This window comes from Paraburkholderia sp. IMGN_8, from assembly GCF_038050405.1.
Classification (GTDB): Bacteria; Pseudomonadota; Gammaproteobacteria; order Burkholderiales; family Burkholderiaceae; genus Paraburkholderia.
Map to the genome: position 1 here is coordinate 2,759,234 of NZ_CP150901.1, position 113,169 is coordinate 2,872,402.

At 60.9% G+C, this 113,169-nt stretch carries 109 protein-coding genes and 4 pseudogenes (2 of these 113 only partly in view); 60 read left to right on the forward strand and 53 right to left on the reverse strand.

Annotation, left to right across the window (positions count from 1 at the left end; genetic code table 11):
- Positions 1 to 15: the 5' end (the start) of an AraC family transcriptional regulator gene (locus tag WN982_RS33560; RefSeq protein WP_341319499.1), read on the reverse strand. 894 nt of this gene lie to the left of the window's left edge; 15 of the gene's 909 nt are visible here — the first part of the coding sequence; the start codon lies at positions 13 to 15; the stop codon falls past the left edge of the window.
- Between the two features lie 299 nt (positions 16 to 314).
- Here WN982_RS33560 and WN982_RS33565 point away from each other — a divergent pair, with 299 nt between their 5' ends.
- From WN982_RS33565 to WN982_RS33580, 4 genes are all read left to right on the forward strand, one after another.
- Entirely contained in the window at positions 315 to 1,055 is a 741-nt protein-coding gene (locus WN982_RS33565) for an SDR family oxidoreductase (RefSeq protein ID WP_341316319.1), read from the forward strand.
- A gap of 28 nt (positions 1,056 to 1,083) precedes the next feature.
- Positions 1,084 to 1,845 carry an SDR family oxidoreductase gene (locus WN982_RS33570; RefSeq protein ID WP_341316320.1) on the forward strand — a complete coding sequence of 254 codons (762 nt, stop codon included), beginning with the start codon at positions 1,084 to 1,086 and terminating at the stop codon, positions 1,843 to 1,845.
- A 72-nt stretch (positions 1,846 to 1,917) separates the two neighbouring features.
- Positions 1,918 to 2,766, forward strand: a complete 849-nt coding sequence (locus tag WN982_RS33575) for an SDR family oxidoreductase (protein ID WP_341316321.1) — start codon at positions 1,918 to 1,920, stop codon at positions 2,764 to 2,766.
- 818 nt (positions 2,767 to 3,584) lie between these two features.
- Positions 3,585 to 4,379, forward strand: coding sequence for a thioredoxin family protein (locus WN982_RS33580; protein ID WP_341316322.1), 795 nt, complete (start codon positions 3,585 to 3,587; stop codon positions 4,377 to 4,379).
- Between the two features lie 280 nt (positions 4,380 to 4,659).
- Here WN982_RS33580 and WN982_RS33585 read toward each other — a convergent pair whose 3' ends face one another.
- Positions 4,660 to 5,397 (reverse strand): peptidylprolyl isomerase, encoded by a 738-nt coding sequence (locus tag WN982_RS33585; protein ID WP_341316323.1) that lies wholly within the window; start codon positions 5,395 to 5,397, stop codon positions 4,660 to 4,662.
- A gap of 295 nt (positions 5,398 to 5,692) precedes the next feature.
- Between WN982_RS33585 and WN982_RS33590 the strand changes: the two genes are divergently transcribed.
- Positions 5,693 to 7,099, forward strand: a complete 1,407-nt coding sequence (locus WN982_RS33590; protein ID WP_341319500.1) for a GGDEF domain-containing protein — start codon at positions 5,693 to 5,695, stop codon at positions 7,097 to 7,099.
- Positions 7,100 to 7,180: 81 nt separating this feature from the next.
- Here WN982_RS33590 and WN982_RS33595 read toward each other — a convergent pair.
- Positions 7,181 to 7,477 (reverse strand): annotated as a pseudogene (locus WN982_RS33595) (transporter substrate-binding domain-containing protein); the annotation flags it as partial.
- Between the two features lie 11 nt (positions 7,478 to 7,488).
- Between WN982_RS33595 and WN982_RS33600 the strand changes: the two are divergent.
- From WN982_RS33600 to WN982_RS33610, 3 genes are all read left to right on the forward strand, one after another.
- Positions 7,489 to 7,773, forward strand: coding sequence for a LysR substrate-binding domain-containing protein (locus WN982_RS33600; protein WP_341316324.1), 285 nt, complete (start codon positions 7,489 to 7,491; stop codon positions 7,771 to 7,773).
- Positions 7,774 to 8,243: 470 nt separating this feature from the next.
- Positions 8,244 to 9,404 (forward strand): porin, encoded by a 1,161-nt coding sequence (locus WN982_RS33605; protein WP_341316325.1) that lies wholly within the window; start codon positions 8,244 to 8,246, stop codon positions 9,402 to 9,404.
- Between the two features lie 251 nt (positions 9,405 to 9,655).
- Positions 9,656 to 10,075: a DUF1801 domain-containing protein gene (locus WN982_RS33610; RefSeq protein ID WP_341319501.1), complete on the forward strand. Its 420-nt coding sequence runs from the start codon at positions 9,656 to 9,658 to the stop codon at positions 10,073 to 10,075.
- 60 nt (positions 10,076 to 10,135) lie between these two features.
- On the opposite strand, the gene WN982_RS33615 is transcribed toward WN982_RS33610, so the two are convergent.
- The 3 genes from WN982_RS33615 to WN982_RS33625 all read right to left on the reverse strand — a co-directional run bounded on the left by WN982_RS33615 (position 10,136) and on the right by WN982_RS33625 (position 14,058).
- Entirely contained in the window at positions 10,136 to 10,996 is an 861-nt protein-coding gene (locus tag WN982_RS33615; RefSeq protein WP_341316326.1) for a class I SAM-dependent methyltransferase, read from the reverse strand.
- A gap of 98 nt (positions 10,997 to 11,094) precedes the next feature.
- Positions 11,095 to 12,333 (reverse strand): EAL domain-containing protein, encoded by a 1,239-nt coding sequence (locus WN982_RS33620; protein ID WP_341316327.1) that lies wholly within the window; start codon positions 12,331 to 12,333, stop codon positions 11,095 to 11,097.
- Positions 12,334 to 12,792: 459 nt separating this feature from the next.
- Complete coding sequence (locus WN982_RS33625; protein ID WP_341316328.1) at positions 12,793 to 14,058, reverse strand: leucine-rich repeat domain-containing protein; 1,266 nt, start codon at positions 14,056 to 14,058, stop codon at positions 12,793 to 12,795.
- A gap of 725 nt (positions 14,059 to 14,783) precedes the next feature.
- Between WN982_RS33625 and WN982_RS33630 the strand changes: the two genes are divergently transcribed.
- The gene (locus tag WN982_RS33630; protein WP_341316329.1) at positions 14,784 to 14,942 is read left to right on the forward strand and encodes a hypothetical protein; all 159 of its coding nucleotides are present in this window, start codon (positions 14,784 to 14,786) and stop codon (positions 14,940 to 14,942) included.
- A gap of 180 nt (positions 14,943 to 15,122) precedes the next feature.
- On the opposite strand, the gene WN982_RS33635 is transcribed toward WN982_RS33630, so the two are convergent.
- A complete protein-coding gene (locus WN982_RS33635) occupies positions 15,123 to 15,368 on the reverse strand; it encodes a hypothetical protein (protein WP_341316330.1) in 246 nt (81 codons plus the stop codon).
- On the opposite strand from WN982_RS33635, the gene WN982_RS33640 reads away from it, so the two are divergent.
- Positions 15,367 to 15,840 (forward strand): YbhB/YbcL family Raf kinase inhibitor-like protein, encoded by a 474-nt coding sequence (locus tag WN982_RS33640; RefSeq protein WP_341316331.1) that lies wholly within the window; start codon positions 15,367 to 15,369, stop codon positions 15,838 to 15,840. The genes WN982_RS33635 and WN982_RS33640 overlap by 2 nt on opposite strands.
- A gap of 110 nt (positions 15,841 to 15,950) precedes the next feature.
- On the opposite strand, the gene WN982_RS33645 is transcribed toward WN982_RS33640, so the two are convergent.
- Both WN982_RS33645 and WN982_RS33650 read right to left on the reverse strand, forming a co-directional pair.
- A complete protein-coding gene (locus WN982_RS33645) occupies positions 15,951 to 16,865 on the reverse strand; it encodes an alpha/beta hydrolase (RefSeq protein WP_341316332.1) in 915 nt (304 codons plus the stop codon).
- Positions 16,866 to 16,874: 9 nt separating this feature from the next.
- Positions 16,875 to 17,240: a nuclear transport factor 2 family protein gene (locus WN982_RS33650; protein ID WP_341316333.1), complete on the reverse strand. Its 366-nt coding sequence runs from the start codon at positions 17,238 to 17,240 to the stop codon at positions 16,875 to 16,877.
- A gap of 112 nt (positions 17,241 to 17,352) precedes the next feature.
- On the opposite strand from WN982_RS33650, the gene WN982_RS33655 reads away from it, so the two are divergent.
- The 4 genes from WN982_RS33655 (at position 17,353) to WN982_RS33670 (ending at position 22,826) form a co-directional block, all read left to right on the forward strand.
- The gene (locus WN982_RS33655) at positions 17,353 to 18,279 is read left to right on the forward strand and encodes an AraC family transcriptional regulator (protein ID WP_341316334.1); all 927 of its coding nucleotides are present in this window, start codon (positions 17,353 to 17,355) and stop codon (positions 18,277 to 18,279) included.
- Between the two features lie 1,012 nt (positions 18,280 to 19,291).
- On the forward strand, positions 19,292 to 20,854 hold the full coding sequence (gene hutH, locus WN982_RS33660; RefSeq protein ID WP_341316335.1) for a histidine ammonia-lyase: 1,563 nt from the start codon (positions 19,292 to 19,294) through the stop codon (positions 20,852 to 20,854).
- A 114-nt stretch (positions 20,855 to 20,968) separates the two neighbouring features.
- Positions 20,969 to 21,805: a transporter substrate-binding domain-containing protein gene (locus WN982_RS33665; RefSeq protein WP_341319502.1), complete on the forward strand. Its 837-nt coding sequence runs from the start codon at positions 20,969 to 20,971 to the stop codon at positions 21,803 to 21,805.
- A 91-nt stretch (positions 21,806 to 21,896) separates the two neighbouring features.
- Positions 21,897 to 22,826: a LysR substrate-binding domain-containing protein gene (locus WN982_RS33670; RefSeq protein WP_341316336.1), complete on the forward strand. Its 930-nt coding sequence runs from the start codon at positions 21,897 to 21,899 to the stop codon at positions 22,824 to 22,826.
- A 107-nt stretch (positions 22,827 to 22,933) separates the two neighbouring features.
- On the opposite strand, the gene WN982_RS33675 is transcribed toward WN982_RS33670, so the two are convergent.
- Positions 22,934 to 24,343 (reverse strand): trypsin-like peptidase domain-containing protein, encoded by a 1,410-nt coding sequence (locus WN982_RS33675; protein WP_341319503.1) that lies wholly within the window; start codon positions 24,341 to 24,343, stop codon positions 22,934 to 22,936.
- A 305-nt stretch (positions 24,344 to 24,648) separates the two neighbouring features.
- Here WN982_RS33675 and WN982_RS33680 point away from each other — a divergent pair, with 305 nt between their 5' ends.
- Complete coding sequence (locus tag WN982_RS33680) at positions 24,649 to 25,524, forward strand: hypothetical protein (protein WP_341319504.1); 876 nt, start codon at positions 24,649 to 24,651, stop codon at positions 25,522 to 25,524.
- A 194-nt stretch (positions 25,525 to 25,718) separates the two neighbouring features.
- On the forward strand, positions 25,719 to 27,680 hold the full coding sequence (locus WN982_RS33685; RefSeq protein ID WP_341316337.1) for an enterotoxin: 1,962 nt from the start codon (positions 25,719 to 25,721) through the stop codon (positions 27,678 to 27,680).
- A gap of 45 nt (positions 27,681 to 27,725) precedes the next feature.
- Here WN982_RS33685 and WN982_RS33690 read toward each other — a convergent pair whose 3' ends face one another.
- The 3 genes from WN982_RS33690 to WN982_RS33700 all read right to left on the reverse strand — a co-directional run bounded on the left by WN982_RS33690 (position 27,726) and on the right by WN982_RS33700 (position 30,847).
- On the reverse strand, positions 27,726 to 29,702 hold the full coding sequence (locus WN982_RS33690; RefSeq protein WP_341316338.1) for a beta-galactosidase: 1,977 nt from the start codon (positions 29,700 to 29,702) through the stop codon (positions 27,726 to 27,728).
- 46 nt (positions 29,703 to 29,748) lie between these two features.
- Positions 29,749 to 30,390 carry a DsbA family oxidoreductase gene (locus tag WN982_RS33695; protein WP_341316339.1) on the reverse strand — a complete coding sequence of 214 codons (642 nt, stop codon included), beginning with the start codon at positions 30,388 to 30,390 and terminating at the stop codon, positions 29,749 to 29,751.
- Between the two features lie 130 nt (positions 30,391 to 30,520).
- Positions 30,521 to 30,847: a hypothetical protein gene (locus tag WN982_RS33700; RefSeq protein WP_341316340.1), complete on the reverse strand. Its 327-nt coding sequence runs from the start codon at positions 30,845 to 30,847 to the stop codon at positions 30,521 to 30,523.
- Between WN982_RS33700 and bcsA the strand changes: the two genes are divergently transcribed.
- The 3 genes from bcsA to WN982_RS33715 are packed head-to-tail and all read left to right on the forward strand — an operon-like array spanning position 30,846 to position 36,671.
- Entirely contained in the window at positions 30,846 to 32,957 is a 2,112-nt protein-coding gene (gene bcsA, locus WN982_RS33705; protein ID WP_341316341.1) for a UDP-forming cellulose synthase catalytic subunit, read from the forward strand. The genes WN982_RS33700 and bcsA overlap by 2 nt on opposite strands.
- A complete protein-coding gene (locus WN982_RS33710; protein ID WP_341316342.1) occupies positions 32,950 to 34,488 on the forward strand; it encodes a hypothetical protein in 1,539 nt (512 codons plus the stop codon). The genes bcsA and WN982_RS33710 overlap by 8 nt, the downstream gene beginning before the upstream one ends.
- Before the next feature lie 2 nt (positions 34,489 to 34,490).
- On the forward strand, positions 34,491 to 36,671 hold the full coding sequence (locus tag WN982_RS33715) for a hypothetical protein (RefSeq protein ID WP_341316343.1): 2,181 nt from the start codon (positions 34,491 to 34,493) through the stop codon (positions 36,669 to 36,671).
- A gap of 44 nt (positions 36,672 to 36,715) precedes the next feature.
- On the opposite strand, the gene WN982_RS33720 is transcribed toward WN982_RS33715, so the two are convergent.
- Together WN982_RS33720 and WN982_RS33725 are read right to left on the reverse strand one after the other, a co-directional pair.
- On the reverse strand, positions 36,716 to 37,267 hold the full coding sequence (locus WN982_RS33720; RefSeq protein WP_341316344.1) for a thioredoxin family protein: 552 nt from the start codon (positions 37,265 to 37,267) through the stop codon (positions 36,716 to 36,718).
- Between the two features lie 75 nt (positions 37,268 to 37,342).
- Positions 37,343 to 40,084 carry a glucosidase gene (locus tag WN982_RS33725; RefSeq protein WP_341316345.1) on the reverse strand — a complete coding sequence of 914 codons (2,742 nt, stop codon included), beginning with the start codon at positions 40,082 to 40,084 and terminating at the stop codon, positions 37,343 to 37,345.
- Between the two features lie 184 nt (positions 40,085 to 40,268).
- Here WN982_RS33725 and WN982_RS33730 point away from each other — a divergent pair, with 184 nt between their 5' ends.
- Together WN982_RS33730 and WN982_RS33735 are read left to right on the forward strand one after the other, a co-directional pair.
- Positions 40,269 to 41,216 (forward strand): pseudouridine-5'-phosphate glycosidase, encoded by a 948-nt coding sequence (locus WN982_RS33730; protein ID WP_341316346.1) that lies wholly within the window; start codon positions 40,269 to 40,271, stop codon positions 41,214 to 41,216.
- Between the two features lie 230 nt (positions 41,217 to 41,446).
- Positions 41,447 to 41,719, forward strand: a complete 273-nt coding sequence (locus WN982_RS33735; protein ID WP_341316347.1) for a hypothetical protein — start codon at positions 41,447 to 41,449, stop codon at positions 41,717 to 41,719.
- Between the two features lie 756 nt (positions 41,720 to 42,475).
- Here WN982_RS33735 and WN982_RS33740 read toward each other — a convergent pair.
- On the reverse strand, positions 42,476 to 42,748 hold the full coding sequence (locus WN982_RS33740; protein ID WP_341316348.1) for a hypothetical protein: 273 nt from the start codon (positions 42,746 to 42,748) through the stop codon (positions 42,476 to 42,478).
- A gap of 436 nt (positions 42,749 to 43,184) precedes the next feature.
- Between WN982_RS33740 and WN982_RS33745 the strand changes: the two genes are divergently transcribed.
- The 6 genes from WN982_RS33745 (at position 43,185) to WN982_RS33770 (ending at position 47,853) form a co-directional block, all read left to right on the forward strand.
- Positions 43,185 to 44,066: an RNA polymerase sigma-70 factor gene (locus WN982_RS33745; protein ID WP_341316349.1), complete on the forward strand. Its 882-nt coding sequence runs from the start codon at positions 43,185 to 43,187 to the stop codon at positions 44,064 to 44,066.
- Positions 44,067 to 44,254: 188 nt separating this feature from the next.
- On the forward strand, positions 44,255 to 44,734 hold the full coding sequence (locus WN982_RS33750; RefSeq protein WP_341316350.1) for a carboxymuconolactone decarboxylase family protein: 480 nt from the start codon (positions 44,255 to 44,257) through the stop codon (positions 44,732 to 44,734).
- Positions 44,735 to 44,807: 73 nt separating this feature from the next.
- Complete coding sequence (locus WN982_RS33755) at positions 44,808 to 45,215, forward strand: cupin domain-containing protein (protein WP_341316351.1); 408 nt, start codon at positions 44,808 to 44,810, stop codon at positions 45,213 to 45,215.
- Positions 45,216 to 45,322: 107 nt separating this feature from the next.
- Positions 45,323 to 46,324 (forward strand): LysR substrate-binding domain-containing protein, encoded by a 1,002-nt coding sequence (locus tag WN982_RS33760; protein ID WP_341316352.1) that lies wholly within the window; start codon positions 45,323 to 45,325, stop codon positions 46,322 to 46,324.
- A gap of 232 nt (positions 46,325 to 46,556) precedes the next feature.
- The gene (locus tag WN982_RS33765) at positions 46,557 to 47,312 is read left to right on the forward strand and encodes an SDR family oxidoreductase (RefSeq protein WP_341316353.1); all 756 of its coding nucleotides are present in this window, start codon (positions 46,557 to 46,559) and stop codon (positions 47,310 to 47,312) included.
- A gap of 25 nt (positions 47,313 to 47,337) precedes the next feature.
- A complete protein-coding gene (locus WN982_RS33770) occupies positions 47,338 to 47,853 on the forward strand; it encodes an Ohr family peroxiredoxin (protein WP_341316354.1) in 516 nt (171 codons plus the stop codon).
- A 119-nt stretch (positions 47,854 to 47,972) separates the two neighbouring features.
- Here WN982_RS33770 and WN982_RS33775 read toward each other — a convergent pair whose 3' ends face one another.
- The gene (locus WN982_RS33775; protein WP_341316355.1) at positions 47,973 to 48,500 is read right to left on the reverse strand and encodes a hypothetical protein; all 528 of its coding nucleotides are present in this window, start codon (positions 48,498 to 48,500) and stop codon (positions 47,973 to 47,975) included.
- A 280-nt stretch (positions 48,501 to 48,780) separates the two neighbouring features.
- Between WN982_RS33775 and WN982_RS33780 the strand changes: the two genes are divergently transcribed.
- Positions 48,781 to 49,278: a DUF305 domain-containing protein gene (locus WN982_RS33780; protein WP_341316356.1), complete on the forward strand. Its 498-nt coding sequence runs from the start codon at positions 48,781 to 48,783 to the stop codon at positions 49,276 to 49,278.
- Positions 49,275 to 50,762: a YncE family protein gene (locus WN982_RS33785; protein ID WP_341316357.1), complete on the forward strand. Its 1,488-nt coding sequence runs from the start codon at positions 49,275 to 49,277 to the stop codon at positions 50,760 to 50,762. Before WN982_RS33780 ends, WN982_RS33785 begins: the two co-directional genes overlap by 4 nt.
- 124 nt (positions 50,763 to 50,886) lie before the next feature.
- Here the strand turns inward: WN982_RS33785 and WN982_RS33790 are convergent, their stop codons facing one another.
- On the reverse strand, positions 50,887 to 51,771 hold the full coding sequence (locus tag WN982_RS33790; RefSeq protein WP_341319505.1) for a LysR family transcriptional regulator: 885 nt from the start codon (positions 51,769 to 51,771) through the stop codon (positions 50,887 to 50,889).
- A 101-nt stretch (positions 51,772 to 51,872) separates the two neighbouring features.
- Here WN982_RS33790 and WN982_RS33795 point away from each other — a divergent pair, with 101 nt between their 5' ends.
- The 3 genes from WN982_RS33795 (at position 51,873) to WN982_RS33805 (ending at position 55,065) form a co-directional block, all read left to right on the forward strand.
- Positions 51,873 to 52,754 (forward strand): pirin family protein, encoded by an 882-nt coding sequence (locus tag WN982_RS33795; RefSeq protein ID WP_341316358.1) that lies wholly within the window; start codon positions 51,873 to 51,875, stop codon positions 52,752 to 52,754.
- 318 nt (positions 52,755 to 53,072) lie between these two features.
- Positions 53,073 to 54,884, forward strand: a complete 1,812-nt coding sequence (locus WN982_RS33800; protein WP_341316359.1) for an ABC transporter transmembrane domain-containing protein — start codon at positions 53,073 to 53,075, stop codon at positions 54,882 to 54,884.
- A 4-nt stretch (positions 54,885 to 54,888) separates the two neighbouring features.
- Positions 54,889 to 55,065: a hypothetical protein gene (locus tag WN982_RS33805; RefSeq protein WP_341316360.1), complete on the forward strand. Its 177-nt coding sequence runs from the start codon at positions 54,889 to 54,891 to the stop codon at positions 55,063 to 55,065.
- A gap of 192 nt (positions 55,066 to 55,257) precedes the next feature.
- Here WN982_RS33805 and WN982_RS33810 read toward each other — a convergent pair whose 3' ends face one another.
- The 4 genes from WN982_RS33810 to WN982_RS33825 all read right to left on the reverse strand — a co-directional run bounded on the left by WN982_RS33810 (position 55,258) and on the right by WN982_RS33825 (position 59,399).
- On the reverse strand, positions 55,258 to 56,199 hold the full coding sequence (locus WN982_RS33810; RefSeq protein WP_341316361.1) for a 3-hydroxyacyl-CoA dehydrogenase NAD-binding domain-containing protein: 942 nt from the start codon (positions 56,197 to 56,199) through the stop codon (positions 55,258 to 55,260).
- 3 nt (positions 56,200 to 56,202) lie between these two features.
- Positions 56,203 to 57,123 carry a 3-keto-5-aminohexanoate cleavage protein gene (locus WN982_RS33815; protein ID WP_341316362.1) on the reverse strand — a complete coding sequence of 307 codons (921 nt, stop codon included), beginning with the start codon at positions 57,121 to 57,123 and terminating at the stop codon, positions 56,203 to 56,205.
- Positions 57,124 to 57,182: 59 nt separating this feature from the next.
- Positions 57,183 to 58,550, reverse strand: coding sequence for an MFS transporter (locus WN982_RS33820; protein ID WP_341316363.1), 1,368 nt, complete (start codon positions 58,548 to 58,550; stop codon positions 57,183 to 57,185).
- Between the two features lie 144 nt (positions 58,551 to 58,694).
- Positions 58,695 to 59,399: a Crp/Fnr family transcriptional regulator gene (locus WN982_RS33825; protein ID WP_341316364.1), complete on the reverse strand. Its 705-nt coding sequence runs from the start codon at positions 59,397 to 59,399 to the stop codon at positions 58,695 to 58,697.
- A 113-nt stretch (positions 59,400 to 59,512) separates the two neighbouring features.
- Between WN982_RS33825 and WN982_RS33830 the strand changes: the two genes are divergently transcribed.
- The 8 genes and pseudogenes from WN982_RS33830 (at position 59,513) to WN982_RS33865 (ending at position 66,344) form a co-directional block, all read left to right on the forward strand.
- Positions 59,513 to 59,926, forward strand: a complete 414-nt coding sequence (locus WN982_RS33830; RefSeq protein ID WP_341316365.1) for a thioesterase family protein — start codon at positions 59,513 to 59,515, stop codon at positions 59,924 to 59,926.
- A gap of 36 nt (positions 59,927 to 59,962) precedes the next feature.
- Positions 59,963 to 60,736 (forward strand): annotated as a pseudogene (locus tag WN982_RS33835) (SDR family oxidoreductase).
- 97 nt (positions 60,737 to 60,833) lie between these two features.
- On the forward strand, positions 60,834 to 62,747 hold the full coding sequence (locus WN982_RS33840) for an FAD-binding monooxygenase (RefSeq protein WP_341316366.1): 1,914 nt from the start codon (positions 60,834 to 60,836) through the stop codon (positions 62,745 to 62,747).
- A 3-nt stretch (positions 62,748 to 62,750) separates the two neighbouring features.
- Positions 62,751 to 63,191, forward strand: a complete 441-nt coding sequence (locus WN982_RS33845; protein WP_341316367.1) for a MarR family transcriptional regulator — start codon at positions 62,751 to 62,753, stop codon at positions 63,189 to 63,191.
- Positions 63,192 to 63,517: 326 nt separating this feature from the next.
- Positions 63,518 to 64,084, forward strand: coding sequence for a TetR/AcrR family transcriptional regulator (locus tag WN982_RS33850; protein ID WP_341319506.1), 567 nt, complete (start codon positions 63,518 to 63,520; stop codon positions 64,082 to 64,084).
- Between the two features lie 173 nt (positions 64,085 to 64,257).
- Complete coding sequence (locus tag WN982_RS33855; RefSeq protein WP_341316368.1) at positions 64,258 to 64,683, forward strand: organic hydroperoxide resistance protein; 426 nt, start codon at positions 64,258 to 64,260, stop codon at positions 64,681 to 64,683.
- Between the two features lie 34 nt (positions 64,684 to 64,717).
- Positions 64,718 to 65,746 (forward strand): alpha/beta hydrolase, encoded by a 1,029-nt coding sequence (locus WN982_RS33860; protein WP_341316369.1) that lies wholly within the window; start codon positions 64,718 to 64,720, stop codon positions 65,744 to 65,746.
- 178 nt (positions 65,747 to 65,924) lie between these two features.
- A complete protein-coding gene (locus tag WN982_RS33865; RefSeq protein WP_341316370.1) occupies positions 65,925 to 66,344 on the forward strand; it encodes a DUF1810 domain-containing protein in 420 nt (139 codons plus the stop codon).
- Between the two features lie 71 nt (positions 66,345 to 66,415).
- Here WN982_RS33865 and WN982_RS33870 read toward each other — a convergent pair whose 3' ends face one another.
- Positions 66,416 to 67,465: a lyase gene (locus WN982_RS33870; RefSeq protein ID WP_341316371.1), complete on the reverse strand. Its 1,050-nt coding sequence runs from the start codon at positions 67,463 to 67,465 to the stop codon at positions 66,416 to 66,418.
- 242 nt (positions 67,466 to 67,707) lie between these two features.
- On the reverse strand, positions 67,708 to 68,130 hold the full coding sequence (locus tag WN982_RS33875) for a hypothetical protein (protein ID WP_341316372.1): 423 nt from the start codon (positions 68,128 to 68,130) through the stop codon (positions 67,708 to 67,710).
- Positions 68,131 to 68,282: 152 nt separating this feature from the next.
- Here WN982_RS33875 and WN982_RS33880 point away from each other — a divergent pair, with 152 nt between their 5' ends.
- Positions 68,283 to 68,861 carry a TetR/AcrR family transcriptional regulator gene (locus WN982_RS33880; protein WP_341316373.1) on the forward strand — a complete coding sequence of 193 codons (579 nt, stop codon included), beginning with the start codon at positions 68,283 to 68,285 and terminating at the stop codon, positions 68,859 to 68,861.
- Between the two features lie 257 nt (positions 68,862 to 69,118).
- On the opposite strand, the gene WN982_RS33885 is transcribed toward WN982_RS33880, so the two are convergent.
- The 4 genes from WN982_RS33885 to WN982_RS33900 form a co-directional block, all read right to left on the reverse strand.
- Positions 69,119 to 70,267, reverse strand: coding sequence for an exo-alpha-sialidase (locus WN982_RS33885; RefSeq protein ID WP_341316374.1), 1,149 nt, complete (start codon positions 70,265 to 70,267; stop codon positions 69,119 to 69,121).
- Between the two features lie 133 nt (positions 70,268 to 70,400).
- The gene (locus WN982_RS33890; protein WP_341319507.1) at positions 70,401 to 70,670 is read right to left on the reverse strand and encodes a MoaD/ThiS family protein; all 270 of its coding nucleotides are present in this window, start codon (positions 70,668 to 70,670) and stop codon (positions 70,401 to 70,403) included.
- Between the two features lie 315 nt (positions 70,671 to 70,985).
- A complete protein-coding gene (locus WN982_RS33895) occupies positions 70,986 to 71,477 on the reverse strand; it encodes a low affinity iron permease family protein (RefSeq protein WP_341316375.1) in 492 nt (163 codons plus the stop codon).
- 312 nt (positions 71,478 to 71,789) lie between these two features.
- Entirely contained in the window at positions 71,790 to 72,395 is a 606-nt protein-coding gene (locus WN982_RS33900) for a TetR/AcrR family transcriptional regulator (RefSeq protein ID WP_341316376.1), read from the reverse strand.
- Between the two features lie 128 nt (positions 72,396 to 72,523).
- Here WN982_RS33900 and WN982_RS33905 point away from each other — a divergent pair, with 128 nt between their 5' ends.
- Positions 72,524 to 73,447, forward strand: coding sequence for an NAD-dependent epimerase/dehydratase family protein (locus WN982_RS33905; RefSeq protein ID WP_341316377.1), 924 nt, complete (start codon positions 72,524 to 72,526; stop codon positions 73,445 to 73,447).
- A gap of 2 nt (positions 73,448 to 73,449) precedes the next feature.
- The gene (locus tag WN982_RS33910) at positions 73,450 to 73,794 is read left to right on the forward strand and encodes a DoxX family protein (RefSeq protein WP_341316378.1); all 345 of its coding nucleotides are present in this window, start codon (positions 73,450 to 73,452) and stop codon (positions 73,792 to 73,794) included.
- A 737-nt stretch (positions 73,795 to 74,531) separates the two neighbouring features.
- On the opposite strand, the gene WN982_RS33915 is transcribed toward WN982_RS33910, so the two are convergent.
- Entirely contained in the window at positions 74,532 to 74,834 is a 303-nt protein-coding gene (locus WN982_RS33915; protein WP_341316379.1) for a DUF1330 domain-containing protein, read from the reverse strand.
- 452 nt (positions 74,835 to 75,286) lie between these two features.
- Here WN982_RS33915 and WN982_RS33920 point away from each other — a divergent pair, with 452 nt between their 5' ends.
- Positions 75,287 to 75,775, forward strand: coding sequence for an SRPBCC family protein (locus WN982_RS33920; protein ID WP_341316380.1), 489 nt, complete (start codon positions 75,287 to 75,289; stop codon positions 75,773 to 75,775).
- A gap of 216 nt (positions 75,776 to 75,991) precedes the next feature.
- Here the strand turns inward: WN982_RS33920 and WN982_RS33925 are convergent, their stop codons facing one another.
- The gene (locus tag WN982_RS33925) at positions 75,992 to 76,666 is read right to left on the reverse strand and encodes a hypothetical protein (RefSeq protein WP_341316381.1); all 675 of its coding nucleotides are present in this window, start codon (positions 76,664 to 76,666) and stop codon (positions 75,992 to 75,994) included.
- Positions 76,667 to 77,027: 361 nt separating this feature from the next.
- On the opposite strand from WN982_RS33925, the gene WN982_RS33930 reads away from it, so the two are divergent.
- Both WN982_RS33930 and WN982_RS33935 read left to right on the forward strand, forming a co-directional pair.
- Positions 77,028 to 78,428, forward strand: a complete 1,401-nt coding sequence (locus WN982_RS33930; protein ID WP_341316382.1) for a HAMP domain-containing sensor histidine kinase — start codon at positions 77,028 to 77,030, stop codon at positions 78,426 to 78,428.
- A gap of 2 nt (positions 78,429 to 78,430) precedes the next feature.
- Positions 78,431 to 79,456, forward strand: a complete 1,026-nt coding sequence (locus WN982_RS33935; RefSeq protein WP_341316383.1) for a response regulator — start codon at positions 78,431 to 78,433, stop codon at positions 79,454 to 79,456.
- Positions 79,457 to 79,475: 19 nt separating this feature from the next.
- Here WN982_RS33935 and cqsA read toward each other — a convergent pair whose 3' ends face one another.
- From cqsA to WN982_RS33975, 8 genes are all read right to left on the reverse strand, one after another.
- Complete coding sequence (gene cqsA, locus WN982_RS33940; protein WP_341316384.1) at positions 79,476 to 80,765, reverse strand: alpha-hydroxyketone-type quorum-sensing autoinducer synthase; 1,290 nt, start codon at positions 80,763 to 80,765, stop codon at positions 79,476 to 79,478.
- Between the two features lie 366 nt (positions 80,766 to 81,131).
- The gene (locus WN982_RS33945) at positions 81,132 to 82,214 is read right to left on the reverse strand and encodes a GlxA family transcriptional regulator (protein WP_341316385.1); all 1,083 of its coding nucleotides are present in this window, start codon (positions 82,212 to 82,214) and stop codon (positions 81,132 to 81,134) included.
- A 95-nt stretch (positions 82,215 to 82,309) separates the two neighbouring features.
- On the reverse strand, positions 82,310 to 83,359 hold the full coding sequence (locus WN982_RS33950) for a HoxN/HupN/NixA family nickel/cobalt transporter (RefSeq protein ID WP_341316386.1): 1,050 nt from the start codon (positions 83,357 to 83,359) through the stop codon (positions 82,310 to 82,312).
- Between the two features lie 41 nt (positions 83,360 to 83,400).
- Positions 83,401 to 83,754 carry a nitrile hydratase accessory protein gene (locus WN982_RS33955; RefSeq protein ID WP_341316387.1) on the reverse strand — a complete coding sequence of 118 codons (354 nt, stop codon included), beginning with the start codon at positions 83,752 to 83,754 and terminating at the stop codon, positions 83,401 to 83,403.
- Positions 83,755 to 83,763: 9 nt separating this feature from the next.
- On the reverse strand, positions 83,764 to 84,387 hold the full coding sequence (nthA, locus tag WN982_RS33960) for a nitrile hydratase subunit alpha (RefSeq protein WP_341316388.1): 624 nt from the start codon (positions 84,385 to 84,387) through the stop codon (positions 83,764 to 83,766).
- A gap of 120 nt (positions 84,388 to 84,507) precedes the next feature.
- Entirely contained in the window at positions 84,508 to 85,251 is a 744-nt protein-coding gene (gene nthB, locus WN982_RS33965) for a nitrile hydratase subunit beta (RefSeq protein WP_341316389.1), read from the reverse strand.
- 97 nt (positions 85,252 to 85,348) lie between these two features.
- Entirely contained in the window at positions 85,349 to 86,356 is a 1,008-nt protein-coding gene (locus tag WN982_RS33970) for a GTP-binding protein (protein WP_341316390.1), read from the reverse strand.
- 203 nt (positions 86,357 to 86,559) lie between these two features.
- Positions 86,560 to 87,063, reverse strand: a complete 504-nt coding sequence (locus tag WN982_RS33975) for a DUF1097 domain-containing protein (protein WP_341316391.1) — start codon at positions 87,061 to 87,063, stop codon at positions 86,560 to 86,562.
- A 512-nt stretch (positions 87,064 to 87,575) separates the two neighbouring features.
- Between WN982_RS33975 and WN982_RS33980 the strand changes: the two genes are divergently transcribed.
- Genes WN982_RS33980 through WN982_RS33995 form a run of 4 tightly spaced genes read left to right on the forward strand, consistent with a single transcriptional unit; the run spans position 87,576 to position 90,304 of the window.
- A complete protein-coding gene (locus tag WN982_RS33980; protein ID WP_341316392.1) occupies positions 87,576 to 88,028 on the forward strand; it encodes a DUF2000 domain-containing protein in 453 nt (150 codons plus the stop codon).
- Positions 88,028 to 88,759, forward strand: a complete 732-nt coding sequence (locus tag WN982_RS33985) for an enoyl-CoA hydratase-related protein (RefSeq protein WP_341316393.1) — start codon at positions 88,028 to 88,030, stop codon at positions 88,757 to 88,759. The genes WN982_RS33980 and WN982_RS33985 overlap by 1 nt, the downstream gene beginning before the upstream one ends.
- On the forward strand, positions 88,752 to 89,474 hold the full coding sequence (locus WN982_RS33990) for an NAD(P)H-dependent oxidoreductase (RefSeq protein WP_341316394.1): 723 nt from the start codon (positions 88,752 to 88,754) through the stop codon (positions 89,472 to 89,474). The genes WN982_RS33985 and WN982_RS33990 overlap by 8 nt, the downstream gene beginning before the upstream one ends.
- Positions 89,471 to 90,304, forward strand: a complete 834-nt coding sequence (locus WN982_RS33995; RefSeq protein ID WP_341316395.1) for an AraC family transcriptional regulator — start codon at positions 89,471 to 89,473, stop codon at positions 90,302 to 90,304. Before WN982_RS33990 ends, WN982_RS33995 begins: the two co-directional genes overlap by 4 nt.
- Here WN982_RS33995 and WN982_RS34000 read toward each other — a convergent pair.
- The 4 genes from WN982_RS34000 to WN982_RS34015 are packed head-to-tail and all read right to left on the reverse strand — an operon-like array spanning position 90,286 to position 92,705.
- Positions 90,286 to 90,540, reverse strand: a complete 255-nt coding sequence (locus WN982_RS34000; RefSeq protein WP_341316396.1) for a hypothetical protein — start codon at positions 90,538 to 90,540, stop codon at positions 90,286 to 90,288. The two genes, WN982_RS33995 and WN982_RS34000, sit on opposite strands and share 19 nt — an antisense overlap.
- 13 nt (positions 90,541 to 90,553) lie before the next feature.
- Positions 90,554 to 91,459, reverse strand: coding sequence for an NmrA/HSCARG family protein (locus WN982_RS34005; protein WP_341316397.1), 906 nt, complete (start codon positions 91,457 to 91,459; stop codon positions 90,554 to 90,556).
- Between the two features lie 40 nt (positions 91,460 to 91,499).
- Positions 91,500 to 92,105: an FMN-dependent NADH-azoreductase gene (locus tag WN982_RS34010; protein ID WP_341316398.1), complete on the reverse strand. Its 606-nt coding sequence runs from the start codon at positions 92,103 to 92,105 to the stop codon at positions 91,500 to 91,502.
- Between the two features lie 21 nt (positions 92,106 to 92,126).
- Positions 92,127 to 92,705, reverse strand: a complete 579-nt coding sequence (locus WN982_RS34015; protein ID WP_341316399.1) for a YceI family protein — start codon at positions 92,703 to 92,705, stop codon at positions 92,127 to 92,129.
- Between the two features lie 186 nt (positions 92,706 to 92,891).
- On the opposite strand from WN982_RS34015, the gene WN982_RS34020 reads away from it, so the two are divergent.
- From WN982_RS34020 to WN982_RS34030, 3 genes are all read left to right on the forward strand, one after another.
- Entirely contained in the window at positions 92,892 to 93,815 is a 924-nt protein-coding gene (locus tag WN982_RS34020) for a LysR family transcriptional regulator (protein ID WP_341316400.1), read from the forward strand.
- Positions 93,816 to 94,148: 333 nt separating this feature from the next.
- Positions 94,149 to 95,006 (forward strand): MBL fold metallo-hydrolase, encoded by an 858-nt coding sequence (locus WN982_RS34025; RefSeq protein WP_341316401.1) that lies wholly within the window; start codon positions 94,149 to 94,151, stop codon positions 95,004 to 95,006.
- A 552-nt stretch (positions 95,007 to 95,558) separates the two neighbouring features.
- Positions 95,559 to 95,981, forward strand: coding sequence for an ACT domain-containing protein (locus WN982_RS34030; RefSeq protein WP_341316402.1), 423 nt, complete (start codon positions 95,559 to 95,561; stop codon positions 95,979 to 95,981).
- 236 nt (positions 95,982 to 96,217) lie between these two features.
- Here WN982_RS34030 and WN982_RS34035 read toward each other — a convergent pair whose 3' ends face one another.
- The 3 genes from WN982_RS34035 to WN982_RS34045 form a co-directional block, all read right to left on the reverse strand.
- On the reverse strand, positions 96,218 to 97,531 hold the full coding sequence (locus WN982_RS34035) for a peptidase (RefSeq protein ID WP_341316403.1): 1,314 nt from the start codon (positions 97,529 to 97,531) through the stop codon (positions 96,218 to 96,220).
- A gap of 6 nt (positions 97,532 to 97,537) precedes the next feature.
- Complete coding sequence (locus tag WN982_RS34040) at positions 97,538 to 98,653, reverse strand: hypothetical protein (RefSeq protein ID WP_341316404.1); 1,116 nt, start codon at positions 98,651 to 98,653, stop codon at positions 97,538 to 97,540.
- 257 nt (positions 98,654 to 98,910) lie between these two features.
- A complete protein-coding gene (locus WN982_RS34045; protein ID WP_341316405.1) occupies positions 98,911 to 99,570 on the reverse strand; it encodes a class I SAM-dependent methyltransferase in 660 nt (219 codons plus the stop codon).
- Between the two features lie 98 nt (positions 99,571 to 99,668).
- On the opposite strand from WN982_RS34045, the gene WN982_RS34050 reads away from it, so the two are divergent.
- A complete protein-coding gene (locus tag WN982_RS34050; protein WP_341316406.1) occupies positions 99,669 to 100,394 on the forward strand; it encodes a TetR/AcrR family transcriptional regulator in 726 nt (241 codons plus the stop codon).
- Between the two features lie 464 nt (positions 100,395 to 100,858).
- On the opposite strand, the gene wrbA is transcribed toward WN982_RS34050, so the two are convergent.
- Positions 100,859 to 101,503, reverse strand: a complete 645-nt coding sequence (wrbA, locus tag WN982_RS34055; protein ID WP_341316407.1) for an NAD(P)H:quinone oxidoreductase — start codon at positions 101,501 to 101,503, stop codon at positions 100,859 to 100,861.
- Between the two features lie 23 nt (positions 101,504 to 101,526).
- Positions 101,527 to 101,760: a hypothetical protein gene (locus WN982_RS34060; protein ID WP_341316408.1), complete on the reverse strand. Its 234-nt coding sequence runs from the start codon at positions 101,758 to 101,760 to the stop codon at positions 101,527 to 101,529.
- Positions 101,761 to 102,324: 564 nt separating this feature from the next.
- Here WN982_RS34060 and WN982_RS34065 point away from each other — a divergent pair.
- Together WN982_RS34065 and WN982_RS34070 are read left to right on the forward strand one after the other, a co-directional pair.
- Positions 102,325 to 102,822, forward strand: a complete 498-nt coding sequence (locus tag WN982_RS34065; protein WP_341316409.1) for a RidA family protein — start codon at positions 102,325 to 102,327, stop codon at positions 102,820 to 102,822.
- Between the two features lie 218 nt (positions 102,823 to 103,040).
- Positions 103,041 to 103,472, forward strand: coding sequence for a hypothetical protein (locus tag WN982_RS34070; protein ID WP_341316410.1), 432 nt, complete (start codon positions 103,041 to 103,043; stop codon positions 103,470 to 103,472).
- A 310-nt stretch (positions 103,473 to 103,782) separates the two neighbouring features.
- Here WN982_RS34070 and WN982_RS34075 read toward each other — a convergent pair.
- The 3 genes and pseudogenes from WN982_RS34075 to WN982_RS34085 all read right to left on the reverse strand — a co-directional run.
- Positions 103,783 to 104,157: pseudogene (locus WN982_RS34075) on the reverse strand (alpha/beta hydrolase); the annotation flags it as partial.
- 9 nt (positions 104,158 to 104,166) lie between these two features.
- Positions 104,167 to 104,979, reverse strand: a complete 813-nt coding sequence (locus WN982_RS34080) for an IS5 family transposase (protein WP_341312036.1) — start codon at positions 104,977 to 104,979, stop codon at positions 104,167 to 104,169.
- Positions 104,980 to 104,998: 19 nt separating this feature from the next.
- Complete coding sequence (locus WN982_RS34085) at positions 104,999 to 105,271, reverse strand: alpha/beta hydrolase (protein ID WP_341316411.1); 273 nt, start codon at positions 105,269 to 105,271, stop codon at positions 104,999 to 105,001.
- A 37-nt stretch (positions 105,272 to 105,308) separates the two neighbouring features.
- Between WN982_RS34085 and WN982_RS34090 the strand changes: the two genes are divergently transcribed.
- From WN982_RS34090 to WN982_RS34105, 4 genes and pseudogenes are all read left to right on the forward strand, one after another.
- Positions 105,309 to 105,767 (forward strand): Lrp/AsnC family transcriptional regulator, encoded by a 459-nt coding sequence (locus tag WN982_RS34090; protein WP_341316412.1) that lies wholly within the window; start codon positions 105,309 to 105,311, stop codon positions 105,765 to 105,767.
- 126 nt (positions 105,768 to 105,893) lie between these two features.
- Positions 105,894 to 106,544, forward strand: coding sequence for a hypothetical protein (locus WN982_RS34095; protein WP_341316413.1), 651 nt, complete (start codon positions 105,894 to 105,896; stop codon positions 106,542 to 106,544).
- 538 nt (positions 106,545 to 107,082) lie between these two features.
- Positions 107,083 to 107,412, forward strand: a pseudogene (locus WN982_RS34100) (isochorismatase family protein); the annotation flags it as partial.
- Between the two features lie 88 nt (positions 107,413 to 107,500).
- Positions 107,501 to 108,556, forward strand: coding sequence for a helix-turn-helix domain-containing protein (locus WN982_RS34105; protein ID WP_341316414.1), 1,056 nt, complete (start codon positions 107,501 to 107,503; stop codon positions 108,554 to 108,556).
- A gap of 91 nt (positions 108,557 to 108,647) precedes the next feature.
- Here WN982_RS34105 and prpF read toward each other — a convergent pair whose 3' ends face one another.
- The 3 genes from prpF to prpC form a co-directional block, all read right to left on the reverse strand.
- A complete protein-coding gene (gene prpF / locus WN982_RS34110; RefSeq protein WP_341316415.1) occupies positions 108,648 to 109,835 on the reverse strand; it encodes a 2-methylaconitate cis-trans isomerase PrpF in 1,188 nt (395 codons plus the stop codon).
- Positions 109,836 to 109,903: 68 nt separating this feature from the next.
- On the reverse strand, positions 109,904 to 112,498 hold the full coding sequence (gene acnD / locus WN982_RS34115; RefSeq protein WP_341316416.1) for a Fe/S-dependent 2-methylisocitrate dehydratase AcnD: 2,595 nt from the start codon (positions 112,496 to 112,498) through the stop codon (positions 109,904 to 109,906).
- A 218-nt stretch (positions 112,499 to 112,716) separates the two neighbouring features.
- On the reverse strand, positions 112,717 to 113,169 hold the 3' end of the coding sequence (gene prpC, locus WN982_RS34120) for a 2-methylcitrate synthase (protein WP_341316417.1). It continues 717 nt past the right edge of the window; the window shows 453 of its 1,170 coding nt (coding positions 718–1,170); its start codon lies off the right edge, out of view — the gene reads right to left on this strand; it ends in the stop codon at positions 112,717 to 112,719.

Here is a 113,169-nt window from a genome sequence, read left to right on the forward strand (position 1 = left end):
AAGCAGGCTCACCATTCTTGCGGAAACAGCGTTGTGGGCAGCCGTCACGAGGACTCCTCTTTCACCGGATCTGGTGGAGGAATTCTACTGGATACGATCGACGGGCAGCATCCACTTCAATAGGAATAGGCAATACCGCGATTGTCGCGTGTATTCGCGCGCAGGTGCCCGGCTCATAAGATGGGTCATCGGCTGGACAGTGCAGCCGAAGCGCCCGGGAGACCCCGCCGCGATTGCCCTGCCGCTTCGTGCGCAGACTTCGTAGCCTCTCCCTCAGACAAACCTGCACAGATTATCGGAACGGAGAACGCAACATGACGACGCAATCCAACCAACCCAAAGTCATCCTCATCACCGGGGCAAGCAGCGGTATCGGCGAAGCGACGGTCCGGCTGCTTGCCGCCCAGGGGCACCAGCTCGTGATCGGCGCGCGGCGCACGGAACGACTCGCGGCGCTGGCCGAAGAAATCCAGGCAAGCGGTGGCTCGGTTCGTTATCAGGCACTCGACGTCACTTCCGCCACCAGCGTTAGCGCTTTCGCCCAGTTCGCACTGGACACCTTCGGCCGCATCGACGTGATCGTCAACAACGCCGGCGTGATGCCGTTGTCGCCCTTGAGCGCGATAAAAGTGGACGAATGGGATCGCATGATCGATGTGAACATCCGTGGCGTGCTGCACGGAATCGCTGCGGTCCTGCCGACCATGGAGTGCCAGGGGTTTGGCCAGGTCATCAATATTTCCTCGATCGGCGGCCTGTCCGTCTCGCCGACGGCCGCCGTGTACTGCGCTACCAAGTTCGCCGTACGCGCCATCTCGGACGGCCTGCGGCAGGAAACCGACAAGGTGCGCGTGACCGTGATCTGCCCAGGCGTCGTGGAGTCGGAGTTGGCCGACTCGATCTCCGACGACACCGCGCGGGCAGCAATGCGCGACTTCCGCCGCATCGCGCTGACGTCGGACGCCATTGCGTGCTCGATCGCCTATGCGATCGAGCAGCCGGCAGATGTCGATGTCAGCGAAATCGTCGTGCGCCCGACGGCGAGCCCTTTCTAACGATCCTCATCTCCAGGGAAAATTCACCATGACTTCACATGCATCCGCCGACCAGCCGTTCGCCGGCAAGGTCGCCATCGTCACCGGTGCGGCAAGCGGCATCGGACTTGCTACCACCGAGCTACTACACGCGCAAGGCGCCAGCGTGATTGCTGTCGGGCGCGGCGCCAACGTCGAAGCATTGACCCGTCCGGGGATCGTCCCGCTCATCGCGGACGTCGCGCATGAGGAAAGCGCGGTGCGCGCCGTATCCACCGCGATGGAACGCTTCGGCAAGCTGGACATTCTGGTCAACAACGCCGCGATCATCATTAACAAGCCGGTCGTCGAGATGACGCTCGACGAATGGAACGGCATTCAGGCGGTCAATTCCACCGGTGCGTTCCTGTTCTCGCGCGAGGCAATGCGCGCGATGATGCCGGCGAAGACCGGTGCAATCGTCAACGTGGGTTCATACGCGTGCTATCAGGCGTTTCCGCTTATCGCCGCCTATGCGGCGTCCAAAGGTGCGCTCGCCCAGTTGACGCGCGCCATGTCGCTCGAGGCGATCGATCATGGCATTCGTGTCAATGCGGTGGGGTCCGGCGATGCGGTAACGAACATCACGAACCACATCCACGAGGATGGCCCGGCCTTCCTTGCCGAACACGGCAAGAATGCGCCCATCAAACGGGCGGCCGACCCGCGGGAAATTGCTGAAGTGATCGCCTTTCTGGCGTCCGGGAAAGCTAGCTATATTGTCGGCGCGGTTGTGATGGCAGATGGCGGCATGAGCGTGGCACTCAAGTGAGGCCTTGGCCGCATTCTTTTGAGCCGTTGCTCTCATTTAAATTTGCAGTACTTATTTATCAAGGAAATTATCATGAACAATTCTGCGAAAATCTGGTTCGTCACCGGTGCATCGAAAGGCGTCGGCCAACGACTCGTGCGGCAACTCATCGCGCGTGGCGATCGCGTCGCAGCGACCTCGCGAACCGTGGTGTCGCTGACCGAAGCAATCGGCCCGGCCTCCGGGCAGTTTCTTCCGTTGCAGGTGGATCTGACCAATGACCAGAGCGTGCGCTCGGCCATCGCGCAAACCATCAGAACCTTCGGCAAGATCGATGTGATCGTCAATAACGCCGGATACGCCCAACAGGGAACCGTCGAAGCCCTCTCGGACGAGGAACTTCGGCAAAACTTCGAAGTCAACCTGTTCGCGCCGCTGACTGTACTGCGACACGCGCTCCCTCATCTGCGCGAGCAGCGTGGCGGGCATGTCATCAACATCGCCTCGATCGTCGGTTACCAGGGTGGCTACGCCGGCTGGGGCAGCTATGTGGCGAGCAAGTTCGCGCTCGCCGGCCTGACCGAATCGCTCGCAGCCGAGGTGGCCGAGTTCGGCATCAAGGCGACGGTGGTGTACCCCGGGCCGGTGCGCACGGAGTTTTTGTCGAGCGGCGCGCTGGCGGTGGCCAAACGCCAGATTGATGAATACACCGAAGCCAAGGCGTCGCTCGATCTGCACCTGGGCACGCTGCACGGTCATCAGGCCGGTGATCCGGACAAGCTGGCCATGTTAATCATGCAGGCCGTGAATGTTGCCGAACCACCGTTGCACCTGTTCGCCGGCAAGATTGCCAACGAACTGGCGGCGCAAAAAGCCGCGGCGGTCCAACGCGACCTTGATGCGTGGAAAGGCTCATCCGAAGCAACGGATTTTGCCGAGTAACTTCAAAACCGAGCGGCGCCCAGAAATGGGCGCTGCTTTGCCGGAGAAATCCAATGTTCAGGGAAATGGCGAGCGAAAAGGCCTACCGGCTGCTCGAATCGTGCCCTATCGTCATGTTAACGACGCGCGCAGGTGACGGCACGCCTAACGTGATGACGATGGGCTTTCGATCGTGATCGACGAGAGCCGATCAGAGCGGCGCCTGATTCATCATCAAGGCGATGGCAGATTTGTCGCGGACGGCGAAATGCTCAACCTGCACGAACGCATGGTGCGGTGGCGCTATTTGATGGATTAGCGGACGATGAAAAAGCCCTCTTACCCGTTCGCGTCATGGCCAGCAGCATCGCGAACGACCGCAATAAGCCTACCAACGGTCGTACTCGGCAGCGTCTACGACGGTCCCTTCCTGGCCGGTTTGTGCCTGTGTGCCATCGGCAGAAATCGCCCCCAAACGAAAATTCGCGCGCCCTCAGCCGAACTCACGTCCACGACCCAACGCGGACCTCGCGCTAATTTGAGCGCGTTCCGGAAAGCGGCCGTGCTGGACCCATCGCGAAACCTCGAAGCGCGAGCGCAGGAGCATCGTCGCGCAACGCCGCGCGGTTCAGGGCGCCGTGGGGATCATCCGCTTCGAGCCCACGCGCCGCGGCTGTAGTCAGCGACTCCATCGGAATACCGCCACACTTGTTACTCCCAGCGTTCGATTTCCGGTGCCAAGCTATCTCACACCCAACAACGAGCGATGAGCAGCGAATGGAATCGCGCTTCAGCCACACGGCGCGGGAATTCACCCAAACCAGGAGATTGCAAAAGCCATGACTACATCAACCGAGAATGGACGGAAAGGCGGGCAGCCTGCCATGCAAACACCACCGGTCGTGTCGCCGCAGGCGTGGGAGGCGGCCCGCGAGCAGCTGCTCGTGAAGGAAAAGGCCCAGACTCGCGCCCGTGACGCCCTGGCCGCCGAGCGCCGGCGAATGCCGTGGATGGCCGTGGAGACGGCGTATGTGTTCGAGGGGCCTGCGGGTAAGGCCAGCCTGCTCGACCTGTTCGACGGTCGGCGTCAGTTGATCGTCTACCGCGCCTTCTTTGAGCCGGGCGTGTTCGGCTGGCCCGACCACGCCTGCCGGGGCTGCTCCATGGTGGCCGACCAGGTCGCCCACGTCGCCCACCTGAACGCCCGTGACACCACCCTCGTCTTCGTTTCGCGTGCGCCTCAGGCGGACATCGCGCGGCTGAAGGCGCGGATGGGCTGGGAGATACCGTGGTTCACGCTCACGGACAGCTTCGACGCCGATTTCGGCGTAGACGAGTGGCACGGCACGAACGTGTTCTACCGCGACGGCGACCGCGTGTTCCGCACCTACTTCATCAACAACCGCGGCGACGAGCAGATGGGGGGCACCTGGAACTACCTCGACATCACGCCGCTGGGCCGGCAGGAGGTCTGGGAGGACTCGCCCGAGGGCTACCCGCAGACCCCGACCTACAAGTGGTGGAACTGGCACGACAGCTACGTCGCGGACGCAGCGCCCGACAAGAAGTGGGTCGAGGTGTCGGATGCCGGAGAGGCGGCGTTCCGGAACCAGGACACGAGCACGAAGCCATGAATTGAGTCGTGTATTGCGCTGGCTCCTGAATCCACCCACAAAAAAGCCAAGGCGGTGAAGCCTTGGCTTAAGGAATTCTGCTGGTTGAGAGGACCGGCAGAATCCGAGGGCGGCCACCGCGCCTGAGAACGCGGCAGCCCGGTCACAAGATATCGCCGTTTCATCGTCGCGCGAATCGATGTTTACCGCCATGGCGTACGATGCGGCGGCAGCCATTGCGTAGGTGTTGCCGGTGCGCGTTTCCTGATGTGCCCTGACTGGGCTATGCGGCGGAGAACCCTCATTCATTGATGCGGGCCTGCTCCATGAGATTTTCGACGACGGCGCGAATTGCTTCATTCAATCGCTCCGTTTCCAGTTGCTGCCGGATGCTGTCCTGCAATGCGCCGAAGCTGGGAATCTGCACCGACGTTATCGCATCAAGCGCGAACAGTCCGTTTCCGCCGCCGACCGTGACCGATGTCACAGGCACGCCGTCCGCGAAAAATCCAGTCACCGATGCGGTGATCGGATGCGGCATATCCGTCGCAGCAGGACCGGCAGCCGGTGCAGGAATGGCTGGTCCTTGTGTCATCGCAGGCAGGCTACTGACGATCCGCCAGTAGCGCGCCCTGACGTCGGCATCCGTCACCGGCTCGGGACGTACCGCGTCACGCACGTACAGCCGAATTGCCGCGATGGTTTGGACCGCTTGCGGCGTGTGCTGCGCGATCAGGCCGGTAGTGGCGTAGTGCCGTTTCCCGGCAGCCTGCCGCAACAATTCCAGTGCGATGAGTCGGTGTTTAAGCGTACGGCGTAACACGACCGTGTCGCGTTCTCTGGACTCGGCGACGGCGTTGTCGAGGTCCGACTGCGTAATGTACCTGCCGTTCACGGATGCAACGACGGCGGAATGAGGTGGTTGGATCGCGTCTGCGGCTGGTGCCGATGCAACGCCTGCCGCCGTAGCCGCGAACGGGCACACGCTGGCGACGAAGGCAGATAACAGCGCTGTCGAAAAGCGGATTACGCATTTCATTGTTCGTCCTTCACGGCTGCGTTGTGCGCTGCCACATGGGCAACTTTACAGATCCGTGACACAGCAGGCAGCTATCAAACATGATAGGTATCGATGCCTTTTTTTTTTGGTAGAACTGAGGCGACCACGGTCGAGTCGAAAAGGCGCCCCGATACACTCGGCGGCATCAGGCCGGGGCCGTGGCAGGCGGTCGTGTGGTGGAGCAAACAGTGCGCCGGGCATGCAAGCGCCCATCGCAGCCACGCCGGTATACCGTCAGCGAAAGAACGAACGGACAACATGGGGGAAACGGGCCATGAGCGCGAGTGAACGTACCCAGGTAAACGAACCGCACCCGGTCGTCCGGCTCGCCACGCAGATCTATGCGCGTCTGCTACTTGTGGGTTTCGCCCTTGTTCCCGCCTATCTCATCGGATATCTGTTCTTCTTTCAGGATGCCGCTCTCCGCTTTGAAAATCACGCATTCCACGAAATTGCAATTGCCGCGGCGACCCTGGAGGGCCTCTTTGTCACCTATGTGACGTGGCGGTGTTACCGTTCTTCGGGTGAGCCGCTGCTGCGCTGGATGACGCTGGGCTTCTTCGGGTTCGTGTTGATTTACGCGCTGCATGGCGCTTTCACCGGGCTCGCCCATCACAACATCTGGCTCTTTCTGCTCTATGGACCGGCATCGAGGCTGGCCATGTCGGTTTTGCTGCTGGTCGGGCTGCTGTCGTACAGTAAGCCGGCAGACCCCGTCAACAGGCGCGTGGACACCCGGTACTGGCTGGCATGGGTCATGACCTTTCTCGTCGTGGACGTGCTGGTTGCGCTTCTGGCGAATTCGGACCTTGCCGGCATCTTCACCGTCCGGGTGATGGAGAGCGCGGCGCTCGTCTTTTCGACGCTGAACGTTACCTGCCTACTGTTGCGCCGGATCCGCTCTCCGCTGATGCTGATCTACGCCATCTCGGTGTCATCGTTCGCCCTCTCGTCGTTGGCTTTCCTTCTCGGAAAGCCGTGGAATCACATGTGGTGGCTCGCGCACGCGATATTTGCAGGCGGCTTCTTCCTGCTGAGCTACGGTGTGGTGCAGGCTTTTCTCACGACACGTTCATTCGCCACGATCTACAGCCAGGAAGAACTCACGAGGCGTCTCGCCGAGGCGATGGCGCGCACCGAAAGCGCGCTACAGGAACTGCAGCGGACCAACCAGACGCTGGAACATCTGGCTTCGACCGATCCGCTTACCGGTGCGGCCAATCGACGCAAATTCATTGAGCGCGTCGGTGCAGAAATCGCCCGGGCGAAGCGGGACGGTGCGCCGTTTTCGCTGCTGTCGCTTGATCTGGACAATTTCAAGTGGATCAACGACTGCTATGGACATCAGGTCGGAGACACGGTCCTGCAAGGCTTCGTGCAGGCCTGCCTCGATGCGATCCGGCCATACGACGGCGTTGCTCGGGTCGGAGGGGAGGAGTTCATGGTCTTGCTGCCGAAAGCTGGCCTGGACGCTGCACTGGCGATTGGGGAGCGCGTCCGTCAGGCGACCGCGAGTACTCTGTTCGCCAGAGAGATCGGACGCAGTATCTCCGTCACGGTCAGTATCGGCATATCTCAATTCGGCAGGGACGGCAACACGATCGATGCGATCCTGCGTGTCGCCGACGAACGGCTCTACCACGCGAAACGTTGTGGACGCAACTGTGTGATTGCTGTGTAGCAGCCGCCCGCCAAAGAGCCAGGGCCTGTTCACATATGAAACAAGCCAATATTGGTCTGCCATAGCGTTACTGCATGACTGCGTTTCACTGCCCTGCACCGCCGCATCGATCCGGTTCTGCCGCAATTGCATACGCGCATCCGACGAGCCGTCCGTGCCCACGACCTTGATCGCCGGCTTACCGGCCTTCACGCAGTGCTCGCCGCTCCAGCTCGCGATATCGTTCGGGAACGACGTGCGGCGGCTCGTGCCGACCATCTTGCCGCACAGCGCGTCCATCGAGGCGAACTCGCCAGCGCGCGCTTTCACGGTGTAGAACTGCGGGCCGGTGGTGATGTAATCGAGGAAGTTCACCGACTCACGACGCGCCGGCAGATCGGCGCGGCTGGATGCTGTGGCTGCAGCAGGAAGGCAATCTTGCCGCGCATACGTATCGGGAGCAGGTTTTCGACACGCTGGATCTGGCATTCAGCGCCGCGGCACGTGGCCTGGGGGTCGCGTTGGGCGACCTGAACCTGGTCCAAGAGAATCTGACAAGCGGGTCACTGGTGACGCCGTTTACTCGCGTGGTGGAGACCGGCGCCGGGTACTACCTGGTGCATCCGCCGCGCAACGAATATCGCGAGAAATTGAAACCGCTTTTGAGGTGGTTGCAGGCTAGCGTTGCAGCGTAAGTACTCGGGTACTCCGGAGTCGCGTCGATTGCGTACAGGGATCCCGGCAACTTCGCGATCAACATCCAGGCGGGTGCCGGCGTAAGAAACAGTTCAACACTTTTCCTCCATCAATGGCTGGCGGGCTGCGTGCGGCGGTTTGATTCGCAGTGCAAGCTGATTCGTACCCCGCCGCCTTAATTTATTTTTTAACGCGCTATTTATTTTCGATGCCATATCATCGGAGCGTTCGTTTTCGTCCGCACTGGCTGTAACGCGTCCAGTTAGCCGATTTGAAAACCATGCTGTAGACCGGCACTCCCCATTGGGGCCATTGGAATTGCGTTGCACGCAATAATCAGCAAACGAGTTCTGAAGTTTTCGCAATTCGCTCGGCAAAGGATTGCAAAAACATTACATGCTCGTTTATGGCGCTGATGGATAGAGCAATTGATTCCCTCAATCCCCGCTAAATCACGGAGCCAACAGGTATGAAGAAGTCTTTACTCGCGGTCGCGCTCTCCGGAGCCTTGACTATTTCGGCGCACGCGCAAAGCAGCGTGACACTCTACGGTCTCATCGATACGGGCCTGGTTTACACGAACAATCAGCTCGGACATAGCAACTGGCAGGAAGTGACCAGCTCGACACAGAACACGGTCTTCGGCCTCAAGGGTTCGGAGGATCTCGGCGGTGGTTTGCACGCGGTCTTCAAGCTGGAGCAAGGATTCCTTCTGAATAACGGCACCCAGGCGTTCTCCGGCGATGGCTTCGGCTCTCAGGCTTGGGTCGGATTGCAAAGCGATCCATACGGCACCTTGACGTTCGGCCGCCAGTTCGACGTGATGAACGACCTCGTCGGACCGCTCACGGCAGGGTCCAACACGTGGGGCGGCAACATGGCCGCGCATCCGTTCGAAAACGACAACCTTGCTGCGGACTCGGTCGTTGTCAACAATACGGTCAAGTACGCGAGCCCGACTTTCCACGGCGTCACTTTCGAAACGATGTATGCCTTCAGCAACAAGGCAGGCAGCTTCGCGAACAACCGCTCATACGGTTTCGGCGTTTCGTACTCGGAGGGTCCTGTCAATCTTGCCGCCGGATACCTGCAATTCAACAACGCAGGCAGCGGGGGCGGCGCCGTTATCCAGGGCGATACCAGCGCGAACTTCCTTGCACAACGCCAGCGTATCTGGTCGCTTGGCGGTAACTACACCTTCGGGCCGGCAACCGTCGGATTGGTCTGGAGCCATACCCAGATAGACAACACGTCGGGCGTGTTCTCCTTCGGCACCGGCACTTACCTCGGTGCCAACGACTCTTCCGCTGGAACCCTTGGCGGCTCACTCCGTCTCGACAACTACGAAGTGAACGCGAAGTACGCGATCACGCCGGCGTTGAGCGTGTCGGGCGAGTACACCTACACGCATGGCGCATATAACGGCTCGTCGCCGGGATGGAATACGGCGATGCTCCAGACCGATTACGCGCTCAGCAAGCGCACCGACTTCTATCTTGAAGGTGTCTATCAGAACGTGCATGGTGCGCCTGCAGACTCCGTGCTCTCGCATGCCATGATCAACACGCTTTCGCCGTCGTCGACGAATACGCAAGTGGCGGTCACGGTGGGCATGCGTCACGCGTTCTGACCGGCCTCGCATGACGCGACCGGCAATGACGTATGCCTGAGCCCTATCAGGCATACGTCCCGTTCAACCGCATCAAACGGCGCCCCACATGGCCGGAGACGCCTGTGACGAGGATCATTGTGCCGCTCCACGTTCCTGCTGCTTGCCCCACACATATCCCGGTAGTAATCTAGGCCCTGCCGAAACGGTGCCTGCCCGCACCACATTGTGGTCGCATGAAACGAGACCGGAATTCAATGCAAAAAGATCCAATGAATCCATCGGAACGTATTGACCAGCTGATCGCAGAAATCACAGACTGGCGTGGCAAAACGTTCGCCGGCATCCGCAAGAACATCCTCGAGGCCGACCGGGAGATAATCGAGGAATGGAAGTGGATGGGAAGCCCGGTGTGGTCTCGCGACGGAATGATCGCGGTCGCCAACGCCCACAAAGGAAAGGTGAAGCTTACCTTTGCCCACGGGGCGAGCCTTCCAGATCCTGACAAGCTCTTCAACGCGGGCCTCGAAGGCAACGCGAGACGAGCGATCGATTTTTTCGAGGGTGACAAGATTAATGAGCGCGCTCTAAAAAATCTCGTCCGTGCCGCTATTGATTACAACCAGAGCACATTGAAGAAGAATGCGCCTGCGGGTACTCGAGCGAAAGTACCCAAAAGTACAAAAACATGAAGCTATAGCTTTTTCTCGCGTGTGTCGTGCGGTCATGTCGGTCGGAAAGTGTGCGGTCAGCTATGTATTTGCTACCAGCAGTTCCTCCGCATTGTTTGGCGGACGCAGATCATCTGTCCTGCCCACGAAGTAGCGCTGGGTGAGATCGGCCGCCGAGACGTGCCGTGTTTCTCTAAAGCCAGCTTCGTGAGCGAGCGCCAGGATCTCCGGCGGGGTGAAGAAGCTGAGGAACGGTGTCCCGCTTGCTCGCGCGCCCTTCTCCGCCATCTCAAGCCCGGGACGTACCTCGGGGTCCGCCAGCTCCAGCGGGAGCAGGAACGTCATGGCGAGCGTCGATCCTGGGGCGAGAGCCGCGACCTGGCGCAGCGTGGCCGCGTTCGCATCCCTGGTGAGATACATGCTGACGCCCGTGGAGACCACGATTGCCGGCTTGCTGTCATCGAAGCCGGCAGTCACGAGCCCGTCCCGCCAGTTCCCTCCCGCCTCGAAATCGACCGGCACGAAGCGCAGCCAGTCCGGGACGCCGAAGCCGAGCTCGATCAGGCGCTGACGCTTCCATGCCTGAGGACCTGGCTTGTCAATCTCGAACACCCTGAGGCGGGACGCGATCTCCGGCCTCCGCTGGGCGAAGCTGTCAAGGCCAGCGCCGAGGATGACATACTGACCAAGCCCGCGGCCAGCCTGTTCCACGACCAGGTCCTCAATGAAGCGGGCACGCGCCACGATTGAGGCGCGAAATGGCCGAGTGAACTGCGGGTCCATGTCCCCGCGGCCGCGCCAGCCCTTGTCCGGCGCCAGCAGCTTGAGGCCGATGTCGTCTTCCAGCACATGCGGCGGGGCGTCGGCCTCGACATGCAGAGCGCGCCACAAGGCGACTCGCGCGGCGGTGCTGTCCGGCGCTACATCTCGCTTGTCGTTCATGACTTTCAATCCTGTTTGTTCATCTTCGCCTGAAGCTGACCTACTAGTGCCACGCGATGCAAGAAAGCGTTGTTGCTTCGGTCCCTTGGCGAATCACGTCAATAACACTCGATGATCTTCTGAAGCTTTTCGGGAGAGACCACCAGCCGTTGAAGCCTCAAAGTCGCCGCATCCGCATCGCCCCGTTCAAGCAGCGCGGCAATCGACAGCAACTCGCCGAGTACGCCGCCGCCGTTCAGGATGGCCTCGCGGATGGAATCAGAAACGGGTAACTCATCGACAAAGGCGCGAAGCTCCATGTGACAAGCAACATGTAGAAGCGACAGCATGCCCGTAAGATACGCCGTGGCCACCAGCAAAGGCGGTCCGTCCGCCATCGCGTCGATCGCCTGTTCCATGAAATGTGCCCGTCGCTGTGCGAGCAATGCGAGCGGATCCTCCTCGACCGGAAGCCCGTCCCGGTTAGCGTAAAGCAGAAGTCCGCACCAATGCAGCAGCCTGCGGCTGCCGGCTATCGAAAGGGCCTGCTTCAGCGATGAAATGGGCTCCGTTTTGCCGTTAGGCTGTTCACTGCTGTTTGCGAGCCGCAACAGTTGGGCTACCAGCATGGGTGTCTCTTTCAGCGCCCGGGCAATACTACCCAGGGGGGCATCGCTGCCGACAAGGTCGAACACTTGAAGGATGGCCCTCACGGGGGGCATCGAGCGCTTACCGGAAAGAATCTGCGGCTTCGCGAAATAATAGCCCTGCAGCAAATCACAACCCAGTTGCCGTGCAAGCTCCGCATCCTCTGCGTACTCAACCTTCTCAGCGAGCACGACCTTTCCCGCCCGTTTGAACTGGCTGACCAGCTCCGGTAACTCGGCGCGCTCCACGAACGGCCAGTCGATCTTGACGATGTCGACGGATGGAAGAAACCGCCGGATATCGTCAGTCATGGTCCTGACGTCGTCCAGCGCTATCTGGAAGCCCGCGCCTCGCAACTCGCTGCATCGTCGCGAGAGGACCGAACTCGGTTCGACCGACTCCAGGATCTCCAGAACGAAACGCGACGCCGGCAGCACATCGGGGTAGTCCGAGAACAGAAAATCATGTGGGCAGTTAAGGAAGGCGGCCTTGCTCCCGACAAGCCGCTCGAGACCGATCGAGGCCACTGCGCGCTCCACCACCGCTGTCGTACAGCGCAGGTCGTCGTCGATCCGGGCGACCCCGGTGGGTCCATCCCTGAACAGAAGTTCGTACGCGACAACGCGACCGGCCCGATCCATGATCGGCTGACGCGCCACAAACACAGCCGTATCGCCCGGCGCTGTGGCCTCGACTGGTACGCTGATCACGATTGGCTCCCGCTGGAAAGTTTTTCAATAGATGGGACGACGCGTTTCCGCCACCCTTCGCCGGCCTGCAAGAGAGGATTGATGCCCAAACCTGGTCGGCACATTATCAAAGTTAGTATGGCAACCCGCTGACCAGAAAGGCATGTAATAGCCGGCAAGGAAACCGCTATACGACGCTTGTTCCCGTTTCCGTTCCTGATAATGTCCGCGGGACATCGCTATAACCACCCGGGAAACAGAAAATACGCTACGGGTGCACATAAATGTTTGCATCATATTCCGAAATCGGTTTTTCCACCGCGCACGAGCCGTCAGAATCAGCGCCTGGCAACGTATACTTCTGGCGCACAGCCTGGAGACAAAATGACCGTACCGCGTTCCGTGCGGTGCCTATGTGGCGCCGTCAATATCGAGCTAAATGAGAGATCGCGTAGGTGCGAGAGCGGCGCAAACGGATGGTCACCAAACAACTCGAGTGTTTGGTAGGGCCGCTTTGATCTCCGCGATGTTCGTGGCTCTGGTGCCATAGAGAACGAGCTCTCGCAGACCAGTCAGGCCTTTCAGTACATCAATGTCCTGAACCGGGGTATTTGCGAGGTAAAGCTCTTGCAGACCGGTCAAGCCCTTCAGCGCATCGACGTTCCTAACCCTTGTACGGAAGAGATTGAGCATTTGAAGGCCCGTCAGGCTTCTCAGCACATCGATATTCTCGACCCTGGTGTCGGCAAGATTAAGCCTTCGCATGCCCGTCAGGCTCTTCAACGCATCGATATTCGTAACTTGTGTGCGCGCAAGAACGAGTGTTTCCAACTGGAGCAATCCCTGAGTCGCATCGACGTTCTCGACTTTGGAGCCGTCGAGCACGAGTATTTTCAGGGAGGACATTCCCGTTAGCGAATCGATGTTCCAGACTGGAGTGTTCGCGAGATAGAGCGCTTGCAGATCGTGCAACTTCTTCAACGCATCGATGCTCTCGACCTGGGTCTCGTTGAGATCGAGCGTTTTCAAGGTGGTCAACTGGCTGAGTGGCTCGATGTTCCGGACATTTCTGGCGCCACCCAGTTTGAGTGTTTCCAGGTGAGGCAATTTTTCAAGCGCATCTAGATCCCGAACCTGCGTGTCCCGGAGATCGAGTTGCCTCAGGTCAGTCAAGTCCTTCAGCGCATCGAGGTTCGAGACCCGGGTGTCCCACAGACTGAGCGATTGCAGACCGGTCAGGCCTTTTAGCGCATCGATGTTCTCGACTTCGGTGCGGTGGATCACAAGCTTTTTCAGGGAATGCACTCCCTTGAGCGCGTCGATGTTCCATATGCGTGTGCCCGAGAGGTCCAGAGATTCCAGACCATCCAGTCCGTTCAGCAACTCGATGTTATCGACCTCGGTGCCTGCCAGACTCAGCTCAAGCCTTAGGTGGAGCTTTCTTAGGTATGGCAACGCGGCGGCAACCTGAGACGCGCTTAACGCCGGCTTTGCCCGCAATGCCAGGCATCCCGACTCAGATGTGATAGCTGGACCGTTACTGTCATTGCAGGCGCCCCTGAAAAATCCCAGGTCGGTCAGCGCCCGTTCATCCCGGTTTTCCCGCAAAGGGTTCAAGACGAGAAACGAGATTCCGAGCAGAAGTGCGATGCCGCCACCAATGGCCCATGGTCCGGCACGACGCCAGACGGATGTGCGCAAGCCTCCCTTAGCTGGCTTTGTGCTTGGGGGTGGGGTTTCGGCCACGACAGACTCCGCTTGTCCAGGATTGCCTCCTTTATACACGAAGAGCGATGCTGTGATTTTCCATCAAGTGAGACCGCGCTCCGACCATACAACACGTCGAGACGAAGCCCGGCCAGTACTGCCGTTCGCAGCGGCAAAATGATATCAGTGAACGTCCGCTGACAGGCGAGTTCGGCGGCCACCCTTCCTGATGAAGTCGTCAGGAAGGACGAAAAACCGCCTGTACTTTCGTTACCTTAAGCCGTAGTCGACACCAGGCTTCCAACCGTTTGCATATGCGAGTTTCCCTTGAGGTTATCCGCGAGCGTTCCCCCTCCATCTCAGCCACCTGTAAGGCACGGAAAGTTTTCGTCCAAAAATTGCCGTCCTTTCAACGTGCTACTTCGTTGACGTCGATTCGAAAATGTGCCGGCAATGTATTTCATCGATTGCTTTCTGGTACCGATTGACACGCTTTTGACGAATTTGACGCTTGGTCGCCGGACGCGCGGAGTAGCGACATCTTCGATAATCCCGCCCTATGGGCTGATCTCCAAGGCTGTGCTCTCGGCGCTCGGCATCGCTTCGTCTTGTAACCATTCGTGAATGGCACACTCCATCGCGCCGCGTCGGCTCGAGCTCGCGTGTTGATGCGCGCGGTGAAATCGTGCGCTCGGACCGCACGCCACTTCGGTAACCGCTGACCTACAATATAACCATGGTCGCGACCTAATAAGGAGGCTGCCATGACCCAGTCTATGATCTACTTCGTTGTTGGCTTGGCGGTCTTCCTGGTCGCCGGGTTCATGGTGGCGCAACGTTACAGGCGCGATCACCCCGCAGAGGGAATGGCCCAGTGGCTTGACTCGCACCATATGGGTTGGCTGCACCGACACAAACATTGATGCGGCATTGCAAAATGAAATGCCCCGCAATCCAGCGGGGCTTCGTGCGATATGTCGCAGCTCGCGATCAGCGGCCGTGGTTTTCACAGCGGTGATACCCTTCCTCCTTGTCGCACTTCCGCGACCCGCGCGCGACAATCATCATCGTTCACAGCCATCTTTGCTGGGGTGGCACTTATGTCACGATATGAGCCGCACTTCGATTTCGGTCGCGATTCGAGCAGGGCGCGCACCAATCACCGGCCCCGTCACGAGCAGAGTACGGAGCGTGAAGATGAGAGGCTTCAACGTGCCCGACACCCGCCTCAAACGCTTTGAAAGAGTGGCCTGGGCACGGACCTCGCGTTCCTTCTCGACACTCTCGCTCGTCTTGTTGATCTTCACACCGGGGCTGTCATCCACCGTTGCCGCCGAGGAGCGCATCATGACCCTGACCCTAACCTCACAAGCCTTCCGGCAGAACGGCGAGATTCCCGCGCAGCATACCTGCCAGGGCGCCGACGTATCGCCGCCGCTCGCGTGGTCCGGCGTGCCCGCGAACACAAAAAGCCTGGTGCTGATAGTCGACGACCCTGACGCGCCGGACCCGGCCGCGCCAAAAATGACCTGGGTACATTGGGTGCTCTACAACATCCCGCCGACGGCAACCCGCCTGCCCGATGGCGCTGCTGCGCAGGCTTTGCCGGGCGGTACGCTCGAAGGCACCAATGACTTCAAGCGTGCCGCTTACGGCGGCCCGTGTCCGCCCGTCGGACGCCACCGCTATTTCCACAAGCTATATGCGCTCGACACCGTACTGCCTGATTTGAAGGGTCCGAGTAAGGCGGCGCTTGAAAAGGCTATGCAGGGGCACGTACTAATGCACGCGGAACTGATCGGCACCTATCAGAAGCGATGAGCGATGCGTTGTTGTATGGATTGGGATTGAAGACGAATAAATCCTGCGACTTCCTACGACGGAAAAACCATCCTTGTATGCTGCCATCCGCTCAGTTCCTCTCGGACCCGTTATCCGAAGAATTTGTTGAGATGCCGCACTGTTTCTTCCGGTTGCTCATCTGGAATCCAGTGCCCAGTATTGGGTAGCCTTAACACTGTCGCGTCAGGGGCAGCCGTGCCAAGGAAAGCGGCGAGGAAGTCGTAGCTGATGCCGCCTAGCCCGAGCACCGGGATAGTCAGCGGCGCATAGCCGCCAGCATCAGCGATGTCAGTTGCAAAGGAGGAAAACCAGCTGTTGGCTGCGCGCAGCGCATCCGGGCTGTCGTAAGCTGCCGTATAGACGGCGCGGTCGTGCGCGGTGATTACTGTCTTATCGGCTGCCAGGTAGTCGAACAGCCAATCCTGCACGATGCCATAGCGGCCCGCGAACACTCGTTCTGACAGCCCGGGAATCTGGTTGAAAGCAAACCACCACGGGTGTACCGCACGCGCCGGATTCTCCAGATCGTAGGTGCCCGGCGCCGGAAGCAGTGGGATCTGCTCGAATACCGCGAAGGGATGCGGCGTGTCCATCATCACCAGCTTACGCGTCGCCTCTGGGTAATTGGCGGCAAAACTGTAGGCCACCATCGCGCCGACATCGTTGCCGACGATATTCACCGCACGTAGGCCAAGCTGGAATACGAGGGCGTGGATGTCGGACGCCATCGTCTTCTTGTCGTAGCCGCCGGCGGGTTTGTCCGAGCCGCCCATGCCGCGAAAATCGACGGCAAACACGCGATAGCGTTCCGCGAGCCGCGGCAATACTCGCCTGAACTGCCACCAGGTCTGCGGCCAGCTCGGCAACAGAATCAACGGTTCGCCGGTGCCACCTTCCACATAGTGCAGGCGGATACCGTTGACTTCGGCGTAAACGTTCTTGAAACCAGGCAGCGTTGCGACGAGGTCGGCGTCACTGACCGGCCCGAGTGATGAAGAAGGCATGTGATCTTCCTAGAACATTGTGTTGGCATTGTTGGAAGAGGCTGGGACTGGCTGCAGCACGTCCCAGTGCTCGACGACCTTGCCGTCGGCATCGAAGCGGAAGATGTCGACTCCTGCGGTTTCCTGACCGCCCCAGTCCAGATAGCGCACATGTACAAAAGCCAGATCGCCGTCGACGGCAACGCGCTTGATCTCACAAGGTATGCGCCCCGCCTGCTTGATGTAGCCCATGATTCCGTCGACCCCATTCGGGAAAAGCGGGTTGTGTTGGATGTATGGCCCGGAAACGAGACCTGGCAGCAGGTCGGCTTGACCCTGGTTGAAGACTTGACCGTAGATGGTGTCGATCGCGTGTTGGATGAGATCTCTTGTCATGACTTGGCTCCTGATTTGTCCGCCCCATCATTGAAACAACCTTTCGGAAGATAAACCATGCGCATGAGGCGCGATAACATAGCAATTCGTCTCATTTTCCCAAGATGCAGTCATGGACGCATTGAACAGTTGGTTGAAAGCAGTTCGCGCCAACGGCCTGGTGCTGGTGCGTACACGCGTGGCAGGCCCGTGGGGGTTTGCCGTACAACCTCGCGACGCGGTGGTGTTCCATTTCGTGGCAGAAGGACGCGCCTTCGTGCGCCAACCCGACACGGAAAGCATGGAATTGCGGGCTGGCGAACTGGTCCTGTTTCCGCGTGGTGACGCGCACGAAGTGGTACATTCGGCGCGAGGAAAAGCCATGCCGTTGGAAGCGTTCCTGGCCAGGCGCGACGGCGTCGTCGATCGTGACCCCAAAGCCGTCACGCTGATCTGTGGTCAGTTCAACATGGATCTGCAACTGGCACTTCCCGCCTTGCGGGCGCTACCGCAAGCCGTGTCGCTGCGCGCGGGTACAGAACCGGGATGTTCCCCGCTGAGCGACACCCTGCGCATGCTCCGTAACGAAGTGGAGACGCCTAACTTCGGCAACCAGATCGTAGTGCGCAACCTGCTTTCGTCTTTGTTCATTTACTTCATGCGCGATTGGGCAGACGCTACGTTTCCCGCAGCCAACGACTGGTTTTCGGCCGTGCGGTCGCCACACATGGCGCGGGCTCTCGCGCGCATGCATGAGGCACCCGAACGTGCATGGACACTGGAAGAACTCGCCCAGGAAGCCGGTTTGTCGCGGGCTGCTTTCGCCCGTAACTTCAGCGCCTCGGTGGGGGAGCCACCACATAGTTATCTGACGCGCTGGCGAATGGGCGTTGCCGCGCAGTTGCTTCAGGAAACCAGTCTGCGACTCACTGAGATCGCATCGCGTGTCGGGTATCGGTCGGAGTTCTCATTCAGCCGCGCCTTCAAGTCTGCCCGCGGCGTCTCGCCAATTCAGTACCGCCGCGAAGCGTCGAATCGCGCGGGACCGTTGCGGATGTAAGACTACTTGCTGCGAGATTTAGCAGATCAGCGACGCCATCGTGGCGCACTAGGATCACGTAAATGACGGTTGTCAGGGATCGGAATATTTACTGATCCCCTCCTTGTCTCATGCTTCTCGCCGACAGCCATTACCGTTAGAGCTTCAAGATAGCTGTTCACTTGTCGGGTGTAGGCCTCGCGCGTGCTGTCGCCGCTGCGGGCGACATCCGCCGTCATGGTCGCGACACGACTGGCTGCCAATGTATCCCAGTGCCGACTGCTCAGGTAGCCGAGGGTATTGTTCGCTCACTTGACACCGGGCCCGCTAATGGGTGTCAACGATCTACCCAGCGTTGCCGAAGGGCAGATATCGGCCGGCTACTGCGTGAGGCGGAACTACCCGGCAGCGGACGTTCGTGGGCAATGCGGCGTCGCGACGACCGCCCGCTTTGGCCGATGACGGGACCGTCGAACGAGCAGTCAACAAAGATTGCGTGTGCCTACTACGGTGAGAGTTGCTTGCCTCCGGCGATTTTTTCCAGAGCATATTTCCGCCTGTTTCCATGAGGTCTTCGGCCGGTCCTTAAGCCTAGGGAAACTTTTGTGTCGCAACGGCGCAAAGGGCTGGCACCTAGGGCCGCGCTGGAATAGCCACTCTCACGACTGCCATTTCGTTGACGACGCGGTCCTTTTGGTCAAGCAAGCGGCTGCATATCCCTGCCCACACAAGAATTCAAGAAAGAACATTTACATAGATCAAAAAATCGAAATATCGAGATTTTCTGGCACCCCCAAAAATCCGAGAAAATCATTTTCTCGAATTAAACAGAAATCATCCCTTAGACAGTCAAATTTAACATGACGCAACAAATCCGACTTTAGTAAAACTAAACACGGAATTCAAATCAAATCGTTTGTGCACCAACACCGCCGACGCTACTCTACCCTGCAACGATCTCCGGCAAACATCGCGCTTTAAAACTGATTTTGCCACCCACTTCATTTCATGCATTCGACAGAGGAAATTCAGAATGAGTTTGGCGCACATCGAATCTCGACCAGGCAAGATATCCGAAGTTCAGCTCGGAGAATCCGATATTTCGATCGAACAATTCATTGCCGTAGCCAGACATGGCGCACAGATAAAGTTTTCCCCCGTCTATCGCGAGCGCGTGTTGAATTCGCGCCGCCTGGTCGATCTTTTTTTGAGCCAAAACCGGCTTGTCTATGGCGTGACGTCTGGCTTTGGCGCAAATTCGACACGCGTCATCAGCCCGAACGACGCCGAGCAGCTTCAGCGAAATATCGTGCGCTCCCATGCCGTCTCGGTCGGCGAACCGCTGCCTCGCGAAGTTGTCCGAGCTACGCTCCTGATGATGCTGATCAGCCTGGGCAAGGGTTATTCCGGCGTAAGCCTCGAATTGCTCCAGCAAATCGCCGGGCTGCTGAACAACGACATTACGCCGTTCGCGCCGGGCGACGGATCGGTCGGTTATCTCGCGCCCGAGGCACATATGGCGCTCGTGCTGATCGGGGAAGGAGAAGCTTTCTGCCACGGTGAGCGCATGAGCGGCGCCGAAGCATTGGAGCGAGCGGGGCTGAAGCCGCACTCCCTGCGCTGCAAGGAGGGGCTTGCGCTCACCAACGGCACCACGTCAGTAACCGCGATCGGGATGCTGGCGCTTTACAACGCGCTCGAGCTTTCGAAGGTTGCGGACATTGCCGCATCGATGTCCCTGCAGCCGCTCAAGGCAACCACGCGCTCACTGGATGCCCGGTATCACTCCGTCAAGAAACATGTCGATCAGAGGAACACGGCCGACAACATCCGGCGGCTGCTGGCCGGAAGTGCGCTATGCGATCGCTTTGCCGATTACCGACTGCAGGACGCCTACAGCCTTCGCGGCATTGCTCAGGTACATGGGGCGTCCAAGCGGGCGATCAGGGACGCGTACGACGCGATTCTCGATGAAGTGGGGTCGTGCGGCGACAACCCTGTCATCCATCCCGACGGCGAGGATGGTACCGCGATATCCGGTGCCAACTTCGACGGTACGTTCGTCGGCATCGCGTGCGATCTCCTCTGCATCGCCATGACCGCGCTCGCGAAGATCTCGGAGCGCAGGACGGACCGTCTCGTCAACCCGTACTTCAGCGAACTGCCCGCGTTCCTCGCGAAGGATCCCGGGCTGAACAGCGGTTACATGATCATTCAGTACACGGCGGCCGGATTGCTGGGCGAGATGCGCACCCTTGCTCAACCAGCAAGCGTCGACAGCGTGCCGACAAGCGGCAACCAGGAAGACCCCGTGAGCTTCGCCTATCACGCGGCACGAAAAGCCTACGCAACTTCGCAGAAGTTGCAGCACGTGCTGGCGATCGAGCTGCTCACCGCCGCCCAGGCGCTGGACTTCTTCGATCCAGCCGACGCATCACCCGCAACCGCGGCGGTGTACGCGCGAATTCGACAGATTGCCCCGACTGCAGAAGACGATCGTTTTTTCTATCCGGACATGATGGGAGTCCACCGGCTCGTCGAACAGGGCGACTTGCTGAGCATCGTGGAAAACATCGCCGGCACATTGCACAGCTGAAGGCGGTAGCGCCCGCAATGCCGCGGGGTGTGGCGATCCGACTATTTCCGATCCAAGCACAACCTTGATCCGACACTATGGAGGTGTAATGTGAATACAATTTCCACAAAAGTCCTGAAGGCTTCTCTCGCCACCTTTCTCGGCGTGCTGGCACTGGCAGGAAACGGCGCTCAGGCAAAGGAATGGAAGACCGTGAAGGTTGCCCTGGAAGGCAGTTATGCTCCGTGGAATCTGACCTTACCGAGCGGAAAAATCTCGGGATTCGAACCGGAATTGATCGACAATCTGTGCAAGCGGGTCAACCTGCAATGCGAAACAGTCGCCCAGGACTTTGACGGCCTCATTACCGGTCTGCAGGCCGGCAAATTCGATGTTGTGATGGATGCCCTTGCAATCACACCAGAACGTCAGCAGGTCATTGCCTTCTCCAGGCCCTACGCTGCAACGCCGGCCGCATTCGCGGCGGTAGATGGGCATGGATTGGCGAACCCGACAGGAAAAACCTCTTTCCTCAAGCTGACTGGCGACCCCAAAGTCGACGGACCCATGATCGCCCCGCTGCGCGACCAATTGAAAGGGAAATCGATCGGCATTCAATCCGGCACGGTGTACACCAAGTTCATCACCGACAACTTCAAGGACATCACTTCCGTACGCCTCTACAAGACCTCGGCCGAACGTGACCTCGACCTGGTCAACGGACGCGTCGACATGGCCTTCGACGACGTAACCTATTACGCCGGAATCGCCGACAACAAAGAGACCGCTCGAATCCGGATCGCCGGGCCAACGATCGGTGGCGCGGTTTGGGGGCCGGGAGAAGGTCTTGGGTTTCGCAAACAGGATACGGATCTGAAAGCAAAATTTGACGCAGCCATCACGGAAGCACTAGCAGACGGTACCGTGACGCGGTTGTCGGAAAAATGGTTCAAGACCGATGTGAAGCCGTAAGCGTGCAGCATTGCATGACGCCGTTGCTCGTCGAGGCGGAGATCAGTCTTTGCTAGACTGGCTTCACGATGGCATTTGCCAGGTCAACGACATGAACCGCCTTCCTCCTCTTCGAGCCTTGCAGATATTCGATGCCGTCATTCGTTACGGGGGCGTCGTGGCCGCCGCAGAGGCGCTTCACGTGACGCCCGGTGCGATTAGTCAGCAGATTCGCGTCCTTGAAGACTTTCTCGGGGTCGCGCTTTTCGAGCGGGAAAACACGGGCCTGCGACCGACCCCTCTCTGCGAGCTGTACCACTCGCACATCTCCCGGGGGTTCGAGTGCTTTCATAGCGCCCAGGCGGCGCTCAAGGCGCAGACAGGGCGCCGACTCACCCTGATGACATTTCCGTCAGTCGCGACCCATTGGCTTGCCTCCAGATTGGACACGTGGCACACCATCTGCCCTCACGTGCAGGTCCATGTCGAGGTCGTCGACCACGAAACCAGTATCGGCGCGAGAAGTGCCGACGTCCGGCTAACGTATGGGGCACTTCCGAATGACGGAACGCCCTATCACGTCGTCTTTACGGACAGGGTTGCACCCGTGTTTGCACCCTCGCTGGTGCAGGCGGAAAAACCAATCTCGCAACCGGCGGATATCTTGCGCTACCCGCTGATTCACGTCGAGTGGGGATGGGCAAACTTGTCACCACCAACTTGGGGACACTGGCTGCATGCGGTTGGCGTGCCTCTGCCCGAGGTGTTGGCGCCACTCACTTACTCCGTTTCCGGCATGGCAATCGATGCGGCCATTCGGGGAAGAGGCATTTCGTTGGGACAGGGCTTTTTTGCCATTGATAGCATCAAGCGACACGAACTTGTCGCGCCGTTCAAGGCCGCCCTACCCATGCCGTTCCCATACTTCATTTGCTGGAAGCGAACTGCGGCAGACTCCCCTGCAACCAGGCAATTTCTCGACTGGCTGATTGAGGAAGCCGAGCAGACGGGACGCGACATAAAAGCCATTTTTGGCGGCTGAAGCTACTTTTCATTTCCGACGATGACCTGCCTGGACCAGGCAACGGAACGTGTCGCGCGTCTATTGAAGACGTCCGCTGACCACCCATGCTGCCCACACCGGGCTTCTCATCTAGGTTTGACCGAAACAAAGCTGCGTGCGTTGTTGCGCTGTATGAGCACCGCTATCTCCTTGCCTGCCTTTGCTTCCAGCGCCGCCACGTCCGCTTGCGTTTCGACCAGCGTGCCATTAAGCGAAAGGACGATATCGCCGGGCTGGATGCCAGCGCTTGCCGCCGGCCCCTCGACCCCGTCCACCATGAGACCTACGGCAAGGCCGCGGGCGCGCAGCTCGTCCCGACTCAGCGGATGCATGATCAAGCCGAGGCGATCCGTCGCGCCACCTTCGCTTGGTCGAGTCTGGGGGCTTTCCGCGGACGCGCCGATCATGACCGTCGTCGTCATCGGTCTTCGATTGCGGATCAGCTTGAGTGTGGTTTTCGTCCCGGGCAGCAGATCAGTAGCAGCCTGGTCGAGTTCGGCCGAGCGATCAATCGTCTTGTCGCCGATCTGTATGATGACGTCACCTGGCTTGAGGCCGCTCGAGGCGGCCGGTGTGCCGGGCGTGACGGAATTGACCAGCGCACCTGCCGGTCGCGGCAGGCCGAAGGCCACCGCCAACCCGGGGCCGACGTCCTGTACCTCCACGCCAAGGCCGCCCGGAGATGTCGCGTGCAGGGCTAGCACCTGCGATCGCACCTTGGCCGTCAGGTTGATCGGGATGGCGAAGGTCAGGCTGGGGTACCGGTCTGAGTCCACATAAATCTGCACGTCGATGCCGATCACCTCGCCTGCACGGTTGAACAGTGGGCCACCCGAATTGTCCGGATTGGCGGAAACATCGGTTTGAAAAAACGGAAAACTGCTTCCGTCCGGGAGCGTCCGAGAGGTGGCGCTGACAATGCCGGCGGTCACGGTATTCTCGAAGCTGTCGGGCGATCCGATCGTCAGCACCTGCTCGCCGACGCGTACCCGCGACGAGTCCCCAAGTTTGACGGTCGGAAGCTTCGTGGCATCGACCTGAATGACCGCGACGTCGCTCTGCGTGTCGACCGCCAGGACCTTCGCTTTGAATTCGCGTCGATCGGTCAGTCTGACCGTCACTTCGGCGGCTTGATCCACCACATGAGCGGTAGTCAGAATGAGGCCGTCGGGGCTGACAATGAAGCCGGAGCCGGTACCCGTGATGGCACGTGGTGGACTGTCTTGAGCTGCCTGCGATCGCGGCACCACGCGCTTGACGAACGCCAGAAGGGGATCGTCAGAATCGATTGCCGCGGGAGCCGTCAGCGACGGTTGCGGCTCCAGGGCAGTCGCGCTGATATTCACGACGGCGGGTCCGTATCGCTCTACGATGGTCGGGAAGTCGACCGGTGCTGAAGCGTTGGCCGATGAAACCCGCTTTTCCTTCGCAGGCAGCGGAGCCGCGCCCGCGGCGTTCGCCGTCGGCTGCAGGCAAGGATAGCAAGAGATAAACACAGCTATCACGGCCGCGTGGAACACGATGCGAGCAAGAGTCCGGTCAAACACAGTGCGCCTCCGTAGCGGGTGTTATGCCCGCGCCGGGTGCGTGAAGCGCCGGTGCGAAAAGCGTGACCCTCGCCTACCATGATTTATAGCGGAGCAACGGGAAAATTCCAGATAGCGCTATTCCTGGGGTACGGATACGGCAATGATCGACGAGGTATGCTGCACGGCGGGTGCCAACAACCTGAGGCGGGAGCACGTCAATGGTCGCGCTTGCTAAAAGCATAGGCAAAAACAGGCCACGCAAACTGGGACTGATGTTAGCCATCCTGGTCGTGTGCTGGCTATGCCATGGCCTGCTCGCGTTGGGGGCGGACGATGCTTCGAGCTTGCGCGACAAATACCAGAGCTTGACGCAACAGCTCAAACATAACCAGTTCCAGCGTCCGCTGTATCTTGAATCGGCAGAGTCACCGTCCGCGCTCAAGGGCGACATTTACGCCGTGGTGGACTACCCATTCGCTACAGTCAGCGGCGTGCTCAACGACCCCGCACACGGCCCTGCCAACTGGTGCGATGTGCTGATACTGCACCTTAATACCAAGTATTGCCATGCCTCGACCGGCAGCAACGGCGACATGGTGAGCGTGAATATAGGCAGAAAAGTCGAACAGAAACTCGCGGACACCTACCGCGTGCAATTCCATTACCGCGCAGCAGCCACGAGCCCAGAATACTTCCAGGTGGACCTCAACGCCGACAGCGGTCCGCTGAGCACAAAGGACTACCGTATCGCGCTCGAAGCGGTAGGCATAAGTGGCAACCGGACCTTTCTGCACCTGACCTACTCGTACAGCTACGGCATGGCGGGGCGCATCGCCATGAAAACCTATCTGGCGACCATTGGCAGCGACAAGGTCGGTTTTACCTCCGCCGGCGGTCCGTCCTCCGAACAGACTGAATACATAGGCGGGGTTCGCGGCCTGGTGGAACGCAATACTATGCGCTACTACCTGGCGATAGACGCTTATCTTGGCGCGCTGTCCAGCACCCCTGACAAGCGTCTGGAGCAACGTCTTACTAACTGGTTTGATGCAACTGAACAGTATCCGCGACAACTGCACGAAGTGGGTCGGCAGGAATATATCCAGATGAAATACAAGGAATACGAGCGCCAGCAGACGGAACAATAGGCAGGTGGCACCCCAGTGCCGCCACGGCACGCATCCGGCTTCCGTCAGAATAGTGGCCGGTTCGTAGATGCTCGAGCGCGGCTGGGTACTGCTTCGGGACATGAAAGCTTGCAAACCGTAAGAATTCATGCGCTTGCCGAATCCGCCCGAGGTACTCTACGGATCAGGCACCCGCCTTATCCTGGGCTTCGTCCATGCACGCCAAAGCAACTGCGTCCACGCATCCGGGCATGCCCGTGTTCCAGACGAACGGTGACTGGCATTCCTTCGGTAACGCGGCGATCGCCTTGAACTGGACCGTCAGGCACCAGCATCTGGCCGGTTTCGCCCTGACTGACCGCGTGCACGTACGCACGCTGCCGGTGACTGCGCCATTTGCACTATCGCTGGCCGACGGTCGCACACTGGGCATTGCCGACCTGAAGCTGCTTGCGCCGCTGCGCGAAGAAACGCTGAGCGCAAATCCCAATGCGTCTCGACTGGCCGAACGGATTGCGGGCAGACGCGTGCACGCCATCCTCGGTGACGAACAGGGTTGCCTGCGGGTGGAGTGGAGCGTGGAGCAACGCGAAAGCTCGCAGTACTTGCGCTTGCAGGTGGCAATTACCGCGATCAGCAAGGACGAGCACATTGCCACCGTTTCGCTGTTGGAGACGCAGGCGTCCGGTGCGCAAACCAGCGGCGAGTTCAAGGGAACACCTGTGGTCGCGGGCAATGTCTACCTCGGTTTCGAGCTTCCGCTGTCGGAAAACCAGGTACGCGGCGACACCGTCAGGTTCATCCTGCCGCGGGCCTTGCCGCTGGAAAAGGGCAAGACCAGTGTCTTCTCGGCGGTGGCGGGTGTAGTTCGCGAGGGCCAGCTACGCCGCGATTTCGCGGCCTATCTAGAACGCGAACGAGCCCATCCGTACCGCCCGTTCCTGCACTACAACTGCTGGTATGACATCGGGTACCTCACGCCGTACACGCAGCAGCAAGCGCTCGAACGCATCGACGACATCGGCCGCGAGTTGCACGACAAGCGCGGCGTTCAGCTCGACTCCTTCCTGTTCGACGACGGCTGGGACGACTACAGCGGCAGTTGGCATTTCGGCAAGGATTTTCCGCATGGATTCGTGCCGCTGCGCGACGCCGCCGCCCGGTACGGCGCGGCGCCCGGCGTGTGGCTGTCACCGTGGGGCGGCTATGGCTCGACGCGGCAGGCGCGCGTGACGCGGGGCCGCGCCGCCGGATACGAGATCATCGATGGTTGCTTCGCGCTGTCCGGGCCGAAATTCTATCGGCGCTTCCATGAGGCCGTGATGGAACTGCTCACGCAGCACGGTATCAATCAGTTCAAATTCGACGGCGCCGGCAATGTCGACAAGGTGGTCCCGGACAGCCGCTTCAGCAGCGACTGGGACGCGGCGATCCAGCTGATCGAGGACATCCGCGAGACCAGGCCCGATACCTTCATCAACCTCACCGTCGGCACCTATCCATCGCCGTTCTGGCTTCGCTACGCCGACTCGATCTGGCGCGGCGGCAAGGATGACGACCTGGCCGGCGTAGGCAGCAGCCGCGAACGCTGGATTACCTATCGCGACGCACAGACCTACCGCAACGTCGTAGTCACGAGTCCGCTGTTTCCGCTCAACTCATTGATGCTCCACGGCATCATCTACGCGCAGTACAACGATCGGTTGAACACTGCTCAAGGCCAGGACTTCGCACATGAAGTGCATTCGTACTTCGGCAGCGGCGCACAACTGCAGGAGCTGTACATCACGCCGTCGCTGCTGAGCGACGGCGACTGGGACGTTCTCGCCGAGTCTGCCAGGTGGGCCCGGGCGAACGCCGACGTGCTGTGCGACAACCACTGGATTGGCGGTGCGCCGGACGGGCTCGAGGTGTACGGCTGGGCTGCATGGTCGCCGGTCAAGGCGATCATCACGCTGCGCAATCCCGACAGCCAGGCGAAGCGCTTCGTGCTCGAATTGCGGCGGCAATTGGAGTTGCCGGCCGGCGCGGTGGGACGATTCCAGACGCGCAGCTTATGGCACGGCCATGCCTCGCATGTTCCATCGGTGCTGGACGCGGACCGGCCGCAGACCATCCATCTCTCGCCTTTCGAAGTGCTCACTTTGGAGCTGGTGCCGGCCGGTGGCGAAGGGTAATCGAGGTGGCCGTGGATTTCCCGGCGTTGGCTTCCGGCGGCTTCTTTACGATAGCGTGCGCGCCAGTTCAACCGGTTTGGCTTCAATCTGATGGAGATCGAAGATGATGATCTCGTTGTCACCCTGCCGCAGCCAGAGTGCTGGACAATACAGACGCTTTTGCGGGCCGATATTCCAGTAACGGCCGAGATTGTGCCCGTTGACCCGGACCACGCCTTTGGTCCAGCCACTCATGTCGATATAGGTATCGCCGACTTTATCCAACGGCAAGGTGGCTTTGAAGAACAGTCCGGCCTTGCGTGGGTTCGCACAGACGGCACGCAGGCTAGCGATAAACGCGGTATCCATCGGCAACAGGAAGACTTCCCAGCCGGTGAGCGTGTCGCTCGAGCCTCCCGCATCCTGCAGCGTGACCGGTTCGAGAATACCTTTGCGGTCGATCATCGCGTGGTCGTAATTAACACGCCCCATGCCCTCCACGAGAATCTCCAGCGATACGGCACCGTCCAGCGACGACGACGACGGTAACGCAAGCGGCGCGTGGTGCGTCACATTCAGCGGCTGCGCGCGGTGCTCTGGCATGCGCGCTCTCGACACCCCGCCTGCATATTGCTCGCCGACGAAAACGGTCGCGTAATCGTGAACATCCTTGATATCCAGAACACCGCCGCGGTAGCCCTGCAGCTTCTTGCGGTACAGCGCGAAACCGAACGCCTGCCCAAGCATCTCGAACGGCTGTGGGTGGACGGTTTGTGCAGCCGGGAGCGCGGCAGGCAGATTGTCCCAAATGGACGCGTAAAGATCCGGCATCAAGGCCTGACTTCCTCTGCGCCTGATCGTCGGGACAGGTTTGGGTATATCGGGCAACGGCGTCGATATATAGCGGGCGATAACGGACCGGTACTTCATGTACTTCGACGTCGCTACGCCTTGCTCGCTGATGGGTGCTGCGTAGTCGTAGCTGGTAATGTCGGGTTGATATTCGCCGGAATCGGCATCCACGTTCGCGCCGGCATAGAAGCCGAAGCTGGTGCCGCCGTGAATGACATAGAGATTGAACGACAGCTTCAGTTGCATGAGCGCGTCTAGCGTGCCGGAGATATCGACGGCCGTACCTTTGAGCGTCTCGTCGCCCCAATGGGTGAGCCACCCTGGATACACTTCGCCGGCCATTGCCGGAACGGCCGGAAATTCCCGCCGGACGGCCGCGATTTGCGCTGCATCGCCATTGCTCAATGCAATCGCGCCGCCGGTGACGTTCGTGCGATTCCGTTCAAGCTGCCTGATGCCGTCTTCGGTATAGAACGGCCCCTGTATCCCTTCCTGAAGCCAGAGCTGCCGTATCTCTTCGAGGTAAGCCGGGTTGCTGGCGTACGAGCCGAACTCATTCTCGATCTGAATCATCAGGATCGGTCCACCGTTACTCACCAGCAGTGGTTCGATGCGCGGGCTCAGCGCCCTGATGTAGCGAGCTACCGCCGACATGTAGCGAGGATCGTTAGCGGAGCCGGTCCTGAGCTGGATGTCCGGATAACTCAACAGGTACGACGGAATGCCGCCCAGATCCCATTCGCCGCAGATATAGGGACCCGGCCGCAGCAACACCCACATCCCTTCCTGCTGGCACAGTCGAATGAATGCTTCGATGTTGCGGTTCCCTGTGCGGAAATCGAAAACGCCTGGACTCGTTTCGTGGTAATTCCACATGACGTAGAGGGCGATGCAGTTCATCCCCATGGCCTTGGCCATCAGGATGCGATGCTGCCAGTATTCGGCGGGGATGCGGGCGGGATGCATCTCCCCGCTGCGGATCTGGAAAGGCTCGCCGTCGAGCAGGAAGCTTTCGCCGTCCTGACTGAAAGAAAAAGTATGTCCGCTGTCGACTGCTGGGGCTGGGATGTCGACTGCGGACGTTCCGGTCAGACTGCTGTTCGGCCCAGGCAGACAACCATCGCCTGTGACACTACGCTCTTGCGAACGGCTGCTATGGACAAGGTTGAATGACTTTTTCGACCCATGCATGAAGCACCACCTTGCCGAGCCGCTGCGTTGGTGCGGCTACCCCACACTACGCTTCGGCCAGAATCTGCTGGATGACTTGCTCGAAGGTTTCCACGGGTTGTCCGCCGCTCACCAGATAGCGACCGTTAAAGATGATCGCCGGCACTGACTGGATACCCGCCGCCTGGTATTCCCGTTCTTCCGCACGAACCTCATCGGCATAGTCGCCGCCGCGCAGTACCTCACGTGCTTCCACGGCGTCGAGCCCGACCGATTGGGCCGCTTCGACCAGAACTTCGTGATCGCTTGGGTCTTTACCCTCGGAATGATAAGCCCGCAGCAACGCCAGTTTGAGCGGCAACTGCGTGCCTTTGATGCCGGCCCAATGCATCAGGCGGTGCGCGTCGAAGGTGTTATAGACGCGCGTACGCGGGCCGAAGGCAAAACCAACGCTCGCCCCGCGCTCCCGGATCATGGCTTGCGTTTCGGTGATCTGTGCCGGCGTGCGTCCGTATTTTTTGCCGAGATAGTCGACAATGGCCTCGCCGTCCGGCCCCATGTGCGGATTCAATTCGAAGGGATGGACGACTATTTGAGCGTCGACCGCTTCGCCCAGGCGCGATAGCGCAAGCTGCAGCGACGACAGGCCGATCGCACACCATGGGCATGCGATATCGGATACGAAATCGATTGTTAGCTGTTGTGTCATTGCTTTCCTGACGGGAATAACCTGTGGCTTGGCCAGCTCGGTACGACGCAAATGCGGCCGATAGGGTAGCCTAGCCTGAATTGTCAATTTTTGCAGGACCGCATTCCGGACGTCATCCAAAGCTTCGCTTTTACGTTACGGTAAGAGCATCTCGATGTCGCCGGCCTTCGCCGGGATCGACATGGGCTTTGAGGTCCGGCTTTGAGCCATACCTCCCGTTCATGCCTGCGCGATAACGGAAAATCAGCGGCGACCGCTTTCGAGCAAACCGAACAGGTGCGATCGACGCGAAGCGGACCGGCAGCATCCGCTTCGCGCACATCTTTGGACTTGTCGCGTCCGGTGGTTTCTGAGCGAGCTTGCCGATTATCGGCGAACCCAATTCGAATGGCACAATTCCGATTCGGCGGATACTCTCAAGCGACACCGCCGTGTCAACAATACGGGTATCAGGCATGCAGCAGAAAATCCATGGGATTACCGCACTCACGTTGCTGGTGGGGCTTGCCATACTGGCTGTCGTTTCAGTCGGCTTGCCTTACCCCGTAGTCAATGCATTACTTTTTATTGCGCTGTTCGGGTTGCTCGCCTCTGTGCAGACGCCCACCACACGACCACTCCTGCTTGCTTTCAGCGGCTTCGTCATCATCCGGTACGTCGCGTGGCGCTTCGAGTCGTTCCCGATCCATGGCGGCCTGCCCACAAAGATCGCCGCCGCCGCACTGCTGCTGGCCGAACTCTATTGCATGGGAGTCGTTCTGCTCGGTTATTTCGTCAGTGTCCGGCCGCTAGAGCGTCAGCCGCTGCCGCTGCCCTCCGATCCTGACGCGCTTCCGATGGTCGACGTCTTCATTCCGACCTACTCGGAGCCAATCTCGGTCGTTGCCCCAACGGTGTATGGCGCAGTCGAACTCGACTATCCGAAAAACCGCTTCCGCGTCTACGTGCTCGACGACGGTTTTCCTCGATCAAAAAGCGCGAAAAACCTCGAGCAGCGGCAGGCACTCGCCGAACGCGCCGCACAGTTGAAGGCGCTATGCGCAAGGCATGGCGCCATCTATCTGACTCGCGAATCGAACGCGCACGCAAAGAGCGGCAATCTGAACGCAGCGATGCAAGGCACGTCAGGCGAACTGATCGCCATCCTGGATGCGGATCACGTGCCGACGCGAGACTTCCTGCGTTCAACCGTCGGTTTTTTCATGCATGACTCGAAGGCTGCATTGGTGCAGACGCCGCATTTCTTTACCAACCCGGACCCCCTCGAGAAAAACCTCGGTCTGTTCAACCAGATGCCGGCTGAGAACGACCTGTTCTACCGTGTCGTTCAGCCGGGGTTGGACACGTGGAATACGTCGTTTTTCTGCGGCTCCGGCGCAATCGTCCGGCGCGCCGCCATCGTGGAAGTCGGCGGATTCTCGACGGACTCCATTACCGAAGACGCCTCGACTTCCGTCAAGCTGCATCAGCGAGGCTGGCGTTCGGTATATTTCGGCCGGCCGATGGTCGCGGGTCTGCAGCCTGAAACGATTTCGGGCTTTCTCGTTCAGCGCATCCGCTGGGGCGTCGGCATGATGCAGATTCTCATGAAGCAGAATCCGTGGTTGATTCGGGGGCTGACGCTTGCTCAGCGGTTCTGCTATTTTTCGGTCGGCCTTTTCTGGTTTTTTCCGTTCGCCCGCCTCGTCACTTTCCTGATGCCGATTCTCGGCATCGTGTTCAAGCTGCCGTTGTACCCGGGCGGGACGGACAACCTCGTCGGCTACACGCTTCCCTATCTCTTCGTCGTGCTTTTAACGGCTGAGCGGCTGAACGGACGCTTCCGGCGGATCTTTTCCTCCGAACTCTATGAAACGCTCCAGGCGTTTTACATGCTGCCTGCCCTCGTATCGGCCCTCGTGCGCCCCAACGCTCCGACGTTCAGCGTCACGCCAAAGGGAGAGTTGAACGAGACAGACTTCATCAGCGAATTCCGTCTGCCGTTCTACGGAATGTTTGTCTGTTGTGCGATCGGCCTCGTTTGGGGCATCGTCCGGATGGTTCACGAACCCGCGGCGCGCCCCGTCCTTACCGCGGCTGTGCTGTGGATCACCTTCAATCTGTTTCTGAGCTTCGGCGCCCTCGGCGCGCTGTTCGAGAAAGCGCAGCGCCGCGCGAGGCCGCGCATCGATATCGACGAGCCGATCACCGTCGTCGGCCAGTTCGGCGAACAGGAGGTACTGCTCCTCGACGCCAATGAACTGGGTTTGCGGGTCCGCGTTCCAGACGGCACGGTACTGGATCGATTCGAAGTCAGGTTCCGGCAACATTTGCTGGCGGCGCACGTCATTGCACCCGTCAATGCGGCGGATCACGAATATGCCGCGCTCTACGCACCCCGGTCGCCGGAAGAAGAGCGGGCCGCCGTCATCCTCGCTTATGGCGACAGTGACCGTTGGATGCGCCAGTGGAAGCGGCGAGAGGCATCGGCAAACTTCGTCAAGTCCCTGTTGGGCATGCTCGCCGCCTCGCTCAGAGGCGCCCATGCCCATGCGCGCCACGTCGGTCGCAAAGGCTTTCATGGCTAAGTGGCTCGTTCGCACTCTTGCCGCGTGCCTGCTGAGCCTGGCCACGCTGTCCGCAACCGCGCAGACGGTGACACGGCCCTTTTCCGCGCTCCGCCCAACCGGCGGCGCAGCCGCTGCCGCTCATGCGCTCGTCGTCGAACTCTCCCCTCGCGAAGCACTGAGCGGGGTGCATCTCCGTCTTGCGTCAGCCGCCGCGCTGCCGGCGGGGGCCAGATACCTGGTCTGGGTGAATGGCGCACCGGTGGCAGAGGTCGACGCGAACGAGGCCGAGCAGACCCTTGCGCTCTCGCCGAACGCCTTCGTGCCCGGCACCAACAGCATCCAACTGGCGCTCATGCCGCGCGCGGCGGCGATCAGCGCAGAGACCGCGCTCGCCAATCTTGCGCCCATCGACGACGCGCGGTCCTCAGTGTCGCTGGACTTCGCCGGACTGCGTGCCGACACGGCACCGACATTGGCGCAGCTTCCGGTCGCATTCGACAGGAGGGCTTGGATGCCGCGCACCGTGACCGTCGAGCTGGGCGGCGACTCGACATCGCCGGAGCAACTGCGGGCGGCGGCACTCGCGGTGGAAGGCATCGAAGCGCGCATGCGGCAGGTCGATGTGACGGCAGCCTATCAGGGCGAAAGCGCGATCGTCGCGCGGGAAAGCGACCCGGCTTCGTGGATGATTGCTCCGGAGGCCGCGCTCGCTGGCGACATACTGCTCGTCGGCACCCGCAAAGCGCTCGCGGACCTATTGCCGGCGTCGGTGGCACGCGCCATCACGGGCCCGTTTCTCGGCCTCTATTCCGCCAACCAGGGCAAGTCCGTCGTTGTCGTGCTCTCGGGCATCAACGATGCCGATTGCGTGCATGCTGCGCAGGCGTTCGCCGATACGGCCATGGTTTTCCCGGCTCGCAGCGCGATCGTGCTCGGTGAAGCTACGGCCATTCACGCGCCGCAAACGCATCGCGCCGTTTCGCTGGGGCAGAAGGACCCGGCGCTCGTGCGCGCCGCCCTGAATTTCGCTGCGATCCGTGTCCGGGCAACAGGCGCGCTCACAGACTTTACGTTCACGTTCTCCAGTGACGGCACGAACGCCGATCTCTTTTTCGGTCGGGACGCCGCGCTCTCCGCGCACTTGCGTCGCCAGTTGCCTGTCTATCCAACTTTGCAACCGGGGCAAGCGGTGTCCCTCCCGGGCAGTTCCGGCGTGCAACGGTTCATCGCCGTGCTCGGCAACGGCAATGCGTCGGTGGCCAGTGCCGTCGAAATGTTGCGCCAGCCGGCCACGTGGTCGCTCTTTACCCGGGGGCCGACGCTTTTCGACACGGCCGCAAAGTCGGCTGTACCGCTTACGGTCGCGAGGCGCTCGCCCGTCGCCACGCTTCGGCTGCTGCTGGACGACCTCAGGGTGTTCTGGTCCGTGTTTGTCGCACTGCTCGTCCTTTTACCTATCTTCCTGAACGTCACGTTGAAGGCACAGGTGGCGAAACGGCTTGGCGCCGGTAACCATTCGTCCTCTTCTGGTACGCCTCCGAAGCAATAAACATGAATCGCACGCTCGTCGCTGCAGCTGTCGGCATTTTCTTCTCATGGCAAGGCCTCGCATGGGCGGCACAGCTTGCCCCTTCACCGAACGCGAGCCCAGTATCCCCAACGCCGGCGTCGGGGCCGGACGTATGGGGCGATTCGCCGGCCGCGCAAGGCTCAGTCAAGTTGGCCCAGCCACCCGTTCCGCAGGGCCCCATCAAGCTCGGACAGCCGCCCGTACCGAAGACCGTCGCCACTGCGCATCCAGGAAAAGCGCCGCGAACCGAGGCGTCCGCCTGTACGAACCTTCCGGCGAAATGGGACCACGCGCAAGCACTCGCCGACGCCGGCCATGCGACGCAAGCCTATCCGCTCTATTTGGAACTGCTTCGCGCCTGCGCGGATCCCGGCGAACTTGCAGGTACGGCCTGGAAGGCCGCGAAAGCGCTGCCCGCGGCAGAGATGGATCGCATCCTCGCGGATCCCGTGTTTGACAAACCGTCGTTACGCAAGGTCCGCACCGACCTGCGGCTGCAGCGCATGTACTCGGAGAATACGGCAGGCGACTACGCCGGCGCACTGGCCTACTCGCGAACACTGCGCGCAGATTCGTCCGTGCAGCTCGACGCGTCGGCGCTGGAAGTGTCGGGCTGGCTCGAAGACCGCGCCCATGACGACAAGGCCGCAGAGCGTCTGTTTCGCGAAGCCTTGAAGAGCGCTAAAGATCCGGCGTCGGCGCGGCTCGGGCTGACGCTGTCGCTCATGCATCAGCAACGGCTCGCGGAAGCGGAAGTCGAATCGCGCGACCTGGCAACGCCGGAAGGCAAGCGTCTACACGGCGCCATCGCGCTTGCCCTCGCCAAGGACTCGGGCGACCCGGCGCAGGTCGACGCCGCGCTCAAGCTCGTCGGCGAGACGGGCGGCGCGACCGATCCGGCGACACGTGCGCTTGCAGGATGGGCTTTGCTCAACAGCCAGCGCCCGCAGCAAGCCGAACAGATCTTTGCGAAGCTCCATGAGGAAGCGCCCGACAACGAAGAATATTTACAGGGCCTCGCGTTTTCTTCCGCCGCAAACCGCGACTACCGGACGCTCAGTACGCTCGTGGGCAACAACGCCCCGGGAACTCCGCCGCTCGCCCGCCAGACGCTCGCGGAGCACGATGAACACCGTGGCCTGTACGATCAGGCGCGAGCCCTGACGGGACATCCCTCCGAGGGACAGGAACCGGCGCTGCAATCGGTGTTTACCGCCGACCGGAAATCCGGTACGGCCGGGCAGGACAAGCTGACCATCTGGACCATCCCGCAGCTGTCGGTCACGTTGTTGCCGACTCCGTCGTTGTCCGTGCGTATCGAGGGCGCGGCACTACGCCTCGATAACGGCCAGCAACACGCCTGGGGCAAGCTGCTGGGCGGCACGGTCAGGAGCGAACTCGGACAAGGGGTGCTGATCGCGGGCGCAACAGTCCAGGCGCCCGGTGAAGGCCCGACGCAGTTGTTCGGCAAAATTCAGTATCAGCAAATCGCCGAACGTGAGGACGAGTTCGTACGAGTCACCGCCAGCCGCGACGGCATCTACGATTCGCTTCGTGCCTTCGAGGGGGTGCCCTCGGGACCGGGGCCGGCCGCATCGTCCTCGCTCGAGATCGCTGCGCGTCAGGCGATCGGCAGAAGCGCATTTTATGTTGGTGAAACGCTATCCGGCGGCGCTGTCACCGCGAGCGGAACGGCGGTCAACCCGTTCTACGCCGCGAGTCTTTCGCTCACGCGAGACTTCCGCGCCAAAGGCTGGAGCTGGCTCAATGCCGGACCGGAGATACGCATCAGTTCATACCGTTACGATGCCAATCGGTATGACGGCCCCTACGCGGGCTACTGGAGTCCCAAATCGAACCGTGAGGCGGGACTCGTCTTCTACGCCCAGTCGGACGAGGGCGGCCGGTTCCTCTTCAAGACCGGTGGCCGTGTTGGCTATGCGACACGCGAGCTCCACACCGGCCGCGCGTCGGGGACGTTTGGCGAGGACACCACGACCATCGCCGGACTCGTTTCGCCACATGTGATCGTCGGCGCGGGCGTTGGCTACCGCGCCTCGCCCGGCTATCACGACATGAGCCTCTTTGCCTGGCTGAAAATTCCGTTCGAGCCACGCGGGCATCTTCGCGCCGCCGATCTTGTGACCCCGCGCGGGTTCTAACGCGTCAGGCTGGCTGTAAGCGAGATGCCCGATAGCGCGCAGCCTCACGCACTCTTCCACTTGATCGAGCATCCGAGCGCCGCATACTGCATGTCCGGGCCGACGCCGGTTTGCGCGATCTGCTGCATCGCCTCGAACAGTTCCCGGCGCGCGTCGGGAACCGGATCCTTGCGTGAAGCATCCAGCCTGCCGCGGTATCGCAACAGCAAGTTGGCGTCGAAGCCGTAGAACTCCGGCGTGCACACCGCGCCGTACGCCCGCGCAACCTGCTGCGTCTCGTCATGCAGATACGGGAAAGGCAACTGCCGCTCGGCCGCGAGCGCCACCATGCGTTTGAACGAATCCTCCGGATAGGCGGTGGCGTCGTTCGAGTTGATTCCCACGGTGCCGATACCCAGTGCCGCCAACTCGCGCGCTTCGCGCACGATCCGCGGTAATGCAGCCTGCACGTATGGACAATGGTTGCACATGAAGATCACGACGAGCCCTTTCGTGCCGCGCACGTCGTCAAGCGTATAGGTTCGCCCGTCCGTTGCGGGCAGCGAAAACGCGGGCGCGGCAAGGCCGAGTTCGCCTGCGGGAGATTCAGTAGCCATCGATTGCTCCTTGAATCACGGGGTCGAACAATTCATCGTGCGTTGTGCGTCAATAGCCTTCCAGCGACCGAAACGCTATCGAGCCATGGCCGGTGCGGTGTCTTCGGCCACTGGCGCGGCCACCGACGCAGCATCAGGCGCTACATGGGACAACTTCATCATGCGCGGCTGGAGCAGCAGCGCGACAAGCCCGCTCCAGCCGGTCTGATGCGAAGCGCCGACGCCGCGTCCGTTGTCGCCGTGAAAGTACTCGTGGAATAGTATGAGATCCCGCGAACGCGGGTCGGCTTGCAGCATCGGATAGGCCGCCATCACGGGCCGCACGCCTTGTGCATCTTTGAGAAAGAGCGTGGTGACGCGCCGTGCGAGATCGTCGGCAATCTCGCTCAGCGAAAAACGGTTGCCCGATCCCGTCGGATATTCGACGCGAAACTCATCGCCGTAGTAGCGATAGAACTCATACAGCGATTCGATCAGCAGGTAGTTGACCGGTATCCAGACCGGCCCGCGCCAGTTCGAATTGCCGCCGAAAACACGCGAGTCCGATTCGGCTGGCTGGTATTCAATGCACAAGCTCACGCCGTCATGGTCAAAGACGTACGGTGCATCGCGATGCACACGGGACAGCGCCCGTACACCGTGCTCCGAGAGAAACTCGTTTTCATCGAGCGCGCGGCGCAACAGCGATTTCATCCGGTGTCCGCGCAACAGCGAGAGCAGCGTGGTCTTGCCCTTGCCGGGTTCGGTCCAGCGCGACACCAGCTTTGCCAGATTCGGCCGATGATCGAGAAACCACGCCAGCCGTTCGCGCAATCCCGGCAGATGGCCGTACACCCGCTCCTCGAGCACGTGAACGGCGAAGAGCGGAATCAGCCCGACGATCGAACGAATGTGCATGGGCACACGGGTTCCGTCCGGAAGGTGCAGTACGTCGTAGAAGAATTCGTCGGGTTCGTCCCATAACCCTGTGCTGCAGCCTTCGCTGCAACTGACCGCTTCCGCGATATACAGAAAGTGCTCGAAGAACTTCACCGCGATTTCGACGTACGCGTTGTTCGTCATCGCCAGTTCGAGGCCGATCTGCATCAGGTCGAGCGCGTACGAGGCCATCCATGCCGTGCCATCGGCCTGATCGATGCGGCCGCCGGTCGGCAGCGGCGAAGACCGGTCGAAGATGCCGACATTGTCGAGCCCGAGAAAGCCGCCCTGAAAGATGTTGCGGTCATCCGCGTCCTTGCGGTTGACCCACCACGAGAAATTGAGCAGCAGCTTGTGGAACATGACTTCGAGAAACGCGTGATCGCCCACGCCCGTCACCTCGCGGTCGAGTTCATACACACGCCATGTTGCCCACGCATGAACGGGCGGATTCGCATCGCCGAACGCCCACTCGTAGGCGGGCAATTGCCCGTTCGGATGCATGTAGCGCTCTTTCACGAGCAGCAGCAATTGCTTCTTCGCGAAGTCGGGATCGATCATGGCGAACGCGACCGCATGAAACGCGAGGTCCCACGACGCGTACCATGGGTACTCCCACTTGTCGGGCATCGACACGATGTCGCCATTGCACATGTGCCGCCAGTCCGCGTTGCGGCCGCGCCTGCGTCCTTTCGGCGGCTTCGGTTGGCCGGGGTCGCCGTCGTGCCAGCGCGTCACATCGAACTGGTAGTACTGCTTCGTCCACAGCATGCCGGCGAGCGCCTGACGCTGCACGAGCCGCGCATCGGCGTCGGGGATGTCGTGCTGAAGCGCCGCATAGAACTCGTCGGCCTCCGCTTGCCGGCGCGCGAAGAGCGCGTTCATGTCGAGCGGCACGGCATCCGGAGCCGGTTCGGGACGCCAGCGCAGATACAGCACCGAGCGCTCATGAGGCGCGAACTGCTGATACGCATGCGCGGCGGCGCGGGTGCCCTTGTCGCGCCGGATTGCCTGCTCGTCGCCGTCGACGAGGTAGTCATTGAAGCCGTCCTTGAACGGCCCTACTCCATCGATGCCGAAAATGCGACGCACATTCGTTTCGTTTTCGCAGAAGATCCACTCGATTGGCTGTTGCGCCGACGCCGTCACGATCATCGTGCCGAGCGCGGGATTGCGCGCGACGACGCGCGCGCCCTCCTCTGTATTCGACTCCAGCGTGAGCGACGGCTTGCCGGGCTTGCCCGACCACGCCCATCTGTTGCGCGCCCAGAATTGCGGCAACAGATGAAGCGCCGCGCGCTGATCCGCGCGGTTTTCGACGGTCACGCGCATCACGATATCGTCGGGTGTGTGCTTCGCATACTCGACGCAGACGTCGAAGTAGCGGTTATCGTCGAACACGCCCGTATCGAGGATTTCGTATTCGGGCTGATCGGCGCCGCGCCGCAGATTTTCGTCGATCAGATCCTGGTACGGGTACGCGTCGTGAGGATACTTGTACAGCATCTTCATGTACGAATGCGTCGGCGTGCCGTCGAGATAGAAGTAAAGCTCCTTGACGTCCTCGCCGTGATTGCCTTGCGCATTCGTCAACCCGAAGAGCCGTTCCTTGATGATCGAATCGTGCCCGTTCCAGAGCGCGAGCGATACGCACCAGTCGAGCGGGTCGTTGCCGAATCCGGCAATGCCGTCCTCACCCCAGCGGTACATGCGGCTGCGCGCATGATCGTGCGGAAAATAGTCCCATGCGGTGCCGTATTCGCTGTAGTCTTCGCGAACAGTGCCCCATTGCCGCTCGCTCAGATAAGGTCCCCAGCGGCGCCATCGGTCGAGTTCCGGACCATGGAGCCGGGCACCTTCCTTCGACTGGAGCAGATTGATTGCGCGTAGCGGTGGCATGGAACCTCCCGACCCGACATCGACTATCCTACTCCGGGTCGACAGGAGCGAGCGTGCGCAGACCGGGCGGATCGCTTTTTGAGCAACCGGCGTGGTGGCAAACGGCGCCCCGTGCTTGCACAGCGACCCGTGGACCCACCTTGTGTTGCATACTTAAGCGAATCACACCGCCGAAAACATCGACATGGTTGCGGACCTTGCACACTCCTGGTTGACCTGCAGCGCACCTGTGGCCGCGGCACAGGCCGCTGGCCGCCCGCTCGTGGCGCTGGAATCGACCATCATCGCTCACGGCATGCCCTATCCGGAGAACGTTCGCACTGCGCGCGAAGTGGAAGCCTTGATCCGTGACCTGGGCGCCGAGCCCGCGACCATCGCACTGATCGGCGGGCGCATCCGCATCGGCCTTTCGGACGACGAGCTGGAACTGCTCGGCCGCTCGGACCAGGTACACAAGGTCAGCCGCCGCGACTTGCCGGCAGTGCTGGCCGGCGGCGGGCTCGGCGCCACGACAGTGGCCGGCACGATGATATGTGCCGCCCTGGCCGGCATCGAGGTCTTCGTTACCGGCGGCATTGGCGGCGTGCACCGGGGCGCGCCGGAAACCTTCGACATTTCGGCCGACCTGCAGGAACTGGCGAAGACCTCGGTGGCGGTGGTCTGTGCCGGTGCGAAGTCCATCCTGGACATCGGGCTCACGTTGGAATACCTGGAAACGCACGGCGTGCCGGTGCTCAGTTGCGAGCAGGACAATTTCGCTGCGTTTTACACGCGCGACAGCGGCTTTCGCGCGGACTTCAGGCTGGACGACGCGGCAGCGCAGGCACGCTTCATCCGCACCAAGTGGGACCTGGGCCTCGTGGGCGGCGTGGTGTTGAGCACGCCGGTGCCGGAAGCGGCAGCGATGAGGTTCGACGAGATCGACGCGCTGACTCAGCAGGCGCTCGCCGAGGCCACGGCGCAAGGAATCGCCGGTAAGGCCGTGACACCCTTCCTGCTGGCTCGCATCAAGGCACTGACAAGTGGACGCAGCCTGGCGACAAACATCGCGCTCGTGAAACACAATGCCGAAGTGGGGGCGAGGTTGGCGCTGGCGTTGGCGCACGCAGGGCGCGGGGCGGGCGTGGCGTAGACACAGGAACGTCCGCTCTCCACCAAACTTCGCGTCAGCTGCCAGAACGAAACGTACGAATTGTATGTGCAACAACAGCTAGCGCATTCTGGTCAGTCGCCGGCTGGACTTTCGCGACCGAAGGTATTCGACGATGCCCTTCGCCGCCATGCTGTCAGGGAGATGTACACTTTACTGTCAGGGGTATTCACAGTTTCGGAGCCGGTTGGTGCAGGCAGGCAAGGTCATCAATGAAAAGAATCTACGGATACAAGGGCTTTGAGGTCACCGTGGAGCTTGAACCGGTGTGGGAGACTGCAGGGAGCGTTACGCTATTGCCCCCGCGGGGTTTCATAGCTGTCGTACAAATCAGAACCGTGGGCGCCGTGGGCGCTACTCGCCCCGTGGTTGCGCCACTACGCCTCGCGGCGCCCTCCGAGCAACCGTTCGCGACGCAGGCCGAGGCACTCATGGCGGGGTATAGCGCTGGGCAACGGGTAGTGGACGATGCGCTCGCGCGCTGAAAACAGTTCGTTACTGGATGCTTCCGATTCGAGGCGTCTTCTCTCGACCGGGCGTACCCGTGACAGCGGCTTGGGGCGGCCTGATCACGGCCGCGTCAACCGACCCTTGTGGCCAGTTCGGCCCTGCACCTTTCGATCGCGACGCAATTGTTCTAGGATGGAAAACTCGAGGCGCCACAGTCGACGCGCCGAGCTACCACAAGGAGCGACATGCCATGCACGCTGATTCCGTGGAGTACAAGACATCGACGATCATGCCTCTAGCCTCAATTTCGATGCCTGGCTACGCAGCAACAGCGATAGTCACGCACCGGAACGGCAAACGCGAAGCATTGGGCATTCTTGGATACTTCGCATCCGAGAGCGCGGCATGCCGGTTTGCGGTTGAATACGCAAAAGCCCATATCGATGGTCGGCGACACCCGAGGCCGCCGTTTTCCCTTCGGTAAGTCTGCGCAGGCTGTTTGTGCCGTCGAAGTTAGCGACGCCGGATAGCTCGCGTAAGCGCTGAAGAGTTTCCGCATGTAAAAAAAGCCGCAGACATTGCTGCGGCCCGAAACACACACGTCGCGCAAGGGGCGCTGACGTTGGTTCCATCGTACACATCCGCGTCTCTGAAGCAATCAGGTATCTCGTCTGAATATATGCGAGAGGTCGCATTGCCGCATCTACCGTGGGGCGGGCCTAGGTTAATCGCGGCCGCAGGCGTTGCAGAATAGCCACAAGGCCAGTCACCAGGGTGATGTATCCGGACTTTTACTTGACCAGGGTCTTGGCCTGTATAGATGAATCAGTATCTGGGCTGGCGATGTTACCTTCGCGCGCGTCGATCCACTGAATCGCCCATTGCCGCGCAATCTGGATCGCCTCGTCCTGATTTTCGAACCAGGCAAGATTGCGCTCGATGTGCATTTCAGTGTCCGTGTCATCGTCAGGTGACGCGCGGATCAGTCGCGCGTGCGCAAAGAACTGACCAAGCGAGAAATCCGGGGTTGCGTCAATGACCCAGCCGCGGTATTCGAACTCCATGATTACCTCCAATACTTAGCTAATCGAGATTCGAACCGACAAAGCATGGATTCATCAGGCTGTATTCGCTAAACCTCCAAGGTTGAATTGCCGACGTCGGGGCCGGCGAGCAGGCAGCACGTTGTCTTCGGGCCGCAATACAGTTATAGATCCGCGCCAGTGCTTCTGCACATCGAGTGCCGCCTTCGCTCTCTACGCGGCTACTATTCAGCATGTGTTTCAATACGTTCGATCAGGAATTTCGACCGTGAAGCTCACTCATTGAGCGTGAATGCCCATCTATCGCCTTGACCAGTGGAACTGCAAGGGCTCCGATTTCTGTAGATCAAAAGGACAATGCCGAGCGTCTCAAGCGTTGTCCCATCCGTGGCAATATGCCACTGCCAGCACGCTGTTCGGGGCGGCGCTTGTGCCAAACGCAAGAGGAAGTCTGTTCATGGACGACAACGCGCATGCCTTTAACGGGCTCCGCCCCCGATTGCAGAAGATTGCCTATCGAATGCTGGGGTCCGTGGCCGAAGCCGAAGATATTGTGCAGGACGTCTGGCTGCGTTGGCATGCGGCGGCCCGCGAGAGCATCGATAACGCGGAAGCGTGGCTCGTCGCGGTCACGACACGGATGTCCATCGACCGTCTGCGCGCCGCGAAGATTCAGCGCGAACACTACACGGGCATCTGGTTGCCCGAGCCGCAGATGACCGACTCACCGGCTACACCGGAGGAGGTCACGGAGCGTGCAGACGACGTCTCCGTGGCATTTCTGATACTGCTCGAGCGGCTGACGCCGGAAGCGCGGGCAGCCTTCCTGCTACGCGAGGTCTTCGACGCGGACTACAGCGAAGTCGCCGATGCCATCGGCAAAACGGAGGCGGCGTGCCGGCAACTGGTCAGCCGCGCAAAAGCGCAACTACGCGACGAACGCCCGCGTTATGCGGTGCCGCGCGAGACGCATCTTCGCCTGCTGCGGACCTTCGCGCAGGCGCTGGAGCGCGGCGACTTCCCTGCGATCAACGTATTGCTGGCCGAAGACGCGATGCTGATCGGCGACGGCGGCGGAAAAGTCCCGAGCTTCCCGAAGCCGATGGTGGGCGGCCGGCGCATCGCGCAGCTTTTCTACGCGTCGTCGCTGCGTTACGGCAGCGAACTCAGCGTCAAGCTCGTGGTGCTCAATGGTCAGTGGGCACTGCTGCGCTTTATCGAAGGCAAGCTCGAATCGGCGCAGTCGATCGAAACGGACGGCGAGCGCATCGTTCGCATCCACGTGCAGCGCAACCCCGACAAGCTGGCGCGCATCGCGGCGGCATGCGCCAACGGTTGAACGCTGATATCTCTCCGGCGCGCATGCGCGGCGCATGTCGTCGATTGGTGCCGCGCGGGCAACACCGTGAGCCCGTTCGCATGCCTACCGCGACACGCCGCGTCCACCTACGATGACTTCGTGCGGCTCATTGCCGCTAACGGCACCCGCGAAGCGCGGGTGTTCACTCATCGTCGCAAGGAGAGATCATGACGCAGCGTATCAACTACGTTCAGCAATCGCCGGAGCTGTTCAAGAAGTTCCTCGAACTCAGCAATCTGCTGAAGGACAGCGCAATCGAAGAATCGATCCGTGACCTAGTGTCGATCCGGGCATCGCAGATCAATGGTTGCGGATTCTGCCTCGACATGCACGTGAAGGAAGCGCGCATCCACGGCGAGCGGGAACTGCGCATCCATCATCTCGCGACGTGGCGCGAGTCGACGCTCTTCGCGCCGCGCGAACGCGCCGCGCTCGCGTGGACGGAAGTGCTGACGAAGCTTCCCGAACACGGCGTGCCCGACGATCTCTACGAGCGCGTGCGTACCCAGTTCTCCGACAAGGAACTGTCGGACCTGACGTTCGAAGTGATGGCCATCAACGGATGGAACCGCGCGAATATCGCGTTCAAGACCGTGCCGGGTTCGTCCGACAAGGCATTGGGTCTCGACAAGGCAAACCTGGCCTGAACGGCGAGTTCTGCTGTCCTTCTTTGTCTTCGGCCCGCGCGTGCGGGCCGCGTCATTTGGGGAACACACCACCATGTTTCGCTTGAAATACACTGCACTGGCCATAGCCGTCGTCGTATGCACATTGATGGGCGAGGCCCGCGCCGCGACGCCCGCGGCAATCGTCACGCCGTTGATGACGAAGCCGCTCGACGACTATCCGGGCAAGGAAGCCTTGATGATCACCGTCGAGTACCCGCCGGGTGCCGTCGATCCTGTCCATCGGCATCATGCGCACGGGTTCATCTACGTGCTGGAAGGATCGATCGTGATGCAGGTCAAGGGCGGCAAGGAAGTCACGCTGACGCCCGGACAGACCTTCTATGAAGGCCCGAACGATATTCATACCGTCGGACGCAACGCAAGCCAGACCCAACCGGCAAAGTTCATCGTGCTGCTGCTGAAGGACAAGGGCGCGCCCGTTCTCGTGCCGGAGAAGTAAGCCCGAGCGCACGCCCACGCTTTCGCTCCAAAAAAAACGGCGGACGATGTCACAAACGGCAGCGCTGATACGTCTAGTCGCGTATGGACTCCACAACTCGCGCTGCCATGCCAGCTTACCCATCACGCCGCCCCGTCGCCGGCACCGACGATCCGTTCGCAAGCAGCTTTGCGACCAGTTACGCCGGCGTCGTTTCTTTTCTGGCCGTCGCCAATGAAGGCAGCTTTGCCCGCGCGGGCGATCGCCTCGGCATCGGCCGATCCTCGGTTAGCCGCAACGTGCAGAAACTCGAGGCCCAGCTCGACGCACGTCTCTTCCTGCGCACGACGCGAAGCACGTCGCTGACGCGCGAAGGCGAACTTTTCTACGAGAACTGTCAGCCGGGCATAGAGCGCATCGCCCAGGCGCTGGAAGACATGCGGGAGCTGCGCAACGGGCCAGCTCGCGGCCATCTGCGCATCGGCTCGACGCCCGGCTTCGGCCGCAAGATCGTCGCGCCGCTGCTGCGAGGCTTTCACACGCAATATCCGGAGATCGCACTGGAATTGCTGCTGAACGATCGCCCCGCCGACTTCGCAGCCGATCGCATCGACGTATCGTTTCGCGATGGACGCATGGAAGACAGCGGGATCGTGGCGCGGCAGCTGATTCCGATGCAGATGCTCGTCTGCGCATCGCCCGCCTATGCACGGATTCACGGCTTGCCGCGCCATGTCGACGAACTGGCGGGTCATCGCTGCATCAACGTCCGGACGGCGTCGGGCCGCGTCAGGGAATGGGAATTCAAGGTCGACGGTCTTGCGCAGCGGCGCCAGCCCGTCGCGCTGCACACGTTCAACGACGCGGATCTGATCCTGCAGGCGGTGCTCGACGGGCTGGGCATCGCGCAGTTGCCGGCTTATCAGGTGTGCGATCTGCTTGGCAAAGGGGAGTTGATCAGTTGTCTCGGGCAGCATGCAGCCGACGACGGCGGCCATTACCTCTGCTATCTCAGCCGCAAGCATCTTCCTGCCCGAATCCGTGTGTTCATCGACTATATGACCGAGCACACAAGAGCGCTCGACCTGCAGTGCGTGACGACGATGACGACGTTATCGACAGTCGAGTGACGGCACCTGAACGACGATGCGTTGATTGATGCTCCTCACGCAACACGGTGCGTCCCTCTGCGGCCCTACCGCATGACGCAATACACGCCTACGATGCTTCCTGTACGGACGGCACGCGAATCGCAGCCAGTCCGGCAAAGCACCGGCAAACCCATCCGCAAGGCGATGCAAAGCCGGAGTCGAAAAATTGGCAGCAGTTTGATCGCTGGGCACAGGCTCATGGAGAAAGATCATGAAGATTGTCGTGATTGGTGGCACAGGACTCATCGGCAGTAAAGTCGTCAAGGACCTGCGCGCGCGCGGTCATACCGTCGTTGCGGCGTCGCCCGCATCGGGCGTGAACACAATGACTGGCGAAGGCCTGAACGAGGCATTGACGGGCGCGAATGTCGTAGTCGATCTGGCCAACTCACCCTCGTTCGAAGATGCCGCGGTGCTCGAGTTCTTCGAGACGTCCGGCCGGAATCTGTTTGCTGCGGAGATTGCCGCGGGCGTACAGCATCACGTCGCGCTCTCCGTCGTCGGCACGGACCGTCTTGCGCAAAGCGGCTATTTCCGCGGCAAGATCGCTCAGGAGAAGCTGATCCGCGAATCGGGTGTGCCGTACACGATCGTCCATTCGACCCAGTTCTTCGAGTTTCTTGGCAGCATCGTGCAATCGGGTAGTGACGGCCAGACCATACGGCTGTCGCCTGCATTCTTCCAGCCGATTGCATCGGACGACGTGGCGGCCGCTGTCGCCGACTTCGCTGTCGGCACACCGCGCAACGGCGTCGTGGAGATCGCGGGTCCGGAACGGGTGCGGCTCGCCGACATGGTGCAGCGCTTCCTCTCGGCGACTCACGATTCGCGCAAGGCCGTCGAGGATGCAACCGCCCTTTACTTCGGTGCCGAGTTGCGGGACGACACGCTCGTCCCGGGCGCCAATCCGCGCCTCGGCACGGTGCATTTCGACGCGTGGTTCGCTCAGACACAAGTCGCGAGATAAGCGAGAGTCACCGACGAGGCGCGCCATGACCACATTGCGTCCACCGCCGCTGACGCTGCTCGACAAGTATCACGGGCAAGATAAGCAAACGCTGTACTCGACTACTGTCACCGTGACGGGCGGAGACGCGGATCACGGCCGCGCGTCGGGCATCGCGCGTTCCGATGACGGCCAGCTCGCAGTCGACTTGCGAATGCCGAAGGCGCTGGGCGGGCCTGGCGGCGGCACCAATCCGGAGCAACTGTTCGCGGCGGGCTACGCCGCCTGCTTTCATGGCGCGCTGAGTCTGCTTGCGGCACGGGCGGGTATTCCGATCCCCGGCGCTTCGGTCGAAGTCACGGTCGATTTCGGCCGCGACCCGATGGACGGCCTGTTCATCTTGACCGCGCATACCCGCATCCGCTTGCCCGGTGTCGAGCGTGCCGTCGCCGAGGAACTGGTGCGCAACACCGAACGCTTTTGCCCTTACACCAAGATGGCACGGCACGGAATTGAGAACGTCGTGGCGCTCATGCCGCCGGACGACTTTTGTCGATCCTGATCTGGCTGTTCAGGCGATGAGCCCGAGACGCTCGTTCACAAGAAGACGGCCACAGCCGCGCGAATTGACGCTAACGATCTGCGGCCGTTTTAACTAGCCGACTAACTAGCGGGAAGGCATCAGCCCGTCGCCGCACCCGTTCCACCCGCCTCTGCCTCCTTCCTCTCGAGGCGCAGATACATATCGGCCGCGACCAGCCCGAACACGATATGGCAGATGAAGCTCACCCACCCGCGGGCCTCCGCGAACCACGGGAAAAACGCGGTCATGCCGTAGAAATTGACCAGGTACACTGCCACGCCGAACAGCCCGCCGGCGAGCGACGCCATTCCGACGCTTGAATCGAGGCTGAACGGCGCCATGATCACTGCGAGAATGACGGCGAAAACGATCGCTAGCACGAAGTGGACGATCAGCGCCGCCAGCATGACACCGGCGGCGAACGTCGCAGGCTGTGCCAGCGCATCGCGGCCAAGGACGATCGCCGCGATCATCCGTGGCGGCCCCCATGGGCTCTGCCCGATCGCCCACATCGCGAGGATCTCGAGCACGAGGAACACGGCGCCTGCGACGCAGCCGCCGATCACCGCTGCGCGCCAGTCCGGCATGCGGCGCGCAAAATGGTGCGAATGCATGTGAAGTTCCATGATGACCTCCTTGAGCGCGGCAGATTCTCACCGCTCTCGCTAGCCATTTTAGGAAAATCTGCAAAAACGTGCTGCGGCGCCGCGGAAGCGACGCTTGACCATGCAGTCGGAGAGCTTTTCACAGACGGCGCCGGGCAATTTCCGCTACAGGGCCTTTTCTGCCTTCCAACAATCACAGCGCTGAACAACAAAATTAGTTCTCGACGTTCGGAATAAGTCGGCGCCCGTTGGGTTCACTCCATTGAAGCATGTGCCAACACGAAAAAGGAGGGACACCCTTATGCCAGTCTCGATCCGTCTGTCTGTCCCAGTGGTATTGAGCGCAGCCGTCGCGCTTGCCATGTCTGGAGTTGGAATACCCCCGTCGTTCGCCGCTGCACCGCAGGCCGCAAGCTCAGACGAAGCGCCGTTTCTTCAAGAGAATGACGCCGCGATGACGAAGATGATGGCCGACATGTCTATCAGGCCGACGGGCGATGTTGACCGGGATTTCGTCGCGATGATGGTACCTCACCACCAGGGCGCCATTGACATGGCACAGGCCGAATTGCGCTATGGACGCAACGAGCAATTGCGTCGCATCGCGCAGGAAATCGTCGTCGAGCAACAACAGGAGATCGTTGCGATGCACCTCGCGCTTGGTCAGCCCCTGCCGCCGTCGACACCCGCACCAGACCAGCAAGAGCCTGCTTCCTCATCCGCGGGGGACGCACACGCGATGTCCCACCACAGCATGCAGATGAACATGCTGAGCCACACGCAAAAGGAGCCGCAATGAAACACACGTCCCTTCTCACTTTGGCGCTGACCATTGCAGCACTGGCCGCAGCCCAGTTCGCATGGGCTGGACAGGCCCCTGGTTCGTCATCCGAACCAGATATTCCGGTCAGCCACCATGACCGCGTCTATGCCGCCGAGCAATTCTCGAACACCGTCTCCGTTATCGATCCGGCGGACAACAGGGTGGTCGGGGTGATTCGTCTGGGAGACCCGTCGCCAGGCAACTTCAGTCCGTTGTACAAAGGCCAGTTGCTCGTGCACGGCATGGGGTATTCGCCCGATCACCGCACAATTGCTGTGGTGTCCATCGGCTCGAACTCGGTCTCCTTCATCGATACGCAGACGAATGCCGTCAAGCACGTCACATACGTTGGGCGCTCGCCTCACGAAGCTTTCTTTACGCCTGACGGCAAGGAGGTTTGGGTGACTGTGCGCGGCGAAAACTATGTGGCCGTGCTTGACGGTACAACGTTTGAAGAAAAATCCCGGATCACCGTGCCGGCCGGCCCAGGCATGCAGATCTTCTCGCCAGACGGGAAGTATGGCTACGTGTGTTCATCGTTCAACCCCGAAACGAAGGTCATCTCGGTTGCTGACCACAAGATTGTCGGCACGGTGAAGCAGGCAAGCCCCTTCTGCCCGGACATCGCTGCGACCCCGGACGGCAAGCAGATATGGTTTACGCTCAAGGATGTGGGCAAAACCCAGGTGTTCGACGCGCGGCCGCCATTCGGGCTGATCAGGACACTCGACACGGGCCCGATTACGAACCATGTGAACATCGTGCATAACGCTAACGGTACGTTCGCCTATGTGACCGTCGGAGGCCTGAACCAGGTCAAGGTGTTCCGAACCGACGACTTCTCGCAGGTTTCGACGATTTCCGTCGGCAACCTGCCGCATGGGCTATGGCCGTCCGGTGACGGCAGCCGTATCTACGTCGGCCTTGAAAATGCCGACGCGATGACCGCCATCGATACGCTGACGAACAGGGTAATCGCGACCGTACCCATCGGCCAGGCGCCGCAGGCTGTCACCTATGTACCGAATGCGGTCCCGGAAGGAGACGGCACGCAAAATACGCAGCCGCTCGGTCTCGCCGGGCAGAGTACGCACCTGGTCCTCGTTCCCGTGGGCTCGGGCAAGTCGGCGGACGTCGCTAGCGCACCCACGACTGTCGCATTGTTCGACCAGGGTCTCGTGCAGGTCCTTCAGGCGGCCGTCACTGGCCTGCAGCCAAAGCAACCGTATGTGCTGGGCCTCGCAGACAACTCTGACGGCACCGGCAACATAGAAGCGCTGGCGAACTTCATGACCAATCCAGCGGGTTCTGCGATTGTGAATGCGCTCGGCCAGATCCGCCAGTTGGTCACGCCCGGCGTGGGCACTGCTGGCGACAGGCACCGCTACCTCGTGATTGCGCCGCAAGTTTCAGGCAAGCCGGGAGCACCGGTACAGGTGCAGGCACTGCTCGCGTCGTAGGTCAATCTCGATGCGTGCGTCACCGGCCCAGGCGGAGTTCGGTGACGCTTGAGTTTTGCGCCAGCGTGTCGGCTACGAATCGGACGATAACCCCAAAAATACCCCAAAAATCGCAGCAAGTAGCCTACTTCCCCAACTGTGCGATGAAGGCGCGCGCCGCCGGCCCTGGCGGCGCGTCCTTGCGGTAAACAACCTTCATCGGCATCACCGTATCGCGCGGCATACCTTCAATGCGAATCGTCACCAAGGTGCCACTTTCGAGATCCGCCTTGACCATGTGCAGGGGCATATGCCCCCAGCCCAGGCCCGCCTTCAGAAAGGCATACTTGGCCCCCAGATCCGCGAGCCTCCATGTCGAGGCGGACAGTACACCGAATTCGCGTCCCTGAGACAACGCGGTTCGGTCGCTGAGTACGAGTTGCACGTGCTTCTTGATTGCGGCAGCGGAAATAAGGCCTCGGAAATTTGCGAACGGATGAGAGGGGCTGACGACCGTAACGAGTTCAAGCTCGCGCAAGGATTCGACCTGCAGTTCGTCCGTCACGATTGGCAGAGTGCCAATCACGCCTATGGTGCAAATCCGATCCAGCACCAGCTTCATCACGCCACCCAGCGCCTCGACATAGAGCCGCAGCGGCGTGTACGGGTAATCCTTCTTGGCCTGAGCCGCCGCGCTCGTCAAGCTGTCCATTGGGTACATCACGTCCATCGCGACGGAGAGCTCGGGTTCCAGACCTTCTCGCATCGCGCGCGCTCGCGCCTTGAAGCCATCAATCGTGTCGGCCACGGAACGGGCGTCGAGCAGCAAGCTCTTGCCTGCGTCGGTGAGCTGCGGGTAACGGGCAGTGCGATCGAACAGCTTCACCCCGAGCTGTGCCTCGAGATTCGCGAGGGTCTGGCTGACCACCGATTGCGCGCGCCGGAGCTTTCGCCCGGCTGCTGAGAAGCTGCCTTCATCGACCGCCGCGATGAAGGTCCTAAGCTGGTCCAGTGTAACGCCGTCGAGCATATCCATCGCTCCACTCGATATATACGATCTAAAAATATAGGCTTTCAAGATGGAGTGCAGGCTCTTACCTTACGTGTATCGCGCTTTCTTGAGGTGGAGCCATGAACATCGACACAGCCGTACTCAACCCGATTCCTGAAACAATGCTGGCGCCGCGCCGGATCTCTTTTCGCACTGGTGGCCGTGCGCACGGCGGCATTACTCGCCTGGCCAGTCCCTCCGATATCGGGGAGTTGATCAAGCCTTTTGTGTTCCTTGATCACGCCGTGGTCGTGCCGACCGGCAAGCCGATGTTCGGGATGCACCCGCACTCGGGCATCGCAACGCTCACAACCGTGCTGAGTGGCGGGATCTCCTATAGCGACACGACCGGCAAGAATGGCGAACTTCCAGCCGGTGGCCTCGAATGGATGAAGGCCGGCAATGGTGTCTGGCACGACGGAAACATATTGCCAGGCGAAACCGTACGCCTCTTTCAACTCTGGGTCGCCCTTCCGCCCTCGCTGGAGAATTCGCCGCCGGAAAGCCAATACATCTCGCCGGCCCAGGTCCAGCGGGATGGGCCGGTTCGCGTCATCCTCGGCCGCTATGGATCTGCGGCGAGCGATATCCGTGCGCCCCAAGGCATCAACTATTTCCATGTCGAACTGAACGCTGGGGATACGTGGCGATACGTGCCGCCTGCCGGACACAACGTCGCGTGGCTGGCGATCGACAAGGGCCGCCTGAACGCATCCGAGCCGATCGAGGCCGGGGAACTCGCCGTGTTCGAGGAATCCGACGGGGCACCCATTGAGCTACATGCCGAGGGCGCGACGTCGTTCGTCATCGGCTCCGCTATCAAGCACCGCCATCCACTGGTTCTCGGTAACTACTCAGTGCACACGAGCACGGACGCGCTCGCGCAGGGCGAGGCCGAGATCCGCCGCATTGGCCGCGATCTGATCGCGCAGGGTCGCGTCATCCCGGTTCGACAAACTTGAACCTTTCGAGGAATCGACATGAACCCTCTCGACGAAACCATGCGCATCGGACGCCATACGCTGCGCAACCGCCGACGCGCCGCTCAATGCGCCGGAACGCGACACGTTCTTTTCCGACGGCCCCCAAGGCTATATCGACTACCCTGTTCTGGAGCAAACACGATGAACCCGGCAGATCGATAGCAGATCGGAGATCACGATGTTCCTGTTTATGAATCGCTCGGCGCTCCGTCAGTCAAACACGGAGCATGATGTAGATTCCAGAGGAGCCTGCGAGAATATTTGATTCACTCCCCCTCTAGCCGCTCAGGAATCCTCATGCCAGATGTCGCCCCGTCTACTGCGCGTATCAGTCCCCTGTTCGCCCTGTTGCCCTTCCTGCGCCCTTATGCCCGACGCTGGGCGCTTGCCTTCGTGGCGCTGGTGACGTCGGCGGGTGCGACCCTGGCGTTGCCGGTAACGTTCAAATATCTGATCGACCGGGGTTTCGCAGGCGGCGACCGGGCGCACATCGATCGCTATTTTCTGGCGCTATTCGCCGTTTCGCTGGTACTGGCCGGGGCCACGGCGCTGCGCTTCTATCTGGTGTCGTGGCTCGGCGAGCGGGTCACGGCCGACTTGCGGACGGCTGTCTACAAGCACGTGCTGGGAATGAGTCCGCAATTCTTCGAGAGCACGCAGAGCGGCGAGGTGCTGTCGCGACTTACCGCGGACACGACGTTGATCCAGACGGTGGTGGGCACCAGCCTGTCTATGGGGCTGCGCAACTTCTTCCTGCTTGCCGGCGGCGTGGCGATGCTGGCGGTGACGAGCCCTGTGCTGTCGGGCTACATCATGGCCACGCTGGTCGTGGTGGTTGCACCCATCGTCATTTTCGGGCGGCGCGTGCGGAGGCTCTCGCGTGCAAGCCAGGACAAGGTGGCGAACGCGAGCGCGCTGGCGGGGGAGGTGCTCAATGCCATGCCGACCGTGCAATCGTTTACGCAGGAGCCCCGCGAGGCGCGGCGGTTTGCTGGCATGGTCGATGCGGCATTCGAGACGGCGCTCAAGCGCATTCGGGCGCGCGCCTGGCTAACCGCCGTGGTCATCGTGCTGGTGTTCGCGGCTATCGTCTTCGTCCTGTGGCTAGGCGCGCAGGCGGTGCTGGCCGGGCAGATGACGGCTGGCCAATTGTCCCAGTTCATCCTTTACGCAGTGGTCACCGCCGGGGCTGTGGGGGCGGTCGCCGAGGTGTGGGGCGATCTGCAGCGGGCTGCCGGCGCCACCGAGCGGCTGCTGCAACTGCTGGCGGCGCGCTCGCCGGTGGCGCAGGCCGAAGCCGCGATCCGGCTGCCGACGCTCGGGGACGGCATCCGCTTCGACAACGTTAGCTTTTCGTATCCGTCCCGCCCCGGCATCGCCGCGCTCTCCGGCCTCTCGCTCGATGTCCGCCCGGGCGAGCATGTCGCGTTGGTCGGACCGTCCGGCGCCGGCAAGACCACCCTATTCCAACTGCTGCTGCGCTTTTACGACCCGCAAGCCGGCAGCATCCTCATCAACGGCGTCCCGACACGGCATGTGCCGCTTGCCGAGTTGCGCCGGGAAATCGGGGTGGTACTGCAGGAATCGGTGATCTTTTCAGGCAGCGTGCTCGACAACATCCGCTACGGCGCGCCCGAAGCCACACTCGCTCAAGTTCAGCAGGCCGCCGAAATGGCCGCCGCGGCTGGCTTTATCGAAGAACTGCCGCAACGCTACGACACGTTTCTCGGCGAGCGCGGAGTGCGGCTTTCTGGTGGACAGCGTCAGCGCATCGCGATTGCCCGCGCGATCCTGAAGAATCCACCCATCCTGCTGCTCGACGAGGCCACCAGTGCGCTCGATGCCGCCAGTGAACGACTGGTCCAACTGGCGCTGGACAATGCCGCGCAGAATCGCACCACGCTGGTCATCGCGCACCGCCTCGCTACCGTACAACAAGCCGACCGCATTGTCGTTCTGGAACAAGGCCGCATCGTCGCGCAGGGCCGTCACGCCGATCTCCTTCAGACCTCGCCGCTCTATGCGCAGCTTGCCGCCCTGCAGTTCGGCGAGCCGCTGGGGCAGACGGTGCAGCGCGGCGCTGTGCGCGATGACGTCGCCTCTGCGTGAAGACATGATCGAGGTCAACGTGCCGGGCACAAAAGGCTATGCGGAAAATGCACCCGCGCTCATCGCCCAATGGCAAGGCATCTCCTTTGCCGAGCATCACGTACTGGTCGCGGATCTGACGGGATGCCTGATTGACGATAGTGGATCGGCTTGCATCTCTCGAAAATGCGGAATCGGGTAAGTCCAGGTTTCGGTGAATTAGTTTTATCGCACCGAGCATCGCCTTAAAGCAAGGGACGAGGCTCTCATCGTTTCTCGCATCGCCAACCGAGGCGAGCGACATCTCTTCTGTCGCAAGAATGGCAATTTCAACGTGTGCCATTGCGGCCCGAGACCTGCGTCCAAACTCTGCTCAGCTTCAGGTACCGTTCGCCTACGGAATCTGAGAAAGATTTCGCTTCGCCTCGAGTAGTTGAATCAGCAATTGATCGCGCTGGAGAAGCATTTCTGGAAAATTGTACGACTGCAGTTCCGTATCGACGCCTTTCGCGATCGACTCGATGTAGTCGTCCGTCTCGGGATACGTGCCCAGATCCCTGGCCCACTCGCGCTGGGCCGCACCCAGATGTTGCAGCACATGCCTGATGCCACCGGCGCCTCCAGAAGCGTGAAGGTTGAGAAACGGGCCGAGCAGTGCCCAGCGCAATCCTGGGCCGTAGGAGATCGCCGCGTCGACGTCCTCCACAGACGCGACACCGCGCTGTACAAGACTAATGGCTTCTTGCCATATCGCAACCTGCAGACGGTTGGCGATATGACCTTTGACTTCTTTGTTGATCCGGATGACCTTCTTGCCCGTTGAGGAATAGAACGCCATGGCCCTCGCTATGTTCTCGGGCGATGTAAGCCGGCCGCCACCGACCTCTACCAACGGAATGATGTGAGACGGATTGAATGGATGCCCAAGGACGATTCGTTCCGGATGCTTCGCGCCTGCCTGAATCTCGCTGATCGCCAGGCCCGACGACGACGAAGCGATGATCGCGTCTGCCCTTGCCGCCGATTCGATGCTTGCTATCAACGAGTGTTTGACATCCAGACGCTCGGGGCCGCTTTCTTGAATGAAATCGGCATTGCGCACCGCCGCGTCCACGTCAGTTGTGAAGGTCAGCTTTTCCCGCGAGGCGCCGTTCGCCAGCCCGAGTCTCTCGACTACAGGCCAACAGTTGTCGATCCAGTCGCGCAGGCGCGACTCAGCCCCCTCGCCGGGATCCATCGCCGTGACCGCAAAACCATGCGCCAGGAAATGCGTCGCCCAGCCTGCGCCAATAACGCCGGTGCCGATGATAGCGATGTTGACGGCTCGCTTTGGCATTGTCTAACCCTCCAGGCAGACAGCGTTGATTGTTTCGCGCAACGGCCGCAGTCCAATAATCTCGCGCGCCTCGGTCGGGGTGGCCGGCTCGTAACCCATCTCACGTACCAGGCGAACAAGCCGCTCGACCAATTGTACGTTGGTGGCCAACTCCCCCTGCTTGTAGTACAGGTTGTCTTCGAGCCCGACGCGCACGTGGCCACCCAGCAAGAGCGAATTCATCGCGGCGGGCAACTGCGCCGCGCCGATGGCGCTGACATTGAAGACGGTGTTGCGGGGCAGGTGGTCGACCATGGTCTGCAACAGGCGAGGCGTGTAGGGTAATGCGCCCTGGAAGGCATTGGCACCGATGACGATATTGATAAAGTGCGGTGCGTCGTCGAGGCCCTCGTTGATGGCGCGCTGTACATCCTGGACGATGTCGGCAAGGCCGAACACCTCCCATTCGGGCTTGATGCCCCGCTCCTTCATCATCTGGGCAATCTGCCGGATTCGCGATGGCGGCGTCGCCACCAGGATCTCCTTGCCGCCGAAGCTTGCGATCACGGTCTGTGCATCGAGCGTGCACATCTCGACGCCGTCACCCCGCATTCCCTTAAGGCGTTCCTCCCACTGGATCTCCCACAGGCCGTTGTCGAGTTCGCGAACCATGTCGCCGTTAATTCCGCCGCCGGTGGAGTTGTTCAGGATGATGTCACACTTGTCGCGAATCAGCCGGTTGATGTGGCTATAGGTTGCAGGATCGCAGGTGGCCTCGTCGTCGGGACGTCGCGCATGCACTGCAACGACACTGGCACCGGCGTTGTAGCACCGGTAGGTGTCGTCAGCGATCTCCTGCGGCTGTGTCGGCAGGTTCGGGTTCATTTTCTTGTTCGCCATGCCGCCGGTCGGCGCGACGGTCACAATGACTTTGGGCTTGCTCATGCTGGTCTTCTCCAGAGAAGAAATTGGTCTAAAGGATAGGATTGACTATGGCGGCTCGATCAGTGCGAGCTCCCGTCATCCGCAGCGCCCACTCGGACCGCGCTCTTTGGCAGGCCCAGCAGGATCGTGAGGCCGCCCCCGATGACAAGTGCGGTCAAGGCCAGGAGACCCATCTGGATACTGCCGGTCGCGCCCTTGATCCAGCCGATCAGAGTCGGGCTGACGAAGCCGCCGAGGATACCCAGCGAGCTGATCACCGCGATGCCGGCTGCGGCTGCATCCCGGCCAAGATAGGTGGGAGGAATTGACCAGAACAGCGACCCGCCGCCAAAGATGAAGAACGCGGCAACGCACAGCAGGACCATCACCGGGACGACCGCCGTGCCAAGAAAGGAAGTTGAAGCCAGGGCCACTGCGCCGAGAACCAAGGTTCCCCCGACATGCCAGCGACGCTCCTTGAATCGGTCCGAACTGCGGCTGATGACGAGAACGCCAAGCGCACCGAAGATATAGGGCACTGCCGTGTACCAGCCGATCGTGGCGATCGGGGCGATGCCGAGGCCCTTGATCATGGTCGGCAGCCAGAACGTGAGCGTGTAGACGGCGCAAGCGCAGCAGAAGTACACGAAGGCAAGCACGTAGGTCTTTGGGTCGGCCAGCGCCGCGGCGAGCCTGCCATGATGTCCAGCCTTCGCGGCGCCTCGATGGTCGGAATCCAGGACCGACTGCACCAGCACTTTCTCGGCATCGTTCAGCCAGGGCGCGCGGCCCGGCTTGTCCGGAAGCATACGATACAGCAGGAGCCCCAGCAGAACGGTCGGCAAGCCTTCGACGAGGAACAGCCATTGCCACCCATGCATGCCGCCGAGGCCCTCCATGCCGCTCATGACCATTCCCGACAGCGGGCCACCCAGGACGCCCGTGATCGGCATGCCGAACAGAAACAGACCCGTCACACGTCCGCGGCGCTGGCTCGGGTACCAGTACGTCAAATACAGAATGATGCCGGGGAAGAAACCTGCTTCGAATATGCCGAGCATCAGCCTGATTCCGTAAAACTGCCACGGCGCCGTGACGAACGCGGTCGCGGCGGACGTGAAGCCCCACAGCACCATGATTCTCAAAAAAGTCAGCCGCGCACCGATCTTTTCGAGCAGCAGATTGCTGGGCACCTCGAACAGCAGATAGGTGACGAAGAAAATGCCGGCTCCGAGCCCATAGACAGCATCGGAGAAGGCCAGGTCGTGCTTCATCTGCAGTTGCGCGTAGCCGATGTTGATACGGTCGAGGAATGCAAAGATATAGGCGATCAAAACGAGCGGCATGACGCGCCAACCGATTTTACGGAAGACGGCGTCCTCGACTATCTGGTCCGTCGAGCTCTCGACGAACACGGCTGCGGCGGGCAGCGAACGAGCGCGAATCATGCGTGTCTCCTAGTCTTGTATGACACGCATTATTTCGGGCGACCGCTCCCACGACTGTCTATTGCGCGACAGTTGGGATTAGCGTAAACACCAGGCAAAACGCGAACGCCGTCGGCAATGATTCGCGAAGAAAGATGTGCGGAGCTATCGTGCCAAGGCGTGAAGCCCGGGCAAATCCAACACGACGATGCCGCCGTACTCGGTGCGCACGAGGCCGGAGTTCTTGAAGCGGGTCATCGCCTTATTGCACGTTTGACGCGACACGGCGGCCAGGTTGGCGAGCTCTTCCTGGGAGAGCGGCAAATGCGCCACGCCGCTCGGATTGGACAATGGTTGCACCATGCCCACGAGCGCCCGTGCGACAAGACTGTCGGTGTCGAGCAGTCCGTGCGCGGCGACGGCGCCCATGAACCAGTGCAGACGCTCGTTGACCTGTAACAACAGAAATTCGTTGAACGACGGCTGCTGATCGCGCAGCCAGTTGAATGTGGCACGTGGAACCTGCGCGACGCGGCTGTTGCGCAACGCGATGAGATCGGACTCACGCGGGGCGTTCCGAATCAGCGTGCCTTCGCCGAACCAACTGCCGACCGACTGTCCGCCCAACGTCACCGTCTGGCCGTCGCGCGCGGTGATTGACCACTTGATGAGGCCCTCGAGCATGCCAAACCAGACATGCTGCCTTTCGCCGTGGTGCCCCAGAGCCTGACCAGCAGCGACGGCGCGCTCCGACGCGTCAGAGCGCACGCGGGACTTCGCGGATTCGTCCAGCCTCACGAACCACGGCGACTGAGCGAGCAGTTCGTCGACCGTAAGCGACACGGCGACCATGCGCTTTTGCCTGATCATCGCGTGCTCCCAGCGCCGCTCACCCGGCGGCCAATGCGAAATGTCGCCGCACTGACAGTGTTGCGGGTGCAATACACGCACAATGGTTGGACTGGAAGCTGGAGCATAGACCCGTGGGTAAAGAAACTGTCTATCGTATCGATGTGCAATTCGGCGATTGCGACCCGGCCGGAATCGTCTTTTTTCCGAACTTCTCGCGCTGGATGGACGCCGCTTCGCACGATTATTTTATACAGTGCGGCCTGCCGCCGTGGCGAGAGATGCGAGCGCTACCTCATTGCGTCGGCGCGCCGATGCTGGAGATGCACGCTGGTTTTCACACCTCGGCGACCTACGGTGAAAGTCTGGAGGTGCATACCGGCATTGAGGAGTGGCGAGGCAAAGTCTTTATTCAAAGCCACCGCGTTATGCGCAACGATACGCTGATCTGCGAGGGTCGCGCGACTCGCGCGTTGTGTATCAAACAGGCCGATGGGCGGCTGAAAGCCGTGCTCGTGCCAGAGTTTATACGTGCCGCCTGCGAGTGAGCGGTGAACGTGACCCAAGTCAGAGCAGGGAATTTCATGACCACATCAAAAGGCATGCGCGTGCTGGTGACCGCTGGTGCGGGCGGTATAGGACGCGCCATTACGGAAGCATTCGTATCGGCGGGCGCGAGCGTCTTTGTCTGCGATATCGACAAAGCGACGCTTCAAGAGATGCAAACGCAATTGCCGGGCGTCAGGGCATCGGTGTGCGACATCGCCGATCGCGCGGCGGCTTCGCGCATGGTCGCGGACGCCGCGTCCGCTCTCGGCGGATTGGATGTTCTCGTGAACAACGCGGGCATTGCGGGACCGACCGCGAGTGTCGCGGAGATGGATCCGGACGCCTGAGAAGCGGTGCTTCGTCTGAACCTCACCGGGACGTTCATGGTGACGCAACGGGCCATCCCTTTCCTGAAACAGTCGAGCGCGGGCGTGATTCTCATCATGTCGTCGCTCGCCGGCCGCTTCGGTTACCCGAACCGCAGCCCCTACGCGACGACCAAATGGGGCCTCATCGGATTCGCAAAGACCTTGTCGCGTGAGCTCGGCGAATTCGGCATACGAGTCAATGCGATCCTGCCGGGTGCCGTGGAAGGTCCACGTATTCAGCAGGTGCTGGCGGGACGCGCATCAGCCAGCGGCCGCACCTTCGCGCAGGAAGAGGCGGCTGCGCTCGCCAATCAATCCATCAAGCATTTTGTCGATCCGGCCGACATTGCGGCGCTCGCTGTTTTTCTGGCATCCGACGCCGGGCGTTCAATTTCCGGGCAAATGATCCCGATCGACGGAGATTCGCAAAGCGCATCCTGAGATCAGGGCATTCATGATCACAAGAAGTGCTTTTATATAGTTGGTGTACGGAGTATATTCGTCATCAGGTGATCGAGACAGATTGGAGGAAGACATCATGCAATTTCATGTCAACGGTTTCCGCGTCGGGGATCCGACGATCGAGCCAGGCGCCGATGGCGCACCTTGCGTCGAAATGCCCGATGCGGTCGATGTGCTCATCGTCGGAAGCGGACCGGCCGGGCTCGTGCTTGCGGCTCAGCTGTCGCAGTTTCCGTCGATCAGGACGCGCATCGTCGAGCGTCGCTCGGGCCCGTTGCTGATGGGACAGGCAGACGGAGTCGCATGCCGCACCGTCGAGATGTTCAATGCATTCGGCCTCAGCGATCGCTTGTTGCGCGAAGCCTATTGGGTCAATGAGACCGTTTTTTGGAGACCAGATGCAGATGACCGTGGCGCGATCAAGCGTACCGGTCGTGTTCAGGATACCGAATCAGGTATGTCGGAGTTTCCGCACGTCATTGTCAATCAGGCCCGCGTGCAGGAGTATCTGCTTGATGTGATGCGCCGGTCCGCGCAACGGATCGAACCGGATTATGATCTCAAGGTCGAGGACGTGCAGCGCGATAACGCGGGCGAGTATCCCGTACGCGTCACATTACGTCGAACGGATGCATCGCGGCTCAATGAAACGGTCACCGTGCGTGCTCGCTATGTCGTGGGCTGCGATGGCGCCCGCAGTCGCGTGCGTGCTGCCATCGGGCAGACGCTGCAAGGCGATGCGGCCAACCATGCGTGGGGCGTGATGGATGCACTTGCCGTCACCGACTTTCCGGACATCCGCCTGAAAGCGGCGATTCAGTCTGCAAGCAAGGGAAATCTGCTCATCATTCCGCGTGAAGGCGGTTATCTCGTGCGCTTTTACGTCGATCTGGGCGAAGTAACGCCGGAGAATCGCGACACGATCAAGCAGACCACGGTCGACCGCATCATTCAGACCGCGCAACGGATTCTGCATCCCTATTCACTCGACGTGAAAGAAGTCGCGTGGTTTTCGGTTTATGAAGTGGGGCAGCGTCTGACCGATCGCTTCGACGATGCCATCGCCGCCGATGGAACATCTCGCGAGCCGCGCGTGTTCATCGCTGGTGATGCCTGTCATACGCATAGCGCGAAAGCTGGTCAGGGCATGAACGTTTCGATGCAAGACGGCTTCAATCTCGGCTGGAAGCTCGGCGCGGTGCTGCAAGGACTTAGCGACATTGACCTGTTACGCACGTATTCCGATGAACGCCAGCCCGTCGCGCAAGAACTGATCGACTTCGACAAGGAATGGTCCGCGATGATGGCCGCCCCGCCGAAAGACCCCAATCGCCCCGAAGCAGGCGGTGTCGATCCAACGGAACTGCAGGACTATTTCGTTCGCGCGGGTCGATATACGGCGGGCGTCGCGACGCGATATCGGCCGGGCGCGTTGACGGGCGAAACGACATATCAATCGCTCGCGAGCGGCTTCACCGTCGGCACGCGCTTTCATTCGTCGCCCGTCGTTCGTCTCGCCGATGCGAAGCCGATGCAACTCGGCCACGCGGCACGCGCCGATGGTCGCTGGCGCCTGTACGCTTTCTCAGACGCAAGCGGAAGTGCGCTCAATGCACTGTGCGAACATCTCGCCAAGTCGCCCGATTCGGTCTTGCGTCTCATCACGTCAGAAGATGCCGATGCGGATAGCGTCTTCGATCTTCGCGCAGTGTTGCAGCAGCCTCATCGCGAAGTACGACTCGAAGATCTGCATGCGTTGTTGCTGCCGCGCAAGGGACGCTACGGCCTCATTGACTACGAGAAAGCGTTTACGAGCGACGCAGCGACTGATATCTTCGACGAGCGTGGCATCGGCAGGGAACGGGGCGCGCTCGTCGTGGTCCGTCCGGACCAGTACGTCGCGCATGTACTTCCGCTGGACGCCTATGCCGAATTGAATGCGTTTTTGCGGCCCATTTTCCGAACGAACACATCTTCGCTACACGCTTAGAAATTGCCGACCAAACACGACGACCCCGAAACGCTTTCCAAATTCACGGGTAGCCTGGTACGCCGCGCCCAGCAACGCCACGTAGCGGTATGGCTCAGCGAAGTCTCCGCCGAGATCACGAGCGTTCAGTACGCGGCGCTCGAAATCTTGCAGATAACGCCCGGCGTCAATCAACGACAACTCGGCGATGAACTCGACGTGGACCGTTCGACAATCGCCGATCTAGTCGCGCGCATGGTCCGCAATAATTTGATCGAACGCTCGGACGATCCCGTCGACAAACGTAGTTATGTGCTGTTCCTTACTCCCGCCGGCAAGAAGCAGCTTGCGACGTTGCGTCCACGTGTCGAGGAGGTCGAGCGCATTCTCACTGCGAGGCTGACGCCGACCGAATGTCTGGAGTTGCGGCGCCTGCTTTTGGCACTGTTGCCCCTAGGGGAATAGTCCGTTTGTTTGTTACTCGCGGGGGCGTTGTTGCGGCAGTTCACAAAAGCCGAGGGACTAGTCAGACAAAAATCTTATAGGGTCTGTGTGAAAGAATAGCCGCATGCCCCGACTGGCCTCGCCAGTCGGAAGAGCGTCGTGAAGTCGGTTTCGCTGGTTGTATTTGCCGCATTGCGTGCGTTGACCAGCGCCTTTGCATGGTCGTACTCCTGATGGCAGGCAGTCAGCAGGTCTGGCACGATGACATCGCAACGGGTCGACAGCTCACGCGAAACTGGACGACCGAGCCGCTTGACAGTCTATCTATGAGTAGATATAGTTCGTCCATGGAAACGACAACGACAGTGCGCGAACAGATCCTCGACCATGCAATCACGCTCATCATGCTGCGGGGTTACAACGGGTTTAGCTATCGTGATCTGTCCAGTCTGGTTGGCGTAAAGACTTCGAGCATTCACTACTATTTTCCGTCGAAAGACGATCTGGTTCTGGAAGCGGTCAACGAGTACAGCACGGAAGTACTCAACGCCCTCCACGCAATCGACGCTTCGTTGCCGGCCGATTCAAAGCTCAACAAGTACGCGAAGCTGTTCGGCAGGACCCTTGGTGACGGCGATCAGATCTGCCTGTGCGGCATGCTCGCTGCCGATATCGGGTCGCTGCCGGATAACATCCGGCAAGCGGTGCAAGCTTTTTTCAAGGCTAACGAAAGCTGGCTGGCCAAGGTTCTGGCGCAAGGCGCGCAGGAACGTACGCTCGCGGTGAATGGCAAACCGGAAAACGCGGCGCGCGCCCTCTACGCGGCCTTTCAGGGCAGTGTGCTGGCGAGCCGGCTGTTCCACACCAACGCTCGACTCGAAGATGTCGTGGCTTCGGTGAGAATTGCGCGATAACGCAGTCGATGTGAGGTGGTGAGCCACCTCTTTGTTTGGCCCCTCTATCTATCTTTGAGTAGATAGATAGAGGATAAGTGTGCTGTCGAATCATCCGTTTTTTTTACGAGCAAATCTATCTAGTAGTAGATAGCAAAACCTGATTGTTATCCCTTTTTTAAAGGAGCTTCACCATGTCACTCGAAAAAGTCCTCTACCGTGCCCATGCCCACGCCACAGGCGGCCGCGATGGACGTGCTGTCGTCCCCGCAGGCAATCTCGACTTCAAGTTGACCACGCCCAGGGAATTGGGCGGTGCGGGCGGCGAAGGCGCCAATCCCGAGCAGCTTTTTGCCGCCGGCTACAGCGCCTGCTTCCTCGGCGCGATGAAGTTCGTGGCCGCGCGCGACAAGGTCGCCATCCCCGCAGACGTCTCGATTGACGGCAGCGTCGGCATCGGCGCGATCCCGAACGGCTTCGGCATCGAAGTCGAACTAAAAATCTCCCTGCCCGGCATGACACGCGAAGCGGCACAGGCACTGGTCGACAAGGCGCACGTCGTCTGCCCGTACTCGAACGCCACCCGCGGCAACATCGACGTCACCCTCACGATCGTTTAACCACGCGTCCAATCGACTCGCACAGGAGCAAGCCATGAAGACCTTCAAGCCCTTACTGCTCGCCGCCGTTCTCGCGGCCAGTTCCACCTTCGCCATTGCCGCAAGCCAGGCAACACCGGCTTCGCCCGATCCGGTGACCAGCCAGTTCCTGCAAGCGCTGAACAGCGGCACGGGACCGGCAATCAACACGTTGACACCGGCGCGGGCGCGCCAGGTGCTGATCGACGCGCAGAACGGCGTAAAGGTCGATCTGTCCGGCATTGATGTGTCGAACAAGACCATTGAGCAGGACGGCATAACGGTGCCGATCACGATTGTGCGGCCGCAAGGCGCAACGGGCACGCTGCCGGTCTTCATGTTCTTCCACGGCGGCGGCTGGATCCTTGGCGACTTCCAGACCCACGAGCGGCTGGTGCGCGACCTCGTCGTGCAATCCGGGGCCGTGGCGGTGTTTGTCAATTACACGCCGTCGCCCGAAGCGCGTTATCCGGTGGCGATCAACCAGGCGTACGCGGCCACCCGGTGGGTCGCTTCACATGGCCAGGAAATCGGTGTGGACGGCAGCCGCCTCGCGGTAGTAGGCAACAGCGTCGGCGGCAACATGGCCGCGGTCGTCTCGCTGATGGCGAAGAACAAGCAGGGCCCCGCAATCCGCTTTCAAGGCCTGATGTGGCCCGTCACAGACGCCAATTTCAGCGACGGCTCGTACAACGCCTATCCGGAAGGCCATTTCCTGACCCGACCGATGATGAAGTGGTTCTGGGATGCTTATACAAAGGATCCGAAGCAGCGTAACGAGATTTACGCTTCACCGCTGGGTGCTTCAGCGGATCAGCTGAAAGGTCTGCCGCCGGCGCTGATCCAGGTTGCACAGTTCGACGTGCTGCGCGATGAAGGTGAGGCCTACGGACGCAAACTCGACGCTGCGGGCAATGAAGTCACCACGATCCGCTACAACGGTACGATCCACGACTTTGGCTTGCTTAATGCACTCGCTGACGACGCGCCGACCAAAGCCGCAACCAGGCAGCTTGCCAACGAGTTGCAAACGCGTCTGAAGTAAGCCGTGCAACCCTGACCGCGGCGCACTTGCGTAACAGCATGGTGCCGCGGCTGTCAGTGCATTTGACTTCCCGTTCATAGCAGGTAATGGCCGCGGCGGGCGGCGGACGAGTTGGGAAACAGGTGCGAGAATCGGGGTTCAAGGGTGGATTTCCACGCCGGCATCAACGGAGTACGAAATGGACGATCTATATGACCTTCAGCGCTTTGTCGACGCCCAGGACCCCGTGTACGCACAGGTATGCGATGAATTGAGGGACGGACGTAAGCGAAGCCACTGGATGTGGTTTGTGTTTCCGCAAATCCAGGGCCTCGGGGCAAGCGCAATGGCGCAGGGGTTCGCGATCTCGTCGTTGGCCGAGGCCGAAGCCTATCTGCGCCACCCGTTACTCGGCCCACGGCTGCGCGAATCGACGCGACTGGTCAACCTCGTCAAAGAGCGTTCCATAGAGGAAATTTTCGGATATCCGGATTACCTGAAGTTTCGATCGTCGATCAGCCTGTTCGCGCGTGCCACGAGCGACAACGACGTATTTGTGGAAGCGCTGCGCAAGTATTTCGGCGGTGAAGCCGATCCGCAAACGCTGCAACTGCTCTAAGCCGTTTTCGCGCTGGACCTGCGCGCGTGGCGGAGCGGACTTCGGAATTTCAGTGTTGGCACAGTGTGTCGTCAATTCCCGCTCGCAGCGGCTGCGCGGGACCGGTAGAGCAGCAGATGATCGGTGCCGGATTCGGACAGCCAGACTTCGCCCGGGCGGCCCATCATCTCACGTACGTTCGCGTGCGGGCGCGGCAGCGAAAACACTTCGAATCGCTCGGCACGCGGGTCAAAGCGCACTAGCGCGTTGGCGCTCCATTCACTGAGCCAGACGATATCCTGGTCGTCCACAAATATTGCGTATGCGTGCGGATCGTCGCCGGGCAATCGCCATTCGCGCCATTGGTGCGTCACAGGGTCGAATACGCCGACTTTTCCTGCATTCCACTCGCTGACCCAGACGCGCCCCTTCGAATCGGACCATACGCGGCGCGCGCCCTGCTTCGACGTTGGCGGCTCGATGACCTGCGCCGCACCACTCCCTGGATCGATGCGACCAACGTAACTCCCCGCCAGTGATGCGAAATACAGGCTGCCGTCCGGGGTCACGCAGATGCCGTAGGGCCCGGGCCCGCGCGGCGCATCGAAGACGCGCATGCGGGCGCGCTGCGGATCCAGTTCGCCATAGATGCCGCGTTGTCCGGTAAACCACAGATGCCCTTGTTTGTCGAACACGGCGGTGTTCAGATTGGCGTCTGGCCGGTCCTTCGGCAGCGGAAAACGCGTGACGGCGAGCGTCTTCGGATCGATGCGCACAATCGCGTTCTGGCCGCCGTCCGTCACCCACGCCGCGCGATCGGGACCCACGATCACGCCGTGCGGCGCCGATCCTGCGCCGAGCGGAATCCTGTCGATCCTGCCGCTACGCGGATCCAGCCGTCCGACCGCGCCCTGCGCCTGTGCGGTGTACCACACGGCGCCGTCCGGTGCCGGCGCGACGTCATGCGGCGCACTGCCGGTCGGGACAGCGAAGGTCTCGAACGACGGCGACGGCGGCTGCGCCTGCGCCGGGCCGATGGTGAGCGCGGCGCTCGCCAAGGCCGATGCAAACCACGGCGCCCGCCCTGCTTCGAGAATCTTGTTCACCGTTGCCACGACCCGTTTCCACGCGATCGCCAACATGTTCGCCTCCGTGTCACAGGATGAGTTTCAAAGGGCGCTGACGGCTTTTTATTGTTGCACTTATCTGTAGCCGTCACTGCGCCGACTCATTCGCCACGCCGGCTCCGGCGATAAACAATGCAACTATGCCGCTCCAGATTCCGAGCAGTCACGGGCTCGCCACGCAGCAGCCGGCCGCGACGTTTGATTGCTGCATCGTTGCTACTCCCCGAGTGTCCCCCCTGTCGTACCTGAGCGACGTGTCAGCTGGCGCCGCGTTGTATGGCCTCGCCCAGCTCAGCGTTGGAATATGCTTTGCCGCCAATGCCCCATGCACCGTCAACCGCGTACGTCACATTGACAAACGTGCGCTCACGCGGATGGGAACCCGCGTTGAGCTGGTCGATGATGTCGGTGACAGCGCTGACGAACGCCTGCTTGACTTCGGTATTCGGGAAGGTGGTCGCCGGGACCTTCACTTCGACAACAGCTAGCGACTGAGGCTTGCCACCGACGTAACTCTCCGACTCAGGGCTCACGATCAGATGGCCGATGACGTTCGGGGTCATGAACCTGTTGCCGCTCAGGCCGTGTGCGCGCAGCAGCGCGTCCGCGACAAGGGGCAGCACTTCACGTTCTCCATGCGGGGTGAGAAGACCTTGGGTGACGTGGACTGAAATAGGCATTGATATAACTCCTTGATCTAACGGGTTAGTCGAATCAGAGTTCTTGCGCCAGCATCACGGCCACGATATAACGGTCGTGATGTCGCGATAGTTTCATAACGATCGTGATGTCGTCAAGCACTAAATATCGATCGTTATCTGGAGATGCGCGCATGGCACATCGGGCTGGTAAGAAGGAAGAAAGCAAGGCGAGGATTCTCGCGAGCGCGGGTCGGGGATTTCGTAGCCGTGGGTTCGGTGGCTCGGGGATCGACGGCCTGGCGAAGGACGCCGCCGTGACGTCGGGTGCGTTCTACGCGCATTTCAAGTCGAAAGCGGCTGCCTTCCGCGAGGCGGTGGTCGTCGGTCTCGAAGAGCTGCGACGAGGTATCGGACAGACACGCGAGCAAATGGGAAGCAACTGGCGCGAGTGGTTCATCGACTTCTACCTGGGAGACCGCCGGACCTGTGATCTTGCCGACAGTTGCGCACTGCAGAGTCTCTCGGGCGAAGTGGCTCGCGCCGATGACGAAACCCGGCAAGCCTATGAGACGGAGTTGGGCTCGATTATCGAAGCAGTGGCCGCCGGCCTCGAAGGCAGGCCGAAGGCCCGGCGCGAGGAAGCGACCGCACTGCTCGCTCTACTGGTGGGCGGGGTCACACTCGCACGGGCCGTCAGAGATCCCGCGATCAGCGACGAGATTGCTGCGGCCGTCCGCAAGGCCGCGCTCGACCTCGGCGTTCATGCATAGTCTCGACTGCCGTTTCCAGATTGACCGTTAGCAAAGCGAGAGCTTGCGGCGGCGATGGAGCGGAGTGTGCTGTACCCCCGATGCGGCGCAATACGGTAGGCAGTCGGCATCGGCGTGAGGCGCGTGATTTGACGTAAGTTTGCCGGCGCGTATGGCGCGAAATATCGATCCATCACGCCGATGAACGCATTCAGGCTATGTCCGCCGAATGAATGGGAACGTAGGCTTTTCATGTCCTACTAGCCCGCTCCGCGCCCTCATCCAAACCGAACACAATAAACAGGCGGCAAATGCGCTGAAATCAAATGCCAGCTTTCGCCGCCGTCGTCGGACGTCCATAGCGCGCCAGTGGTCGACCCCATCGCGAGGCGCGCGCCGGAGTCATCTATAGCGAGCCCGTGCCGATACACGAGGTCATACACCGGTGCACGCGGCAACCCGTTCGAGAAACGCTCGAACGTGCGGCCGCCGTCGCGCGTGCGCGTGACGACGAACTGGCCGTCCACCGGGATCCGGCACTGGTCTTTCACGGCGGGCACGAACCAGGCGGTGTCCGGCTCGCGCGGGTGCACGGCAACCGCGAAGCCGAAGCTCGATGGCTGCGCTTCGATCCGCTGCCAGTGCGCCGCGCCGTCGGTCGAGCGGAAGATCGCGCAGTGATGCTGCGTCCACAGCACATCCGGGTTTGCCGCGCATTGCACGACGCGGTGCGGGTCCTGCACGTTGGCATCGCCGCGCCGCTCCGGTGGCATGTAATCGGCCTCCATGCCCTCCGCACTCACGCGCCAGGCCGCGCCGCCGTCGGCGGTTTGCCAGACGCCGCCGCACGACACGCCGATCGTCACGTGCCGGCTGTCGCGTGGATCGACCATCACGGAATGGATGCCCGGCGCGTCGTAGCCGCCTCCGAACCATTCGCGGCGCTCCGGGCGATCCCACAGCGCACGGTTGAGCACCCATGTGTCGCCGCCATCGTCGGAACGGAAGAGCCCACCGGGAATCGTACCGGCCCACAAGATGCCCGGCTCGTCCGGGCCGCCGGTTTCGAGCGACCAGATTTGCTGAAGCGTCCAGGGCGGCGACGGCGGGCTGGGCGCGGCGGCGCTCGCATTGTCCGCACTCGCGTTCGCGCCGTCACCGGTACGCGTCTCGTCGGCAGGCTGCGGCGGGTAGACGGGGACCGCGCACTCCTCCCAATCCCTCATGCCCGCACGCTGGCGATGCAGCTTCACGCCGAAGTGGCCGAGATTGAGCGCGGCATACAGCGTTCCGTCGCGCGGATCAGGCAGCACCATGCTTACCGGCTCGCCGACGAAATACGGCTCACCGAGCGTCCAGCCGCCCTCGCCATCGGCCTGCAGAACGAACAGTCCCTTGCGGGTTGCGACAAGCAATCGATCGCTCATGTCGAGTGTCTCCTGTCGACCAAGGTTGGCGCTTTAGCGCTTATGTCGACCGGAGTAAGTGCTTCAGCACTTACTCCGGTCCCATGCTTCGCACTCCGAACCCATGTAAGGCTCGAGTACGGATGGAACCCCCTTATCCGCCCGACAGCGCCTGTACGACGTAAACCCGGCTTTCATCGCCGAGCGCATCGGACAGATGTCGTCGGTCACGCACCCGCCGGCCGTCGACAAACACGGCGAGATGCCTTCGCAGTGAGCCCTGATCGTCAAGGATGTAGCTGCGCAGTCGAGGTTGCGCGGCGAAGACGGCCTCGAGCGCTTCGCCGAGCGTGCGCGCGTCGATCTCGCGTTCGGGCGTTGCGATATGCCGCTGAATCGAAGCGGCGAAGAAGATGTGCGCCATGGCGGGGTAGCCGCGCGAAGTGGCCGTGTCCGTTGGTTCTGTAAGTTTAGGCGATCCGCAGTGAGCTTCGAGGCATCGCCATACAGCAGACGATAGGTTGGGCCTCCGAAGCGGCCGTTTTGGTGTCGAGTGTCCGAAAGGCGGTTCAGGGTCGGCGCCCTCCGTCTGCGTGTCGCCGAGCCGCCCGAGCGGCGCTGCGGCGTCGTCGGTCTGGGTTGGGCCACTTTCGGTCATTCGCTTGCCGCCTAGAAAAGCGCCGGCCAAGGTGTTGACGCTCATCGAGCGGATGCGCGCCGCAGTCGGACAGCGCGTTTGCTAGCCGCGTAGCGGCGCGGTCCCCGGCTTGCCATCGCGATTCTCATCGCCTCGCCGGTCGTCATCATTGTCATCGTGGTTGTCGACGAACGGCGAATCGGTGTCGCTGCCGCCCGCACGCAGCGCGGTCCGCGCTTCTTCCGCCAGTTTTTCGTAGTGTTTCCGGAAACGGCTCAGGTCTTTTTCCTCGAGTTCTTCGAGATCGAGCAGCGCGTTATGCGCACCTTTCATTGCGCGGATCAGCTCGTCGAGCTTGATCTGCATCGCCGCCGTGTCGCGGTTCTGCGTGTTCTGGATCAGGAAAACCATCAGGAACGTGACGATCGTGGTCGACGTGTTGATCACGAGTTGCCATGTGTCGCTGTAATGAAAGAACGGGCCGGTCGTCGCCCACACGATCACAAGGGCGACGGCCATCACAAAGGAGGCGGGCCTACCGGTCATCGTGGAAAGGTAGCTCGCGAATTTCGAAAACCACTTGCTGCTCATCATGATCTCCGGTAGTCGGGTCAATGTACCGGATGATCGCATAGACGGCGGAGTCGCTTCTTTCTACGGGTGTGACTTGCGGGCACTGAATGACCGTTTCAAAGAGGGGCGACTGTCTCTTGTGGGTCGAACTGAGCCGATCATGATAAGGCTGAGTTCGGCCACAAAACGACATTCACAATTTTAGAATCGCGCCTGGATCGTGCGGGAACCGGTGGGCGACCGCGTTCGGAATCGGGAACGCGGTGTCTTGCTTCCCGCGCTACAAGCTGTTGCGCTCCGCATGCAGTGGCTCGACATCTTATGCGGCGCTCCTTAGCGAAGTGCAGCCGCCACCGCCTCGTCAATCTGCAGTGCAAAGCGCGCTTCAACATCGGGCACCGTGTAGCCAATTGACAGTTCCAGATACGCGTCGCCTAGCACCAACTGAACGAATGTCGCTGCCCGCAATGCAGCAGTCGATTCGTCAAATCGCTTTCGCAGAATTTTTGCGGCGAAGGCACGCACGCCCTTTGCACCATTTTCGTAAAACACCTGGCCGAGTTCCGGAAGACGCTCGGCTTCAGCAACGATGGCCCGGTAAAGCCGCAGATAATCCGGCGCGATGAGGATTTGTGCCAACACCCATCCCAACTCGCGCAACTCGACTTCGGGTGATCCATCGGATTGCTCGTCCTGAGCGCTGGCAAGAAGTCCGCCCACCTGAGCGCACATCGAGCTCACCAGACCAACGAAGAGCGCCTCCTTCGACTTGAAGTGGCGGTAGACCGTCTGTTTGCCGACGCCAGCGGCCGCGGCGACATCGTCCATCGTTGCCAGGCCGAAACCCTGGCTTAAAAAAACGGTTTTCGCGCCGTCGAGGATGGCGGACCGCTTACGGCGTTGCAGCGGGCTCAGGTCGGGGAGAGAAGAAGTGTCCATGCCAGATAAATAACAGATCGCCGAGTAGTTGACAAGACTGGCCAGTCTCGTTTAGAGTTGCCAAAACGAGACTGATGGGTCTCGTTTGTGTGACTATTCAACTTCGCAGCCAATCATTGGAGAACGCTTTGAAACTGTTCATGACAGGTGGGACTGGCTTCATCGGGCAAGCGGTCGCGCGCAAGGCAATCGGCCTCGGCCATCAGGTGACGGCGCTGGTGCGCGAGGACAGCTCGGCTGCCGCCAGCGCGCTGGCACGTCTCGGTGTGACACTGCATTCCGGCGACCTGCGCGAGCCACAGTCTTTCGCTGCGACTGCCGGTGCCGCTGATGGCGCGGTGCACATGGCGTCGACCAACGATGCTTCCGCCGCTGCTGCTGACGAGGCCGCGGCTGTAGCGATGCTTTCGCATTTGCATCCGGGCGCGGCGTTTGTCTATACGTCGGGCACCTGGGTCTACGGCAATACGGAGGGGGAGCCCGCGACTGAAGCATCGGCGCTGAATCCGACACCACTCATCGCCTGGCGGCCCGCAGTGGAGCAACAGGTGCTGGCGCTAGCAGCACGCCGCTCGATTGCTGCAGTGATCCTCAGGCCGGCGATGGTGCACGGCTACGGCGGCGGCGTCTTCGGCATGCTTGCCGGCATGGTCCGTCAGACCGGCAGTGTGAGAGTCGTCGGCGATGGTCGCAACCACTGGCCTGCCGTTCACGTCGATGATCTCGCCACGGCCTACCTGAGCGCGGTGGAGCGGGCGGCAAGCGGGGACGGTCGAGTCACGGGACAGATCTTCAACGTGGTCGCGGAAGATGCCGTTGCCGTTGCCGAAATGGGCGAAGCGATTCGGGCCTCGGTCGGCGCCGACCGCGTCGAATTTTGGCCGCTCGACGATGCTCGCAAATCGCTTGGACCGTTCGCTGACGCACTGGCGCTCGATCAGACAGTAAGCGGCCAGCATGCCCGGCGAGTTCTTGCGTGGGAACCCCACGGCCTCGGCCTGATTGCGGACCTCTCTGAACAAAAGCACTTTCAGCAAAGCAACGGAGCATGACCATGGCGTGGGATAGTGCATCTTTCGAGTCGATTCTCGCGATGATCGTAGCGGTTCTGTTCGCGGTTGCTGGGGTGGTCAATCTTGCAGGACGCGGCGCGGTGAAGCGCGACTTCGCGCGCTGGGGTTACCCGGCATGGTTTCATTTGCTCTGTGGCGCTCTTGAGCTGTTGTGTGCGGCACTTCTTTTTGGACAACAAACCAGAGTCTTGGGCCTAACGCTGGCCGGTGCGATCCTGGTCGCCGTGCTCTTCACGTTGCTACGAAACCGGGAGCCGTTCGGGCATGTCGCCCCGGCGCTGATCTTCTCGGCTCTCATTGTGGCTACTGTGGCGCTCCGCGGTTGAGGCTTGCTCGCCACCAGGCGAGTGAGCCCGGGACGCTAACAGGCCGCGCGGGCAATCCGTGCTGCAGGTACTTGAAATGCGCACACGGATAGCGGCATTGAAGCAACTCCAGTTTGATCACGTGCGTCATGCGTCCGTTTTTTGTAGCGATAGCTGGGCGCTCCAGGTCGCCTGCCGCAGAACACCGCGCCCTCCGAAAGCGGCAACTCCACCTTACTGTAGTTGGGGATGGCGCTTTCGGGCGTATATAAGACGACGGAGATTCCATTCACCTGAAATCGAAACGAACGCATTGTTCCGTGGGTAACACCATATTGGGTTCCCTCGGTTTTCACCCCTATCTTAGTGCACTCTAACTCGGCTACTCGGCCTTCCAGCTGGACGATCTGCGCGTGCCGCAACCGATCCATGACGTCGTCCGAGAGATTCTCCTGGACATCGTTAGGCGTACCGGTTGAGGAAGGGTGATTTCGTGTTTTGAGTCGGTGCGCCATTCGCTCAGGGAAAAGTACAATTGACGAAGAATGCCACGGCCTAAAGGGCCGACGCAATCACGAACATCGTGATCGGTTTGGCCCAATGCTAATGACCGACGCCGACCGGTTTATGCTTGTCAAATAGCCTTCGATCGGCCATGAACGGTCCTTCGCGATCGATTCGCGAAGGACCGTTCACGAGGGAAGGACAGCCTTTCGACGGTCGGCTGTAACCGACAACTCTTCCGCCTAAATCACTTACTACGAGGATACGGCCGCAACCCCTTCGAGCGCGATAATCCTTGTCGTCGCACATTTTTCACGGATCGCCTTGAGGCGGGCGTACTCTGGCGAGTCATACCAAGCCATTAAGGAGTCCATATCCGGGAACTCAACGATGACGAGACGATGCGGCTGCCAATCGCCTTCAAGAACTTTGGTTAGACCACCACGGCCCAAATATTTTCCGCCGTAGCGCGCCTCGGTAGCAGGTACTTCTCGTTTGTACTCTTCAAAAAGGACGGAGTCTTTTACATCGACATCGGCAATCAGGTATGCAGTCATGGCGCTATCCTATTCGCGGTAGTCCCCACCGCCCGCTGTCACTGCTTAATTGTAGTCAGCAAAGGTGTCAATGTGGTACAGAACCGCGATTTCTGAAAAGACTGCTTGCCAGCCTGCATGGTCGAACAACCGCAAAGGCGGAACGGTCGCCGATCGCGGCGCGAGTATGGCCGCTCTACCTGGAATAGCTGCCGTTCGCGCGTGAGGCCCTCTACGGCTGAGAAGCGTCGACATGAGGCGGTCGCGTCAGCAGTCGGCCGGGTTTGGTGGAGGTGAAGCTCTCGGCCGTCGGCTCTCGTGCACTGGCCGGCTACCTCTAGCTGCCCTACATTTTGTTGCAGATGGCTCGACGAGATATCGAGTGGTGGAAACGCGGTGCTGTTTCGCCGGTGATGGCAAGTGCAGTGAGCATCTGACAAAATCTCTAGAAGAATTCTAAGAACGGAGGCAGCTTGCGGACGGTCGAATACCGGTTTTCCACCATTTGGCGCATCGATGCGCCAGTGCAGGAAGTTTGGGCGGCAATCCAGGATTCGGCGCGCTGGCCCGAGTGGTGGAATAACGTCGAGCGCGTGGATCAGCTGGAGGCGGGTTCCGATCAGGGCGTGGGCGTCGTACAACGCTATACGTGGAAAGGCTGGTTGCCCTATCGCCTCGTGTTCGATATGCGGGTGACGCGCGTCGACCCGTTGGTCGCGCTGGAGGGGGAAGCCAGTGGCGACGTCGAGGGCGCCGGCCGGTGGAGCTTTTCGACCGACCGACACAACCTTACCGTGGTCCGCTATGACTGGTGCGTGCATACGAACCGCGCATGGATGAATGCATTGGCGCCGTTGTTGCGACCGGTTTTCCAATGGAACCACGATGCAGTGATGCGCGAAGGCGGCGCGGCGCTAGCGCGGCGGCTGGACGCGCGGCTGCTTGGCATCGAGCATGGATGAAGCCAGCGCGGCAATGGATTGAACGCTCTGCAACGTTCCCCCTTTACCTCGAGGTATCTCCTGGCATCGAGGCAGATGATGCGCTTGAGATGGTGGAGCAGACTGAAGTTTGAACCCAGGCGCCGCCGGATGGCGATCGACCATTGGTCGCTGTCCGGCCACGAGCGGTCCTTCGAACCGCTAAGTCACGCGAGTGGCCATATGGGAAAACGCGCGCTATGGTTTCACCGCGTAACGCACCAGTTCGGTTGCGGTCGTCGCGGGTACGCCCTTTCCGGCCAGGCGGCCTTGAAACTCCTCCCGGACAACGCGCTTGACGGCAGGGGCATACCACAGTGTCTCCTCCATCGGTCCACCTCCAGCGCCAGATTGCGGCGACCAGACTCCCCTCATCCTGATCCTGATCGCGGAGAATGAGCCTGCCCCTGTCTTGATCGCCTCCACACCTTCCACTTCGCACTGGGCTCGCCGCAGCACAGTCGTGCCCGCTTCGCCGGCGGCCTGGCAGTCCGCCTCATAGCGCGTTCCGGCTCGCAGCGGAAAATGAAGCGCGATACTGCAGGCGTGCTGGGCGGCCTCGTTGGGAATCACGTTTGCTTCAGAGGTCAGTTCTACACGCCCGCCTCCGGGTCCTAACAGAAGAGATGCACTCCCATCGGCATGGACGGAGGTCACGGTTTGCGTGATGGTTTTACTCTTTCCGGACAGCAGGTCGGACCACAGATAGGTCCAGTTGTCTCCTGTCCTGTAGTGCGGCGCATCCTGAGGCAGAAGGATGGACTCTGCACCGGCCGCGGAACTGGTTGAAGCGGCAAACCCCGCCGCCAGCAGGCACACGGCCGCCCGCGAGCCGATATGCATGGACGAATACACGCTTTCGATTGCTTTCATGTCTACCCCTCTTGTTCACGGCTTCGGGTTGAACAGGCGCGAATCGAATTCGACCATTTGCAAAATCGACCGTTCCGAGGTGAATGAACCGCCTCACATATCGCTGCAAATATCGGGTGGTTCCCGCCTCAATTACGAACCGCCATTTGATTCAATACGCATACGTACCAGCTCATTCTTCCCCTGGTTACAAGACCATGTACGCGGATAACAGTTGGCAAAGCGGTTGAAGGCAATGATTTGCCGTGACATCGGCGTCACCTTAGGTCAAGATTTGTGCCGGGGCCGTGGCAAATAACTTCGACAGGTTGGTAAATTGGGGCGCACAAATGCGCGCGCCATATAATCCAGATGGTGCCGCGTGAAGCATCCGCCGGAACCTTGCCTGAGAAACCGGGTAAATCCTTTTCTGGAAGTAATGGACACAACGAGAATACCAACGCAGGGCGCCCGCACGTTGATGCCGATCCGCCTACTCCTTGCCCAGGTGTTCGCTCCTGCCTTGCGAAACCTGCAATACGTGAGCCGCCGGATGCGCCCCTTCTCGATCATTGCGATCGTCGGCTTCCCGCTCTATTACTATATCTGGAACGATCTCTTTCCCCAGCCTTACGAAAATCTGCCGCTGCGGCTGGTCGGCTCCGCGCTGTTTATTCCCATTCTATTTTCCGACCGCTGGCCGTCGTGGGCGAAAAAGCTCATGCCGTACTACTGGTACGCGACAATCTTTTACTCACTGCCGTTCTTTTTCACGTTCATGCTGTTGAAAAACAATGGCTCGAACGTCTGGGTCGAAAGCGCGCTGATTGCTGCTTTCGTCATGGTGTTGCTGCTCGACTGGCTCATGCTGCTGCTCAATTTCCTGATCGGCATTGCTCTGGCGTACCTCGCCTATTGGGCAACAACCGACGCTGTCAGCGTGAACACGTCGTATCTGATCCATCTGGCGATTTTTTCGTTTGCGATAGCGATCGGCGTCATCGCCAACTATGACACGGAGCGTATCCGGGTCGAGCAGGAACGGGCAATGCTGGCAACCGCCGGTAGTATTGCCCACGAACTGCGTACCCCGCTACTCGCAATCCGTGCCGGCGCCGCGGGCCTCGGAAGCTACCTGCCTTTACTACTCGAAACGTACGGCATCGCTCAAGACAGCGGGCTACGTGTTCCCAAGATCCGCGCCGCTCACCTTCGTTCCATGGACGGAGTACTCTCCCGCATTGAGCAGGAGGCTGTTCATTCCAATACCATTATCGACATGCTGCTCGCGAACGCACGGTTCACCGACGGGCATTCCCAACAGGTCACACATTGCTCGATCAGGCAATGTGTGGAGACCGCGCTCAACCGCTATCCATTTCGCGCAGGAGAGCAGCAACGGGTGCTCACGGATCTCATCAATGACTTCACGTTCGAAGGCTCGAGCATGCTGGTGGTCCATGTGCTCTTCAATCTGCTAAAAAATGCGTTCCGCGGAATGGCAGATGTCGACAGCGCCCTGATCTCGATCCGGCTTGCGCCTGGACCACGCGCGAACCAACTCCTCTTTCGCGATACCGGCGTCGGCATCGCGCCCCATGTACTTCCCCACATCTTCACGCGCTTCTATACGTCATCGGCTGAAGCAGATGACGCCTCCGTCGGCACCGGCATCGGCCTCGCATTCTGTCGTGACGTCATGCGCGTGATGGGCGGCTCCATCGACTGTACGTCTATCGAGTCCATGTATACCGAGTTTGTGTTGACCTTTCCCAGGCCATGATGATGGATACGATCAAACCATTCTATTTTCCGACAACGGTCACGTTCGTCGACGACAACCCCGCATTCCTGTCGAATCTGTGCCTGCAACTCGAACCGAGCCTTGCCTTCCGGCTCTTCAGCTCGTCAAGGGAAGCCCTGCGGTTCGTGAATGAACGCCCTCGTCCCGGTGCACCTGAGGAACAAATCTTCGCTCCGTACCGGGACCGAACCGATGAGGACGAGGCTCAGCACGTCATCGCGATGAGCGTCGACACCGTCCGCAATCAGGTGTTCGACAACGACCGGTTTCAGGCAGCATCGGTTGTCGTCGTGGATTACGACATGCCAGGGCTGAATGGTCTTGAATTCTGCCGCCACATTACTGACCCTGCTGTACGCAAGATTATGCTGACCGGAAAGGCGAACGAGCACATCGCGGTGGAGAGCTTCAACGAAGGCATCATTCATCGCTTCATTCGCAAGCAGGACACATCGGCCATTAGTGCTTTAAATCGCGCGGTGCGCGATATGCAGCATGCATACTTCGATAACAGGTGTCAGTCCATCCTCGACACGCTGGTGACATCGGAATATACGTTTTTGCGTGACGAAGCGCTGGTCGCGCGGGTAAGAGAACTCTTTGATTCGCTCGGTATTGTTGAACATTACCTTTCATACTCGCCAAACGGGCTACTCATGCTCGACAGTACCGGCAAGTCCTATCTGCTGATTGTCCACACGAACGAAACGCTGCGGGGTCTGCGTGAGATAGCCAGCGTACAAGGCGCACCAGTGGGCTTTTTCGACGCCCTGGACAGCGGCGGGAGTTTGCCGTACTTCTGGCAAACCAGCGGGTATTTCCCAGCGGACGGCATCGCGTGGGAGAGCCATATGCACCCGGCAACACAGTTTACAGGGCAACAGACTTACGTTTATGCCGTGATTCCCAACCCGCCCGGGCTTGATCTGAGCCACGTGCTGAGTTACGACCGCTACCTTGAGTGGCTGGACCGCGACATACAGAAGACATGGAGTTCACTCATGTGAACTCCATGTCATGCCGCTATCAGACCGCTAACGCACTGTCAGCCGTACTTTGCTCATGGCTGTGTCCGCGGGACGACAGCCGGGCCCCGAGGCGCCGGGTGGAGGGCCATCTGTCAAGCTCAGCCTCGCCGCGAATGTCACGACAGACGCTCACAATCCTTTCGATCTGGGCGTCGGTCAACGCAGCGTGGATCGACAACCGGATCAGCGCACGATTGCGCGCCGTCGCCGGTGCACAAAACACGGAACCGAAAATGCCCCGTGACTCCAATGCATCGCGTAACACGATCGTGCGCTGTTCCGTACCCGCTTCGAGCGCGATGATCTGGCTCTCACCGTCATTCAGGTTATACCCAAGCTCCCTCAACCGCTCCCGCAGCCAGGCGGCATTCGACGCAAGTCTCGTGCGCCGTCGGTCGGCACATTCGATCACCGACAGCGTCGCGTCCAGCCCACTAATCTCATGAGGCAACAGCGTGGAACTGAAGATCGCAGGATTCGACTCGAACTTGAAGTACTCCTGGAAACTGGCTGGACAGGTGATGAAGCCAGCCCGGCCGACAAAAGCCTTCGCAAGACTTGCTGTGCGGAACGCGACACGAGACTCAAGTCCAAGTTCGACAACAAGTCCCGCTCCACGCGGACCATGCGTGCCGAGCGAATGCGACTCGTCGACCACGAACACGCACTTATGCCTTTCGCATACATCGGCGAACGTGACAAGCGGGCATACGCTACCGTTCGTGCTGTAAACCGAGTCGGCCAGCACGACCCCTTGCCCATGCCGCGCGATCTGATGCTCGAGATGCGCCGTGTCGTTGTGCCTGAACGGTATCGGGATCGCGCCCGCACTGCGGATACCCTCCCACAACGACATGTGCGCCATCATGTCCACGTAGACAGGCGTTCGTGCCGAAGCGATCGACTGGATCAGTCCGATATTCGCCGTATAGCCGGACTGACATAGCACCCCTGCCTCTGCGCCCATGAACGTCGACAGCCGGTTTTCGAACTTCAACTGCGGGCAATCACCGTGCAGGAAGATGCCCGACATCAGCAGTCCGTTGCCGTCCGACCGCAATGTTCGGCCCATACTGCGAATGATGTCGGGGTGGCGCGCGATCGCGAGATAGTCGTTGCTCGACAGATGCAGCGCATCCGGTCCCGGGATGCGACCGCGCATGATGTGCCCGCCTCCCCACGTTTCCGTTACCCGCTCCCGGTAATATTGCTCGATGCGCGAGGCCACAAATGCAGGAAGCGATGGGGAGGTATGGTTTTTTTTCAAGCTGTCAAAAACGGCTTTCATTTTGGCTCCTTAAGGTTAGCTGCTGCCCGTAGCGGACAGCAGCCCCATAGTGAGCCAGTCGTTTTTTCCCCGTGTGATCTGTCACCGGCGCATCTGCCTTTAGTTCAACCGCTGCCCCCGTGGATCGACGAAACTGTGCTGCGAAGGCAATCCTCGCGCGTGCAGGCAACGGCGCCTATGAGCGTCTCTGAAATTTGAACCATTGACCTGATGGCGGAAGCTTGACATCTGGAGTCACCGACCTTTCCGGACGTGGTCAATGGCGTCGCCGTGTTCAGGCAGCGGACACGAACGGCCGCTTCGGAGATGTTCCGATATCCGATGAGGGTCGACTGCGGTGGTCGCGGCGCGACGCGTTGAAGCCGTTTAATGCAGATCCTGCGATGCCGGTGCGTCGCTCGATGCGCTGCGCGCAGCGGACCGCTTCGGCGCCTTCTGGACCGCAGGCTTTGCCTTGCGCGGCGCGCGCTCGGCGTGCGCCTTGGTTTCGGTGCGAAAGCGGTCGCGGTATTCGGCGGGATTGATCTGCAGTCGGCGTGCGAATACCCGGCGCAGCGCATCGGTGCCGTCGAATCCGCAGCGCTTCGCGATCTCGCGCAGCGACAGATCGGTGGCTTCCAGATAGCGACGCGCGGCGTCGATGCGCGCGTTGCTCAGGAACGTGATCGGCGTCACGCCGCATTCCTTGATGAAAGTCCGCGCGAGATTGCGCGAACTCATATGGACGCGTTCCGCAAGCGACGCCACTGTGTGATCGACATGCAGGTTGTCGAGAATGTACTGCTGCAGCGCAGTCGTCTGCGATCCCGGCGCCGCCTGCGATTCGAGCAGCGGGCTGAACTGCGACTGGCCGCCCGCGCGGCGCAGATAGACGATCAGGTATTTCGCGACGTCGAGCGCCATCACCTTGCCGAAATCTTCCTCGATCAGCGCGAGCGACAGGTCGATGCCGGCGGTCACGCCTGCCGTCGTGTAGATGCTGCCGTCGTTGACGTAGATGTGATCGGGCTCGATGCGTGCCTTCGGGAAGGTCGCCGAGAGCCTCGGTACGTCCATCCAGTGAGTCGTGACCACGCGGTTGTCCAGCAGACCGGCGGGCCCAAGCGCGAACAGGCCGTTGCAGATCGCGCAGACTCGCCTCGCGCGCCGGTACTGCTGGCGCAGCCATTCGCTCAGCGCGGGGTCCTCGAACGCATCGAAGATGCCGAGGCCACCTGGCACGATGATCGTGTCGAACTCGGGACATACGTCGAAGATCGTGCGATCCGGCATCACCGTCAGCCCACTGGAGGATTGCACGGTGCCGCGTGTCGTACCCACGGTGAGCATTTCGTATTCGCACCCGCCGCGGCTCAGGATCCGGACTTCGGCGAATGCATCGCGCGGGCCCGCGATGTCGAGCAGCTGGAAGCCGGGAAACACCACCATGCCGATCTTGATACGCTTCATCGAGGTCACCCGCGAATACGTGAAACGGTTGAACGCTAACGTGGGTCGTCGCGCGGCGGCGACCTCGCGGCGCGATATGCCGCGCGACGCGCCGGTCAGGCCGTGGCGACGTCCCGATCGTACCCGTTGAGTTTATAGAGCAACGCGGAGACGATCCAACCGACAATAAAGATCCCGACGATCGCGTAGCCGAGCATGCCGAAGTTGTCGTTGAGCGTATCGACGAAATGCCAGAACGGCCCGGACAGGCTGAGCGCCTGACTCGCGATGCCAAGCGCCTCGATCCCGCCGATCAGCAGCGCGACGACCGTCGAGATCAACGTGATCGTCACGTTATAGTACAGCTTGCGTAGCGGCCTCACGAAGGCCCAGCCGTAGGCGCCGAGCATCAGGATCCCGTCGGTCGTGTCGACGGTCAGCATGCCGGCGGCGAACAGGCAAGGAAACACGAGGATCGTCCACATCGAAAAGCCTGCCGATGCCTGCGACGCCGAGGTGCCGAGCAATGCCACTTCGGTCGCGGTTTCGAAGCCGAGCCCGAACAGAATGCCGAGCGGGAACATTAGCCAGCTCGAGCGAACGAGACGAAACAGCGGTTTGAAAACGCGGGCGAGCAGATTGCCGTCGAACTGCAGCAGCCGCGAGTCGCCGATCGGCTGCGCCCGTCCGCTTCTCATCCGACGAAAGGCCCGCACCAGGTCCGCCAGCAGCACGACGTTGACCGCGCCGATCGCAAGCAGGAACGACGCCGACACCGCGGTGCCGATCATCGCCCCCGTTTCCCTGAACGCATCGAAATGGTGAACCAACGCCTTCGTGGCCACCGCGACGACGACGGCGCCGACGACCACCGTCAGCGAGTGCCCGAGCGCGAAGAAGAAGCCGACGGAGACGGGACGCTTGCCATCGTTCATCAGCTTGCGCGTGACGTTGTCGATCGCCGCGATATGGTCCGCATCCATCGCATGACGCAGGCCGAAGCTGTACGCGAGAAACGCCGTACCGGCCAGCGCCGGCGACGTGCGCAGGACGACGCATGCCCACGCCCATGCGAACAGGTTGATCAGCCCGAGTGCCACATACATCGTGACGATCCTGCCTCGCGTCGAAGCGGCGGGGCGCGCGGTTCCGGTTAAGCTGGTCATCACGGGTTTCCTTTGTAGTCTGTACGATTTGACATCGTGGATCAGCAGGCGATAACGGGCGCAGCCCGGCGGACGGCCAGCACGCGCTCGAGTTCGGCCGCGGAGAGCGTGCCGCTCGACTCGATCACGCTCAGCAAGGCCTCGAGAAAGCGCTCGTAGTAGTCCCAGCGCGGCTGGTTCGCGCAGTCCAGCGCTTCCCATCGGGCGATCGACGCGATCAGGCATTGCCTGAACGCTTCCCACTCGAAACAGCCCGCTTTCGAGAGCGACAGGGCAAGCCCGAACACGTCTCGTTCCCAGCGGTTGGTGAAGAGCAGCTTGCCGTCGAGGCGTGGCGGCGAGTCCGGATCCCCGAGCATCGATGCCGTGGCGTATTCCTCGAATCGCGTGAACATTGCGCGCTCCTAGGCCGGTGGCGCCGCGACGAGCGCGACGCCCATCATCGATTCCGGTGTGACCAGCGCGGCAAGTTCATCTTCGCTCATGCCTTCGGTGTTCGCCGGGCGTTCGGGGATCACAAACCAGCGGATCTGCGCACTGCTGTCCCACACCTTCACTTCCTTCGTGTCCGGCACGTTGACACCGAACTCGCGCAGCACGGCGCGCGGTTCGCGCACGCCGCGCGCGCGGAACACCGGGTCCTTGTACCAGTACGGCGGCAGACCCAGCACCGGCCATGGGTAGCACGAGCACAGCGTGCAGATGATCAGGTTGTGCACCTGCTCGTCATTGGCGACCGCCGCCATGTGCTCGCCTTCGGCGCCGGTCATGCCGGCCGGCAGATCCAGTTCGGCGATCGCGCCCGGCGTGTCCGCGACGATCCGCTTCCTGTACTCGGGATCGACCCACGCACGGGCCACGATCTTCGCGCCGTTGAACGGACCCGCGACGGTTTCGAAATGACGCAGCACTGTGTCGACCGATTCGCTGCCGATCACGCCTTTCTCGATCAGCAGTGCTTCGAGCGCACGCACTTTCGCTGCGCTGGTTGCCTCGCGGTCTTTCGGAAAGCCAAAGATTTCACTCATGTCGTTTGCCTTGTGTCGACCGGAGTTAGCGCTTTAGCTGTCGACCAGAGTTCGCGCTTTAGCGCGTTACTCCGGTCCCATGCAAAGCACTTACTCCGGTCCCATGTAAGATAGTTGCGCTCAGTTGGCGGCCTGTACGTAAGCTTCGTACAGGTCCGCGTAGATGGTCGTGTTGGGTTCGCTCTTACCCGAGCCCCAGATGTCGGCGGCGTCGAATGCGATCCGGTAGACGGGCATCGGCTTGCCGATACCGTCGACGCCCGTCGATACGAAGTACGAGAAGCTGCCCGGATAGACGACGGCGACGGTGCCGGTCTTGTTGCGCAGGTAGCCGGGAAGGCGCGTGTGGTCGACCGCCTCCGGGTCGGCAATGCGAACCTTGTCGCCTGCTGCGAAGCGCGGCGCGCGATCGGGTTCGTGATAGCCGGAATCGCCCTGCTGCAGATACGCACTGATCTGCGCGGCAATCGGCGCGCTCGGACGATCCGGTAATACGGCATTCGGGTGCGCGCGATAGAACGCACTTTTCTCCTCGAGCTCTTGCGCACTGATATAGCCCGAGTCGACGAAGAACTGCGCGATGCCGCCGAGCCACTTCTCGTAATAGCGATACTTGAAGTATTCGAACGGCTGCATGTCTTCCGCGCCGGTGCGCAACGACGCCCACGTCCAGTCGTTTTTGAACGTGGTAGGCAGGTCCTTGATGGAATAGGCGGGCAATGCATCGGCGAGATGCGCGCTCTCGGCCATCATCGCGGTGTGAATCCCGAAGATGCGCTGCTCCCATGGCTCGGCGAAGACCCGCGTATCGAGATTGACGGGTCCGAGGTTCTCGATGCCTCCAAGATGGTGCTGTAGTTTCACGGTGTACTCCTAACGGATGATGAAGGTCCTGCGCGGTGAAGCGCATTGTTCGCGTGACGCTGGATGTGGGTTGCGCTCGTGTAGCGCGGTGTTGCCGTTAGCCCGAGAGGTCTGCCATGGCCGGTTGCGCCGCGGCGCCGGCGACACAATCGAGCAGGCCTGCGTGGAGCGCGTCCGCATCGAGCGCACGACCGATCACGACGAAGCGACTCTCGTGCGCCTCGTCCGTGGTCCAGGCGTTGCCGAAACTTGTCTCCATGAGCATGTGCACGCTGTGAAAATGCAGGCGCCGCGATTCACCGCTCACGTTCAACACGCCCTTCATCCGCAGCAGCGTCGCGCCATGCGACTGCACGAGCTGGTTCGCCCAGCGGTTGAAGCGAACGCCGTCGAGCTCGCCGGGGATATGGAATGCGCAGGACGCGATGCTCGTGTCGTGCTCGTGGTCGTGTTCGCTTTCGGTGAGCAGGCCGGGCTCGACGGCAAGCAGGTTGTCGATCGAGAAGCTGCGCCGGCCTAGTAGCGTGTCAATCGCGACGGCGGAGCGCATCGCGAAATCGAGCGTGGCGGTCGGATTCAGCCCGCGGATGCTGGACTCGAGCGCGGCGAGGGCGGACGGTGCGACGAGATCCGTCTTGTTGATCACGATGCGATCGGCGAACACGATCTGCTCGCGGGCGATGTCGTCGCTCAGCTGGCCGTGCGCGTGCCGTGCGTCGACGACCGCGATCACCGATTCCAGTTCGACGCGCTCGCGCACATCGGGATCGGCGAGGAATGTCTGCAAGACCGGCGCGGGATCCGCGAGACCAGACGTTTCGACGATCAGCCGCTCGAGCCTGTCTCCGTAGCGCGCCAGCAGTTGCAGCACGCTCTCGACGAGGTCGCTGCGGACCGTGCAGCACACGCAGCCGTTGTTGATTTCGATGACCGCTTCCTCGTCGGCGACGATCAGTTGCCCGTCGATACCGACTTCGCCGAACTCGTTGACCACGATGCCGATCGGCATCGGCCGCGTGCGGTCGAGAATGTGGTTGACGAGGGTCGTCTTCCCGGCGCCGAGGAAGCCGGTAACGACGGTGGTTGGGATCTTCCTGATACGCATCTTTCGACTCCGTGGGCGCCGGGCAGCGCTGATATATCAACAAAATAACGGCTTTCGCGTGGCAAAACCGCCGCTGTCCCGCCGCGTAGCGACGTTGGCAGAAACTGCATGTGCGGATGGCTAAAAATGTCGAAACAGACCAATACGGTCAGATTGACGCCTTTCTGCGGTTGCGTGCCGGGAGCGGGCGGCCGCCCGCGAAGCTAGTTGAGGCGCACTTCGCGCTTGAAGGTCAGCGCGTTGCCGATTACCTCCGACACGAACCCGAACACCGCGCCCGTCACGAGCGCGGCGGCGGCGGCCAGCGCCGGGTTGGACAGGCCTGCGGTGGTGATCGCCTTGCCGGTGGCCACGGTGGTGCCGACAGTCGCGGCGAAGCCCCAGACGATCGCCGGCAGGACGTCGAGCAGCTTGATCTTCGACGCCTGCACCATCGCCGCGCTGCCGATGCCAACGCATATCGCGATCGCGATGGCGGTGTTGCTCGTCGTCGCGATCGCGAGCAGCGTCAGCGAACTGATCACGAGGCCGGTGAGATTCGACGCGACGCTCTTGACGAATCCCGCCGTTCCTCCGCCGAGCACGAAGAACGATGCCCACGCGATGAACGTGACCCAGACCGGGACGGGGAAGACCGTGCCGGTCAGCCAGGTATCGACGACTGCCAGCACGCCGATGCTGAGCGTGTATGCCTCTGACTGTTTCATGACTCTCTCCTGTTGACGATCGATGTGTTGAGGGATGTGGACATGCGCTTGCACGGGGCATTTCTAGCGACTTCCACGCCGGACCTGCGTCGCTGTCCGTGTCGTACAAACAATTGGCCGGAAACGAAGGACCCGATGTCCAAAATGGAATGAACGATGTTTGACGGACAGAAATGGCTTGGAGCAAACGGGTTTTGACGGAGCCGCGAGGTCGGGAAAAGGGTTTTCGATCGGTCCAGGGTGGTGCGCGGGTCACTCAAATCGTGCGTTGCGCATCGATCTGGATGCATGCTGGCGCGCCAGGGCAGTGCAGCGCGTGGGGATGTGGCGGTTGTGCGTCGTCTTGTCTCCATGCGTCCTGAAACGCCGGCGTGCAACGCACTGAAACGAGGTGGAGGTTCGTGCGTGTCATCGTCGCCGACACGACCTCGGCTCGCTGCAAGATCGTTCAATACTTTTGGCCTGAATCTACCTAGCATTCCCTCCATCGCTTATTTTTCTGGAGAGATGCTTTGTTATTGCAAAACGAACCAGGCGGCGCTAACGCCATTGAGGCCCCGCCCGAGCCGGAGCGTTGTGTCATCGTCGTGGACGAATCGCTCCCGCCCGGCAAAGCCTCGAACGCCGCTGCAGTGGTGGCGTTCACGCTGGGCCAGCGCCACAGCCATCTCGTCGGAGAGCCCTTGCGAGAGCAGGACGGCACGGCGCACCCTGGTCTCATTCCCATTGGCATCCCGGTTCTCAAAGCCACGGCCGATCAGTTGAACGCGCTGCGCCAGAAATCGCTCGCGCACTGCGACGTGGTCGACTTTCCTGTGCAAGGACAGGCCACCGTCGACTACGACGCCTTTCTACACGCGGTGCGCGTGTTGCCGGGCGAGTCCCTCGAGTACCTGGCAGTCGGACTGGTCGGGCCCAGGAAGAAGGTCGGCAAACTGGTCGGTGGCTTCGCCCTGTTCGCATGATGGGTGCAAACCTCACCGCGGAGCTCCACGGCCAGGTCTGGTCTGTGGGCATAGACCGTCCGGAAAAGCGCAATGCACTGAACGTCCCTCTGTTCGAAGCGTTGGCAAACACCTTGCGCCTGGCGCAAGGAGACGTGCGCGTTCATTGCGTGCTGCTGCACGGAACCAGCGAATGTTTTTGCTCGGGCCACGACACGGCCGAGTTCGGTTCCTTGTGGCCGCAGGCAGCCGACGGCGCGGTCGCGCGCTGCATCGAGGCCTTCGCGGACCAGCCCAAGCCGCTCGTGGCAGCTGTCAATGGCGCGGCGGTCGGGTTTGGTGCCACGATGCTGCTGCACGCCGACTGGGTGGTCGCCGGCGAGGGGGCCATGTTCCGCTTTCCGTTTGCCGATCTCGGTATCGTGCCCGAAGCCGGCGCAACTGCATTGCTGGCCCGCCGGGTGGGCGATTTGTGCGCACGCGACTGGCTCATGAGCGGCCGGCCGATAACGGCCGCGGAGGCATTGCAGCAGGGCTTCGTTTCGCGCGTGGTGCCAGACGCGGATGTGCGAGCAACTGCCGACGAATACTGCGCGCTGCTATCCGCCAGGCCGCCGACAGCGTTGCAAAGTATGCGTCGCCTGTTGCTGGAGGGCGCCACGCTGCCAGCCAGCGAAGCCATCCAGCGCGAGCTTGCCCACCTGAACGCCTTCATTCCTGCCGTTACCTGGCGCTCGATCCCTCATGCATAAAGTTCACGTCGTCCACGCCCACCCGGAGCCGCGCTCCTTCTGCACGGCCATGGCCCATGAAGCCCGACGCCTGCTGGAGTTGCGCGGCGACGACGTGAGCTTTTCAGACCTCTACGCGCTCAACTTCGATCCCGTGGTGCGCGCCAGCGATTTCGCCGAACGCGCCAACAGCGACTACCTCGTCTACGCCAAGGAGCAGCGCCACGCACTTGAGCGCAACGCCCTTGCTCCCGACATCCAACGGGAGGTCGACGCGCTGCTAGCCAGCGATACGCTGGTGCTGGTGTTTCCGCTCTACTGGTTTTCGGTGCCTGCGCTTATCAAGGGATGGATCGACCGCTGCTTCCTGTCCGGCGCGCTGTACGGCGGCAAGCGCATCTACGGTCGCGGCGGCATGGTCGGCAAGCGCGCGGTGGTCGGGGTAAGCCTGGGCGGCCGGGAGCACATGTTCGGGCCGCAAGCCATACATGGAGAGCTTGCAGGCGGCATGCTGCGTCACCTGCTACAGGGGACCCTGGGTTACGTCGGTTATGAAGTGCTCGAGCCGTTCTTTGCCTGGCACATTCCTTACTGTTCGCGCGCTCAGCGGGTCGACACGCTCAAGCGTTGGGGCGACTTCATCGCCCATCTCGACGAGCAACCGCGCATGCCGATGCCGCGGCTAGAGGAATATGATGAGATCTTCCAGCCACTTCCAGGGGCAGCCTCACCATGAACACCACTGGACCGACGAAGTCGATCAAGCTCTGGCGCGCGCCAGACGTCATGGACGCCGTCATGCTCAAGGGCGAGTTCGTCGGCCACCGCTATCCGCCGCACGCGCACGACACGCATTGCCTTGCGGTGATTACGGGTGGGGCGCTGGCGGTCGAGGTTCAGGACCAGCGACGCGTGTGCCGCCGTGGCGACGTGATCATCATCGATGCCGACGTGGTGCACGCCGGTTCGGCCGCCGGCGATGGGCAATGGAAGATGCGCGTGGCACATGTACAGCCCGCAGCCCTGGCCGCCTACTGCGAGAGGCTCGGCATTCCCCGACGCGAGCGGTTCGACATGCGGAGTCCGTTTATCGTCGACGCCGAACTGTCACGGCAGCTCTACGGCGTGAACTGGTGTTCCGAGGTGGACGAGGACAGCTTCAAGCGCAGTGAAACGCTGGCCCGCGCTGTCATCGGCATGCATGCGCGACACGCGGGCCGGTCTGCCGCCCTGCCCGTTGTGCGCAACGAGCCGGCGCTGGTGCGTGCGGTCAAGTCCCGCCTGCGCGACGAACTGCACGCACGCCTGACCTTGTCGACGCTTGCGTGCGAATTTGGCGTGACGCCTTTCGTGCTGCTGCGTGCCTTCGTGCGCGACGCGGGATTGAGCCCGCATGCCTTCCAGCAACAGGAGCGCGTGCGCAGTGCGATGCCGTTGTTGCAAGCCGGCAGGCCCATTGCGGAAGTGGGCGCGCGAATGGGTTTTGCCGACCAATCGCACTTCACGCGCGTGTTCAAGCAGCAGACTGGCGTGACGCCGAAGGTCTATCAGGCCGCCTTCTCATGACGCGGCGTTTCTCCCCCCGTCGCCGTGTGTTGCTGGCCGACGGCCTGGATCGCTGACGTTCCGATCCCGGAGATCTGGTGAGCACGTGTGACCGTCCGCCCCGCCCTCGCGCGGTCCGCCGGCGAGGTGAACAGGTTCATGATGAGCGACAGCGACACGGCCGACACCACTGCACCGCCCATGCAGAGCACGATGAGGGCAAACCAGCGTTTGCGTTCGTCGATGCCATGCATCATGGAACGGCTCCTTTCAGATGGCTGCCGGGATCGCGAAGTTCGCTTTGGCCCATGCGGCAAACTTCGTCGGCTGCTGGCCGGCGACTTTGTTGGCGAGCGCGATCGCGTCGCGCGAATCCGCGCCGAGATACGTGTGTGCTTCGAAGTAGGCGAGCATCGCCGCGATACCGTCGGCGTGCGGAAACCAGCCGGCAAAAACCTCGCGCGGGACTTGCTTGAACGACAGCGTGTTTCCTTGTTGATTCAGGGTGGCGATGATCTCGTTGAAGCTCAGGAAATCGCCGACCAGCGGCAAATGTTCGCCGCGCCCCGCGAGTTCCGGCTGCGCGAACGCGCCGACCACGAGGCGACCGAGTTCAGTGATGTCGCCCATATGGATGACGCGCCGCTCCGGATCAAGCGGCAGCGCCCAACCCACGGTGCCATCCGCTTGTTTCTGCGGAGCCATTAGGCCGATCAGGTTTTGGTAATAGAACGGCGCGATCACGAACGTGTGGTACGCAAATCCGGCTTCGCTGACGATGGATTCGACTTTCGCCTTGGCCGTGAAGTGCGGGACATTGATCGTGCCGCCGCTGATCGTCTCCACATTGGGAAGCGTCGACCAGATGACGTGCTGTACGCCGGCGTCTTTCGCCGCGTTGACGGCCGCGAGCGCCTGCTTGGGCTCGTCTGCTTGTGCTTCCCAGGAATTGGTCACCAGGAAAGCTCCATGTGCTCCGGCAAAAGCGGCTTTAAGCGTTTCCGGACGATTGAAATCCGCCAGAACGACTTCGTCACCCAGCTTCGGATGCTTGGCCGGATTGCGCGTCAATGCGCGCACTTTGAATTGACCGCTCGCCTGCAGCGCGCGCACAACGGCGCCGCCTTGCTGACCGGTTGCGCCGACGACGGCGATGAGCTTCTGAGTGTTCGACATGGCTGTTCTCCAGTGAGTATCTTGTTGGAGCGGTGCTACCTCACGCAGCGAGCGCGGCGGTCTCTTTCTTCGCCGAGTCGATGGCCCCGCTGCGTGCCTCCGGACCCATCGCCACACCTTCCGCACGAATGAAGGTGATATCCGTGATGCCCAAAAAGCCGAAGGCTGCCTTCAGATAGGTTTCCTGATGATCGAAGACGGCGGCTGGCGAGCCTTCGCTGTAAACGCCGCCGCGCGACGAGGCGATGACCAGCTTCTTGCCGCCGCACAGTCCGACCGGGCCGTGTTCCCCGTAGTGGAACGTCTTCCCGGCGACGGAGATGCGGTCGATCCAGGCCTTCAGTTGAGAGGGCACGCCAAGGTTGTACATCGGCGCGCCGATGACCACGATGTTGGCTGCCAGGAACGCCTCGAGCGCGACCTGGCCCATGGCAACGTCGGACTTCAATGCATCGTCGACCGGAGCGCCTTGCACGGCTGCGAGGTGTGCTGCCGTCAGATGGCCGATCGGTGTGGCGGCAAGATCGAGACGAGTGACCGCAAGGTCAGGATGGCGGCCCCGGAAGGTCGCGACGACATCCGCTGACAGATCACGGCTGACGGAGCCTTGCCCGAGGATGCTGGAATCTACGTGTAACAGTTTCATGAGACTTATCTCCGAACGAGATTACTGCTTGAGTGCTTCGGCCGAGATGAGCAACTTGGTCTTCATACTGAAGCCGTACGTCTTGCCAAAGTCGACGCCGAAGTCGCTGCGATCGAATTCGCCCACCGCGTCGACGCCGCACACTTCGCGCTTGAGCATCGGATGCGGCATGCACTTGAACGAGTCGATATTCAGCGTCAGCGGCTTGGTCACGCCGTGCATCGTCAGATTGCCGACGACCTCGGCCGGCTTGTCGCCCTTGAACTTGATCGTGCCCTTGTAGGTCGCTTCCGGGAACTTCGACGCGTCGAAGAACTGATCCGCCTGCAGGTACTGGTCTAGCTTCGTGCTACCCGTGTTGACCGACGCAATGTCGGTCGTCACTTCAACGGTGCCGGTCTTTGCCGCGCGATCGAGCGTCACCGTGCCCTGCGACTTGTCGAACTTGCCACGCCAGACCGACAGGCCACCGATGTGGTCGGCCTCGAAGCTCGGGTACGTGTGGTCCGGATCAAACTGGTACGTCGACACGTCCGCGAATGCCGAAAACGACAGCGTGGCCGCGAGTGCACCAGCCGCAATCATCAGATGCCTCTTCAAATCAATCTCCTTGAAACGTTAAGTTGCCGCGCCCGTGCGCGGTATCGGGTGATGCAACGCCACCGCGAAGCGGGAGAGTGACTTTTTACGGCCGCATTCTGTGTGACGCCTCAAGTATGGGGATCAAAAGCGTTTCGCACTAGACGGTAAAATAGGATTTGATTAATCCATTTATGGAGAAATATCATGCTCGATCTGAATGATCTGGCGATGTTCGTCCAGGTGGTCCGCGCCGGCAGCTTCTCCGAGGCGGCGCGCCGTCTGCGCATGCCGGCGAATACGCTGAGCCGGCGCATCGATCAACTCGAAGGGCAGCTCGGCACACGTCTGCTGCATCGCTCGACACGCAAACTCGCGCCGAGCACGGAAGGTCAGGCGCTGTTCGAGCGCTATGCGCCGGCGCTTGACCAGATCCTCGAGATCGGGCGGCTCCATGCAGATGAGCAGGCACCGTCCGGCTCGGTTCGTGTCGCCTCGATGGCAGGCCTGTTCGAACTCATCGGCATGGAATGGCTGGTCGAGTTCTACACGCGCTATCCACACATCAGCCTCGACTTCCTGCTCGACGATACGCCGACCGATCTGATCTCCGAGCGCATCGATCTGGCCTTGCGCATGGGCATCGAGACCGGTAGCGGCTTTAAGGTACGTCGGCTGGCGCCGAGTGCAATGATCCTCGCGGCGAGTCCGGCCTATCTGAAAAGGCGCCCTGCACCACGCACGCTTCGTGAACTGGCCGAACACGACTGTTTGACGATTTCCAATCGCCAGGGTCGCAACATGTGGCGTCTGCAGGGTCCACGCGGAAGTCAGGAGGTGTCGATCAACAGCCGGTTCGCGGTCAACGACATGCGAGTGCTGGCGCAGGCTTGTATAGCTGGACTGGGTATTGCGTTACTGCCGCAGTTAATAGTTGAGCCAGTCATCGCGCAGGGGAAACTGGTGCGCGTGCTGCCGACCTATCGGCGCGAGAGCACCGGCCTCGGCCTGCAGCTCGTCTACACGAGCCGCCCACCGGTGCCGCCCGCAGTAGCGGTCTTCGCCGAATTTCTTTTGGAGAAACTGGGCGAAGCGATGATAAACCCCTCAAAGAACGATGCCAGCCGATAAGTTCGTCACCCTACCCAGGGCGGGCGAAGCGTAAGAGTCGATTCACCGCCGAACAGATCTTCGCACGCGCATGTCAGCGATACGACGGTTTCACTTTGTTAGCGCTATATTTACTGACACATCCGCGGAACACGGGCTAGACCACGCGAGCAACTGTACTTTAATGGCCGCGCGACAATCGCTCCGAGGACCGCGAGACGCTAACGATCGTCGAGCCGGTGAGTGCGCACGTCAGCACCGGCGACGTGCGCATGCGGGTCGGGCCAGTAGCCGTATCGCGGACTGCGGCCGATAGGACACCAATACGGCGTTATCTCGGACCTGGAGCATCAAATGAAGCCCACACGCAATACCGACTCCGTCCCAGGGGAGTGGTACATCGACACAGCGTGCATCAATTGTGGTGCATCGCGTCACGTCGCGCCTGGGCTGATTGTCGAACGAAACGACAAGAGCGTCTTCGCTCGGCAGCCCGTCTCGCCGGAAGAGCAGCTTGCCGCCTGGCGTGCGGTGCTCGTATGTCCTACAGCATCGGTACGCAGCGAGACGAAACAGCCTCGTCCGAACGCCGCGATCTTTCCGCAGCAGATCACATCGGGTGTGTGGCGCTGCGGATTCAACGCACGGTCGTCGTTTGGCGCACATTCTTATTTTGCCGTGCGTCCGGACGGCAATCTGCTGATCGACTCACCGCGCTATGCGGCGGAGCTCGTGAAATGGTTTGACGACACCGGTGGTATTGCGCACATCCTTCTGTCGCATCGTGACGACGTCGCAGACGCAGACAAATACGCGCGTCAATTCGGCGCGCGCGTCTGGATTCACCGAGAGGACTCGTCGGCTGCCCCCTATGCTACGGATCTGCTCGACGACGGGTCAGCACCGAGCATTGCGGCCGGCGTGCGCGCGGTCCCTATGCCCGGACACACTCGGGGTAGCGTCGTGTACCTGCTCGATGATCGCGTGCTGTTCTCGGGCGATTCGCTTGCCTGGAGCCCACGCGAGCGGGACCTCGTCGCGTTCAGGGACGCATGCTGGTACTCATGGACAGCACTCACCGAATCGCTGAGCAAGCTGGCCGCGTATCGCTTCGAGTGGTTGCTTCCTGGTCACGGTTGGCTCGCGCACTTGCCGGCCGAGGAAATGAGTGCTCGCTTGCTCGCGTTAGTTGCGCGCATGCGAAAGGATTGAGGTCGCCGGTAACGAAACAAGATGCCGCTGACTGTGAGGTGGAATACGAGTCGTGCTTCGCCGTCTGTTACTTGTGGGCGCCGTTGAATGCCTCAGGAACGGGCGCGGCGTGCAGAGCGGGCCTATCGTGCAGCGAACGCCCGACTCATCTGGTGGGCCCGCTTGACCTCGTCGCTCCGCATGCGGATCGAAGTTGTTGCGTGAGAAGAATGGCGCAGGTTGTCGCGCACAATCGTTGGTTCCGTCCCGCAAGCGAGCGTTCCCTGCATGTACCGCATCCCTTGCGGACTGGCACGCCGCAGCTTCCCGGCCGCGGCCGGATGGTCGGCGCCGTCAATATCGGCTGCTTGCCGGGAGAAGCGTCGCATGAGGACAAACCGAAGCGGGTGTTTTCCTGGCCGCATAGCGCCGGCGTTGCATAGCATCAAACCTGGCAGTGCCGGACCGGGGATTCCCGGCGTTCGCGTGTGTCGCCTACGCTGCCGGCCTTGCTTGCGAGCCTTTGGTGAAGTAGATTTTTATAGGGAGATGCATCAGGCGGGAGGGACAGCCATGGAACTGATCGTGGAACGCGTCGATGTTTGGGCAGCTACCATCGAGGACAAACCGGGCGGGCTTGCGCAAGTATTAAGCGCTTTGCGGGATGCTGGCGTGGACTTGCAGTTCGTTGTCGCACGTCGCACGCCGGAGGCACCGGGCAAGGGGGTCGTGTTTGTCGCACCGCTACAGGGGGAAAGGGAGATCCAGGCCGCGACACAGGTGGGCTTCACCGTCACCCCGAGCCTTCATTCCGTTCGTGTAATGGGTCTGGACCAGCTGGGGATCATCGCGCAATTGACCCAGATGTTGGCAGACGGGGGGATCAACCTCCGCGGCGTTTCCGCCGCTGTACTTGGCACACAGTTCATTGCCTATCTCGCGGTCGACTCGTTGGACGATGCCGAAAAGGCGATCGACATTCTACAGAGGGCCTGAAGGGCTCGTGCCGGACCGCGAACCGGCTTGGCTCTTCCTGTCGAGGCAACTGGACGCCCTGTCTGACACGACTGGCGTAGACCGTATTAGACCTGTCACCTTGCGACAATAAACGTGTCACCTCCAGGCGGGCCGTCCCCGCATCTCCGCCCGGCCTTGCTGGATAGGCGTTTAGAGACGCGAATTAAATGTGTCAGCGGCGACTCGCGCCAAGCAGTGAAGTCGGATTGCCTGACTCAACGGCGTTGCCTGAAAATCCAGGCGCGGATCGGCTCTATCGTGTATGCGATGCGCCATGTGTTCCGGTGTCCACTCGCTCCGGCTGCGGACTGACCTTCAGGGATGACGGTGCCTTTCTGGAACGCGACGTAATTGATCGGATTGTTTTCAGCGTCGATTTTTTCGAACGCTGCCTCGAATTCCTTTGGCGTCCACGTCCCATTCCACACGGCGCGACTCACTTTCGCGCCCTGCTTCTCCAGCTCGGCGGTGATGGCGTCTTCTCCCGGCCACGCCTTGTCGTCATCCTGCGAGACCAGAATCCATAGTTTTTGCCGAGCAAGCGACTTCACCAGCGCTGGATCCCACTGACCGGCAACGAGAAAGGACGCCGCGAAGAATTCGGGGTACTTGATGTCCATCGCAATGGACATCATGCAGCCGCCCGACTGCCCTGTCGTGTACAAGCGTTTGCGATCGATGCTGTATTTCCCGGCCAGCATCTTGATGAGGTCGATCGTGGTATCCAGCATGCTGGACGTATGGGAATCATCGTCGGCGATGATTTCCGCGTATTGCGGCGCCAGCACGAAGCAGGGGCGTTCGGCCTGATCCGCCGGACTTGCCCACGCAATTGCGCCCAATCCCTGAAACAGCGTCGTACGTGTCACATCACTGGTCGCCCCAGCATCGTGCATGAATAGCACCAGGGGATACGATTTGCTGGCGTCATAGTGCTTCGGCACGAACAGGTTGTACCGGAGCACCTTGCCCGTCTTCGGATCGTGGAACTCCAGTTGGTGAAAATCATCGACGATCAGGTTCCGGACTTCTGTCGTCGTTAGCGGAGAAGCGCCGCGCACCACAACTGATGCCTTTGCCTGCTTGTAGAACGTGTCATAGGCCGGGATATCGCCAGCGTTCCCCGGCCCGCGACCACCGCCTGCTGGCCCAGGCTTGCCATTTGACGGTTGCGAGTGCTCTGCGAGGTTGGCGTTGGCATCGTCGGGCGATAGTGTGATGATCACGAACCGCCCAGTCGCGGCCCGGTTCGCTGGATCGATGGAAGTACTCGGAAAGACACCGGTGACGTTACGTCCTTCGACCTTAAAGCTCGTCGCGGATAAATTCGCAGCATTGACTGGCGCATCGTATTTCACAGCGACTGCGGTCAGACGGATACCATCGCCAAACACCTGCGTGACCGCCGTGGCCTTTCTGGCGCGCGGGGCATCATCAGCATTGCGCGCAAAAGCAGGCACGCTGACGACTAACAGTGTTCCGAGACTGGCGCTCATCAGCAGAAAGTCGCGGCGCGTTTGCATCTTCATTCTCTTTCAACTCCCAGCGTTCTTCAGCTGTTTCAGTTTGTCGACGATTGCGTCGGCTGCGGTTTCAGCGGCACCTCTGGCAAAGGGCGAACTACGCGCTTCGTAGGTGAAGCGGTCGTAGCTTTGCGCGTCGGGCATGTACTTGGCGGCACCGTCGACCATCGTCGCGACCAGCGTGTCCGGATACGGCGAATAGGTCCGGATGCGAGCGCCGATGCTTGCGGCGAGCTCCGGCTGAACACCGACCAGCGTCATGCTGCCGATCCTCAACAACACAACGGGAACGGCCGTTTTCGCACCTCGCTCATAGTTGAAGGCCGCAACGGGGCCGACTGGCGCATTACGCGGCGAGAACGCTTGCGATGTGACTTCCACGTTCTCGCGCAGTACGTCCAGCACGTGAGCGTGTCGTGGCGTGACTGTGTCAGCAACGCGAACGACGTCTGAGCCGAGCCTTTCGCCGAGCAGATCAACCAGCGCGAAGCTCGCCTCATGCAGATCAACACGTCCGACGCTGCCATCCGGATTGATGGTATGACGGTTGGCCTGAAGATATGGCGCCTGGTCGCCCGCTGCGCCGACCAAGAACAATGCCACAGCCCCAGAACCATAGTGCGCCTCGACATAGCGCGCCGCAGCTCCTGCGAGGTCGGCGGTAATCATGCGACCACCAGCGGCGGTTCGCGAGCCGTCCATGATCGAAGATTGCACGGCGATATTCATCAAAATCGCCAGCGGTTTTCCGTTCATCCCGTCGATGCGCAGAACGCCCACGAACGGATCGGAAAAGCCAGCGTCGTTGGCACCCAACCACCATCCATTCGCCGTCGCCACGTCGCGATTGACACTCACACGACTCGTGCCTGAACCTACGCCCAGGCGTGCCGGCTGTAACGTCGAGACGGCGTGTGTCGACGCTGAGCGTATCGCTACTTCAAAAGCGGCCAGGATCGCATCGTTCTTCGTCATATCTGTCCCGGCTGGGACGTGTCCCGCCGGAAAGACGTGAGGCGCAGAAAACGTGTGGCTCGCGCATACGATGGCATGCCCGGCCGGAACGCCCGCGACGTCGGCGAGGATCGCCTTCATGCTGGCGACCATCCCATCCGAAATCGAGGTCATGTCTATCACGGCAATGCCAACCCGCTTGCTGCCGTCGTCCAGCAAGAGCACACGGGTAGCGAGCGGATCATGCTGCGCTGTGAACCCGTCCAATGGGAACAGGCGGGTGGGGAATAAGACATCCGCCTGCCCGGCCCCAGCCTGGAAAGACGGTACGCTTGCTGTAGCGCCAAAGGAGACGCCTGGCGTTACAAGTGCTGCCGCACCCATTCCAAGCCCCGCAAGCAGAAATTCTCTTCGCGACTGCATGCCTGCCCTTATGCGATCTTCAGCGCGAGTTCCGTGCCGCGCTTGATGGGTAGCGTGATCGAGATGAAGCCGTTGGCCGGATCACGGATGAAGTCGAGAAAATCCGGCTCCGCGTTGTCGTTCATCACATAGCCGCCGACGCGCAACTGTGGCGCGACAATTTCGATGACCTGACGAGCGAGCGACGGACCTTCGGGGACCGGCCAGCCGTCGATGAGTGCGAAATCGATGGGGTCGCCGAGGTTGCGCAGCGTTTCCCGGGCATCGCCGACGCGGATATCGGCGTAATCGGCCAGCCCTGCGTCTTCCAGATTGCGGCGCGCGACCTCTACCTTCGCAGGCACAAACTCCGAGCCAATGACGAGTCCACCGCCGTTGTCACGGATGGCCGCCGCGAAATAGATTGCAGACATCCCTACCGAAGTCGCGAAGTCAACGACCCGTTTCGCCCCGAGGCCACGGCACAACAGATAAATCAGGTCGCCCTGATCGGGGTGAATGGAGAAACCGTAATCCGCAAATGCTTGAGGGTCCTTTCCAACTGGGCCGTCGAAGGCCTCGCGTGGCGGGAGACGGCGCGACGCGTTCATACGCGTGATGACGTCCAGAACGCGAGCGTCCCGGATCGGGCTCGGTCCGGTGCCATGCGTTACGATTTCTCGCGACATGCTCATTCTCCTTGCTCAGTGGATCAGCGTGGCGGCATATTGCGCGGACTTTGGGAAGACAATCCGTGCGACATGCACCACGCGCTGCAGGCGATCGGGTGACCACCAAAATGGTACTATCACAGTACCATAAATATTCCACGTGCATGTTTAGTGCGTTAAGGCAGGAGAAGTTAATGAAAGATCCGGCGGCGACGGTCACTCAGAAGCGAGGACGGCCGAGAGTGGTCGCAGACGCTGATCGCAGGCGCGCCATCATCAAAGGAGCATCTGAAGCGTTCCTCGAACTGGGGTTCGCACGCACGACTACGGCCGTTGTCGCGGCCAGAGCCAATGTATCCAAACGCTCGATCTATGAGACATTCGCGAACAAAACCGAGTTGTTCGCGGCGGTGATCCGCGAACACCAGAACCTGATCGTCGATTTGCCGCGTCCCAAGGACGAGGACGGGCCGGTTCTCGATACTTTGATCAGGATTTTTCGCCTCGACATCGGTGAGCAAGCCGAAGTCGCGCGTGAAGCGATCCTCAATCTGATCGTTCGGGAATCTGTGCTGTTTCCCGAGTTGTCCGACTTTTTGTACGAGACCGAGGTCATCCGTTCACGCGAACTGCTCGTCGAATGGCTGCAAATGGAAGCTCGGCGCGGCCGGATGACGATTGAGGACCCGCTGGTTTGCGCGGGCATGCTCATGGACATTGTGTTCGGCGCGCTACTGCCCCGTAGACGGCTGCGGGAACGACCGGATCGGGAGCGCCGCACTGAGCACATCAAGGAAAGGCTTGCGATCTTCTTGCGCGGCATCGGACTTCCTTCGCCGTAGGTGAGCGCCCCTAACTGTCGCTTTCTATACCGGAACGGGTTATCTAATCCGCGAAATACTGCTGCAATCGTGCGCTGGCCAAAAGCGGCTCGATCGGCGAATCCTGTAGTTTCAGCCTAGTCGAGCCCGTCATTCATCTCCGTGTACGTTGCTCGGAAAGTGAACGACCGCTATTGCGAAAGCTGGACGTCGCTTCAGGGTCGACTTCGGCCGATGGCAGTAGGCAATAGCTTGCGGCTTTAGCCTTCGCGTGGTTGCCTCGCCCGCGGATTGAGCAACGACGTCCAATCATCGGCTCGTCAAGGCACAATAGGAGCGTCAGCCGTCTGGAGGAACGTCGCCGGACGGCTTTATCGTCTGGAAGCTTTTGACGCGGGGCCGACAGCATGACACCACCGATCACTCTAGTCTTGCTCGACATGGAGGGGTGTGCTGTCTCACTACGACCGCTCTGCGCGAGTCGTTCACTTGTCGGCCATAATGGGCCGGTCGTTTGCCGCGAGCTTCCCGGCGATTTCGGCCACGTGCCGCCCCTGAAAACGCGCAATGGCCAGTTCGTTGTCGGATGGCTGTCGGGAGCCGTCAGCCTTGGTAAGGGTCGAAGCGCCATAGGGCGTTCCGCCCGAAATTTCATCCATGTTGAGCAAACCCTGCTCGGAATAAGGCACCCCGACGATTACCATGCCCTGATGAAGCAGCGTGCTATGGAAGCTCGTGATCGTGGTCTCCTGCCCGCCATGCTGGCTCGCGGTGCTGGTGAACACGCTGCCGACCTTGCCGATCAAGCCACCGCTCATCCACAATCCCCCTGTCTGATCGAGGAAGTTGCGCATCTGTGCGCACATGTTGCCGAAGCGGGTGGGCGTACCAAAGATGATCGCGTCGGCTTGCGTCAGTTGTTCGATGGTGGCCACGGGAACGTGCGCAAACGCCGCTCGCGCCGCTTTGGCACCGCTCTTTTCCAGTACCTCGTCGGGCACCAGTTCAGCAACCTGATGTAGCGAGACGTCCGTGTTCGCAACCTCGCGCGCTCCTGCGACGACGGCCTCCGCCATTCGATAGATGTGTCCATACATGCTGTAGAACACCACTTGAACCTTGACTGTCATGGTATCTCTCCTGGTTCGTCATGTCAGGCCGCGCCCAGCCTCGCCAGAAGTGCTTTTGCGGCAGCTTCCGACGACGCGGGATTCTGGCCGGTAATCAGGTTCCCGGTGACAACGACATGCGATTGCCAATCCGGTCCCTTCGAATACTTGCCCCATTCTTTTTCAGCATGTCCTCGACGAGGAAAATGCACTACTTCGGTAAGACCTACGGCCGCCTCTTCCGAATTGGCAAAACCAGTCATTGCTTTGTCCTGCATGAGCGGAGCACCATCTTGCTGCCGTTGCAGCCTCGCGGGCCTGTTCAAGTCGCATCGCGACGGACCGCGTAGCGGTGTCGTCAAACACGAAGGATGTCCAGGCAGTATAGGCAGCTATCGTCAGCACAGAAGGTGTTTGCATTTCTTGTCCGGTATCCCTTCCTGCCTTACCGCCGTATCCATATGCTCGTGAGGTGTCTCCGGTTCTGACACCAATATCAATTCAATCCACGGCGTACGGAACCCATACCATCGCCTTATGCCTTTCGCATCCCTGCTGCGATCAACGATCGATCGAGGTCCGCGTCGGACCGGCTTCGGCCAGCAACGGCCGGTGGTTCATTGTGCTCGGACGACCGCTCGCGTACCAGCTTCGGACCGTGACGATCGGTTCTGAGCCCCACTGATTCGTTCTTTGCACCAGCGAAATTGCCCGCAGCCTTGTTCCTCGGGGCCGCCTTATTGTCGGGATCGATCCCCCTGGTTTTCGCGATCGGCGCGGCACGACTTGAAAAGCCGACCGCCAGCATCTAACGTTCTTCGCAGGATCCCGAGGAGACGGCCATGGCAAGAATCGAAGCAAAGCTGGCGGAGATGGGACTGACGTTGCCGCAGACGCTACAGATGCCTGCAAACGTAAATATGTCATTGCCATTTGCATGGGTGCGCGTGAGCGGCACACGAGCTTTTGTCTCAGGACACGTGCCACTCAACCTCGATGGGACGATTGCGCAACCGGTAGGTAAAGTCGGCGCGGAAGTTTCTTCAGACGAAGGCTACGCAGCAGCACGCCTTGTGGCGCTTGCACAGTTGGCGAGTCTTCAGAAGGCGCTCGGGGATCTGGATCGCATTACGGCCTGGGTACGCGTCTTTGCGATGGTCAACGCAGCGCCCGGTTTCGACCAGATGCCACGGATCGCAAATGGCTTCTCGGATTTGATCCTTGAACTGTTCGGGCCGGACATCGGTATGCATGCCCGGTCAGCCGTCGGCGTCGCGCTCCCTCTAAACGTGCCCGTCGAATGCGAAGCGGAAGTTGAGATTGACGGACTGCGCCTGTAATCCAGGATTGCCGCCGAGAGCCGGTCTCATAAGCACGTGTAGGAACCATCGTCTCGGGTCGATCCAAGAACAGACGGTCAGGGACAGCATCTGGGTGACTCAGAAGGGTCGACCTGAGCCGGTCAATGTCGGACCGGGTGCGGCCAGTGAAAGGCCTTCGACGTGTCGACCAAAATTGACGACAATGTTCCCAAGGACCGCTGAATCTAAAAGGAACCATGAGACGACTATTCCTCGCTGCGCTCGCAGCCACCTCTTTCGTGACTTGCGTTCATGCGCAAAGTAACGCGTCCGGCCCGCTCGTCACACCCGCGGGTAAATTGCAATTCGTGCGCGTCGACCGCGATTTCGAGGGGATGCTCGACAAGGAAATTTTCGATCGCTTCAGCGCAAGCACGCTCACGCATTTCGATGAGGTCGGCAACGCAAATGACAGCGTCACGCGGACGCTCGTGCAGACTGACTCCGGGCCGGTGCTGTACGACTTTCGCCACCATCCGCCACTTGTGCAACGCTCGGGTAAGCGCATGACGGTCAAGCGCGTCTTCTGGCAAGGCGATGAAGTCGTGATGCAGAGCTCGCAAGGCTGGTTCCGGTTCAAAGGCGGCGTGTTGACGAAGCTGCAGTCGTCTATGACGACGTACCATTGATTACGCGCGCCCCCCCCGGACACACGAGCCAGCGAGGACATAGGTCGCCTCGCTGCGCACGCCATTGACTTTTTTCAGGTTGCCTTGACCTCTTGTGGCGTGAGCTAAGCCCGTCGTCGTGGGACAGGTTTCGGCCAATATCTGCCGTTCGACGGCATTGCATAGATCGTCAATCAGCGGCGACATCCAAAAACTGAGTGGGTGTTTCCATTGCCGCTTAGTGAAGAACTATTCCGCCATCGGCAGCTGCGATTCGTGAGCGATCCGAATTCGCATGCTGGAATAGGGACGCCGGCGGTTGAGAACCGGATCAACCGTTGTTCATCTTCTCCAGCAATCGAAACCCTTCGCGCCAATTGCCCAGGTTGCTGTCCACGTTGAGATGTCCCTGTGCGCCAACTTCGACGAGTTCGCTGCCCCATGCAGCTGCGCAGGCGCGTGCGTAGTCCACGCTGCCATACGGATCGTTGGTGCTGGATACGACGGTCGTGGGAAACGGCAACCGCTCCGATGGCAGGGGCGCGAATCCGCTCGCGGCTACCCGGGGAAATGCCGGTGATGCCGGGTCCGGCACGGCCACAAGCAGCGCGCCACGAATCTTCCGCGCATACCGGGCAGCCCAATGGACCACGGCCAGACATCCGAGGCTGTGCGCCACTATGACAGTCTCCCTCCCGTTTGCCGCTAGAGCGTGTTAGGAACTTTGAAGGACTGGCACCGCGTGAACAAGCATAAGCATCGCGAAGACCACAAAATGAAGCCCGGCGAGGGTTTCGGGTAGCCGTTCATAATCACGTGCGAGACGGCGGAAACGGTTGAGCCAGCCAAAGCTGCGCTCGACCACCCACCGCCGGGGCAGCAGTACAAATCCCTTTTTCGCTTCCTCCAGTTTGATCACCTGCAGTTCAATGCCTTCGTCGCGTGCGGCCTGCGCTGGCTCTTTGCCCGTGTATCCCTGATCCGCAAATGCCACCTTGACGGTATGTCCCGTTACTTGCTGAACCTGACGCGCAAGCTCTGCCACCTGTGCGCGCTCCTGTTCATTGGCTGGTGTCACGTGCACCGCCAGCAACTGTCCCAAGGTGTCCACAGCAATGTGCACCTTGCTGCCGCGTTTGCGCTTATAACCGTCATAGCCCGCGCGTGGACCACTCTCGCAGGTCGACTGTATCGTGCGACCGTCCAGAATCACGGCGCTGGGCTGGCCCTGCCGTCCCTGTGCCACGCGTATCACCGAGCGCAGGTCGCAGACCATGTGCTCAAAGCAGCCTGCCTGTAACCAGCGTTGAGTCTGCTGATACACCAGTTCCCAAGGTGGGAAATCATTGGGCAGCATCCTCCAGGGCGCGCCGGCCCGAGCCATCCAGCGTAACGCGTCAAACATGTCGCGCAGTTCGTATTTGCGCTGCGGCGCCGTGACGTCCATCAGCGTCAGATAGGCGGCCGCGAAGCTCCATTCTTCGTCGGACACGTCGGTCGGGTACCCTTTGCGGTCTGCTTTTTTCATCCCGCCAGGATACCAGGTCTCACACCAAGTGCCTAACACGCTCTAGCTGCCGTTCTATGGCCGATACCCAGTCATCGCACACGACGTAATCCCAATCCTCGACTGCGAGGCGTTGCCAATCCGGATGCGCGGCCTGCCATACGCTCTGCCAGTGCAATGGGCCGGAGTTGCCGATGCCAGGAACAACAAGAACGGGGTAGTCCATCTGCCAGATCTCCATGAGTAAACGAGCATCCAGTGTAAAAGCTCGTGAATTCAGGCAACATCGCAAATCAAATGGATTGATGGTCATACACAAACGAATTGACGGAAATTGAGGGTACTCACAAATGAAAGCTAAGCCGGTAACGTTGGACAAGCTCGACTGGCGGATCCTGGAGGCGCTTCAGTGCAGTGCACGCGTCACTAACACGGAACTCGGGAAGCAGATCGGGCTTTCCCAGCCGGCTGTCACCGCCCGCATCAGGAGGCTCGAGGAGCTTGGGGTCATCGAGGGCTACGCGGCGCGGATAAATCCCGGCCTCGTCGGTCGGGGCATCGGCGCGATCGTGCGAATCCGCACCACCCACGCTGAAATAAAGCGTTGCCTGAGCGCCTTCGAAGCGATGCCTGAGATCGTCGAGGCGCACCGGATCACCGGCGAAGACTGCTTCATCGTTCGGATGGTGGTTGAAGAGATGGCCCAACTCGAAACCGCAATCGACGCGCTCGCCAGATTCGGGCCCGTGACCACTTCTGTCGTGCTAGCGAGCTATCCGCCGAAGGCGATCCTTGGATCGCAGATTTGACGGGCTGCTTTGTAGAAATCTGGATGACCGCTCGGGGCCCAGAAGTTGAGGTAACGTGCGGCGGCCACACCTACCCGTTTCCGATGACTAACGTGGGCCAAACGGTTGTCCGATCAGGAATCACGCGTGCTGACGACCACCTGTGCCCAGGAAAAGTATTCGATGATCACCGCAGCCAGTCCGACGAACTGGTACAAGTCGTCTCGATCTTCAAACTCGGCAGCGGCGCAGGTATTGTCCCGTCGTTGGGTTGAGCGCGATGCGGCGACAGTCTCGGGCGTGAAACGAACAACATTGCCGCGACGCGCGCCGACCACCGATACCATTCCCTATGCCGGCTTGCCCGATAAATCGCATGAGTATGTGTCCCGAATGACCGCTATCGAGGATGTCGAAGGTCAGGGTTGGGTCGCTTTATGCCTTTCACATCCCTGCTGCGATCAGCGATCGATCGAGGTCCACGTCGGACCGGGTTCGGCCATGAAGCGACGTTCGACCTCGTGGCCGAGATCGTCAATCGATCTTCTCGAAGCCGCAAACGCGACCGGCGGCGATGATCGCCGGTCGGCCAGACACAATGCCAGACGGCGTTACATCCTGCGCCCATTTGGCGGTATCTATTTGTTTCCTTTTAGTCTCGACGCGAGAAGCGCATATTTTTCCTGTGAGGTATCCGCCAATGCCGTTTCCCGGGTGGAAGGCGTGTCGTCATACGGCACCGGTTCGGCGAACTGGCTCACTGTCAGATCCCACTTTCGTCCGTCGATCAGATTGTAGAAGTGCGTGCCGCCCGAAGTCCGCGTGGTGAGAATCTCACCACCGAAATAATCGTGCACGACGAGCGAGGTGACGCTGCAATGATTCTGCGCTGGATTCGATGGCGACCAGGCGTTGGTCGGGCTTGACGTGTCTGCGGACCATACGCGCGAGATTGCCCTGTACAAGTCGAGGGGCGTCGCAAAGGTCTTCGATACGGGGGGCATCTGACCTTCCTGTTTCATTGCAAAAAATCCCTTGTCCAATGTGAAAGCGGCTCCAGACCGGCGAATCGGAGCAGCGAAGGGCTCGGCCCGCGATCGTCGCAAACCGGCTTCTCGCAGGAGCGGCCGAATCGAGGTTAGACGCGAAGCGAGGCTATCATGCGCCAGCGACCTCGCCGACAAGCTTGCCGCTAAAATGTCCGAAAAGGTCCTACTCTGGTCTGCATCCAGTCTATCGTGGACGCAGCGTGCTCTTTAGCATGGGAGCCTTCATTCACCGGAAAAGAAGGGTAGAGGAAAAAGACCATGACCAGCTGTCGATCGCGCCGGACGTCACGTTCCATAAGCATCAGCACAGCGGGCTCGCTGGCACTCCTCTAGCCGCCTGGCTCATCGCTCGAGGGATCGGCAGGGTGATCGTCAGCGGAATCCGCACCGAGCAATGCTGTGAAACCACTACACGCCACGCGTCCGATAGCGGCTTTGAGGTCGACTACGTTAGCGAGGCGACACTGACCTTCACGATGACCCATCCGCGTAGCGGGCGGAAATACACACCGCAAGAGATTCGGGAGCGCACCGAACTCGTGCTCGAAGGACGCTTCGCCCGAATTGCGACGGTCGCCGAAGCACTCGAGACTTTGCGCGACCCCGTGGCCACCTGAATATCGAATCCCGAGGCAGCCAACGCATGAGGATGCGCATGATCCGAACGACTGAAAGCCGATACACCCGGCGCGGAAGTCATCACAATTGACCGCAACCTTTCCGACGAGGTACCGCGACAGCCTGGGGCACGCGAAAGACGTCTCGATACCTGTACTGTTCGTGCTGCTGCCGAACGTACTCATGCTTGATCTCGCGGGCCCCGCTGAAGTGCTGAGACTCGCATCGCAACTCGATTCGGTGACGGCCGGCGGGTCTGCCACGCGTTTCGAACTCAGCTACGTCGGCCCGGTGGCGCAGGTGCATACGTCGATCGGCCTGCCGCTCAATGGTATAAGACCATTACCCGACTCGATTCCCCCCAAAGCGATTGTCGTGGTCGTCGGTGTGAGTTCGCGCATCGACGGCATCTCGCGGCGCGAACTCGAAGCGGCGTCCGCTATGGCCACGGAGTGGCTGACGCGCGTAGCGGTGCCTATCAGAAACCGCGTAATCTGCGTATGTTCGGGAGCATTGATTGCGGCGCACGCAGGATTGCTCAATGGGCGGCAGTGCACGACCCATCACGCGCTATGCGGCACGCTGCAAGCGATTGCACCTACCGCGAAAGTGCTCGAGAACCGACTTTATGTGTCCGATGGTCTCATTAGCACCAGTGCCGGCGTCACAGCGGGAATCGACCTGATGCTTCAGCTGGTCGCCGAGCTCGCGGGACCACGCGCAGCATGTGCCGTGGCGCGCGATATGGTGGTCTACATGCGGCGCTGCGGCGCCGATCCGCAACTGTCCCCGTGGATCACCGGCCGCAACCATCTGCATCCTGCGTTGCATCGGGTACAAGATGCGATCGCCGTAGATCCCGCGCGCGACTGGAGTGCCGAGCAGATGGCGCAGATCGCTTGCAGCAGTGCGCGTCACCTGGCGCGGCTGTTCCACGAATATGCAGGTATGAGTCCCCTGGACTACATCCATCGGCTGCGCGTCGCAGTTGCGCGCGAGTTGATTGCGCAGTCTTCGCTTGACATGGAGGCTGTTGCCGAGCGTGCAGGTTTCGGATCTGCCCGGCACATGCGCCGAATTTGGCGGAAGTACGACGCGCAGACGCCGTCGAACAGCCGTCGTGCGGGCGCAGACCAGTCCTAACCGGTCGGACACATTTGGGAGCGCAGGCCCCAATCGGGTACGGGCTTTGGCCCGCGATGACGGGGCGTTCTGATGGCCGTCCGAGTGTCTCTTATCGAGACCCGGGCACTCTCACCCACCCTTCCATCAACACCCGAGCGCTGCGGCTCATGATGGCCTTAGTGACAGTCCACTCACCGTCATTCTCACTAGCCTCCGCCCCCACCCGCAAGGTCCCCGACGGATGCCCAAACCGCACCGCATCACGCTCGCCCCCACCCGCAGCAAGATTCACCAGCGTCCCAGATATCGCAGCCGCCGTGCCGATCGCAACCGCGGCCGTCCCCATCATCGCGTGATGCAGCTTGCCCATCGACATCGCCCGCACCAGCAGATCGACGTCACCGGCGGCAACGCGCTTACCGCTCGACGCAACGTAATCGGCTGGCCTGGCGACGAAGGCGATCTTCGGCGTGTGCTGCCGCGTCGCGATCTCGTCGAGATGCTTGATGAGGCCCATGCGCAGCGCGCCATGCGCGCGAATGGTCTCAAACTTCGCGAGGGCTTTGTTGTCGCTATTGATGGCATCCTGCAACTCGGTACCCGTATAGCCGATCGCTTCCGCGTTCACGAAGATAGTCGGAATGCCGGCGTTAATCATCGTCGCCTTCAGCGTGCCGACGCCCGGCACTTCCAGATCGTCGACCAGATTGCCGGTCGGGAACATCGCGCCGCCAGCACCCTCTTCTTCTGCAGCCGGATCCATGAACTCGAGTTGCACCTCCGCCGCAGGAAACGTCACACCGTCGAGTTCGAAGTCACCCGTTTCCTGCACAGCGCCATCGGTAATCGGCACATGCCCGATGATGGTCTTACCGATATTCGCCTGCCAGATACGCACTGTAGCCACACCGTTTTGCGGAATGCGGCTCGCGTCCACCAGCCCGGCACTGATCGCAAACGGCCCCACGGCGGCAGAAAGATTGCCGCAGTTGCCGCTCCAGTCGACAAAGGCTTTATCGATGGAGACCTGACCGAACAGGTAATCGACATCGTGATCGGGCCGGCTGCTCTTCGCGATGATGACCGTCTTGCTGGTGCTCGACGTCGCGCCACCCATGCCGTCGATCTGCTTGCCATAAGGGTCCGGGCTGCCGATCACACGCATCAGCAGCGCATCGCGCGCCGCGCCCGGCACCTGGGCGGCTTCGGGTAAATCCTGCAGGCGGAAGAACACGCCTTTGCTGGTGCCGCCACGCATGTAGGTAGCCGGAATTTTGATCTGAGGTTGATGGGCCATGAAAATATTGTCCTGACGTGGATGGGCGGCACGTCACCGTACCGCCCGAACGCAATGATCCGTGCTTGTTATGCAGCCTTCGACGACTCGAGGAAGTCCTGCGCGAAGCGTTGCAACACGCCGCCCGCCTCGTAGATGGACACTTCTTCCGCGGTGTCGAGCCGGCAGGTCACCGGCACCTCCACGCGCTCGCCGCTCTTACGATGAACCACGAGCGTGAGGTCTGCGCGCGGCTTGCGTTCGCCGATCACATCGAAGGTCTCGGTACCGTCGATACCGAGCGTGTTACGGTTCACGCCGGGTTTGAACTCCAGCGGCAGCACGCCCATGCCGACCAGATTGGTGCGGTGAATGCGCTCGAAGCCTTCGGCGACGATCGCTTCCGCGCCGGCAAGGCGCACGCCCTTGGCCGCCCAGTCACGCGACGAACCCTGGCCGTAGTCGGCCCCGGCAATCACGATCAACGGCTGCTTGCGCTCCATGTAGGTTTCGATGGCTTCCCACATGCGCGTCACCTTGCCCTCGGGTTCGATGCGGGCCAACGAGCCGGCCTTCACCTTGCCGTTTTCCAGCACCATCTCGTTCTTCAGCGTGGGGTTCGCGAAGGTGGCGCGCTGCGCGGTGAGGTGATCACCACGGTGGGTCGCATAGGAGTTGAAGTCTTCCTCCGGCAGGCCCATCTTCGCCAGATATTCGCCCGAAGCGCTATCGGCGAGGATCGCGTTGGACGGCGACAGGTGGTCGGTGGTGATGTTGTCGCCCAGCACGGCCAGCGGGCGCATGCCCCTGAGCGAACGTTCGCCGGCCAACGCGCCTTCCCAGTACGGCGGGCGGCGGATGTAGGTACTCATCGGGCGCCAGTCGTACAACGGGTTGGCCTTCTCGCCGGTATCGACGGACACGGCGAACATCGGCTCATACACCTTGCGGAACTGCTCCGGCTTCACACTGGAAGCGAAGATCGCGTCGATCTCTTCATCGGACGGCCAGATGTCCTTCAGCGTAACGGGCTTGCCGTCGCCGTCGATCCCCAGCACGTCCTTCTCGATGTCGAAGCGGATGGTGCCCGCAATCGCATACGCGACCACCAGCGGCGGCGACGCCAGAAAAGCCTGCTTCGCATACGGATGAATACGGCCGTCGAAGTTGCGATTTCCGGACAGCACAGCCGTTGCGTACAGATCGCGGTCGACGATTTCCTTCTGGATCACCGGATCCAGCGCACCCGACATACCGTTGCACGACGTGCACGCATAAGCGACGACGCCAAAGCCCAGCTGTTCCAGTTCCGGCAGCAGCCCGGCCTCTTCCAGATACAGCGTGACGGCTTTCGAGCCAGGCGCCAGCGACGTCTTCGCCCACGGCTTGCGGGTGAGTCCACGCCGGTTCGCGTTGCGGGCAAGGAGGCCGGCGGCGATCATGTTGCGCGGGTTGTTGGTATTCGTGCAGCTGGTAATCGCCGCGATGATCACCGCGCCGTCCGGCATCAGGCCAGGCTCGTTCTCCACCTTGCCGCTGATGCCGCGCGCCGCCAGTTCCGAAGTCGGTACGCGCTTGTGCGGATTGGACGGACCGGCAATATTACGCACCACTGAAGACAGGTCGAAGCCGATCACCCGCTCGTACTCGGCGTTCTTCAGGCTGTCCGCCCAGAGGCCGGTTGCCTTCGCGTAGGTCTCCACCAGTTTGACCAGTTCATCGTCGCGTCCGGTGAGCTTCAGATACTTGATGGTCTGCTCGTCGATGTAGAACATCGCGGCGGTGGAGCCGAACTCAGGCGCCATGTTGGCAATCGTCGCGCGGTCGCCCAGTGTCAAGTGAGAAGCGCCTTCGCCATAGAACTCCAGGTACGAGGACACCACCTTCTCTTTACGCAGGAACTCGGTCAAGGCCAGCACGATATCGGTCGCCGTGATGCCTGGTTGCGGCTTACCGGTCAGCTCCACGCCGATGATGTCCGGCAGACGCATCCACGAAGCGCGGCCCAGCATCACGCTCTCGGCTTCGAGGCCGCCCACGCCGATCGCGATCACGCCCAGCGCGTCGACCATCGGGGTGTGCGAGTCGGTGCCGACCAGCGTATCGGGGAACGCCACGCCATCCTTCACCTGCACCACCGGACTCATCCGCTCCAGGTTGATCTGATGCAGGATGCCGTTGCCCGGCGGAATCACGTCGACGTTCTTGAACGCGAGTTTGGTCCAGTTGATGAAATCGAAGCGGTCTTCGTTGCGACGGTCTTCGATTGCGCGGTTCTTCGCGAAGGCATCCGGGTCGAAGCCGCCGCACTCGACGGCGAGCGAGTGATCCACCACCAGTTGCGTCGGCACGACCGGGTTGACCATCGCAGGGTCCCCGCCTTGAGCAGCAATCGCATCGCGCAGGCCGGCGAGGTCGACCAGCGCCGTCTGACCCAGAATGTCATGACACACCACACGCGCCGGGAACCACGGAAAATCCAGCTCGCGCTTGCGTTCGATGATTTGCTCAAGCGATGCAGTCAGCGTGGCCGGGTCGCAGCGCCGCACGAGGTTTTCGGCCAGCACGCGCGACGTGTACGGCAGCTTGTCATAGGCGCCCGGCTGGATTGCGTCGACGGCGGCACGCGTGTCGAAGAAATCCAGCCCGGTGCCGGGAAGGCGTTTGCGGTTTGCAGTATTCATGGCTTAGGGGACAAAACAGTAATGATCCGGGGACGGTGTGGCGGCCGAGCTTCAGTTTAGCTTGTCAGCTTGCCGCTGGTCTCGCGGACAAGCGTGCAAAACGCGCCGCAAAAAAACAGCCTTGGCTCGGGGTTCCAGCGAGCCAAGGCCCAACTTCATTACGTCGCGCTCATGTGACGCAATGGAGGAGAAACGCTTGCGGCTTCGCCCATACGCCTTCAGACGCGTTTGGCGAGCGGCACGAACGGGAGATCGTCGGGGCCGGTGTAATTCGCGCTCGGACGGATGATCTTGTTGTCGATCCGCTGCTCGATGATGTGCGCGCTCCAGCCAGCCGTGCGGGCGATCACGAAAAGCGGCGTGAACATCGCCGTCGGCACGCCCATCATGTGATACGAGACCGCGCTGAACCAGTCGAGATTTGGAAACATCTTCTTCACATCTGCCATCACTGTTTCAAGGCGCTCGGCGATGTTGAACAGCTTGGTGTTGCCCGCTTCCTTCGAGAGCTTCTTCGCGACTTCCTTGATCACCTTGTTGCGCGGATCGGAGATCGTGTACACCGGGTGACCGAAACCGATCACCACTTCCTTGTTCTCGACACGACGGCGGATGTCGGCTTCGGCTTCGTCGGGCGTCTGGTAGCGCGACTGGATCTCGAACGCGGCTTC

Coding starts and splice junctions, on each gene's coding strand:
- WN982_RS33565 (WP_341316319.1), top strand. CDS start 315: ATGACGACGCAATCCAACCAACCCAAAGTCATCCTCATCACCGGGGCA.
- WN982_RS33570 (WP_341316320.1), top strand. CDS start 1,084: ATGACTTCACATGCATCCGCCGACCAGCCGTTCGCCGGCAAGGTCGCC.
- WN982_RS33575 (WP_341316321.1), top strand. CDS start 1,918: ATGAACAATTCTGCGAAAATCTGGTTCGTCACCGGTGCATCGAAAGGC.
- WN982_RS33580 (WP_341316322.1), top strand. CDS start 3,585: ATGACTACATCAACCGAGAATGGACGGAAAGGCGGGCAGCCTGCCATG.
- WN982_RS33585 (WP_341316323.1), bottom strand. CDS start 5,397: ATGAAATGCGTAATCCGCTTTTCGACAGCGCTGTTATCTGCCTTCGTC.
- WN982_RS33590 (WP_341319500.1), top strand. CDS start 5,693: ATGAGCGCGAGTGAACGTACCCAGGTAAACGAACCGCACCCGGTCGTC.
- WN982_RS33600 (WP_341316324.1), top strand. CDS start 7,489: ATGCTGTGGCTGCAGCAGGAAGGCAATCTTGCCGCGCATACGTATCGG.
- WN982_RS33605 (WP_341316325.1), top strand. CDS start 8,244: ATGAAGAAGTCTTTACTCGCGGTCGCGCTCTCCGGAGCCTTGACTATT.
- WN982_RS33610 (WP_341319501.1), top strand. CDS start 9,656: ATGAATCCATCGGAACGTATTGACCAGCTGATCGCAGAAATCACAGAC.
- WN982_RS33615 (WP_341316326.1), bottom strand. CDS start 10,996: ATGAACGACAAGCGAGATGTAGCGCCGGACAGCACCGCCGCGCGAGTC.
- WN982_RS33630 (WP_341316329.1), top strand. CDS start 14,784: ATGACCCAGTCTATGATCTACTTCGTTGTTGGCTTGGCGGTCTTCCTG.
- WN982_RS33640 (WP_341316331.1), top strand. CDS start 15,367: ATGACCCTGACCCTAACCTCACAAGCCTTCCGGCAGAACGGCGAGATT.
- WN982_RS33635 (WP_341316330.1), bottom strand. CDS start 15,368: ATGATGCGCTCCTCGGCGGCAACGGTGGATGACAGCCCCGGTGTGAAG.
- WN982_RS33645 (WP_341316332.1), bottom strand. CDS start 16,865: ATGCCTTCTTCATCACTCGGGCCGGTCAGTGACGCCGACCTCGTCGCA.
- WN982_RS33650 (WP_341316333.1), bottom strand. CDS start 17,240: ATGACAAGAGATCTCATCCAACACGCGATCGACACCATCTACGGTCAA.
- WN982_RS33655 (WP_341316334.1), top strand. CDS start 17,353: ATGGACGCATTGAACAGTTGGTTGAAAGCAGTTCGCGCCAACGGCCTG.
- hutH (WP_341316335.1), top strand. CDS start 19,292: ATGAGTTTGGCGCACATCGAATCTCGACCAGGCAAGATATCCGAAGTT.
- WN982_RS33670 (WP_341316336.1), top strand. CDS start 21,897: ATGAACCGCCTTCCTCCTCTTCGAGCCTTGCAGATATTCGATGCCGTC.
- WN982_RS33680 (WP_341319504.1), top strand. CDS start 24,649: ATGTTAGCCATCCTGGTCGTGTGCTGGCTATGCCATGGCCTGCTCGCG.
- WN982_RS33685 (WP_341316337.1), top strand. CDS start 25,719: ATGCACGCCAAAGCAACTGCGTCCACGCATCCGGGCATGCCCGTGTTC.
- WN982_RS33690 (WP_341316338.1), bottom strand. CDS start 29,702: ATGCATGGGTCGAAAAAGTCATTCAACCTTGTCCATAGCAGCCGTTCG.
- WN982_RS33695 (WP_341316339.1), bottom strand. CDS start 30,390: ATGACACAACAGCTAACAATCGATTTCGTATCCGATATCGCATGCCCA.
- bcsA (WP_341316341.1), top strand. CDS start 30,846: ATGCAGCAGAAAATCCATGGGATTACCGCACTCACGTTGCTGGTGGGG.
- WN982_RS33700 (WP_341316340.1), bottom strand. CDS start 30,847: ATGCCTGATACCCGTATTGTTGACACGGCGGTGTCGCTTGAGAGTATC.
- WN982_RS33710 (WP_341316342.1), top strand. CDS start 32,950: ATGGCTAAGTGGCTCGTTCGCACTCTTGCCGCGTGCCTGCTGAGCCTG.
- WN982_RS33715 (WP_341316343.1), top strand. CDS start 34,491: ATGAATCGCACGCTCGTCGCTGCAGCTGTCGGCATTTTCTTCTCATGG.
- WN982_RS33720 (WP_341316344.1), bottom strand. CDS start 37,267: ATGGCTACTGAATCTCCCGCAGGCGAACTCGGCCTTGCCGCGCCCGCG.
- WN982_RS33725 (WP_341316345.1), bottom strand. CDS start 40,084: ATGCCACCGCTACGCGCAATCAATCTGCTCCAGTCGAAGGAAGGTGCC.
- WN982_RS33730 (WP_341316346.1), top strand. CDS start 40,269: ATGGTTGCGGACCTTGCACACTCCTGGTTGACCTGCAGCGCACCTGTG.
- WN982_RS33735 (WP_341316347.1), top strand. CDS start 41,447: ATGAAAAGAATCTACGGATACAAGGGCTTTGAGGTCACCGTGGAGCTT.
- WN982_RS33740 (WP_341316348.1), bottom strand. CDS start 42,748: ATGGAGTTCGAATACCGCGGCTGGGTCATTGACGCAACCCCGGATTTC.
- WN982_RS33745 (WP_341316349.1), top strand. CDS start 43,185: ATGGACGACAACGCGCATGCCTTTAACGGGCTCCGCCCCCGATTGCAG.
- WN982_RS33750 (WP_341316350.1), top strand. CDS start 44,255: ATGACGCAGCGTATCAACTACGTTCAGCAATCGCCGGAGCTGTTCAAG.
- WN982_RS33755 (WP_341316351.1), top strand. CDS start 44,808: ATGTTTCGCTTGAAATACACTGCACTGGCCATAGCCGTCGTCGTATGC.
- WN982_RS33760 (WP_341316352.1), top strand. CDS start 45,323: ATGCCAGCTTACCCATCACGCCGCCCCGTCGCCGGCACCGACGATCCG.
- WN982_RS33765 (WP_341316353.1), top strand. CDS start 46,557: ATGAAGATTGTCGTGATTGGTGGCACAGGACTCATCGGCAGTAAAGTC.
- WN982_RS33770 (WP_341316354.1), top strand. CDS start 47,338: ATGACCACATTGCGTCCACCGCCGCTGACGCTGCTCGACAAGTATCAC.
- WN982_RS33775 (WP_341316355.1), bottom strand. CDS start 48,500: ATGGAACTTCACATGCATTCGCACCATTTTGCGCGCCGCATGCCGGAC.
- WN982_RS33780 (WP_341316356.1), top strand. CDS start 48,781: ATGCCAGTCTCGATCCGTCTGTCTGTCCCAGTGGTATTGAGCGCAGCC.
- WN982_RS33785 (WP_341316357.1), top strand. CDS start 49,275: ATGAAACACACGTCCCTTCTCACTTTGGCGCTGACCATTGCAGCACTG.
- WN982_RS33790 (WP_341319505.1), bottom strand. CDS start 51,771: ATGCTCGACGGCGTTACACTGGACCAGCTTAGGACCTTCATCGCGGCG.
- WN982_RS33795 (WP_341316358.1), top strand. CDS start 51,873: ATGAACATCGACACAGCCGTACTCAACCCGATTCCTGAAACAATGCTG.
- WN982_RS33800 (WP_341316359.1), top strand. CDS start 53,073: ATGCCAGATGTCGCCCCGTCTACTGCGCGTATCAGTCCCCTGTTCGCC.
- WN982_RS33805 (WP_341316360.1), top strand. CDS start 54,889: ATGATCGAGGTCAACGTGCCGGGCACAAAAGGCTATGCGGAAAATGCA.
- WN982_RS33810 (WP_341316361.1), bottom strand. CDS start 56,199: ATGCCAAAGCGAGCCGTCAACATCGCTATCATCGGCACCGGCGTTATT.
- WN982_RS33815 (WP_341316362.1), bottom strand. CDS start 57,123: ATGAGCAAGCCCAAAGTCATTGTGACCGTCGCGCCGACCGGCGGCATG.
- WN982_RS33820 (WP_341316363.1), bottom strand. CDS start 58,550: ATGATTCGCGCTCGTTCGCTGCCCGCCGCAGCCGTGTTCGTCGAGAGC.
- WN982_RS33825 (WP_341316364.1), bottom strand. CDS start 59,399: ATGATCAGGCAAAAGCGCATGGTCGCCGTGTCGCTTACGGTCGACGAA.
- WN982_RS33840 (WP_341316366.1), top strand. CDS start 60,834: ATGCAATTTCATGTCAACGGTTTCCGCGTCGGGGATCCGACGATCGAG.
- WN982_RS33850 (WP_341319506.1), top strand. CDS start 63,518: ATGGAAACGACAACGACAGTGCGCGAACAGATCCTCGACCATGCAATC.
- WN982_RS33855 (WP_341316368.1), top strand. CDS start 64,258: ATGTCACTCGAAAAAGTCCTCTACCGTGCCCATGCCCACGCCACAGGC.
- WN982_RS33860 (WP_341316369.1), top strand. CDS start 64,718: ATGAAGACCTTCAAGCCCTTACTGCTCGCCGCCGTTCTCGCGGCCAGT.
- WN982_RS33865 (WP_341316370.1), top strand. CDS start 65,925: ATGGACGATCTATATGACCTTCAGCGCTTTGTCGACGCCCAGGACCCC.
- WN982_RS33870 (WP_341316371.1), bottom strand. CDS start 67,465: ATGTTGGCGATCGCGTGGAAACGGGTCGTGGCAACGGTGAACAAGATT.
- WN982_RS33875 (WP_341316372.1), bottom strand. CDS start 68,130: ATGCCTATTTCAGTCCACGTCACCCAAGGTCTTCTCACCCCGCATGGA.
- WN982_RS33880 (WP_341316373.1), top strand. CDS start 68,283: ATGGCACATCGGGCTGGTAAGAAGGAAGAAAGCAAGGCGAGGATTCTC.
- WN982_RS33885 (WP_341316374.1), bottom strand. CDS start 70,267: ATGAGCGATCGATTGCTTGTCGCAACCCGCAAGGGACTGTTCGTTCTG.
- WN982_RS33890 (WP_341319507.1), bottom strand. CDS start 70,670: ATGGCGCACATCTTCTTCGCCGCTTCGATTCAGCGGCATATCGCAACG.
- WN982_RS33895 (WP_341316375.1), bottom strand. CDS start 71,477: ATGATGAGCAGCAAGTGGTTTTCGAAATTCGCGAGCTACCTTTCCACG.
- WN982_RS33900 (WP_341316376.1), bottom strand. CDS start 72,395: ATGGACACTTCTTCTCTCCCCGACCTGAGCCCGCTGCAACGCCGTAAG.
- WN982_RS33910 (WP_341316378.1), top strand. CDS start 73,450: ATGGCGTGGGATAGTGCATCTTTCGAGTCGATTCTCGCGATGATCGTA.
- WN982_RS33915 (WP_341316379.1), bottom strand. CDS start 74,834: ATGACTGCATACCTGATTGCCGATGTCGATGTAAAAGACTCCGTCCTT.
- WN982_RS33925 (WP_341316381.1), bottom strand. CDS start 76,666: ATGAAAGCAATCGAAAGCGTGTATTCGTCCATGCATATCGGCTCGCGG.
- WN982_RS33935 (WP_341316383.1), top strand. CDS start 78,431: ATGGATACGATCAAACCATTCTATTTTCCGACAACGGTCACGTTCGTC.
- cqsA (WP_341316384.1), bottom strand. CDS start 80,765: ATGAAAGCCGTTTTTGACAGCTTGAAAAAAAACCATACCTCCCCATCG.
- WN982_RS33945 (WP_341316385.1), bottom strand. CDS start 82,214: ATGAAGCGTATCAAGATCGGCATGGTGGTGTTTCCCGGCTTCCAGCTG.
- WN982_RS33950 (WP_341316386.1), bottom strand. CDS start 83,359: ATGACCAGCTTAACCGGAACCGCGCGCCCCGCCGCTTCGACGCGAGGC.
- WN982_RS33955 (WP_341316387.1), bottom strand. CDS start 83,754: ATGTTCACGCGATTCGAGGAATACGCCACGGCATCGATGCTCGGGGAT.
- nthA (WP_341316388.1), bottom strand. CDS start 84,387: ATGAGTGAAATCTTTGGCTTTCCGAAAGACCGCGAGGCAACCAGCGCA.
- WN982_RS33970 (WP_341316390.1), bottom strand. CDS start 86,356: ATGCGTATCAGGAAGATCCCAACCACCGTCGTTACCGGCTTCCTCGGC.
- WN982_RS33975 (WP_341316391.1), bottom strand. CDS start 87,063: ATGAAACAGTCAGAGGCATACACGCTCAGCATCGGCGTGCTGGCAGTC.
- WN982_RS33985 (WP_341316393.1), top strand. CDS start 88,028: ATGGGTGCAAACCTCACCGCGGAGCTCCACGGCCAGGTCTGGTCTGTG.
- WN982_RS33990 (WP_341316394.1), top strand. CDS start 88,752: ATGCATAAAGTTCACGTCGTCCACGCCCACCCGGAGCCGCGCTCCTTC.
- WN982_RS33995 (WP_341316395.1), top strand. CDS start 89,471: ATGAACACCACTGGACCGACGAAGTCGATCAAGCTCTGGCGCGCGCCA.
- WN982_RS34000 (WP_341316396.1), bottom strand. CDS start 90,540: ATGATGCATGGCATCGACGAACGCAAACGCTGGTTTGCCCTCATCGTG.
- WN982_RS34005 (WP_341316397.1), bottom strand. CDS start 91,459: ATGTCGAACACTCAGAAGCTCATCGCCGTCGTCGGCGCAACCGGTCAG.
- WN982_RS34010 (WP_341316398.1), bottom strand. CDS start 92,105: ATGAAACTGTTACACGTAGATTCCAGCATCCTCGGGCAAGGCTCCGTC.
- WN982_RS34020 (WP_341316400.1), top strand. CDS start 92,892: ATGCTCGATCTGAATGATCTGGCGATGTTCGTCCAGGTGGTCCGCGCC.
- WN982_RS34025 (WP_341316401.1), top strand. CDS start 94,149: ATGAAGCCCACACGCAATACCGACTCCGTCCCAGGGGAGTGGTACATC.
- WN982_RS34030 (WP_341316402.1), top strand. CDS start 95,559: ATGGAACTGATCGTGGAACGCGTCGATGTTTGGGCAGCTACCATCGAG.
- WN982_RS34035 (WP_341316403.1), bottom strand. CDS start 97,531: ATGAAGATGCAAACGCGCCGCGACTTTCTGCTGATGAGCGCCAGTCTC.
- WN982_RS34040 (WP_341316404.1), bottom strand. CDS start 98,653: ATGACCTCGATTTCGGATGGGATGGTCGCCAGCATGAAGGCGATCCTC.
- WN982_RS34045 (WP_341316405.1), bottom strand. CDS start 99,570: ATGTCGCGAGAAATCGTAACGCATGGCACCGGACCGAGCCCGATCCGG.
- wrbA (WP_341316407.1), bottom strand. CDS start 101,503: ATGACAGTCAAGGTTCAAGTGGTGTTCTACAGCATGTATGGACACATC.
- WN982_RS34060 (WP_341316408.1), bottom strand. CDS start 101,760: ATGCAGGACAAAGCAATGACTGGTTTTGCCAATTCGGAAGAGGCGGCC.
- WN982_RS34065 (WP_341316409.1), top strand. CDS start 102,325: ATGGCAAGAATCGAAGCAAAGCTGGCGGAGATGGGACTGACGTTGCCG.
- WN982_RS34070 (WP_341316410.1), top strand. CDS start 103,041: ATGAGACGACTATTCCTCGCTGCGCTCGCAGCCACCTCTTTCGTGACT.
- WN982_RS34080 (WP_341312036.1), bottom strand. CDS start 104,979: ATGAAAAAAGCAGACCGCAAAGGGTACCCGACCGACGTGTCCGACGAA.
- WN982_RS34085 (WP_341316411.1), bottom strand. CDS start 105,271: ATGACCATCAATCCATTTGATTTGCGATGTTGCCTGAATTCACGAGCT.
- WN982_RS34090 (WP_341316412.1), top strand. CDS start 105,309: ATGAAAGCTAAGCCGGTAACGTTGGACAAGCTCGACTGGCGGATCCTG.
- prpF (WP_341316415.1), bottom strand. CDS start 109,835: ATGGCCCATCAACCTCAGATCAAAATTCCGGCTACCTACATGCGTGGC.
- acnD (WP_341316416.1), bottom strand. CDS start 112,498: ATGAATACTGCAAACCGCAAACGCCTTCCCGGCACCGGGCTGGATTTC.